This window comes from Sedimenticola selenatireducens, assembly GCF_007625115.1.
Taxonomy (GTDB): domain Bacteria; phylum Pseudomonadota; class Gammaproteobacteria; order Chromatiales; family Chromatiaceae; genus Sedimenticola; species Sedimenticola selenatireducens_A.
Genome location: NZ_VMNH01000023.1, coordinates 173,014 through 285,331, shown reverse-complemented (window position 1 = coordinate 285,331; position 112,318 = coordinate 173,014). Strand labels below are relative to the sequence as shown.

General features: G+C 51.5%; 126 protein-coding genes and 1 pseudogene (1 of these 127 cut by a window edge). 40 read left to right on the top strand and 87 right to left on the bottom strand.

What is annotated here, in order from left to right:
* Window positions 1–67 carry the final stretch of a hypothetical protein gene (locus FHP88_RS16105; protein ID WP_144360109.1) on the top strand. Its footprint begins 626 nt before the window's first position, so 67 of the gene's 693 nt are visible here — the last part of the coding sequence; the start codon falls outside the window, past its left edge; the stop codon is at window positions 65–67.
* 14 nt (window positions 68–81) lie between these two features.
* Here FHP88_RS16105 and FHP88_RS16100 read toward each other — a convergent pair whose 3' ends face one another.
* The gene (locus FHP88_RS16100) at window positions 82–555 is read right to left on the bottom strand and encodes a hypothetical protein (RefSeq protein ID WP_335341542.1); all 474 of its coding nucleotides are present in this window, start codon (window positions 553–555) and stop codon (window positions 82–84) included.
* Window positions 556–705: 150 nt separating this feature from the next.
* Here FHP88_RS16100 and FHP88_RS16095 point away from each other — a divergent pair, with 150 nt between their 5' ends.
* Both FHP88_RS16095 and FHP88_RS16090 read left to right on the top strand, forming a co-directional pair.
* Window positions 706–1,245: a DUF4405 domain-containing protein gene (locus FHP88_RS16095; protein WP_144360108.1), complete on the top strand. Its 540-nt coding sequence runs from the start codon at window positions 706–708 to the stop codon at window positions 1,243–1,245.
* 126 nt (window positions 1,246–1,371) lie between these two features.
* Window positions 1,372–2,256, top strand: coding sequence for a CPBP family intramembrane glutamic endopeptidase (locus tag FHP88_RS16090; RefSeq protein ID WP_144360107.1), 885 nt, complete (start codon window positions 1,372–1,374; stop codon window positions 2,254–2,256).
* A gap of 100 nt (window positions 2,257–2,356) precedes the next feature.
* On the opposite strand, the gene FHP88_RS16085 is transcribed toward FHP88_RS16090, so the two are convergent.
* The gene (locus FHP88_RS16085) at window positions 2,357–4,126 is read right to left on the bottom strand and encodes a PAS domain S-box protein (RefSeq protein WP_186297760.1); all 1,770 of its coding nucleotides are present in this window, start codon (window positions 4,124–4,126) and stop codon (window positions 2,357–2,359) included.
* Between the two features lie 241 nt (window positions 4,127–4,367).
* On the opposite strand from FHP88_RS16085, the gene FHP88_RS16080 reads away from it, so the two are divergent.
* Complete coding sequence (locus tag FHP88_RS16080; protein WP_144360105.1) at window positions 4,368–7,187, top strand: putative bifunctional diguanylate cyclase/phosphodiesterase; 2,820 nt, start codon at window positions 4,368–4,370, stop codon at window positions 7,185–7,187.
* A gap of 54 nt (window positions 7,188–7,241) precedes the next feature.
* On the opposite strand, the gene FHP88_RS16075 is transcribed toward FHP88_RS16080, so the two are convergent.
* From FHP88_RS16075 to FHP88_RS15990, 18 genes are all read right to left on the bottom strand, one after another.
* Window positions 7,242–9,299: a CoA-binding protein gene (locus FHP88_RS16075; RefSeq protein WP_144360104.1), complete on the bottom strand. Its 2,058-nt coding sequence runs from the start codon at window positions 9,297–9,299 to the stop codon at window positions 7,242–7,244.
* 42 nt (window positions 9,300–9,341) lie between these two features.
* Window positions 9,342–10,547 carry a 3-oxoadipyl-CoA thiolase gene (pcaF, locus tag FHP88_RS16070; RefSeq protein ID WP_144360103.1) on the bottom strand — a complete coding sequence of 402 codons (1,206 nt, stop codon included), beginning with the start codon at window positions 10,545–10,547 and terminating at the stop codon, window positions 9,342–9,344.
* A gap of 321 nt (window positions 10,548–10,868) precedes the next feature.
* Window positions 10,869–11,762: a helix-turn-helix transcriptional regulator gene (locus FHP88_RS16065; RefSeq protein WP_144360102.1), complete on the bottom strand. Its 894-nt coding sequence runs from the start codon at window positions 11,760–11,762 to the stop codon at window positions 10,869–10,871.
* Between the two features lie 89 nt (window positions 11,763–11,851).
* Window positions 11,852–14,176 (bottom strand): aldehyde ferredoxin oxidoreductase C-terminal domain-containing protein, encoded by a 2,325-nt coding sequence (locus FHP88_RS16060; RefSeq protein ID WP_144360101.1) that lies wholly within the window; start codon window positions 14,174–14,176, stop codon window positions 11,852–11,854.
* A 254-nt stretch (window positions 14,177–14,430) separates the two neighbouring features.
* Window positions 14,431–14,637: a hypothetical protein gene (locus FHP88_RS16055; protein WP_144360100.1), complete on the bottom strand. Its 207-nt coding sequence runs from the start codon at window positions 14,635–14,637 to the stop codon at window positions 14,431–14,433.
* 76 nt (window positions 14,638–14,713) lie between these two features.
* Complete coding sequence (locus FHP88_RS16050; RefSeq protein ID WP_144360099.1) at window positions 14,714–16,024, bottom strand: phenylacetate--CoA ligase family protein; 1,311 nt, start codon at window positions 16,022–16,024, stop codon at window positions 14,714–14,716.
* 24 nt (window positions 16,025–16,048) lie between these two features.
* Window positions 16,049–17,380, bottom strand: a complete 1,332-nt coding sequence (gene padI, locus FHP88_RS16045) for an NADH-dependent phenylglyoxylate dehydrogenase subunit beta (protein WP_260843339.1) — start codon at window positions 17,378–17,380, stop codon at window positions 16,049–16,051.
* Window positions 17,381–17,394: 14 nt separating this feature from the next.
* Window positions 17,395–18,648, bottom strand: a complete 1,254-nt coding sequence (padH, locus tag FHP88_RS16040) for an NADH-dependent phenylglyoxylate dehydrogenase subunit epsilon (RefSeq protein WP_144360098.1) — start codon at window positions 18,646–18,648, stop codon at window positions 17,395–17,397.
* Between the two features lie 10 nt (window positions 18,649–18,658).
* Complete coding sequence (gene padG / locus FHP88_RS16035) at window positions 18,659–19,900, bottom strand: NADH-dependent phenylglyoxylate dehydrogenase subunit alpha (protein WP_144360097.1); 1,242 nt, start codon at window positions 19,898–19,900, stop codon at window positions 18,659–18,661.
* Window positions 19,900–20,193: an NADH-dependent phenylglyoxylate dehydrogenase subunit delta gene (gene padF / locus FHP88_RS16030; protein WP_144360096.1), complete on the bottom strand. Its 294-nt coding sequence runs from the start codon at window positions 20,191–20,193 to the stop codon at window positions 19,900–19,902. The genes padG and padF overlap by 1 nt, the downstream gene beginning before the upstream one ends.
* Window positions 20,190–20,789, bottom strand: a complete 600-nt coding sequence (padE, locus tag FHP88_RS16025) for an NADH-dependent phenylglyoxylate dehydrogenase subunit gamma (protein WP_335341541.1) — start codon at window positions 20,787–20,789, stop codon at window positions 20,190–20,192. The genes padF and padE overlap by 4 nt, the downstream gene beginning before the upstream one ends.
* The gene (locus tag FHP88_RS16020; RefSeq protein WP_144360095.1) at window positions 20,786–21,670 is read right to left on the bottom strand and encodes a hypothetical protein; all 885 of its coding nucleotides are present in this window, start codon (window positions 21,668–21,670) and stop codon (window positions 20,786–20,788) included. Before FHP88_RS16020 ends, padE begins: the two co-directional genes overlap by 4 nt.
* Window positions 21,670–22,323 (bottom strand): 4Fe-4S dicluster domain-containing protein, encoded by a 654-nt coding sequence (locus FHP88_RS16015; RefSeq protein WP_144360094.1) that lies wholly within the window; start codon window positions 22,321–22,323, stop codon window positions 21,670–21,672. Before FHP88_RS16015 ends, FHP88_RS16020 begins: the two co-directional genes overlap by 1 nt.
* Window positions 22,320–25,055 carry a molybdopterin-dependent oxidoreductase gene (locus tag FHP88_RS16010; protein ID WP_144360093.1) on the bottom strand — a complete coding sequence of 912 codons (2,736 nt, stop codon included), beginning with the start codon at window positions 25,053–25,055 and terminating at the stop codon, window positions 22,320–22,322. The genes FHP88_RS16015 and FHP88_RS16010 overlap by 4 nt, the downstream gene beginning before the upstream one ends.
* 12 nt (window positions 25,056–25,067) lie before the next feature.
* Window positions 25,068–25,472 carry a thioesterase family protein gene (locus FHP88_RS16005; RefSeq protein WP_144360092.1) on the bottom strand — a complete coding sequence of 135 codons (405 nt, stop codon included), beginning with the start codon at window positions 25,470–25,472 and terminating at the stop codon, window positions 25,068–25,070.
* Window positions 25,473–25,708: 236 nt separating this feature from the next.
* Window positions 25,709–26,209, bottom strand: coding sequence for a hypothetical protein (locus tag FHP88_RS16000; RefSeq protein ID WP_144360091.1), 501 nt, complete (start codon window positions 26,207–26,209; stop codon window positions 25,709–25,711).
* On the bottom strand, window positions 26,206–27,045 hold the full coding sequence (locus FHP88_RS15995; protein WP_144360090.1) for a 2-oxoacid:ferredoxin oxidoreductase subunit beta: 840 nt from the start codon (window positions 27,043–27,045) through the stop codon (window positions 26,206–26,208). Before FHP88_RS15995 ends, FHP88_RS16000 begins: the two co-directional genes overlap by 4 nt.
* Window positions 27,045–28,808: a 2-oxoacid:acceptor oxidoreductase subunit alpha gene (locus FHP88_RS15990; protein ID WP_144360089.1), complete on the bottom strand. Its 1,764-nt coding sequence runs from the start codon at window positions 28,806–28,808 to the stop codon at window positions 27,045–27,047. The genes FHP88_RS15995 and FHP88_RS15990 overlap by 1 nt, the downstream gene beginning before the upstream one ends.
* A gap of 206 nt (window positions 28,809–29,014) precedes the next feature.
* On the opposite strand from FHP88_RS15990, the gene had reads away from it, so the two are divergent.
* The 12 genes from had to FHP88_RS15930 all read left to right on the top strand — a co-directional run bounded on the left by had (window position 29,015) and on the right by FHP88_RS15930 (window position 41,784).
* On the top strand, window positions 29,015–30,088 hold the full coding sequence (gene had / locus FHP88_RS15985) for a 6-hydroxycyclohex-1-ene-1-carbonyl-CoA dehydrogenase (RefSeq protein ID WP_144360088.1): 1,074 nt from the start codon (window positions 29,015–29,017) through the stop codon (window positions 30,086–30,088).
* A 12-nt stretch (window positions 30,089–30,100) separates the two neighbouring features.
* Window positions 30,101–31,237: a 6-oxocyclohex-1-ene-1-carbonyl-CoA hydratase gene (gene oah / locus FHP88_RS15980; RefSeq protein ID WP_144360087.1), complete on the top strand. Its 1,137-nt coding sequence runs from the start codon at window positions 30,101–30,103 to the stop codon at window positions 31,235–31,237.
* A gap of 3 nt (window positions 31,238–31,240) precedes the next feature.
* Entirely contained in the window at window positions 31,241–32,011 is a 771-nt protein-coding gene (locus tag FHP88_RS15975) for a cyclohexa-1,5-dienecarbonyl-CoA hydratase (RefSeq protein ID WP_144360086.1), read from the top strand.
* Window positions 32,012–32,013: 2 nt separating this feature from the next.
* Window positions 32,014–33,183: a benzoyl-CoA reductase subunit C gene (gene bcrC / locus FHP88_RS15970; protein ID WP_144360085.1), complete on the top strand. Its 1,170-nt coding sequence runs from the start codon at window positions 32,014–32,016 to the stop codon at window positions 33,181–33,183.
* A gap of 2 nt (window positions 33,184–33,185) precedes the next feature.
* Entirely contained in the window at window positions 33,186–34,478 is a 1,293-nt protein-coding gene (bcrB, locus tag FHP88_RS15965; RefSeq protein WP_144360084.1) for a benzoyl-CoA reductase subunit B, read from the top strand.
* 10 nt (window positions 34,479–34,488) lie between these two features.
* The gene (bcrA, locus tag FHP88_RS15960; protein ID WP_144360083.1) at window positions 34,489–35,808 is read left to right on the top strand and encodes a benzoyl-CoA reductase subunit A; all 1,320 of its coding nucleotides are present in this window, start codon (window positions 34,489–34,491) and stop codon (window positions 35,806–35,808) included.
* Between the two features lie 2 nt (window positions 35,809–35,810).
* Entirely contained in the window at window positions 35,811–36,656 is an 846-nt protein-coding gene (bcrD, locus tag FHP88_RS15955) for a benzoyl-CoA reductase subunit D (protein WP_144360082.1), read from the top strand.
* A 67-nt stretch (window positions 36,657–36,723) separates the two neighbouring features.
* The gene (locus tag FHP88_RS15950; protein ID WP_144360081.1) at window positions 36,724–36,966 is read left to right on the top strand and encodes a YfhL family 4Fe-4S dicluster ferredoxin; all 243 of its coding nucleotides are present in this window, start codon (window positions 36,724–36,726) and stop codon (window positions 36,964–36,966) included.
* A 146-nt stretch (window positions 36,967–37,112) separates the two neighbouring features.
* Window positions 37,113–38,027: a GNAT family N-acetyltransferase gene (locus tag FHP88_RS15945; protein ID WP_144360080.1), complete on the top strand. Its 915-nt coding sequence runs from the start codon at window positions 37,113–37,115 to the stop codon at window positions 38,025–38,027.
* Window positions 38,028–38,037: 10 nt separating this feature from the next.
* The gene (gene fabG, locus FHP88_RS15940) at window positions 38,038–38,745 is read left to right on the top strand and encodes a 3-oxoacyl-ACP reductase FabG (protein WP_144360079.1); all 708 of its coding nucleotides are present in this window, start codon (window positions 38,038–38,040) and stop codon (window positions 38,743–38,745) included.
* Window positions 38,746–38,916: 171 nt separating this feature from the next.
* Window positions 38,917–40,110: an acyl-CoA dehydrogenase gene (locus FHP88_RS15935; RefSeq protein WP_144360078.1), complete on the top strand. Its 1,194-nt coding sequence runs from the start codon at window positions 38,917–38,919 to the stop codon at window positions 40,108–40,110.
* A 279-nt stretch (window positions 40,111–40,389) separates the two neighbouring features.
* Window positions 40,390–41,784: a cache domain-containing protein gene (locus tag FHP88_RS15930; RefSeq protein ID WP_186297759.1), complete on the top strand. Its 1,395-nt coding sequence runs from the start codon at window positions 40,390–40,392 to the stop codon at window positions 41,782–41,784.
* A 167-nt stretch (window positions 41,785–41,951) separates the two neighbouring features.
* Here FHP88_RS15930 and FHP88_RS15925 read toward each other — a convergent pair whose 3' ends face one another.
* From FHP88_RS15925 to FHP88_RS15915, 3 genes are all read right to left on the bottom strand, one after another.
* Window positions 41,952–42,488: a cytochrome b gene (locus FHP88_RS15925; RefSeq protein ID WP_144360076.1), complete on the bottom strand. Its 537-nt coding sequence runs from the start codon at window positions 42,486–42,488 to the stop codon at window positions 41,952–41,954.
* Window positions 42,489–43,122: 634 nt separating this feature from the next.
* Complete coding sequence (gene mobA, locus FHP88_RS15920; protein ID WP_144360075.1) at window positions 43,123–43,722, bottom strand: molybdenum cofactor guanylyltransferase MobA; 600 nt, start codon at window positions 43,720–43,722, stop codon at window positions 43,123–43,125.
* Window positions 43,719–44,588: a formate dehydrogenase accessory sulfurtransferase FdhD gene (locus FHP88_RS15915; protein WP_144360074.1), complete on the bottom strand. Its 870-nt coding sequence runs from the start codon at window positions 44,586–44,588 to the stop codon at window positions 43,719–43,721. Before FHP88_RS15915 ends, mobA begins: the two co-directional genes overlap by 4 nt.
* A 247-nt stretch (window positions 44,589–44,835) precedes the next feature.
* On the opposite strand from FHP88_RS15915, the gene ggt reads away from it, so the two are divergent.
* The 3 genes from ggt (at window position 44,836) to FHP88_RS15900 (ending at window position 47,303) form a co-directional block, all read left to right on the top strand.
* The gene (gene ggt, locus FHP88_RS15910; protein WP_420493008.1) at window positions 44,836–46,497 is read left to right on the top strand and encodes a gamma-glutamyltransferase; all 1,662 of its coding nucleotides are present in this window, start codon (window positions 44,836–44,838) and stop codon (window positions 46,495–46,497) included.
* An 84-nt stretch (window positions 46,498–46,581) separates the two neighbouring features.
* Window positions 46,582–47,028 carry a hypothetical protein gene (locus FHP88_RS15905; RefSeq protein WP_144360072.1) on the top strand — a complete coding sequence of 149 codons (447 nt, stop codon included), beginning with the start codon at window positions 46,582–46,584 and terminating at the stop codon, window positions 47,026–47,028.
* A gap of 20 nt (window positions 47,029–47,048) precedes the next feature.
* The gene (locus FHP88_RS15900; protein ID WP_144360071.1) at window positions 47,049–47,303 is read left to right on the top strand and encodes a DUF1289 domain-containing protein; all 255 of its coding nucleotides are present in this window, start codon (window positions 47,049–47,051) and stop codon (window positions 47,301–47,303) included.
* 727 nt (window positions 47,304–48,030) lie between these two features.
* Here the strand turns inward: FHP88_RS15900 and mutM are convergent.
* The 6 genes from mutM to FHP88_RS15870 form a co-directional block, all read right to left on the bottom strand.
* The gene (gene mutM / locus FHP88_RS15895) at window positions 48,031–48,843 is read right to left on the bottom strand and encodes a bifunctional DNA-formamidopyrimidine glycosylase/DNA-(apurinic or apyrimidinic site) lyase (RefSeq protein ID WP_144360070.1); all 813 of its coding nucleotides are present in this window, start codon (window positions 48,841–48,843) and stop codon (window positions 48,031–48,033) included.
* Between the two features lies 1 nt (window position 48,844).
* Window positions 48,845–49,684 (bottom strand): DUF4340 domain-containing protein, encoded by an 840-nt coding sequence (locus FHP88_RS15890; protein ID WP_144360069.1) that lies wholly within the window; start codon window positions 49,682–49,684, stop codon window positions 48,845–48,847.
* Window positions 49,685–49,695: 11 nt separating this feature from the next.
* Entirely contained in the window at window positions 49,696–51,042 is a 1,347-nt protein-coding gene (locus FHP88_RS15885) for a GldG family protein (RefSeq protein WP_144360068.1), read from the bottom strand.
* Between the two features lie 4 nt (window positions 51,043–51,046).
* Window positions 51,047–51,784: an ABC transporter permease gene (locus FHP88_RS15880; RefSeq protein WP_144360067.1), complete on the bottom strand. Its 738-nt coding sequence runs from the start codon at window positions 51,782–51,784 to the stop codon at window positions 51,047–51,049.
* Window positions 51,781–52,695, bottom strand: a complete 915-nt coding sequence (locus FHP88_RS15875) for an ABC transporter ATP-binding protein (protein WP_144360066.1) — start codon at window positions 52,693–52,695, stop codon at window positions 51,781–51,783. The genes FHP88_RS15880 and FHP88_RS15875 overlap by 4 nt, the downstream gene beginning before the upstream one ends.
* Window positions 52,696–53,296: 601 nt before the next feature.
* Window positions 53,297–56,239, bottom strand: coding sequence for an EAL domain-containing protein (locus FHP88_RS15870; RefSeq protein WP_144360065.1), 2,943 nt, complete (start codon window positions 56,237–56,239; stop codon window positions 53,297–53,299).
* A 236-nt stretch (window positions 56,240–56,475) separates the two neighbouring features.
* On the opposite strand from FHP88_RS15870, the gene FHP88_RS15865 reads away from it, so the two are divergent.
* Genes FHP88_RS15865 through FHP88_RS15855 form a run of 3 tightly spaced genes read left to right on the top strand, consistent with a single transcriptional unit; the run spans window position 56,476 to window position 58,115 of the window.
* Complete coding sequence (locus FHP88_RS15865; RefSeq protein ID WP_144360064.1) at window positions 56,476–56,967, top strand: FKBP-type peptidyl-prolyl cis-trans isomerase; 492 nt, start codon at window positions 56,476–56,478, stop codon at window positions 56,965–56,967.
* 29 nt (window positions 56,968–56,996) lie between these two features.
* Complete coding sequence (locus FHP88_RS15860; protein WP_144360063.1) at window positions 56,997–57,509, top strand: GNAT family N-acetyltransferase; 513 nt, start codon at window positions 56,997–56,999, stop codon at window positions 57,507–57,509.
* 57 nt (window positions 57,510–57,566) lie between these two features.
* Window positions 57,567–58,115, top strand: coding sequence for a DUF924 family protein (locus FHP88_RS15855; protein ID WP_144360062.1), 549 nt, complete (start codon window positions 57,567–57,569; stop codon window positions 58,113–58,115).
* Window positions 58,116–58,142: 27 nt separating this feature from the next.
* On the opposite strand, the gene FHP88_RS15850 is transcribed toward FHP88_RS15855, so the two are convergent.
* Both FHP88_RS15850 and FHP88_RS15845 read right to left on the bottom strand, forming a co-directional pair.
* On the bottom strand, window positions 58,143–58,424 hold the full coding sequence (locus tag FHP88_RS15850; RefSeq protein WP_144360061.1) for a pyrimidine/purine nucleoside phosphorylase: 282 nt from the start codon (window positions 58,422–58,424) through the stop codon (window positions 58,143–58,145).
* A 67-nt stretch (window positions 58,425–58,491) separates the two neighbouring features.
* Entirely contained in the window at window positions 58,492–58,992 is a 501-nt protein-coding gene (locus tag FHP88_RS15845) for an Lrp/AsnC family transcriptional regulator (RefSeq protein ID WP_260843344.1), read from the bottom strand.
* Window positions 58,993–59,203: 211 nt separating this feature from the next.
* On the opposite strand from FHP88_RS15845, the gene FHP88_RS15840 reads away from it, so the two are divergent.
* Entirely contained in the window at window positions 59,204–61,102 is a 1,899-nt protein-coding gene (locus FHP88_RS15840; protein WP_335341540.1) for a thiamine pyrophosphate-dependent enzyme, read from the top strand.
* Here FHP88_RS15840 and mgtE read toward each other — a convergent pair whose 3' ends face one another.
* The 48 genes and pseudogenes from mgtE to FHP88_RS15610 form a co-directional block, all read right to left on the bottom strand.
* Window positions 61,103–62,464, bottom strand: coding sequence for a magnesium transporter (gene mgtE, locus FHP88_RS15835; RefSeq protein WP_144360059.1), 1,362 nt, complete (start codon window positions 62,462–62,464; stop codon window positions 61,103–61,105).
* A 118-nt stretch (window positions 62,465–62,582) separates the two neighbouring features.
* The gene (gene ptsP / locus FHP88_RS15830) at window positions 62,583–64,304 is read right to left on the bottom strand and encodes a phosphoenolpyruvate--protein phosphotransferase (RefSeq protein WP_144360058.1); all 1,722 of its coding nucleotides are present in this window, start codon (window positions 64,302–64,304) and stop codon (window positions 62,583–62,585) included.
* Window positions 64,301–64,570, bottom strand: a complete 270-nt coding sequence (locus FHP88_RS15825; RefSeq protein WP_144360057.1) for an HPr family phosphocarrier protein — start codon at window positions 64,568–64,570, stop codon at window positions 64,301–64,303. Before FHP88_RS15825 ends, ptsP begins: the two co-directional genes overlap by 4 nt.
* A 158-nt stretch (window positions 64,571–64,728) precedes the next feature.
* Window positions 64,729–65,601 (bottom strand): RNase adapter RapZ, encoded by an 873-nt coding sequence (gene rapZ, locus FHP88_RS15820; RefSeq protein WP_144360056.1) that lies wholly within the window; start codon window positions 65,599–65,601, stop codon window positions 64,729–64,731.
* A gap of 89 nt (window positions 65,602–65,690) precedes the next feature.
* On the bottom strand, window positions 65,691–66,167 hold the full coding sequence (locus FHP88_RS15815; RefSeq protein ID WP_144360055.1) for a PTS sugar transporter subunit IIA: 477 nt from the start codon (window positions 66,165–66,167) through the stop codon (window positions 65,691–65,693).
* Between the two features lie 12 nt (window positions 66,168–66,179).
* The gene (hpf, locus tag FHP88_RS15810) at window positions 66,180–66,518 is read right to left on the bottom strand and encodes a ribosome hibernation-promoting factor, HPF/YfiA family (RefSeq protein ID WP_144360054.1); all 339 of its coding nucleotides are present in this window, start codon (window positions 66,516–66,518) and stop codon (window positions 66,180–66,182) included.
* A 24-nt stretch (window positions 66,519–66,542) separates the two neighbouring features.
* Window positions 66,543–66,806 (bottom strand): annotated as a pseudogene (locus FHP88_RS15805) (RNA polymerase factor sigma-54); the annotation flags it as partial.
* Between the two features lie 110 nt (window positions 66,807–66,916).
* Window positions 66,917–67,726 carry a DNA adenine methylase gene (locus FHP88_RS15800; protein ID WP_144360053.1) on the bottom strand — a complete coding sequence of 270 codons (810 nt, stop codon included), beginning with the start codon at window positions 67,724–67,726 and terminating at the stop codon, window positions 66,917–66,919.
* A 166-nt stretch (window positions 67,727–67,892) separates the two neighbouring features.
* Window positions 67,893–68,411, bottom strand: coding sequence for a hypothetical protein (locus tag FHP88_RS15795; RefSeq protein WP_144360052.1), 519 nt, complete (start codon window positions 68,409–68,411; stop codon window positions 67,893–67,895).
* Between the two features lie 9 nt (window positions 68,412–68,420).
* Window positions 68,421–69,146 carry a hypothetical protein gene (locus FHP88_RS19405; RefSeq protein WP_260843338.1) on the bottom strand — a complete coding sequence of 242 codons (726 nt, stop codon included), beginning with the start codon at window positions 69,144–69,146 and terminating at the stop codon, window positions 68,421–68,423.
* 9 nt (window positions 69,147–69,155) lie between these two features.
* Entirely contained in the window at window positions 69,156–71,873 is a 2,718-nt protein-coding gene (locus FHP88_RS15785) for a phage tail protein (protein ID WP_186297758.1), read from the bottom strand.
* Between the two features lies 1 nt (window position 71,874).
* The gene (locus tag FHP88_RS19220) at window positions 71,875–72,282 is read right to left on the bottom strand and encodes a DUF6950 family protein (RefSeq protein ID WP_260843343.1); all 408 of its coding nucleotides are present in this window, start codon (window positions 72,280–72,282) and stop codon (window positions 71,875–71,877) included.
* Window positions 72,282–72,827: a hypothetical protein gene (locus FHP88_RS15780; RefSeq protein WP_144360050.1), complete on the bottom strand. Its 546-nt coding sequence runs from the start codon at window positions 72,825–72,827 to the stop codon at window positions 72,282–72,284. The genes FHP88_RS19220 and FHP88_RS15780 overlap by 1 nt, the downstream gene beginning before the upstream one ends.
* Window positions 72,827–73,426 carry a hypothetical protein gene (locus FHP88_RS15775; RefSeq protein WP_144360049.1) on the bottom strand — a complete coding sequence of 200 codons (600 nt, stop codon included), beginning with the start codon at window positions 73,424–73,426 and terminating at the stop codon, window positions 72,827–72,829. The genes FHP88_RS15780 and FHP88_RS15775 overlap by 1 nt, the downstream gene beginning before the upstream one ends.
* Window positions 73,426–75,861: a tape measure protein gene (locus FHP88_RS15770; protein ID WP_144360048.1), complete on the bottom strand. Its 2,436-nt coding sequence runs from the start codon at window positions 75,859–75,861 to the stop codon at window positions 73,426–73,428. The genes FHP88_RS15775 and FHP88_RS15770 overlap by 1 nt, the downstream gene beginning before the upstream one ends.
* 4 nt (window positions 75,862–75,865) lie before the next feature.
* Window positions 75,866–76,105, bottom strand: a complete 240-nt coding sequence (locus tag FHP88_RS15765; protein ID WP_144360047.1) for a hypothetical protein — start codon at window positions 76,103–76,105, stop codon at window positions 75,866–75,868.
* Between the two features lie 22 nt (window positions 76,106–76,127).
* The gene (locus FHP88_RS15760) at window positions 76,128–76,400 is read right to left on the bottom strand and encodes a DUF1799 domain-containing protein (RefSeq protein WP_144360046.1); all 273 of its coding nucleotides are present in this window, start codon (window positions 76,398–76,400) and stop codon (window positions 76,128–76,130) included.
* A 53-nt stretch (window positions 76,401–76,453) separates the two neighbouring features.
* Complete coding sequence (locus tag FHP88_RS15755; RefSeq protein ID WP_144360045.1) at window positions 76,454–76,783, bottom strand: hypothetical protein; 330 nt, start codon at window positions 76,781–76,783, stop codon at window positions 76,454–76,456.
* Between the two features lie 2 nt (window positions 76,784–76,785).
* Complete coding sequence (locus tag FHP88_RS15750) at window positions 76,786–77,712, bottom strand: phage tail tube protein (protein WP_144360044.1); 927 nt, start codon at window positions 77,710–77,712, stop codon at window positions 76,786–76,788.
* A gap of 6 nt (window positions 77,713–77,718) precedes the next feature.
* Window positions 77,719–77,877, bottom strand: coding sequence for a hypothetical protein (locus FHP88_RS19215; RefSeq protein ID WP_186297756.1), 159 nt, complete (start codon window positions 77,875–77,877; stop codon window positions 77,719–77,721).
* Window positions 77,874–78,329, bottom strand: a complete 456-nt coding sequence (locus tag FHP88_RS15745) for a hypothetical protein (protein WP_144360043.1) — start codon at window positions 78,327–78,329, stop codon at window positions 77,874–77,876. The genes FHP88_RS19215 and FHP88_RS15745 overlap by 4 nt, the downstream gene beginning before the upstream one ends.
* Window positions 78,322–78,822, bottom strand: a complete 501-nt coding sequence (locus FHP88_RS15740; RefSeq protein WP_144360042.1) for a hypothetical protein — start codon at window positions 78,820–78,822, stop codon at window positions 78,322–78,324. Before FHP88_RS15740 ends, FHP88_RS15745 begins: the two co-directional genes overlap by 8 nt.
* A 1-nt stretch (window position 78,823) precedes the next feature.
* The gene (locus tag FHP88_RS15735; protein ID WP_144360041.1) at window positions 78,824–79,492 is read right to left on the bottom strand and encodes a hypothetical protein; all 669 of its coding nucleotides are present in this window, start codon (window positions 79,490–79,492) and stop codon (window positions 78,824–78,826) included.
* A gap of 77 nt (window positions 79,493–79,569) precedes the next feature.
* Window positions 79,570–81,918: a hypothetical protein gene (locus FHP88_RS15730; protein ID WP_144360040.1), complete on the bottom strand. Its 2,349-nt coding sequence runs from the start codon at window positions 81,916–81,918 to the stop codon at window positions 79,570–79,572.
* On the bottom strand, window positions 81,915–82,154 hold the full coding sequence (locus FHP88_RS15725; RefSeq protein ID WP_144360039.1) for a hypothetical protein: 240 nt from the start codon (window positions 82,152–82,154) through the stop codon (window positions 81,915–81,917). The genes FHP88_RS15730 and FHP88_RS15725 overlap by 4 nt, the downstream gene beginning before the upstream one ends.
* A gap of 135 nt (window positions 82,155–82,289) precedes the next feature.
* Complete coding sequence (locus FHP88_RS15720) at window positions 82,290–82,532, bottom strand: hypothetical protein (RefSeq protein ID WP_144360038.1); 243 nt, start codon at window positions 82,530–82,532, stop codon at window positions 82,290–82,292.
* Entirely contained in the window at window positions 82,522–83,712 is a 1,191-nt protein-coding gene (locus FHP88_RS15715) for a phage minor head protein (RefSeq protein WP_186297755.1), read from the bottom strand. Before FHP88_RS15715 ends, FHP88_RS15720 begins: the two co-directional genes overlap by 11 nt.
* A complete protein-coding gene (locus FHP88_RS15710) occupies window positions 83,702–83,995 on the bottom strand; it encodes a hypothetical protein (protein ID WP_144360036.1) in 294 nt (97 codons plus the stop codon). Before FHP88_RS15710 ends, FHP88_RS15715 begins: the two co-directional genes overlap by 11 nt.
* A gap of 8 nt (window positions 83,996–84,003) precedes the next feature.
* Window positions 84,004–84,216: a hypothetical protein gene (locus FHP88_RS15705; RefSeq protein ID WP_144360035.1), complete on the bottom strand. Its 213-nt coding sequence runs from the start codon at window positions 84,214–84,216 to the stop codon at window positions 84,004–84,006.
* A gap of 16 nt (window positions 84,217–84,232) precedes the next feature.
* Entirely contained in the window at window positions 84,233–84,607 is a 375-nt protein-coding gene (locus FHP88_RS15700; protein ID WP_144360034.1) for a hypothetical protein, read from the bottom strand.
* Window positions 84,604–86,082: a hypothetical protein gene (locus FHP88_RS15695; RefSeq protein WP_144360033.1), complete on the bottom strand. Its 1,479-nt coding sequence runs from the start codon at window positions 86,080–86,082 to the stop codon at window positions 84,604–84,606. The genes FHP88_RS15700 and FHP88_RS15695 overlap by 4 nt, the downstream gene beginning before the upstream one ends.
* A 112-nt stretch (window positions 86,083–86,194) precedes the next feature.
* Window positions 86,195–86,491, bottom strand: coding sequence for a hypothetical protein (locus FHP88_RS15690; RefSeq protein WP_144360032.1), 297 nt, complete (start codon window positions 86,489–86,491; stop codon window positions 86,195–86,197).
* Window positions 86,488–86,994, bottom strand: a complete 507-nt coding sequence (locus FHP88_RS15685) for a hypothetical protein (RefSeq protein ID WP_144360031.1) — start codon at window positions 86,992–86,994, stop codon at window positions 86,488–86,490. Before FHP88_RS15685 ends, FHP88_RS15690 begins: the two co-directional genes overlap by 4 nt.
* Before the next feature lie 2 nt (window positions 86,995–86,996).
* Window positions 86,997–88,817, bottom strand: a complete 1,821-nt coding sequence (locus FHP88_RS15680; protein ID WP_144360030.1) for a LamG domain-containing protein — start codon at window positions 88,815–88,817, stop codon at window positions 86,997–86,999.
* Between the two features lie 3 nt (window positions 88,818–88,820).
* Window positions 88,821–89,186 (bottom strand): hypothetical protein, encoded by a 366-nt coding sequence (locus tag FHP88_RS15675; RefSeq protein WP_144360029.1) that lies wholly within the window; start codon window positions 89,184–89,186, stop codon window positions 88,821–88,823.
* Between the two features lie 2 nt (window positions 89,187–89,188).
* Entirely contained in the window at window positions 89,189–90,865 is a 1,677-nt protein-coding gene (locus FHP88_RS15670; protein WP_144360028.1) for a terminase large subunit domain-containing protein, read from the bottom strand.
* On the bottom strand, window positions 90,849–91,088 hold the full coding sequence (locus tag FHP88_RS15665) for a hypothetical protein (protein ID WP_144360027.1): 240 nt from the start codon (window positions 91,086–91,088) through the stop codon (window positions 90,849–90,851). The genes FHP88_RS15670 and FHP88_RS15665 overlap by 17 nt, the downstream gene beginning before the upstream one ends.
* Window positions 91,085–91,642: a DUF3486 family protein gene (locus FHP88_RS15660; RefSeq protein ID WP_144360026.1), complete on the bottom strand. Its 558-nt coding sequence runs from the start codon at window positions 91,640–91,642 to the stop codon at window positions 91,085–91,087. The genes FHP88_RS15665 and FHP88_RS15660 overlap by 4 nt, the downstream gene beginning before the upstream one ends.
* A complete protein-coding gene (locus FHP88_RS15655) occupies window positions 91,635–91,976 on the bottom strand; it encodes a hypothetical protein (protein ID WP_144360025.1) in 342 nt (113 codons plus the stop codon). The genes FHP88_RS15660 and FHP88_RS15655 overlap by 8 nt, the downstream gene beginning before the upstream one ends.
* Complete coding sequence (locus FHP88_RS15650; RefSeq protein WP_144360024.1) at window positions 91,969–92,382, bottom strand: hypothetical protein; 414 nt, start codon at window positions 92,380–92,382, stop codon at window positions 91,969–91,971. Before FHP88_RS15650 ends, FHP88_RS15655 begins: the two co-directional genes overlap by 8 nt.
* Entirely contained in the window at window positions 92,382–92,615 is a 234-nt protein-coding gene (locus FHP88_RS15645) for a TraR/DksA C4-type zinc finger protein (protein ID WP_144360023.1), read from the bottom strand. The genes FHP88_RS15650 and FHP88_RS15645 overlap by 1 nt, the downstream gene beginning before the upstream one ends.
* Window positions 92,608–93,192 carry a hypothetical protein gene (locus FHP88_RS15640; RefSeq protein ID WP_144360022.1) on the bottom strand — a complete coding sequence of 195 codons (585 nt, stop codon included), beginning with the start codon at window positions 93,190–93,192 and terminating at the stop codon, window positions 92,608–92,610. The genes FHP88_RS15645 and FHP88_RS15640 overlap by 8 nt, the downstream gene beginning before the upstream one ends.
* A gap of 2 nt (window positions 93,193–93,194) precedes the next feature.
* Window positions 93,195–93,461, bottom strand: a complete 267-nt coding sequence (locus FHP88_RS15635) for a hypothetical protein (protein WP_144360021.1) — start codon at window positions 93,459–93,461, stop codon at window positions 93,195–93,197.
* Entirely contained in the window at window positions 93,458–93,982 is a 525-nt protein-coding gene (locus FHP88_RS15630) for a glycoside hydrolase family 108 protein (protein ID WP_186297754.1), read from the bottom strand. The genes FHP88_RS15635 and FHP88_RS15630 overlap by 4 nt, the downstream gene beginning before the upstream one ends.
* A gap of 64 nt (window positions 93,983–94,046) precedes the next feature.
* Window positions 94,047–94,493, bottom strand: a complete 447-nt coding sequence (locus FHP88_RS15625; protein ID WP_144360019.1) for a hypothetical protein — start codon at window positions 94,491–94,493, stop codon at window positions 94,047–94,049.
* The gene (locus FHP88_RS15620; RefSeq protein ID WP_144360018.1) at window positions 94,494–94,826 is read right to left on the bottom strand and encodes an STAS-like domain-containing protein; all 333 of its coding nucleotides are present in this window, start codon (window positions 94,824–94,826) and stop codon (window positions 94,494–94,496) included.
* Window positions 94,823–95,971: a hypothetical protein gene (locus FHP88_RS15615; RefSeq protein ID WP_144360017.1), complete on the bottom strand. Its 1,149-nt coding sequence runs from the start codon at window positions 95,969–95,971 to the stop codon at window positions 94,823–94,825. Before FHP88_RS15615 ends, FHP88_RS15620 begins: the two co-directional genes overlap by 4 nt.
* Before the next feature lie 424 nt (window positions 95,972–96,395).
* On the bottom strand, window positions 96,396–96,827 hold the full coding sequence (locus FHP88_RS15610; RefSeq protein ID WP_144360016.1) for a helix-turn-helix domain-containing protein: 432 nt from the start codon (window positions 96,825–96,827) through the stop codon (window positions 96,396–96,398).
* 108 nt (window positions 96,828–96,935) lie between these two features.
* Between FHP88_RS15610 and FHP88_RS15605 the strand changes: the two genes are divergently transcribed.
* Complete coding sequence (locus FHP88_RS15605) at window positions 96,936–97,241, top strand: hypothetical protein (RefSeq protein WP_144360015.1); 306 nt, start codon at window positions 96,936–96,938, stop codon at window positions 97,239–97,241.
* A gap of 60 nt (window positions 97,242–97,301) precedes the next feature.
* Here the strand turns inward: FHP88_RS15605 and FHP88_RS15600 are convergent, their stop codons facing one another.
* Window positions 97,302–97,541, bottom strand: a complete 240-nt coding sequence (locus tag FHP88_RS15600; RefSeq protein ID WP_144360014.1) for a hypothetical protein — start codon at window positions 97,539–97,541, stop codon at window positions 97,302–97,304.
* Window positions 97,542–97,653: 112 nt separating this feature from the next.
* Here FHP88_RS15600 and FHP88_RS15595 point away from each other — a divergent pair, with 112 nt between their 5' ends.
* The 16 genes from FHP88_RS15595 to FHP88_RS15530 are packed head-to-tail and all read left to right on the top strand — an operon-like array spanning window position 97,654 to window position 106,344.
* Complete coding sequence (locus tag FHP88_RS15595) at window positions 97,654–98,130, top strand: hypothetical protein (RefSeq protein ID WP_144360013.1); 477 nt, start codon at window positions 97,654–97,656, stop codon at window positions 98,128–98,130.
* 2 nt (window positions 98,131–98,132) lie between these two features.
* The gene (locus FHP88_RS15590) at window positions 98,133–98,441 is read left to right on the top strand and encodes a hypothetical protein (RefSeq protein WP_144360012.1); all 309 of its coding nucleotides are present in this window, start codon (window positions 98,133–98,135) and stop codon (window positions 98,439–98,441) included.
* 10 nt (window positions 98,442–98,451) lie between these two features.
* Window positions 98,452–99,369 carry a DUF3102 domain-containing protein gene (locus FHP88_RS15585; RefSeq protein WP_144360011.1) on the top strand — a complete coding sequence of 306 codons (918 nt, stop codon included), beginning with the start codon at window positions 98,452–98,454 and terminating at the stop codon, window positions 99,367–99,369.
* 17 nt (window positions 99,370–99,386) lie between these two features.
* Window positions 99,387–101,174, top strand: coding sequence for an integrase catalytic domain-containing protein (locus FHP88_RS15580; protein ID WP_144360010.1), 1,788 nt, complete (start codon window positions 99,387–99,389; stop codon window positions 101,172–101,174).
* 37 nt (window positions 101,175–101,211) lie between these two features.
* Window positions 101,212–102,510, top strand: coding sequence for an ExeA family protein (locus FHP88_RS15575; RefSeq protein ID WP_260843337.1), 1,299 nt, complete (start codon window positions 101,212–101,214; stop codon window positions 102,508–102,510).
* Between the two features lies 1 nt (window position 102,511).
* Window positions 102,512–102,910, top strand: a complete 399-nt coding sequence (locus FHP88_RS15570) for a hypothetical protein (protein ID WP_144360009.1) — start codon at window positions 102,512–102,514, stop codon at window positions 102,908–102,910.
* Window positions 102,907–103,467 carry a hypothetical protein gene (locus tag FHP88_RS15565; protein ID WP_144360008.1) on the top strand — a complete coding sequence of 187 codons (561 nt, stop codon included), beginning with the start codon at window positions 102,907–102,909 and terminating at the stop codon, window positions 103,465–103,467. Before FHP88_RS15570 ends, FHP88_RS15565 begins: the two co-directional genes overlap by 4 nt.
* A complete protein-coding gene (locus FHP88_RS15560; protein ID WP_144360007.1) occupies window positions 103,457–103,801 on the top strand; it encodes a hypothetical protein in 345 nt (114 codons plus the stop codon). The genes FHP88_RS15565 and FHP88_RS15560 overlap by 11 nt, the downstream gene beginning before the upstream one ends.
* Window positions 103,798–104,058, top strand: a complete 261-nt coding sequence (locus FHP88_RS15555) for a hypothetical protein (RefSeq protein ID WP_144360006.1) — start codon at window positions 103,798–103,800, stop codon at window positions 104,056–104,058. Before FHP88_RS15560 ends, FHP88_RS15555 begins: the two co-directional genes overlap by 4 nt.
* Window positions 104,055–104,663 (top strand): DUF3164 family protein, encoded by a 609-nt coding sequence (locus tag FHP88_RS15550; protein ID WP_144360005.1) that lies wholly within the window; start codon window positions 104,055–104,057, stop codon window positions 104,661–104,663. Before FHP88_RS15555 ends, FHP88_RS15550 begins: the two co-directional genes overlap by 4 nt.
* Before the next feature lie 10 nt (window positions 104,664–104,673).
* Window positions 104,674–104,898 carry a hypothetical protein gene (locus FHP88_RS15545; protein WP_186297753.1) on the top strand — a complete coding sequence of 75 codons (225 nt, stop codon included), beginning with the start codon at window positions 104,674–104,676 and terminating at the stop codon, window positions 104,896–104,898.
* Window positions 104,898–105,074, top strand: coding sequence for a hypothetical protein (locus tag FHP88_RS19210; RefSeq protein WP_186297752.1), 177 nt, complete (start codon window positions 104,898–104,900; stop codon window positions 105,072–105,074). Before FHP88_RS15545 ends, FHP88_RS19210 begins: the two co-directional genes overlap by 1 nt.
* Window positions 105,075–105,087: 13 nt before the next feature.
* Window positions 105,088–105,240 (top strand): hypothetical protein, encoded by a 153-nt coding sequence (locus FHP88_RS19205; RefSeq protein WP_186297751.1) that lies wholly within the window; start codon window positions 105,088–105,090, stop codon window positions 105,238–105,240.
* A 1-nt stretch (window position 105,241) separates the two neighbouring features.
* Window positions 105,242–105,550, top strand: coding sequence for a hypothetical protein (locus tag FHP88_RS15540; protein WP_144360003.1), 309 nt, complete (start codon window positions 105,242–105,244; stop codon window positions 105,548–105,550).
* 3 nt (window positions 105,551–105,553) lie between these two features.
* Window positions 105,554–105,994 (top strand): regulatory protein GemA, encoded by a 441-nt coding sequence (locus tag FHP88_RS15535; protein WP_144360002.1) that lies wholly within the window; start codon window positions 105,554–105,556, stop codon window positions 105,992–105,994.
* Window positions 105,985–106,344 (top strand): Mor transcription activator family protein, encoded by a 360-nt coding sequence (locus tag FHP88_RS15530; RefSeq protein ID WP_144360001.1) that lies wholly within the window; start codon window positions 105,985–105,987, stop codon window positions 106,342–106,344. The genes FHP88_RS15535 and FHP88_RS15530 overlap by 10 nt, the downstream gene beginning before the upstream one ends.
* Window positions 106,345–106,437: 93 nt before the next feature.
* Here the strand turns inward: FHP88_RS15530 and FHP88_RS15525 are convergent, their stop codons facing one another.
* The 7 genes from FHP88_RS15525 to FHP88_RS15495 all read right to left on the bottom strand — a co-directional run bounded on the left by FHP88_RS15525 (window position 106,438) and on the right by FHP88_RS15495 (window position 112,289).
* The gene (locus FHP88_RS15525; RefSeq protein ID WP_144360000.1) at window positions 106,438–107,715 is read right to left on the bottom strand and encodes an RNA polymerase factor sigma-54; all 1,278 of its coding nucleotides are present in this window, start codon (window positions 107,713–107,715) and stop codon (window positions 106,438–106,440) included.
* Window positions 107,716–107,841: 126 nt separating this feature from the next.
* Entirely contained in the window at window positions 107,842–108,567 is a 726-nt protein-coding gene (gene lptB / locus FHP88_RS15520) for an LPS export ABC transporter ATP-binding protein (protein WP_144359999.1), read from the bottom strand.
* A 7-nt stretch (window positions 108,568–108,574) separates the two neighbouring features.
* Window positions 108,575–109,090 carry a lipopolysaccharide transport periplasmic protein LptA gene (gene lptA / locus FHP88_RS15515; RefSeq protein ID WP_186297750.1) on the bottom strand — a complete coding sequence of 172 codons (516 nt, stop codon included), beginning with the start codon at window positions 109,088–109,090 and terminating at the stop codon, window positions 108,575–108,577.
* Window positions 109,074–109,643, bottom strand: a complete 570-nt coding sequence (lptC, locus tag FHP88_RS15510; RefSeq protein WP_144359997.1) for an LPS export ABC transporter periplasmic protein LptC — start codon at window positions 109,641–109,643, stop codon at window positions 109,074–109,076. Before lptC ends, lptA begins: the two co-directional genes overlap by 17 nt.
* A 52-nt stretch (window positions 109,644–109,695) precedes the next feature.
* Window positions 109,696–110,223 (bottom strand): 3-deoxy-manno-octulosonate-8-phosphatase KdsC, encoded by a 528-nt coding sequence (kdsC, locus tag FHP88_RS15505; RefSeq protein ID WP_144360136.1) that lies wholly within the window; start codon window positions 110,221–110,223, stop codon window positions 109,696–109,698.
* 48 nt (window positions 110,224–110,271) lie between these two features.
* Window positions 110,272–111,270, bottom strand: a complete 999-nt coding sequence (locus FHP88_RS15500) for a KpsF/GutQ family sugar-phosphate isomerase (protein ID WP_144359996.1) — start codon at window positions 111,268–111,270, stop codon at window positions 110,272–110,274.
* Complete coding sequence (locus FHP88_RS15495) at window positions 111,267–112,289, bottom strand: calcium/sodium antiporter (RefSeq protein ID WP_144359995.1); 1,023 nt, start codon at window positions 112,287–112,289, stop codon at window positions 111,267–111,269. Before FHP88_RS15495 ends, FHP88_RS15500 begins: the two co-directional genes overlap by 4 nt.
* Window positions 112,290–112,318 lie beyond the last annotated feature (29 nt).

The following is a 112,318-nucleotide window of genomic DNA, read 5'->3' as shown; positions in this document are numbered from 1 at the left end:
CGAAGGATTTTTACAGGAAGTGGATGAGCTCGTCCGGCTGCTAGAGTCCATGGCTGGGACCACTTAACATGGCAATATGTACTACTGGGGCAGGTCTTGGTTTAATGTCTGGCTAAGTGATTCGAGCAGCAGCTGAAGCTGTTTCAGTTGTGCTTGAATCAACCCCCGCTCTTCGGTGGTCAATGGCTTGTAGCCTCGACCAAAAGACCAGCCATAGCCCCAGCGAAAGGGTGTAGGCCAATAAGGTGAGCCGCCTACCCTTACACCTGCCAGCATCACATCAGCAATCTGATCTTCTCCCGCCTGGGCAACACAGGACTGTAAGGCCTTGTCAGCCTGCTCGCGCTGTTCATAAGTACCCCCTTGCCAGTAGGCCAAGTCATGGCGAATGCAGCAGTTAACCCAGAGTGATTGCTGTTGCAGTGTGCCATCAGGAAATGCGCTGCAACCATCACTGGTGAAGGGCTTGAGTTCATCGGCGTATAGTGGCGATGCGATGATCAGGCATGCTGATAACAAAAGCTGAATAATCAGTTGTGAATGGGGTCTTTCCAAAAAATGTCCTGTTTGGTTGGGGTGCATTCAGTGTCTGGCGTGTGATTCAAGATAGCAGAAAAAAGCCGTTACAATTTATTACACAGCAGACATATCCAGGAAAACAGCGAGCATTACACTGCTGCCCTTAATCATTTAGGGGAAGTTATCATGACAAGTCAGATTAATACGCGGGTCGTTAAGCTGTTTCCAAGGCGCATCATAACACCACTGGCCGGGGCCCTGGCTCTGGTCATTGGATTAAGTGGTGGCATGCTGTTTTTTCATGTGGGAGAGGGCTTGGTCAAAGGCCTACATGAATGGCTGGGTATGCTCTTTGTGGCAGTGATGTTGATTCATATGCTCTCAAACTGGAGTTCATTGAGCCGATATTTTAACCAGGGTGTTGCCCGGATCGGCGTACTTACGATTATTCTGGCCACGGGGTTATTTTTGGGTGGTGCGACACTCAGTCAGCAGGCTGGCCCTAGTGTGGTCTTTAAGGCGTTGGAAGAGGCCCCCGTGGTAACGTTGGCGCAATTATTTCAGGTGGATGAGGATCGGCTGATGCAGGCGCTCAATGGTCAAGGCGTTATCATGAAGGATAATAGCCAAACGCTTGCTGAGGTTGCATTGTCTGATGGTTTGGATAAGCGCGAAACTTTGCAGAAATTACTGGCGAGTGTTGGTGCTATACAGCAACCGAATTGAACCTGGTGCTTCAATTGCAGGGCGGGTATTGAGGATCGTGTATTAACCCACAGGCGTGTTTTTCGGTAGAATGCACACTCTTTGAAACGACACCACTGTCCCTAATGCCTGGAGTGGCCGCTATCAATGCGCGCGTTTAGCTATTTTGTACTGCTCATGCTGGGCGCGCTGTTGATCAGCGCGCTGATCAACTACCCCCTCTATGTGCTGTTTCAGGAGAGCATGAGTAAAGGGCCGCATAAGTTGATCAATACCGTGGCAAAACTGATTGCCATTCCTGGCTTTATTCTGATTATCCGCCACTATGCAATCGCTAATAAGCCAGGATTAGGCTATGGACTACCGCGTTCCGCGTTCATTAAGGATCTGGCGAGTGGGTGGTTGAGTGGTTTTCTAATCCTATTATTACTGAGTGCAGTGCTGCTGTTGCTAGGTGTTCGTGTAGCAAAACCGCCTGCTGAAGAGCTGCTCTTCCTGCTCTTTAAAACCACCCTGGTTGCACTCATTGGTGGTTTGCTGATTGGCTTTATTGAGGAGACCTTCTTTCGCGGAGGTCTGTTCGGGGCGATCCGAAAACAACACGGTTTTGCTACAACCTTGCTGCTTTCCAGTCTGTTTTACGCCGGTTTACACTTTATTAAGCCGTTACCGCTTGCGGGTGATGAGGCGCAGACATGGTATAGCGGTTTATTGATTCTCGCCGGTGCCTTTGATCAATATGGCGAGTGGGCGACATTTGACTCATTCCTTGCCCTCTTTGGGCTGGGGGCTTTCTTCGCCGTTGTCAGAGAAAGAACCGGGAACATTGCCTACTGTATCGGTTTGCATGCGGGGTTTGTGTTTGTGATCAAAGTCGTGCGCACATTCACCGATGTGGATGTGACCAGCGCGTTCTCTCCTGTGGTGGGCAATTACGACGGCATGATCGGTTATCTCTCCGCTGCTGGCATGTTGATCCATACCCTCATTATCTATCGTTACTGGCGGGTGCAGAAACAGGTGTTAGCTTGATCAATAACCAGACGTGCAACTGAATAATTACCTTCTACCTTATCGGTACTTTGCGCTATTAAAAAACACCACAGCTAAATCATAATGGTCGAGTGCATGGTCAGGGAACATCCAGAGCCGTAACCGTTACCGTCACATTTGGAGTTTCCTCAATATAAAAAAGGCTGGTATTGATCTCTGCAGTGAAGGTGCTTCCATCTTTTCTGATCTGCGTGGCTTGTATTTGAAATCCGCCATTTTCCATTAGGTCGGTTATTATTTCATCAAATTGAGCGGCGATCTCTTTCGGAATAAGATCCCTTACATTCAGGTTCATGAACTCATCTTTTGTATAGCCATACATGTCGCAAGCGCGATTGTTACAATCCAGTATTTCACCGGCGATTGTTTCTACAAATACAGCATTGGGGTTTAGTTCGAATAAAGATCGATACCTTCTTTCGCTCTCCTTTAATGCGTTTTTTATGCGCTTCTCAAGGGTTATATCCTTTATTGCTACGAATATACGCTCTTCATTATTTTCTATAATCATGGATGCGGATACTGCACCCCAAAAAAAAGCCCCATCCAGTCGTTTGAGCAGCACGTGATGATCTGTGACAATGCCTGATTTTAGTGTTTCGGTTAATCTGGTCCGGTCCTCGGTATCTGCATAGTGCTCAAAGGCTAATCGACCGATAGCCTCTTCAGGTGCAGTGTAGCCAAAGAGTGCTGCGCCGTAGGGATTGCAATCCAATATCACGCCTTGTGAATTGCTGACACTGATGGCGATGGGTAGGGTGTCTTTTATTTGTTGCAGCCAATGCTTGTTTTGCGTAAGTTCGAGTTCTGATATTTTTCGCTTGGTGATATCCAGTACGCTGCCTACCATACGCACCGGTGTGCCGAACTTATCACAGTGTATAATCCCATCTATCTGGATATATTTCACGCATCCGTCTTGGGTCTTGATCTGAAACTCGCGTCTGGTTTTCTCATTGTCATTTGAATTTCGCGGGTTGCCAAGGCACTGGATAAGATCATCTCTGTCGGTCGGTTCCAGCATGTTTAAAAAGCTGGGATAGCTGGGTGTGTAGTGCTCTTTTTCTACCCCAAAGATACGATACATCTCATCGGACCATCGTGCCGTGTCGTCGGCAATAGTCCACTCCCAACTGCCCAGGTGGGCAATCCGTTGCGCCTCAACCAGATTTTGCTGGCTCATCCTAAGAGCACATTCTGCTTGCTTCCTGTCCGTGATATTTTGTAGTGCGCCAAAAAGGCCCAGGCACTGATGATTGGCGTCCTCGTTACGAATGGTCCATGCCGTAGCCCAAAGGATTGATTCATCCGGGAGGATGAGGCGTATCTCGCTCTGGTTCTCCGGTGCGCCTAGTATCAGATCAACCAGGTTTTTTTTGAAGGCTTCCCTGTCGTCAGGATGAATCAATTCAAGAAATTGCTTGCGGCTGTAGGGCTGTTCATTTGCGAGGGGCAGACCAAAGTGACGCTGCATCCTGTCACTAAAGGTTACTCTGTCATTGGCGAGTGAGTATTCCCAGGTTGCCACCTTGGCAATATCGTGCGTTACCCGCAACGAATGCTCGCTCTTGATGAGTCTTTCTATTAGCGCGCCCCGTGCAATATCCCATTTATCAGATGAATCATTCTCCCGGTTCCTGACTGAGGGGCCATCAATGCCAAAGCGTAGCCAGGCCGGATTAACCTCGAGCAGTTCAGCCAGCTTGTTCGTGTTGTCATCGGTGATGCCGCCGAACTTGATCCACTTGTAAACAGCTTGGCGGGAAACGCCCAGCGCCTTGGCGATATCAGTAATGGTTATCGGGCTTTTGTCCAGGATGCTGGTGAGTCGCTTACCAAAATTATGCATTCGCCTTTCCAGTGTAAACTGTGGGTTAACATGGTGAAATACGTTGACAGTCGTGCTATTAGCCATAAAATGGCTTTTAAACTATAAACTTGCTTTAATGTTGTAACCTATAAATATACCAGAATGTAAACCATTAGTTAACACAAATATTACCTCTGAATCGCCTGTGTTTACAGGTGTGTTGCTTAATTGATTCATTGGGTCACAGGGTACTCCGGTTAGAGCGTGGGAGCTGTATAAGTTGTTGTATCGATTCTTAAAAAAACGCACGAATGATTCCTATCGCATCATTACGGCAACCATTGTTCTCATGGCATTGGCCCTGCTGTTTTTCGCCATACAGTCAACTTGGCGGGCCTGGGATGATTTTTATGCCTCGGCAGCCAGAGCCGAGGCCAGTCAGGCTGTTGTCCAGCTCATGGATGCGTCGAATATCCGTGCAAAGGAGCGTGGTTACACATTAGCCCTTCTGAGTGGCCCGGTAGCCCCGTCCGATATAGGCCAGAAGCTTGAACACATCTACGCACTTCGGCAACAGGGTGATATTAAATTTGATCGGGCTGTTTTATTGGCCAGCCAACTGGTGAAGAAATTCCCAGAAAACTTTATTCTTCGTATGGGACTGCAGCATGTCGAAGAGGTTAGTGAGCTGAAGCGCAGTGCGCGTGAGCGTGCTGATAAAAGGATTCTCGGAGAAGGTGGCTCATTCCCCCCGGGTGAATGGTTCGACTCATTGACTGAAACCATTAACCATGAACAGCATTTTCGAAATTTTCTGTCAACCGCCATGATTGAGGCGCCCGTAAAAAATGGTGCTTACTGGACCATTCGAAATTGGGTTTGGCTCCTCAGTGAGTATGCCGGACGTGAGCGTGCATTACTGGCAAGGCATATCTTGACGCAAGCGCCCCTTACAGAGAGTTCCCGATATGAACTCAATCAGTTTCATTCGGTTGTTGAGGAGCATATAGGGCACATCCGCCGGATAAGACATGAAGCTGGAATTGATAAAAGACTGCTTGATGCCATCGAGCAAATGGACAAGGCCATATCAGGTGAGTACGCGGTAGCCAGGCAGGAGCTCTATGCTAATTCACTGACTGCATCTTATACCATTACGGGCGATCAATGGTTGGCCATTGCCACGCAGGCTATTGATAGCATTCTAAACGTATCACAGGTCTGTTCGCTGATTATCGAAGAGAATGTGGCGCAAGAGAAGCATTTTAAATCAGCCATGGTGATTCTGTTTTCCCTCATGATTATTGTTTTTGTATTCATGGTTAAAGGGGCTATATCCAGGGTAACTGAGACAACCCGGGCATTGATTGAAGAAAAGAAGAAAGCAGAGCTTTCAGCCAACAAGCTGGAAGAAGAGATTGCTGAACGGAATGTGCTTGAGAAGAATCTGTTAAATGCGCAACAGAACTTCCTCAGTCTGGTCATGCTCAATCCAACGGGAATGATCATTCTTGATACGAATGACCGCTGTTTGTTCAGTAATCCTGCAGCGCAGGTGATGCTGGATCTTGAAGAGGATGGGGTTGTAACCAACAAGCGACTCACCTCAGTGCCCTATAGCGGACGGACTGAGTTAGACGTTCACTGTGAGGCCAATCTCTGGGGGATAGCCGAGGCGCATATTACAGAGACCAGTTGGAATGGTTACCCTTCAAAATTGATATTGCTTCACGATATCACCACACGCAAAACGGTTGAAAATGAAATCAAGCACATGGCCTACCATGATGGGTTAACCGGGCTGGCCAACCGGACACTGTTTAAAGACCGCCTGGATCAGGCAATCAAGCGGGCCAAACGAAAAGAGACGCTTATTGTCATTCTGTTTATCGATATTGATAAGTTCAAGGTGATCAATGACAGTCTGGGGCATGCCGTCGGTGACGAGTTGTTGTGCAAGGTCTCTGGAAAGTTGCTCTGTTGTGTGCGCACTGATGACACTGTTGGAAGAATGGGCGGGGATGAGTTTACAGTCCTTATTGAAGATGTCACTTCGCCACAAGATGCCGATGTGATCGTGGAAAAAATTCAACGTGAATTAACCACCACTTATGTCATAAATGGACATGTTATACATCTGAGCGTCAGCATTGGTACCTGCATATTTCCACAGGATGCTACGGATACAGATCGGCTCATTCAACTTGCGGATACAGCGATGTTCCATGCCAAAGAGAGTGGGCGGGGTGAAGTGAGGGCGTTTAGACCGGAGATGGGTGAGCGATTTAATCGAAGGCTGAGACTGGAGAGTCGTTTACACAGAGCCGCCGATAAAAAAGAATTCTTTGTCTACTACCAGCCGCAAGTGGATCTGGTGACAAAGCGTATCATCGGGGCAGAGGCCTTGCTGCGATGGGAGGATCAGGAATTTGGAATGATCTCACCTGTAGAGTTTATTCCTGTGCTTGAAGATATTGGATTGATTAGCAACGTAGGGAAATGGGTGCTGGAAGAGGTGTGTACACAAAATAAACTCTGGCAGGAGCGAAATCTGACACCGATTCCCATCTCTGTGAATCTTTCCCCGCTGCAGATTGTTTTACAAACACTGGAGGAGGATGTTTATAGTGTATTGCAAAAGACAGGGCTGGAATCAAAATATCTTGAATTAGAGATAACCGAGACAGCGCTGATGAAAAGCCCAGAGGCCTGTGCATTGATCTTGCAACAACTTGTGGCCATGGGGGTGCGTATCTCTATTGATGATTTTGGTACCGGTTATTCATCACTCAGTTATCTTAAGAAGCTGCCCATTACAAAATTAAAGGTGGACCGTTCCTTCGTTATGGAAATACCGGACAACATCAGTGATATGTCTATTACCACTGCTATTATCGGTCTTGGGCAGAGCCTGAATCTGGATGTAATTGCAGAGGGTGTGGAGACGCTGGAGCAGATAAACTTTTTGCGTGAGCGTGGATGCCGGGAGGTGCAGGGATTCTATTTCAGTCAACCTCTTCCTGTACATCAGTTTGAAGAGCTCTTGCGGGCTCAGTCGGTTATGCATGTAGAGGGTAACCAACGCTTTGCCCTGCTTTAATGCTGGGTCACTGCCGGTATTGATTATGCAAACCAATACCGGCAGTTCTGTAATCTAGCCAAACCGTTTTCTGATCTGCTCACCACTTAATCTGGCCTGGGTGTAGCGGGATAAGGCCTGTACGCCGCGCCCGCATGAGCGGAACACACAAACCCCCTGATCCATCATCTGGGCGACCAGCGGGTCATAGAGTGCTCCGCCGTCTACAATACCAATCAGCGGTTTTTCCAGCGCCTTGACCATTTTAGGCATCTGGTGGGCAATACTCTGCTCATCGCTGGTGTCATAACCCGGCCGCAGTTTGTTCTCCACCAGGGTGCGCATGACCGGTGACATCGGATCAAGTCCCACTACCACGGCATCGATGTCCGGGTCATTGGCAAACGCCTCGGCACACTGTAGATGGGCCTCGTCATCAGCACCGGGATTGATGTCCATCGGATTACGTACCTCCATCAGGGCATCCAGCCGCTTTGCTTTTAGAATCTCAGCGATACGTTGTTCAGTTTGTGGTGATAGGGTCGGGACTTCCAGGGAAAAGTTATCGACATGGATGTTATCGGCCATGCCCACGGCTTCAAAACCGGCGCCGCTGACGGCACCCAACCGGTTGCCACCAATCGTCTTATCATGCAGGCAGCCGGCGATATAGAAGAGGTCATTAAAGCGGTCGAAGTCATTCGATACAATGCCGCCCGCTTGTGTAATTACGGATTCACAGAGATCAAAGTCACCGGCAATGGAGGCAGTGTGACCCATGGCGGCCATAGCACCGGGTATGGAGCGTCCTGCCTTATAGAGCACCACCTGTTTACCGAGCAACGTTGCTTTGCGTACGGCCTTGGCGAAGGTGAGTCCATCCAGATCACGGAAGCCTTCTGAATAGACGCCGATGGTTTTTATCTCATCCTGATCAGCAAAGTAGTTGACCATATCTCCATGGGTGAGATCGTTCTGGTTACCCAGTGCAGTCATGTAGGCGGGATCGAGCCAGGGGTTGTTGCTGATGCGGGTGATCATGAAGGCGCCGCTCTGGCTGATCAGTGCCGAGTTACGCTGCTGTTTTTTCTGACCTTGAGGCAAGCGATTTTTTGGGATGAACCAGGTGTCATATTCACCGGGGTGGGAGACGATACCGAGGCAGTTTCCTCCGAGAAAGACGGGGCCACCAGCGTCTGATCTGTGTGCGTCATTGATGCGCTTCATCATGGCAGCAGTCTGCTCTCGGCTGGCAGCGGTCTCTCCCAATCCTCCGGGTATCAACATGACCGCTTCAGCGGCTTGTGTGGCGATCACCTCATCCACCAGATCAAATACTGCATCGGCAGCAATAGCCACTACAAACAGATCAAGCTTTTGTTCAAGGGCACTGAGGCTCTCGACGCATTTCACGCCATCAATCTCCTCCTCGTTGGGACGGATAATGGTGAGCTGTTCGGCGGGATAGCCGCTGGCTAGAATGTTCTTAAGGATGATCCGGCCAAAGTTCATTTTACTGCCGGAGACGCCGATGATGCCGATCGATTTCGGGTGCAGCATCTTGGCGATTTTTTCAACAGGGCGTGGTGCGGGAATGGCCTTGGGTTCACTGAATTGGCAGCTTGCAGATTCAATCAGGAGATGACCGTTATCAAAACAGCAGGGATTGAGGGTTAGTTCATCCAGTATAAAAGGTGCAGACGAATTATTGGGCGCATAGTAACGGGCTAGCATGATCAAGGCATCAAAGCAGTTCATCAACGCCTGGTCGCTGACTTTTTCGTCAAGCTGTCGATAGGCGAGGGTCTGGCGAAAGCTATCCAGCAGGTCATCACCCTGAGTCAGATCAGCAGCAGCGGTTACGCTATGTTGTCCCTTTTTAAGGGCGCTTTTTAGTAGCTCACCCTGATCACCGCCCAGCCCAACCGAGATCACCGGGCCAAATTCCCGGGTGTTTTTCAGGCGCAGAGACAGTGTGTTTCCTGAAAGGGTATCGGTGCGGGACACAGGCAGGCCCGCTTGTTCCAGTAACCGAAGTAATGATGCCGAATCCAGTGATCCTTGTTGTGAGTCGGCGGCATCTTGCAGCAATGCTGTAATCGTATCCGTATCCAGTGCAGTGTGGTTTGTCATAGCGATCTCTGTTGGGTTTGATGGGTTCGTTTGGTGAGCGAATTACACACGCTCAATGATCATGGCGATGCCCTGACCAACACCAATGCACATGGTGCAGAGGGCGTAGCGGCCGCTATTTCGATGCAGTTCATTGGTTGCGGTGGTCAGCAGTCGTGCGCCGCTCATACCCAGTGGATGGCCGAGAGCAATCGCGCCGCCATTGGGATTGATGCGTGGGTCGTCATCGGCCAGCCCCAGATGGCGAGTGACTGCCAGTGCCTGAGCGGCAAAGGCCTCGTTGAGTTCTATAAGGTCCAAATCTTTCAGTGTCAGCCCCAGCCGCTTGAGTAGTTGTGCGCTCGCGGGGGCGGGGCCGAAGCCCATGGTGCGAGGTGGCACGCCGGCGGTCTGCAAGCCGAGGATACGGGCGCGGGGTGTCAGCCCCTGCTCTTTTGCGGATTGCTCGGAAGCAATGATCAGTGCGCATGCTCCGTCATTGACACCCGAGGCGTTGCCCGCAGTAACCGAGCCTTCGGGATGAACGATGGGGCGTAACTTGGCTAACTGTTCCAGCGTAGTTTGTGGTCTTGCGTGTTCATCCTGACTGATAATGAGCGGGTCGCCTTTTCGTTGTGGCAGTGTAACCGGTACGATCTCTTCGGCGAGTCGACCTGCGGTGATAGCCGCCCCCGTACGTTGTTGAGAGCGCAGGGCAAAGGTGTCTTGGTCTTCACGGCTGATACCAAATTCTACCGCCAGGTTTTCAGCCGTCTCCGGCATTGAATCGACGCCGTACAACTTCTTCATCATGGGATTGATAAAGCGCCAGCCAATCGTGGTGTCAAATATCTCAGCCTGACGTGAGAAGGCGCTCTCAGCTTTTGCCATTACAAAGGGGGCGCGAGACATGGATTCCACGCCGCCGGCAATCATCAGTTCTGCTTCACCACTCTTGATGGCGCGGGCTGCCGTACCGACGGCATCCATACCGGAGCCGCAGAGACGATTCATTGTGACGCCTGGAACGGCGTCCGGCAGGCCCGCCAGGAGTGCGGTCATGCGTCCGATATTGCGGTTGTCCTCACCGGCCTGATTGGCGCAGCCGTAGATCAGGTCATTCACCCGATACCAATCAACGTCAGGGTTACGCTCCATCAGCGCCTTCACAGGTAGGGCAGCGAGGTCGTCGGCACGGAGTGTGGAGAGGCTGCCAGCATAACGGCCAATGGGTGTACGAATGGCGTCACAGATAAAGGCTTCAGGCATGGTTTAGATCCTTGGTTAAAAATGGCATGTTTCACACCGGGGTCGGAGTCAGGTTCAACCCCTGTGTGGTATGGGTACTTGTTAACGTAACTGACTCCGACCCCTCCGGGTTCTCAGTTGTTATATTTTTCGCACTGGAGTCGGTGTAAGGCAGGCAAATAGTAAGGCTGACTTGACTACGACTCCTTGGGATAAACCCTCGAGAAGATTTTTTGGCACAAGCCTGTGCCGGTACTAGAAAGGTGTGTGGGGAAAGGTAAAGATAGCCGAGGTGTTGCAGCCCCGGCTGAACGTAAGGGGTTGTTATCGAATCAGTACGGTTTAGCTGCCTTGTAGATACGGGCCGCACTGTTTGATCAAAGTATTCAGACTTTGATCAATGGTCTGGCCTGAAGTCATTATCTGATAATCAGCCAGTCGATAATCGGTTTCACGCTCAGTCAATATCAGTTTCAGATCGTCCATTGCCTGCTGGTTTCCTGCCATAGGTCGCATGTCACCCTGCTCTATAACCCGGTTCATGTGATCTTCGGGCAAAGCGCGTACCCAGACGGTGAAGAAGTGCTCCCGCAGGACGCGATAGGTCTCAGACTCGGAGATCAGGCTGCCGCCCGTCTCAATAACAACATGGCGGTAATCCGTGATGGTCTGTTGCAGAGCCTGCAGTTCCAGTCGGCGATAGTTAGCCTGACCGGTAAGCGAAATCAATTCACCCATATCCATGCCTGCCAGTTGCGATATCACATTCTGCATGCGGATAAAGGGTACCTGGTAGTGTTTTGCTAACAGCTCACCCAGGGTACTTTTTCCGCCGCCGCGCAGACCAATTAACGCAACACCCCGGTAGGCTCCCTGTCCTTGAGAAAAAGCACCGCGGAGTAATTGGTAGGCCTTCTCCTGGGTCTCCAGGCTGAAGGTGTCGACCAACTCGCCTAAAGGAGGATACTTGATACAACTCTCCTCCTGTTCAGGTAGCAAAGAACCGATCCGCACTCCCAGTGCCTTGGCAATGCGTGATAGCAGGGCCAGCGACACATTGGCAGTGCCGCGTTCCAGCTGAGCCAAGTAACGCTCTGAGACGTCCGAGTGGAAAGCGAGGTTTTTCCGGGTCAGGCCGCGCCGCGACCGAACCGAACGCACCCGTGAGCCGACCTCTTCGGTCAGTTGCTCAATGGCTATCTCGCTGCCAGTTGTGGCATTAGTCGTCTCAGTCATGCGCTCACAATCCTAGGTGGTACCCTCTTTCGTCCGATAGTAACATGATACTGATATTTGTACCTTTTCCACACTGTTTTCTGGTTTTATTATCCTCCTGCCAGCATGGGTACGAGACTCACCTCATCCCCATTATGTAATGCATGTCCCAGTTCGCTTGAAACCACGAGCTGATCATTAATTGCTATACCCAATGCGCTGTCGTTCAATGCCTCGGCGGCCTGCGGCAGGGCAGAGATAAGTCGTAGGCGCAATTCCTGGATGTCTTTTACTGGCCGATTGAGAATCAGACTGCTGCGCGATACGCCGGGAAGTTCTGGTAGATTTACCTTCAGGTGGTAGCCCGTGATGACCTCAGAAAGCTCATTCCACCAGTTACTGTTGGGTAGTCCGTCAGGCTCGAAACCTGAGACCTCATAGAAGCGCTGTTTCAACGCTTCAAAGGCTTGCTTGTCTATTTTTTCACCCGCGAATGGTCCTGCTGTGTTGGGCTCTTCAAACCAGCGTTTTGGCAGGGTGTCGTCTGCTGAGGTGAGTCCACGGTGGGCATTGATCATGCGCTCCAGCGCAATCACATTGCGCCCGGCATTAAGCAGATCATCACTGCTCATCACAACGCCCGTCAGCAATTTGAGCTGTTCTGCAAACTCTTCGGTACCTGTCAGTGAAGGTGAGTTGAACAGCTTGGTCGTGAAGCGGCACATACCCACCGAGTCACCCACCGCAAAGGTGTCTTCGCAACGGCGTACAGCATACTCTTTACCGCCGTATGCATTGGGTTCGGCAGAGACCTTGCCACCGTAGAGTTCGGCCTTGAATTCTGCGTCATCATTGATGCGCGCATTGATCTCCAGGGTGACCCGGTTGCGCAGGTGATCCATGCCACGAGTAGCAACGGCCAGACCCAAGGCAAAGGCCTTGAGAATGCGGCTGTCATGGGGATCGGACTGGAACAGACCCTTAACGGTCATGCGGTAATCCAAGGCTTCTTTGGGATACTTGCCAGTGGCAACGGCCTGGCCGGAATCAGCGACAACATCACCAAAACCTTCCCGTTTTGCCATCATAAACAGCAGTTGTTCTACGGCATCATAGTTACCCCAGCTCAGATCCAGGCCGCCGGTAGTCTGCTGATCAATGATACCGCGTTGGTACAGTTCCATGGCCCAGCCGATGGCACCACCCGTACCGGATGAATCGAAGCCCAGGTCGTTAAGGATATTATTCAGGCGCAGAACTTGTTCAGGTGCTGTGATACCGACGTTGGGTCCAAATTTACCGACGGTGACATATTCCGGGCCGTCGCCTTTATCATAACGGTCAAAGATGCCATCACCCTTGATGCCCTGATAACTGGCTTTATGCTGATGTTCCACTTCGGCTTGCGCAGTGTCATAACTGGCGTTGCCTGTGACGCCCTTTAGGGCGTGTGCGCCGAAACCTCCTTCGGCACCCGGGGTCATGTCATTCAGTGGCCGACACTTGACCGGACATTTGTAGCAGCCGTCCATGCCGGTGCGATAGACATCGAAATTATCGGCATCCAGATCTTCAACCCAGGTGTTCTCTTGATTGTTTTTGGTACCGATGGCACCCAGTATACGGCTAGGTTTGTAGAGGAAGGGGGTGCCAACCGTTTTCAATGCATTGCGGATAACACTGGTGCCGATCACCTTGTTGCTGATCTCTTTGTTACCCAGTTTAAACTCTTTGCTGGTAATGATCCTGCCGGGTGCTCCGTCGATCATGATCGCCTTCAGGCCCAGTGATCCCATCTTGGCGCCGGCTCCTCCCCGTGCCCAGATTGCCTTGATGCCACCCATGATGCCCGAACTGAGTGCCAGATTTTCACCCGCACTGGTAATGCGCGCCAAGGCCATATCTTTACGTTCGGTGCGTTCAAAATCCCGCTCTATCGCCTCGGTGACATCCAGGTTGTTAAGGCCCAGATAGGGTGTGGCATCAAGGAACTCAATTTCGTCAAAGGCGATCTTGAGCAGTGTCCATTGGGGGTTCCGTCCATAGAGCACAATATGTTCATAGCCATGATGCTTCATGAAAGCAGGGAAGTAGTCACCGGCATTGCTATCAAGTATCGCGTCGCTTTCGGGTGAGAGGCTGGTGACATTACCGCGGGTTGCCGAGGCCATGTACCCGGTAAATACGCCATTGCCAAAAATCAGTGGCACTTCAGTATCCAGTGCTTCCATCTTTTCTGTGGCGAGCAGGTTGTACAGCAGATACATATTGGCACCGCGCCCACTGAGGAAAGTGGTGAGTACTTCCTTTGGCAGATAAGCCTTCTGGTGAGTACGATGCTCAAGATCGACAAACAGGACAGCGCCCTGCGTAGCATACTGTGGTGTGTCATGCATGCGTTCCAGCAGTGCGTTGACGCGATCTTGGATATTCATAGTATTACCTCTGACCCCTGTGGGTCATCCTCTCGCACCGGGCGAGTTATTTAAAATAAAGGGGCGGGTGGTTTACGTCCCACCCCTCTATATCTTGTGGCCACCCATCGTAGCCATGATGCGCTGGTGCTTCTGCCACAGGGTCTGGCCAGCTCGCAAACCATAGGGCGGGCTGTGCCCGCCGACGGCGCCCATGGGACGCCCTATGGCGCATAAGTGCCGCCCCTTATTCAGCCTCCTTGCTTCATGATGGGCTACTTTGCCTCAAACAGATTGCAACCAAACTCGCCCCGCACCTGTATCTCGGCAAACTCATCATCGGTGCGAACGATTGCCCGAAGTGGATTGGCACGCATCTGATCGAACAGTTCGCAGACACCAAAGCCATCCTGCTCATGTTCATTGCGCAGGGCTGCATTTTGTTCAAAGCGCCAGTGGTTGCATTCTTGGCAAAAACTCACAATCAGCTCCTTACTTTTTCTATCAGGAATCGACGTCAAAAATTTTAAATATGACGCGGACCCCTGTGGTTTCAATCTACTTTTTTCGCAGATCTTTAACGCGAACCGCCTTGCCCTGTGAACGTGGAACCTCACCGGTACCCAGGACGTTAACGGTACAGGTGACACCAATCAGTGATTTGATATGGTGCTTCACTTCTGCGCCCAGTGCGGTGCGATCCCCGCTGAAATCGGGTTCTGCCTCTATATCGACCAACAATGTATCCAACACACCTTCGCGTTTGATCACTAACTGGTAATGCGGTGCAACGCCCTTAATGCCGACCAGTACGGATTCAATTTGCGAGGGATAAACATTGACGCCGCGAATAATCATCATGTCATCATTGCGACCAGCTACACGCAGAATGCGGGCATGTGAACGACCACAAACGCAAGGCTCGTCCGTCAGTCGAGTAATGTCATGAGTGCGGTAACGAATGATCGGCAGCGCCTCTTTGGTCAGTGTGGTGATAACCAGTTCGCCCACCTCGCCATAGGGGAGGGGCTGTAATGTTTCGGGATCAACGATCTCGAACAGGAAGTGATCTTCCCATCCGTGCAGACCATTTTGCTCTGGGCATTCACAGGCGACACCGGGTCCCATGATCTCGGACAGACCGTAGATATCCATCGCCTTCAGACCAAGCTGTTTCTCCAGCTCAACACGCATCTCATCGCTCCAGGGTTCTGCTCCAAACAGACCAATGCGCAAAGGACCCGCCGCAAGGTCGACCCCTTCGCTCCTGGCGACCTCGGCAATGTTGAGTGCATACGAGGGTGTAGAGAAAAGCACATGAGAGCCAAAATCACTCATCACTGCGATCTGTTTTTCGGTATTACCACCGGACATGGGTGTCACCGTACATTTCAACCGTTCCGCCCCATAGTGAGCGCCGAGTCCACCGGTAAACAGTCCATACCCGAATGCGTTATGTACAATGTCGCCTGGACGACCACCGGCACAAGAGATACTGCGCGCCATCAGGTCGGCCCAGTTGTTGATATCGCCTTCAGTATAGCCAACAACGGTTGGCTTGCCGGTGGTGCCGGATGAGGCGTGCAGTCGACTGATCTGTTCGCGCGGTACGGCGAACATGTTAAACGGATAGGCATCACGCAGATCATTTTTAATGGTGAAGGGGAACTTGGCCAGATCTTCAAGTGATTGCAATTCATTCGGCTTCACGCCCTGCTTGTCGAATGCCGCGCGATAATGCGGGACATTGTCGTAGGCGTGCTGAAGAATTTTTTTCAGTCTCGTCAACTGTAGCTGAAGTAGCTGTCCACGGGGCATGCATTCTGCCTCGGGATCATAATAGTAGTTATCGGCACCAGTATCTGACATGGTGTCACTCTCCTCGAAGTTTTTTTAGTTTAATCCGGCAAAGCGTTTGAGGGTTTTTACCCGCTCGTTAACTTGTTCCTGTATATGCTGTAGCTGTTCTTCGCTGACATGGCGGTACTTGCCACTCAGGTTCAGATAGGCCTCTACCGGCAGGGGGTCATCTATTGAATGGGTGAAGCGCAATTCACCGCCACGCTCATATTCCCAAAGGGGTGCAAAGTTGGTCTCTACACCCTTGCGGCATACCTCAATCGTTTGAGAGGAGGGGAAGCGCCAACCCGTTGGGCAGGGTGAATAGATATGTAAATAGGCAAAGCCACGTTCAGAGGCCGCCAGGGCCTTGTCGAGTTTTTCATAATAGTCTTCGACAAAGGCGGTGGATGCAGTCGCCACATATTCACAATTATGATTCATCATGATCATGGCGAGATTTTTCTGGTTGGTGCGTTTACCTTTCATCTCTGATCCGACCGGTGTCGTCGTCGTCCAGGAGCCGTAAGAGGTACTACCCGATGCCTGCATGCCGGTATTCATATAACCTTCATTATCGACGACGATAAACAGAATCTGGTCATTGCGTTCTGCTGCGCCAGATAATGATTGGAAGCCTACATCACCTGCACCACCATCACCGGCTAATGCCATGGCCGTAACGTTGCGACCCATGCGGTTGTACTGTTTTTTCAGGCCGGCGAGCATGGAGGCCGTGTTGGTCAGTAGTGGATGGAATACGGGCACCTTGGTGCCGGTTGTACCATTGAATCCGACCGAACCCATGCCAGGGATACAACCAGGTGGTGTGGCCAGCACAGTGTCTGGTCCTACTTTGCGCAGTGAATGGCGCATGATCATTTCAGAGTTACAACCCTGGCAGGCGGAGAGGCCGGGTACGAACAGATCTTCCCGATCATGTTGATCATTAAAGATACCGGCAGAGGTAACATAACTCAGCGCACCGCTGGGACAGGCCTTGACGCAGGCGGGATCGCCATCACACATATCACATTTGGCCACATGATTCAGTGTCATGTTATAGGTGATGCCACCATAGGTGCAGCCAACGGTACAGAGGAGACAATCGATGCAGAGACTCTTGTCCCAATCGATGACGCCAGTCTGTTCATTTTTAGTGAGTGCGGTAGAGGGGCAGCTCTTGGTACATTCTGGATCACCACACTGCCGGCAAAGTGCCAGTTCAGGTAAGCTGCCGTTCATTCCGGCAATAATCTTGATGCGTGAGTAGAGCAGATCATCTGTCCCGGACTTGATTTGCGAGCAGGCAGTCATACAGGCATCACAGTCGTTGCAGCTTTTGCAGCGCGACGGGTCAAAGGTGATCGTATTATAGGCGGTCATGACATGTTCTCCCGTTATCGCCAAGTACTGGACATGAGGGCGCGACCTGTTTCGAGTGGCCGGGCGATAAAGGCGTCTTTTACTGAAGTGAGATCGATTTTGCGCAAGATCAATTGCCACATGACACCCGCATCCATCTCTTCATTGATGCTGGAGATACCCTGCAGTTGATTGTCCTTTAGCAGTATCTTTAAATAGCGATGATTGTCATCGTCTACTTGAGTTAACTCTTCACTCTGATCATCGGCCATGCACTGGCCTACGGAAATCGCTTGCTGACCAAAAAAGGTGTAGGTGTTGATGGGTACGCCGCCCGTATAGGGTTGCAGTGTGTAGTCTTCGCTCATATCCATGGCGGCGATAGCACCTTGCGTAACGGCATCCGGTAGAATGCCCATCATGACCTTTTTATCTTGGTAGAAATCAGCGGCCTGGGCTACATCACCCGCAGCCCAGATGGCGGGAGCATCTGTGCGCATGTTACGGTCTACCAGGATGCCTTCTTCAACTTGAACAGAAGTGCCTTTCAGGTAATCCAGTTTCGGTTTCACACCCGTCGCGACAAGCAAAAGATCGGCAGTAATGCTGTTGCCATTCTCTAACGTAACTTGGCAACTCTGCGCTTGCTGCTCGACTTTCACGACACGACTGCCCATCAGCATGGTAATGCCGTTGCTGTTGAAGGCTGTTTGAATAACAGAGGCCGCGCGCGTATCAAAATATCCGGGTAGCACCTGGTCACACATTTCCACTATGGTGACATCTAAGCCGGCATGGCGAAGGTTCTCGGCGCCGTGCATACCGATTAGCCCTGCACCCAGTACGATGGCGGTCTTTGCGCTGCCCGCATGGGTGCGTAAATTAATCGCATCCTGCATTGTGCGCAGGACATGGAAGGACGCTTCGCTCAGACCTGGGATGGGTGGAATGATGGGGTCGGCTCCCGTGGCCAAGAGCAGTTTTTCATAATGCCACTGATCACCTGATTGTAGCGTGACCTGCTTGTTGGCTTCGTCTATAGCGACCAGTTCATCACCTGTGATGAGGTTGATATTCAGGTTTTTGAAATAATCTGCATTTCGCAATACCACCCGATCCGGATCACTCTGACCAGAAACCACATAGGGCAGTATGGTCGGGGAGTAGGGTAGGCGTGCATCCCGCGTAACAACGGTAATGGTTGCGGTTTCATCAATCAGGCGGATTCTGTGAATGGCTTCCAGTCCAGCATGGCTGGCGCCGGCGATGAGATAATGGGTGCTGTTCATCGCATATTCCTCAATCGTTCTCGTTGAGCCAGATAGGGCTGTCGATAGTCGTTTCATCGGCCCACATGGTTGCAGTAGCCTGTATCGCTTTGGCAAAGTGTGCCTCAGTCAGATCGGCGCCAGCCAAACCGCCAATAAAGGGTCGGGCGGATATGGTTTTGCCGGTGCGATAAAGGCAGCTCAATACCTCTTGATAGAGTGGGCCACAATTCCATCCGTAATGAACTGAACGATCGACGACACCAACGGCCCGCACTTTCGATAGGGCGCGGGTCATGGCTTCAATGGGGAAGGGTCGGAAGGTTTTAATCTTGATCAGCCCCACTTTTTCACCCTTTTCCCGTGCACTGTCGACGGCATCTTTGGCCGCGCCGGTCATGGAACCGATAGTGACCAGGGCATAGTCGGCATCGTCCAGTCGATACTCTTCTACTAGCGGGGCAAATTCACGGCCGAAGATGTCGGCCCAGTCTTGGTGGGCTTGTTCAATAACACCCAGCGCATTCTGCATGCCGTCACACAGTGACTTACGATAGGCGACAAATTTACTCGGGCCAATGCCGCCAGCACCTCCAGTCAGCGGATCAACGGCCATGGGGCGCAGTGGATCAAGCGCCACGTGCCAATTGACATCTTTCTCACCCAGGTAATCATCAACGGCAGCCTGTTCGGGTACATCGACCTGAGTGACACCGTAAGAGAGATAGTTGCCATCGTGGCAGATATTCACGGGCAGCATGACGTCATGATGTTCAGCAATGCGATAGGCCATGATGGTGGTGTCAAGCACCTCTTGGACGGTTTCACAATAGATCTGTATCCAGCCCGTCTCCTTCATGGTCATAGCATCTTGCTGACCACCCCAGACACATTGTGGTGTGATGCCATCACGGGTCACCAGTGATGCCACAATTGGCAATCGCATGCCGGGTGTACGCCAATAGGGTTCGAACATGAACGCAAGACCCGGGCCGCAGGTGGCGGTGTAGGTTCGTCCGCCTGCCAGTGCGGCACCGTGCAGGGCGGACAGCACGCTGTGCTCACCTTCAACATTCATCAGCTCCGCCTGGATCTTTCCATCGGCGATGAACTGGGAGACATACTCAACCAGTGAAGATTGAGGTGTGATGGGATAGACGGCGACCAGATCAGGGCGTGAGAGTGCGACGGCCCAGGCGGCCGCCTCGTTGCCGTCACAGACAATAGATTGTGCGCAACCGGGATGAGTGGTTTTAAGGGCAGGACTGGCCATTACTTGACCTCCTCTATCATCTTGATGGCACGGTGTGGGCACTCGACAGCACAGATACCACAGCCTTTGCAGGTGTCATAATTGACATCAAACCAGGCGCGTTTCTCGACAATGCATTGCACGGGACAGAAGATCCAGCAGATGCCGCATTTGACACACTTGGCGCGATCGACAATAGGCCGTTCGGCACGCCAGTCACCTGGCAGCATGGGGTTTTCGATCGTGGCGACAGGACAGAGATTGTCCGGTACCTGACTCATATCGGGTCGTGGATGGGCCTTCATTTTGCTCATACCCATTCCTCTCCTTGACGTTGTTTGATAATCGCTTCGTTATAACCGCGTTCGATTGCGATCAGGTTCTGTTCCAGCCCGGCATCCCGGAAATTGGCTGACTCAAGTCCGGCTCTTAACGCATCCATGGTGACAATACCTGTCGCACGGGCAAATGCGCCGAGCATGATGGTATTGGTGATGGGGCGTCGGAATACTTCCATACCGATACCGACGGCATCACAGAGAACGACCTTGGTGATCGGCTCCGGACAGTTGAGGGATTCTGCCGAATGTCGGGTCGCCTGGATCAGCGTACTGCCGGGTTGCACGCCGGCAAAGATATCGACCGCCTTGGGTATGCTTGGGTCGATACAGATGATGTAGTCGGGGTCATAGATATTGGTCACGGCACGGAGCGGTTTTTCTGAGTAACGCATGAAAGCCGCTACGGGTGCTCCTCGCCGTTCAAATCCAAAAGAGGGAATCGCCGTGACGTGTAAGCCACTCATGGCTATCGCCTTAGCCAGTATCTTTGAAGCTAGTACAGCGCCTTGGCCACCGCGGCCATGCAACCTCACTTCATGGATTGTTTTTTGTGCAACAGCAGTGGTCATTGAGGTAATCTCCAGCCGGGTTTAAGCCCCGGGCCCGATTTTCCACCACCACGCGCTGGTGTATGTGCGATGGAAAAACCTTGGTAGTAAGCCGCGTAAATGATGATCTGGTATTTACAGAACCAGCCACAAAACACCATGAAAAGGCCTGCCGTGGCCGCTAAAGGGAGTTGGTAGGCTACATAGTGTTTGCCCATAAACAGCAATACAATCGGCGTTGCGATACCCAATAGGACGATCACGATGTTGGATCGCTCTAATACTTTCAAGGTCGCTTCAGGGGCATTGTTTGCCAGTGAATAACGGTAATTGATCCAGGCCACTCCACGTAGAAACACGAGCGAGAGCGCAACGATCCATCCATAGCCCTTGAAAAAGGCTTCGATATTGCCTGCTGTCAGGCCGATAAGAATCAGCAGTACACCCATACCTTCGGTTAATCCGGTAGAAAGGATTAATGGGTTAATCGCGTTGGTGCGCCAGGCGGGTATACCTTTTGCCATGTGTAGAATGCGGGCCTGGGCAAACAGGAAAAACGCAGCCGGCAGTGCGCTTAAGACTAACAGTGAACTGGATTCAGTGAAGAAGGTGAGCAGGCCCATCGGTATTAATAGGATTGCCACCATGCCTTCTCGCGTCATCCAGGAGGTTGCTGGGTTACGGAAGACATTCATAGAACGAAGTGGTCTGCCGATTTCAAGCCAGACCAGTCCCAGTCCTGCGGTGACCAAAACACTGGCAAGCAGGGCATAGGCGGTGGTATTGAGACCCATGGTGGATAACGTCGCCGCAATGATCATAAGGCCTGTTCCGGTACCACCGCAGATAAAGTTCCCTGCTGCTCGCCAGTCCCAGCGTTTCTGTAGTGTTGGGGCCAACATTATTTACGCTCCCATAAGTAGTAGAAGCCTGAGCCGGTTTCCAACTCTTCATGCATCTGGAAATGTTTATGTGTTCGCAGTAGTTCAGAGACATTGCTATTCGGATTGTCGATGTCACCGAAGATAAGCGCGTTGGCAATGCAGGCGTTGGCACAGGCCGGTGTAGCATCAGGGTCGATACCCGGAGTCAGTCCATTGGCTGTGCCATAGTCGATGCGGTCAGAACAGAAGGTGCATTTCTGCGCTACCGCTCGACGCTCTGAGTGGGGCACTTTCTGTTCATGCTTCATCTGGCCAAACTCTTTCCCGTAGGCCTTGTTAGGGACGTCGACACGATCCCTTGCCTGATAGGGGCAGGCCTGAATGCAATAGGCGCAACCAATACAGAGGTCATAGTTAATCGAGACGATACCGTCTGGGCGTTTGTAGGTGGCGAGTGTTGGACAGACGTCAGCGCAGGGCGCGTCCAGGCAATGATTACAGCCTACCGGGATAAATGCGCGGCGCACATTCGGATAGGTGCCCACTTCAAAATCCAGCACCTTACGCCACTGCACACCAGGAGCAGTCGCGTTCGTATGCTTACATGCGGCTGTGCAGGTCTGGCAACCGACGCAGCGGTTGATGTCAGCGACCATCACATAACGGGTCATTTGGCCTCTCCAATCTTCTTTATCTTTACTCTGGCCAGGTCAGCGCCGGAACCACTTGAATCGGTCAAATCCAACAGCATGGGAACCAGTGCATTCATGCTTGGCACATTAAAATCTTTTGCAAAAGGTGTAGCCCAATGGTCGAACTGACCCATCAGCATCAGGGTGTCAGGTCGAATGCCTTCGCGTGTTACCAGAATGCCGCGGGTAGCACTGAGGGGTGAGGTAATCTCTACCCGGTCGCCATCCTTGAGTCCCATCTTGTGGGCTCTTCCGGTATTCATTACCAGACCACCATGAGTGCCTATGTTCTTTGATACTTCACGAATCATCTGAATCGATACATTGCCGCCCCAGGCATATTGCATGCTGCGGGAGGTGACCAGCCAGAACGGATAGTCGCTGATATCGACGCCAAAGTTGCGTTCCAATGCGCCTTCCCAAAGGGCTTGGAAATCCATCATGTCAGGTAAGGCCTCGTACTCTTCCAGCTGTTCATCCCACCAGCTGATGCCCTTCTCATGTAAGCGTCGACCGAGTTGGACGCCGACACGTTTTAGTGTCTCTTGATAGGGCAGTTCGTAGCGAACACCTTCATCTTCCATCTTCGCGGTGAGGTACCATTTGATACGTGGGAAATCAGTCAGCCGATAGCCCTTCTCTTTGTAGTAATCCAGACCTTGCTGTTCTTTTCCGCCAGTGATTTCCGCGCTTGCGGCTTTGCAGTTGGCATCCCAGATGGTTTCAACGTCATGCTCTTGAGTGACATCCAGACTGAAGTCATATTTATCTGTTTTAAGGGCTACACCTGCAGCACCGCGATTGAGTGCCTTGTTGTACTGCTCCAGCATATTGCAACGTTTCGCAAGTTCTGTGCTGATCCAGGTAAAGTCGCGGGTATCGCCTTGTGGTTCAGTAACCGGTTGTCGCAGGGCAAAACCCTGATGATCCCAGAACTGCTCAATAAATTTGGTGCCACCGATACGGATCAGTTGCAGTCCTTCCAGGTCTGTACGATCAGGTAACAGGATATCGGCCATGTGATTTGTCTCATCACGGGTATAGGCGAAACAGACCGTAAAAGGGAAGGTGGCGATGGTTTTGGTGATCTGGTTGGTATCCCAAAAGGATACCGCCGGGTTGGTCCGATAGACAAACCACAAATCCGGCTTGGTGGCTTGTGGCCAGTGGTCGGGGCCTTTGTCTTGCTGCATCCATGCGAGATGGGTTGGGCCAAGTGCCTGGCTCCAGGCCGAGTTGCCGACCAGCGGTACCAAAGTGCGGTTGGCGTTGCGTACATCGGGCGTTGCCAGCCAGTTCTCTTTATCTGTTGGATTCATCGGATAGGCAAGGAAACCATCCTCTGAAAGTTTGACGCTGTCGTTGCGATCAGAGGCGGGACGGTTGATGCGAACCGTGGTGCCGATGGTACCGCCGGGCACTTCGAGGGCACCGACTAATACCGCCAACATAGTGCGAGCCCAGCAGCAGTGATAACCACCCCAGCCATTGTTAACGGTTTTACCCAAGGTGACAGCCACTGGACGCAGGGGCATGGTACGACCATCAACTTCAATGGTTTCACCTACCTTGGCGTGGTCAAGATACTCCAGTGCAATGCGTCGGATAATCTTGTTGTCTACATCACAGACCCGCGCGGCCCATAGCGGGGTAAACGGCTTCATGTGCTCAATCAGTTTTTCAAACGCGGTGGTGACTTTGATATCCTGGTGTTCCCAGCGATCGTCATCAGCCCCCAGTTCGATGCCACTTAATACAAATTGTCCTTCGAGGGCAGGCTCAATATTGGCCGTATCAAACGGAACGGCTTGTTTGGTTTTGAGATCATAGACCAGCGGTTTTTTAGTTTCAGGGTCACGTAGGTAATATCCGTTTGGCGCTACTAAATAGGGAGAGCCCGTACGGTCACGTAAAAATACTTTATCCAGTCGATCACGTTGTTCATGTAGCAAGACATGAATGAGCGCGTACATGAATGCGGGATCAGTTTTTGGCTTGATGGGTACCCATTCTGACGAGGCGGCACCCGTTTGAGAAAGATGGGGTTCTACCTGAATACGCTTGACACCGCGATCACGTGCATCAGCGTGACGGCGAACGCCACAAACACCACCTGATGCTTCGATATTCATGCCGAAAGAGATGATGTACTCACACTTGGGCGTGTCTGGTGCGACAATAAAGGCACGATGCCAGAGTTCCCCATAGAGATGTTCTGAGTGATAGCATTTGACGCCTTGTCCGCTCCCAAAACCCATATCGATAGGGGTGAGTGTGCTGAGAAAGGCTGGGAAGGTGCCCATGTAGTAGGTTGACGTTCCACCACCGCCAAAGCTGGCGGCAACACGTGGATAGCCGGCGGCGTCTATTTTACCTTCTGCCTGTATTTTGTTGACTTTTTCTGCAATGGCATCCAACGCTTCATCCCAGCTAATGGGGACAAACTTTGGATCTTCCTCGCGACCCTTCTTCGGGTTTGTACGCTTCATCGGTGTAAGGATGCGATGTGGGTTGTAGACCTTTTGAATCAAACCAAATGCTTTAACGCATACCTTTCCACCTGCCGGGGTGCAATCTGCGGCGCCGAAGTTTGGCTGTATTTCAGTGGCAATGCCATCTTCTACGCGTACGTTCAACAGATCGGGGCCAGCAACACACTGATAGCAGTATGTGGGGATTTTTGTTTTGCCTGTGGGTGATTCCTGGGTCATGCTTGTCTGCCTTTAGCTGGTTGCTTTTGCTGCTTTTGCTTTAAGGCGCTCAGCAGTCTGGGCGGTGTCGACGACAAAGCGGACATGCTTGCCTTTGGCGACATTCTCCATGGCGTCGCGTGCAGTAAACTCATAGCTGACCATGCGGCCTTTGACCTCAACAATAGTCGCCGTTATCTCTACCCACATACCCAGCAGGGTGGCGCCGGTATGATCCATCTCGACCCGAGTGCCTACGGAGTCTTCACTCGCATCAAGATGCTCGAGTAACAAATTCCGGCTGGTGACTTCCATATCGTAGATGAGACTGGGTGTGGAATAGACGGCGCAATCATCACCGACAAAGTTAACCGTACGCGGTTTATCAATTTCATACCGGTCCGTTTTTGTAAGGCCTGCCTGTAGACTCTCTTTCATGCTCTTCTGCCTTTATCTGTAATTTTTAATGTGGCGATGTTGGTTAATGAACGAACATCATAAAATCGCTGAAACTAATTTATTATTAATATTTAGTTTCAAAATAAACTATTTATAAGAGACGTCAATAGGTTTTGCAATTGCATTGCAGTATTTTTGATAAATATCAGAAAAAAATCTATTGGCGTCTCTTTGTATGCATTTAAAATACCAGGAAATAACGGTTGCAAGAGAAACTATTCAAGCATAAGTGGTGGGTCATGATCCTCATCCCAACCTTTTTCTGGCATTGGATATTCTCTTCTTTTCTTCTCTAATTGAGCGCAAAAGTCATTTGCTTCTCGTGCAAACCCATGTGCCATTTTTTTAACATCAGAAGAAATCTCACTCTGTTCAATTTGGAGAAAGAGTTTGGCGGCACTCTGTTCGACAGCGATTGCCAGAGACAGCGTGTGATAAGGTGTCATCATATAATGTGCACTGGTATTTATGGCATCATCCCAGTTGTAATCCCATGGAGAGATGTGTGGCAGCTCAGTGTCTTTACTTAAGCTTTCTACGACTTGGGTTCGGTTGTTTTGTTTTTCAGCAAGCCAGCGAAAGATATCGGCGGCTTCGGGATTGTTAACCACATCCATCTGATCAGCAAACAGTTCATAGCGATCCACTGTTTCAGAAAGCATGGTCAGCGTACGGGCCAATAAATCGGCCTTACTGAGGATGCTGATTTCACTCACAGTATGAATCCTTTTTCCAGTTCTGAAATATGCTCAACCGATGTTTTTAGCTCAGGCTGATAGGGTGCGCGGTTTCCCTTGTACAGTGTGCCGAGGAAAAAATTGTCATCGGTCATTAAGCGCTTGGCGGCAACGGCTGGATCGGTTGTCGGCTCTACCGGTGCGGCACGCACCATTTTTTTCCAATCTTTCTGCTCAGGCCGGAAAGTGACGCACGGGCTGAGCATGTGAACAAATGAGAAGCCGGGATGCTGCATCGCGTCGACCAACACTTTCGCCGCACCGTTGGGATCAGTACTTGACGCACGTGCGATAAAATTGGCGCCGGAAGCGAGCGCAATCACCAGTGGATAATAGGGATTGATCTTGGTGCCACCCGGAGTCAGCTTGCTTTTGTCCCAGTCAGGATCTGTAGTGGGAGAGGCCTGGCCCTTGGTCATGCCGTACACCTGGTTATCCATCACAATATAGGTCATGTCCACGTTGCGACGACAGGCGTGCATAAAGTGATTACCGCCGATTGAGAAGCCATCGCCATCGCCTCCAGCGGCCAATACCGTTAGGTCTGGTCTGGACACTTTAAGACCGGTTGCTACAGGCAGTGCCCTGCCGTGAACCGCATGAAAACCATAAACATTGAGATAGGCTGGCAGGCGGGATGAACAGCCGATACCGGATACCAAGGCAACATTCTCTGGTGAGAGGCTCATCTCAGCCATGGCCTTGGTAATGGCCAGCAGTACGCTGTAGTCACCACATCCAGGACACCAGACAGGTTTGGTACCAGACTTATAATCTTTGGCTTTAAGGCTGGGACAGGTATTTGCCATTTCCATTATGCGTTCTCCCACGCTTTAAGTTCACTATAGACGTCATCGGGGCGAATCATCAGGGGGCCGGGTATGGCCATTGAGCGAATCTCCCCGGGTAGGTCGTAGTGTGCTCGTAGATAGTGATGGAACTGTGCGCCGTGGCACTGCTCAACAATCAGTGTTCGTTCAACGCCCTGGAGTGCCTGAGCTAAACGTTGAGGTTGAGCGGGCAACAGCAGACGCATACTGATCAGACGAACCTTGTACCCCTCTGCCCTAAGCATATCGATGGCCTCGCTGACAGGGCCAGTACTCGAACCCCAAGTGAGTACAGCGATTTCACCTTCGCCCTCTGTGAGTGCCCAGTGATCCCCATAATCAAACTGATCGAGCTTGCGTTTACGTTTATTGAGTTGCTGAATGTGATCTTCAGCGCGGCTGGATGGCGTGCCGGTGGGTGAATGTTCCAGACCATCGGCGGTGTACTGACAACCTACAGTGCCGGGTATTGACATGGGCGACACCCCGGAATCGTTTACTGCATAGCGTTTGAAATCTTCTGATCTACTGGTAATGCTGCGACCACCAGAGACAAAGGCAATGTCAGCCGGGCGATCAATCAATGCGCGTGTCTGGCCCAGTGATTGATCAGAAAGAACGATCGATGCCGTCTGGAGTGTTTCTGCCAGATGGGTAGCCCACTGGGTGGTAAACAGGCAGTCACCAATCGACATGGGTGCTACAACAATATGCGGCGCATCACCATGTAATCCATAAATGGCAATATTAAGATCACTCTGCTCAGATTTGGTGGGGATGCCCGTAGAGGGTCCGCCTCGCATCACATCGACAACCACGACCGGGGTTTCAGAGGCAACAGCCAGGCCAATCGATTCAATCATCAATGCCAGGCCTGGCCCTGAGGTGGCGGTGAGTGAAGGCGTTCCGCCAAACGAGCCGCCTATTAGCTGATTAATGGAGGCCAGTTCATCCTCTGCCTGAACTAGTACGCCACCGACTTTTTTCAGGTTGGGCGCGAGCCACTCCAGGATCTCTGTGCCCGGAGTAATCGGATAGGCGGCGACAAAGCGAACCCCGCCACGAATAGCGCCGAGACCGGCCGCTTCGTTGCCAGTAATGCTCCAGCGCTCTTGCTTGGCGTTGGCTTCGACCTTGAAATCCGGGATGTCCGGGACAGCGCTGGCCTGTTCGGCGCCCGCTCTGACGCCCGCCATGCTGGCATCAACGGCCTCTTGGCCTTTCTTTGAGAGTGATTTTGTCAGCACCGCTTCCAGTGCATCAATCGGCAGTCCGATCAGATGGGCCAACGCACCGAGCGCTACCATATTGGGGCGTCCGCCACTGATTCCTTTCGCTAGCTCACTCAGTGGCAGCTCTACATAACGGCCTCCCATGCGGCTGATGGCCTCGGGTACCGTTCCGCCCTGATCGCCAATCACTATACTGTTTGAATCAAGAATGATTTCGCCTACAAAGCGATCGGCATTGAGCCAATCAATGGCCAGCAGAATATCGAAGCGGCCTTTGTGTGTCTCAACCGGTTTGGGTGAGAGGCGTAACAGGGCCGCGGCTTCGCCGCCGCGAATCTGTGGGCCGGAAGAGCGGGTCATCATGCCATACCAGCCCGCCTGACCGGCGGCATCCAGCAACTGTCCGCCAGCCGTCATAACGCCTGAGCCCCCACTGCCGAGCATCGCAATAGAGAGGGAGCGGGTGACGCCGATATGCTGCGTAGGGGGTGTCGCTAAAGATGCAAAATCATTCATTAGATATACCTTATATATATGATATATATCGCAGGAGTATGCTTGGTAATACCCCTATAATCGTGCTGTAATGAATCATATTTCATGATATTTGATATGTCAAAGGAAATATAGTACATAAAAAAATGTTGACAAGAGGGTAAAGTGAAATATAATTCATCACCACAGCATTAGTGCGTGAAATGAACTTTTGGAGAGATCACACGATGAGTATTAACGGACACCGATGGTTAATGACTGCTGTTGGAGAACCCTTTGTAAAAGAGTCGTTCTCTCCCGAATTGCCAGCTGCCGGCGAAGTAACGGTAGAAGTGGCTGGGTGCGGTGTTTGTCATACTGACCTGGGATTCCTGTACGACGGTGTACGTACTAATCATGAACTCCCTCTGGTGCTTGGGCATGAGATCAGTGGTCGTGTGGTGGCTGCCGGTGAAGGTGTGGAGGCATTGACCGGCAAAGCGGTTGTCATACCGGCGGTGATGCCTTGCGGTGAGTGTGATCTTTGTAAACGCGGGCTTGGTACCATGTGCCGTAGCCAGAAAATGCCGGGTAACGATATACAGGGCGGTTTCGCAACCCATATTAATGTGCCGGCTCGTGGTCTCTGCATGGTAGATGAGAAGCAGCTTGAAGCTGCAGGCATGAGCCTGGCTGAAGTCGCGGTTCTGGCTGATGCCGTTACCACACCCTACCAGGCGGCCGTGTTGGCTGAGATCAATGAAGGTGATGTGGCTATCGTTATTGGTGTGGGCGGTGTGGGTGGTTACGCCGTACAGATTGCCAATGCAATGGGCGCTACAGTCATTGCCATTGATGTGGATCAGGGCAAACTCGATCAACTAAAAGATTTCGGCGCATCGATGACACTCAATGCCAAGGAGCATGACGCACGGGCAATCAAGCAGCTGATCAAAGAGTATGTGAAGAGCAATGGCCTTCGTGCCACCGAGTGGAAAATCTTTGAGTGCTCTGGCTCTGCACCGGGCCAAGAGACTGCTTTCAGTCTTATTACTTATGGGTCGCATCTGGCAGTAGTCGGTTTTACCATGGCGAAACTGGAGCTGCGGCTATCAAACTTGATGGCCTTTAGTGCTCGTTTGCAGGGTAACTGGGGCTGCCTGCCTGAATATTATCCAAGGGCGCTTGATCTGGTGATGCAGAACAAAATCCAGATGAAGCCGTTCGTGAAACTCCATTCATTAAACGACATAAACGCAGTGTTTGAGGCGGCCAAAAACCACCTGCTGACTGAGCGTGCCATTTTGGTTCCGAATCTTTAAAGGGGACGTATTATGAGAGATTCAACACGCAACATTATCAATAATTCCAAGCCGGCCCATGCGGTCGATCACAACCTGGTGCCTGAGCTCAGCTTCGAGGGTCTGTTGGTTGAGAAACGTCCGGCCAAACGTCGTGATGGCACGGTGGCTGAAGGGCTCTACAACATGTGGATCACCCTGAACAATCCAGCGCAATACAACTCTTATACCACCGAGATGGTGAAAGGCGTGATTCTCGCTTTCCGTGCGGCAAGCAATGCCCGTGATGTGAACGCGGTTGTCTTCACCGGCGCGGGTGACAAGGCATTCTGTACCGGTGGAAATACCAAAGAGTACGCCGAATACTATGCCGGCAACCCGCAGGAATACCGTCAGTACATGCGACTGTTCAATGACATGGTCAGTGCCATGCTGGGTTGTGACAAGCCAGTAGTGTGCCGTGTAAACGGCATGCGCATCGGCGGTGGTCAAGAGATTGGTATGGCGGCTGATTACTCAGTTGCACAGGATCTGGCCAATTTTGGTCAAGCTGGTCCCAAGCACGGTTCAGCTGCCATTGGTGGCGCTACCGATTTTCTTCCAGTGATGATCGGCTGTGAGCAGGCCATGGTCTCTGGCACCTTGTGCGAACCCTTCTCGGCACATAAAGCCTATCGCCTTGGTATCGTTTCCCAGATTGTTCCTGCGCTGAAAGTGAATGGTGAGTTTGTTGCCAATCCGATGGCGATCACAGATCAGATGCTTGATCAGTACGGCCGTATCGTGCATGGCGAATTCAAGACGGGCGATCAGGCAAAGGCCGCAAAAGAGTTAATGAAGACCGGTGAGATTGATCTCAGCCTGCTGGACCAGGCCGTCGAAGATCTTTGCGCCAAGCTGATTGAAACTTTCCCTGAGTGTATGACCAAGAGTCTGGAAGAGCTGCGCAAACCGAAATTGGATGCGTGGAATCGCAATAAAGAAAACTCCCGTGCCTGGTTGGCGCTGAACATGATGAATGAGGCCAACACCGGATTCCGTGCCTTTAATGAAGGTAATCGTGAAGTGGGTCGTGAGATTGATTTTGTCGCCTTACGTCAAGCGCTGGCAGAGGCTACTCCCTGGTCGCAAGAGCTGATCGAGAGCTTGATGCCTGGTAAGGAGGGCTAACGCATGAGCGATTCACCGCTCAAGGTTTGGTTGGAACGGGATGAGACGCTGTTACGGCTGCGGCTTAACCGTCCCAAGGCCAATATTGTGGATGCCGCCATGATCGGCGCTCTGCAAACGGCCTTCGAGCAATATGTCGGGCAGGCGTCTCTTCGTGCTGTGTTACTGGATGCTGAAGGTCCCCACTTCAGCTTCGGTGCCAGTGTCGAGGAGCACCTGCCGGGCAGTTGCGCAACGATGCTACGTTCATTGCACCAATTGATCGAAACCATGTTGGATTTTCCTGTGCCAATCCTGGTAGCCATTCAGGGGCAGTGCCTGGGTGGTGGCCTGGAAGTTGCGGCGGCCGGCAGCATGCTGTTTGCTACACCGGATAGCCGGCTGGGGCAGCCGGAAATTCAGTTGGCCGTATTTGCTCCGGCGGCTTCCTGCCTATTGCCCGAACGCATTGGTCAGTCGAATGCAGAAGACCTGCTGTTTTCTGGTCGCAGTGTTAAGGGTGATGAGGCCCTGACAATGGGTCTGGTTAATCGGTTAGCAGAAAACCCTGAAGAAGCGGCCATCGCTTATTTCGAAAAATTTCTTGCACCCCACTCAGCTTCCTCATTGCGATTTGCAGTGCAGGCGGTAAGAACCGATGTGGTGGCGCGTATCAAAGCCAAACTGGCAAGTGTTGAAGCCCTTTATCTGGACAGCCTTATGGCAAGCCATGATGCAGTAGAAGGTTTGAATGCGTTCCTGGAGAAACGTCCAGCCAAATGGGAGGACAGGTAAGTATGAGTACTGCAGAGATAATCGCACGCTGTGAAGAGTTGTATGAAGATACCACCTTCGCCGCATCACGTGCATGGAAAGAGGCCGAGCCAGGCCGCAAAGTGATTGGTTTTATGCCGGTCTATATTCCAGAGGAGATCATTCATGCAGCGGGTATGCTACCGCTGGGTATATTGGGTGGTGGCGATGAACTTGAGGTTATTCATGGCGATGCCTTTTACCAGAGTTACATCTGTCGTATTCCGCGTTCCACTATTGAGTTGGGACTGACGGGTCGTCTTGACTTTGTTGATGGCATGCTGTTCCCCAGTATCTGCGATGTAATCCGCAACCTGTCGGGTATGTGGAAGCTGATGAAGCCGGGCATCTATGCCAAGTATTTCGACGTACCGCAGAATTATCGCGACGACATTGGTGGTAAATATTACCAGCAAGAGATGCAAGAGCTGCGACATGATATGGAGAAGATCTCCGGTCGTAAGATCACCGATGAAGCGATTAGTAATTCGATAAAGATCTACAACGAACATCGTCAATTGGTGCGTGATGTTTACGCCCTGCGTTCAGCTGAACCTTGGAAAGTGCCGAGCTCAGAAGTCTATCTGCTGATGCGTGCAGGAATGGTGCTGCCGGTAGAAGAGCACATTCCTATGATGCAGGCCTATATCGCAGCGGCGCAAGAAGAAGACCGCCCAATGCGTGATAACTGTCGCGTCATTACTACCGGTGCTTTCTGTGAGCAGCCGCCTTTGAATCTTATCAAGTCGATTGAGATGTCAGGCTGTTATGTGGTCGATGATGACTACATGATGGTTAACCGCTGGCTGATGGAAGAGGTGCCGACTGAAGGTGACCCTATCAAGAATTTGGCGGATGCTTTCCTGCATCATTCCGCGGATTCATCGGCTAAATACAGCGATACGCAAGAGAAGGTCGGTCAATATCTGTATGACTCGGTACAGAAAAACAAGGCAGAAGGTGTGATTTTTGCCGCACCTTCATTCTGTGATCCGGCGTTGCTGGAACGTCCGCTGCTGGCGGCGAAAATGGCTGAAAACAAGGTGCCGCATATTTCATTTAAATACGCGGAAAACTCAGGCCAGATGCAACCGATCCGTGAGCAGACGGGTACCTTTGCCGACTCAATCAAGCTTTGGGGTAAGGAGATATAATCATGAGTGCAAATGCTCAGACAGAAGTCATTAAAGATTTGTCGATGCTTAAGCAGAAGGAGATGATTGCACGAAATTATGATGCTATTACCTCTGCTCCAGAAACAGGTCAGAAGGTCGCTTCAACCTTTGTGCCCGGAAATCTTAATGAGTTGATTAACAGCTTTGGCATGTTGAATAACCTGCCAGAGATCAATGCCATCAATAATGGTATGCGTAAACAGAGTGGCGCCATGATTATGGACGCCGAACGTTCAGGTCACTCAGAAGATGTCTGTACCTATGTGAAGGCAGATATCGGCATGATGTCAAAGGGTAATATCGCGCCGAATGGTAAGCCGATGCCTGCGCCTGATTTGCTTTTGCTCTCCTATACCGGTTGCTTTACCTTCATGAAGTGGTTTGAACTGCTGCGTAAAGAGTACAACTGTGAGACGGTCATGCTGCAAGTCCCATACACCGGTGATGGTGTCGTGACCGACAATATGCGCGATTTTGTAGTCAAGCAGCTGAAGGAAGAAGTGATTCCAACGCTGGAGCGCGTCTCTGGGAACAAGTTTGATATCGATCGTCTGCGTGAGAATCTGGCACGCTCTGCCAAGGCGGAAGATGACCTGGTATGGGTACTGGATAGCGCTAAGAAAGTGCGTTCACCCATTGATGCCTACTTTGGCGGCGTCTATTACATTGGGCCAATCTTTACCGCCTTCCGTGGTACACAAGACGCGATCGAGTATTACCAGTTGCTGCGTGCTGAAATTGAAAAACGCATGGAGGCCGGCCTCGGCCCCATCACACCTGAAGGTGATATGGGTGAAGAGAAATATCGCCTGGTCGTCGAAGGTCCACCTAACTGGACCAGCTTCCGCGAGTTCTGGAAGATGTTCTATGACGAAGGCGCTGTAGTGGTATCAAGTACCTATACCAAGGTGGGTGGTGTTTATGATCAGGGTTTCCGCCATGATCCAGAGAATCCACTGGAGTCACTGGCGGATTACTGCCTCGGTTGCTACACCAACCGCAATATGCCCAGCCGTGTTGACATGATTGAAAATTACATGAATGACTTCCAGGCTGACGGTCTTTTGATCAACTCCATTAAAAGCTGTAACAGCTTCTCGGCTGGACAGTTAATGATGATGAATGAGATCGAAAAACGTACCGGTAAGCCTGGTGCGTTTATTGAGACTGACCTGGTCGATCCACGTTACTTCTCCGCAGCTAATGTGAAGAATCGCCTGGAGAGTTATTTCCAGATGGTGGATCAGAAACGTCAATCCAGCAGACAATTTTAAGGGGCTGATTATGAAGTGTTATATAGGCATTGACCTGGGATCCACCACTACCAAGGCGGTGGTGATGGATGAGAAAGGTGAAGTCTTGGGTCGTGGTATCACCAATTCACGGTCCAACTATGATACGGCCAGTCGGGTAGCCAAGCTGGAAGCAATGATCAGTACCCGGTTTACCCTGTTCCACCGCTCCCTGGAAGGGTTGGCCGGTTTGGAAGGTGAAGGTATTGATCGGTTGTTGGATAACCTGGAACGCCATTTTCGTTTGGAATTATTCCTGGAGCAGTTAAATGACTTGCATCAGACCTGTGCGGCCAATTCGGACGATTTAAGGTATCCCGGTCAGAAAGAGAAGATTTGCGCTTCACTGGATGTGGTGTTTAATCGCTTAGGACAGACTCTGCAGAAACTGTTTGGCCCTGGTGTAAAACGCAAGTCAGATTTCTTCCGTGATCTGGCGGGCACCGAGTATATGAACATTGCCGAAGAGACGGCTAAAGAGTTGGGGACGAGTTTTGATACCCTGATTAATGTTTATGACAAGTCCATTATCGAAGTGGAGAATCGTCCGCCAAACGATGATATGGAAGGCAAGTTTCTGCGTGCACTTGAGCAAGTGTTAAAAGAAGATGCAGGGCTGAGTGTCGATGCGGATGAAGTCATGAAGGTTATCCGTGATGTGCTTGCCATTGATCTCGAAGAGACCTTTGTCGTCGGTACCGGGTACGGTCGTGTACGCCTGCCTTTCCCAAAAGAGCACATTCGTTCAGAGATCCTTTGTCACGGCCTGGGTGCTCACTTGATGTATCCGAAGACCCGGACAGTGCTGGATATCGGTGGCCAGGATACCAAAGGTATTCAGGTGGATGATAAAGGCATCGTGGTTAATTTCCAGATGAATGATCGCTGTGCCGCCGGCTGCGGCCGCTATTTGGGTTACATCGCAGATGAAATGAACCTGGGTCTGCACGAGCTCGGTCCTATGGCCATGCAGGCAACCAAGACAACGCGGATCAATTCTACCTGTACGGTGTTTGCGGGTGCGGAATTGCGTGATCGTCTGGCCATGGGTGAGAAGCGTGAAAACATTATGGCTGGACTGCATCGCGCCATTATCTTACGCGCCATGTCGATTATCTCCCGCTCGGGTGGTATTACCGATGAGTTTACCTTTACCGGTGGTGTGGCTAAAAATGAAGCGGCTGTAAAGCAGTTGCATGAGCTGGTCAAAGAGAACTACGGTGACGTGAAGATCAATATTGACCCTGATTCAATCTATACCGGTGCATTGGGTGGTGCAGAGTTTGCCCGCCGTGCCGTTGAGGAGGCTTAACCATGACTACTACTATAGGCATCGATGTCGGTACCGGTTGTATCAAGACCGTATTGTTCAAAGTCAATGGTGATCAGATTGAGTGGGTTGCCCGTCGAAATGACAAAATTCGTCAACGCGATCCAATGGAGCTGACAAGACGTGCCTTCGATGAAGTGATTGAAGAGGCTGGGTTGACGGAAGCGGATATCGACTATATTGCTACGACCGGTGAAGGAGAAAATATTCCTTTTTCAACGGGGCATTTCTATTCTATGACGACTCACAGTCGTGGTGCAATTTATCTAAATCCTGAATCACGTTCAGTATTAGATATGGGGGCATTGAATGGCCGTGCCGTTAAGATGGATGAGAAAGGCAAGGTGCTGACTTATCGTATGACGAGCCAGTGTGCCTCTGGCTCAGGACAGTTTCTGGAGAATATTTCACGCTACCTGGGTATTGCCCAGAATGAGATCGGTGAGCTTTCCAAGAAAGCGGATAATCCAGAAGATGTTTCCAGTATCTGCGCAGTATTGGCTGAGACGGATGTGATCAACATGGTTTCCCGTGGTATCTCTGCATCGAATATTCTTAAGGGCATTCATGACTCCATGGCCGGTCGTCTGGTGAAGCTTCTCCGCGTCATTAAAGCCAACGAAGGGGTTACTTTCCTGAGTGGCGGTTTGGCACTGGATGAAGGTTTGACCGCATCGATTAATGAAGCGATGGTTAAAATGAAAGTGCAGGGTAAGGCCGTGAGCCATCCAGACTCACCCTATGGTGGTGCCATTGGTGCAGCGATATGGGGCGCATACCGCTATGACAAATTGGCAGCACAGGGCAGTGATTTGGCCAAGGCCTCTTAACCCAGTTTACCTCTTATTATTGACGTCGGTAGACGACCTATTGAAGATTGAGTAAGGAGAAAATGTTATGGCCCTTATGATCAATGAAGACTGCACGGCTTGTGACGCATGCCCGACTGAGTGCCCGAATGAGGCTATCACCCAGGGTGAAGAGATTTATGTAATTGATCCGCTCAAGTGTACAGAGTGTGTGGGTGCAGAAGATGAGCCCCAATGTCAGCTGGTCTGTCCGCCAGACTGCATCGTACCCAATCCGGATTTCGAAGAGACTGAAGAGCAATTATTGGCGAAGTACGATTCGTTACATTGAGTTAACGATCAACGAGTAGCGGTTCACTTTGTTGCAGGGCTTTATGATAATGATGCCTTGCGGTGAATCCTTTCGCCTAGCGTGCTGACTAAATTGCGTGGTTGCGCATTAGTAAAGCCAAACAAATTACCCGGAGGTGGGTTGCGATGTCAGAAAAAAAATGCCAGATCCAGCAATTACAGGAAAGTGATATAGACCAGGTGATTGCGTTGGATAAGAATTTGGGTGGTAGTCCGCGCCCGGAGTTTTTTAATAAGCGATTGCAGGCGATGAGTCGTTCACCGGAAACTTACATCAGTTATGTCGCAAGTATAAAGGGACAGGTTTGCGGGTTCCTCTGTGCGCATGTTCTTAAAGGTGAGTTTGGTACACATCAGCCTGTCGCGGTTATTGATGCCTTGGGTGTGCAGCCCGGGGAGCAGGGTTCAGGTGTTGGAATGATGTTAATGAATGCACTGAAAGATGAGGCCAAAAAGCGGGGTTGTGGCACGCTGCAGACACAAGCAAACTGGCATCAGCAAGAACTGTTGGCCTATTTTTCCAATGCCGGCTTTGCTTTGGCCGCGCGTAACGTGTTAACTCGTGATACCAGTCCGCTGGCACTTGATGAAGATGATGATATTGGTCTTCGCCCAGTACGCTCACTGGCCGAATCAGACCTCAATTCCATTCGCCGAATTGATAAGCACATCACCAATGAAGACCGCAGTGACTATCTTCAGCAAAAAGTGTCAGAGGTGATCTCCGACTCAGGTATTCGTGTTTCAATGGTTGCAGAGCAGGATGGAATGGTTGCTGGCTTCATCATGGCACGCGTAGATTACGGCAGTTTTGGTCGCGCTGACTCTACCGCTGTAGTGGATACCTTGGGTGTAGGGCCAGAATACAAGGGCAGTGGTATCGGTTCTGCTCTGATGGCTCAACTCATGGACAATCTGGCCTCACTGCAAGTAGAAAATGTACGCACTGAGGTGGAGTGGGAAAATTTTGATCTGAACCGTTTCTTGGCCAGTTCAGGTTTCCGGCCCGCCCAGGAATTATCGCTCTCCTGCGCGCTTTGAGGTTGCATCTATGTGGGATTTTACAGGTCGAAAAGCAATCGTCACAGGGGGTGCCAGTGGTATTGGTCGTACCGTGGCCGAAATGCTCCAGCAGGCAGGCGCGGAAGTACATATTTTTGACTTGACCATTGGTGATGCGGACACGCTTCCAGGAATATTTCATCAAGTTAATATCGGTGACCCGGCGAGTGTGCAGGCAGCGGTAGATGAACTCGCGGACGACGTGACCTTGCTGGTGAATAACGCCGGTATTACACGCGACAAAAGCATTGCCAAGATGAGTGATGACGAGTGGAGTTCTGTTATCAATATCAATCTGGGTGGTGCCTTTTATCTGATCCGGGCATTGGCTCCGCGCATGCGAGAGCAGGGCTATGGACGTATTGTTAACATCACCTCGATCAATGGCATGCGGGGTAAGTTTGGCCAGGCTAATTACAGTGCGGCCAAGGCGGGAATGATTGGCCTCACCAAAACGGCCGCCCGTGAACTAGGCAGTAAGGGCGTGACCGTTAATGCCGTTGCACCGGGTATGGTGCTTACTGAGATGGCTAAGAAACTACCGGAAGAGTATCTGCAAAAGGCACTGGACGAGACAGTATTAAAAGAGTTGGCGACACCAGAAGATATTGCCAACGCCGTACTGTTCCTGTTATCCGATGCGGCGCGTATGATTACCGGTGAAATCATCAAGGTAGATAGCGGTCAGTATATTTAGCTCGGTAGGGTGGGCACGTTTTTATGCCCACGCGGAAGGTACGGCACGGGACAAAGTGGTGGGCACGGACGACGTGCCCACCCTACGCGATGGTCCTAATTACAATTGATAGAGACGCAGGGTGGATAAGCGCAGCGCATCCACCATTCTCAGATAACCGGAAGAGTGGCTATGAATTCAAAAACCCAGGCAAGAGCCCCATTCAAGTGGGAAGATCCACTGCTGCTTGATCAGCAGCTTACGGAAGAAGAGCGGATGGTGCGGGACACAGCGCAGAAATACTGTCAGGAACAGTTGATGCCTCGTGTGCTTGAAGCCAATCGCCATGAGCATTTTGATCGTGAGATCATGAACGAGATGGGTGAGTTGGGTTTGCTCGGATGTACTATTGATGGTTACGACTGTGCGGGTCTCAATTATGTCTCCTACGGGTTGATTGCCCGTGAAGTGGAGCGCGTTGATTCAGGTTATCGCTCTGCGATGAGTGTGCAGTCCAGCCTTGTGATGCATCCCATCTATGCCTATGGAACAGAAGAGCATCGGCAAAAATATCTACCAAAGCTGGCGACGGGTGAATTGGTCGGTTGTTTTGGTTTAACTGAACCCGATCATGGCTCGGATCCTGCCGGCATGAAGACGCGTGCCAGAACGGTGGAAGGTGGTTATTCGCTTTCTGGTTCAAAGATGTGGATCACCAACTCGCCGATTGCGGATGTCTTTGTTGTCTGGGCAAAGGATGACGAAGGGGTTATTCGCGGATTTATCCTGGAAAAGGGTATGAAGGGACTCTCCGCACCGAAGATTGAAGGCAAGTTCTCACTGCGTGCCTCTATTACGGGCGAGATCGTGATGGATGAGGTGTTTGTTCCTGCCGAAAATTTGTTGCCGAATGTGAAAGGACTGTCTGGCCCATTTGGCTGTCTCAATCGTGCGCGCTACGGCATTGCCTGGGGTGTACTGGGAGCTGCTGAAGATTGTTGGCATCGCGCACTCAACTACACACTCGATCGTAAGCAGTTTGGCCGGCCACTGGCAGCCAATCAGCTTATTCAATTGAAACTGGCCAATATGCAGACAGAAATAACCCTGGGGTTACAGGGCTGTCTGCAACTTGGACGATTGTTTGATCAAGGAAATGCCGCTCCAGAGGCAATCTCCATGATGAAGCGTAACAATGCAGGCAAGGCGTTGGATATTGCGCGCATTGCACGTGATATGCATGGTGGTAATGGTGTTTCCGATGAGTTCCATGTAATTCGCCATGCCATGAATCTGGAAGCGGTTAACACCTATGAAGGAACGCATGATGTGCATGCGTTGATCCTTGGTCGTGCCCAGACGGGTATTCAGGCGTTTGCGCCATAGTCTGCTTTAGAAAATCCCTCAGGTGTTATTTCGCCCTATGCATCGGGTGAAATAGCACCTTCATCGTATTCTCCTATTCTCTCTTTGGGTGCCTTTAAATGGCACCCTTTTTTTTTACCAAATGGTTACAAAAGAAACAAATAGTGGTTTTGTGCGAAATATCAGGCGTAAAACGTGATACAGATAACGAAAAATAGAGAAATAAACTGTAATCGAAAAAATGCGGCTTCTATGCTTAGGGTTGGGGATCTACTTGATAATAAATTAAAGGAGGAGAGAGTGAAAACCATTTCATTGAAATACCGCATGATGCTTCTGGCTATGTTGCCAACGCTGTTGGTGAGCATTGCCATATCGAGCTTTGCCATCTATGAAACCCGGAATTTCGGGGAGCTTAATAACGCGACATTCCGTGATCAAATGTTGACGCTGCGACGCAATGAATTGCATAGCTACACCAATTTGGCTGAGTCTGCCATCGATGCCCACTACAATAATTCTATTCAGGCGCCACAACAGGCCCAGGAAGAGGCCAAGGGAATCATTCGTAAGTTGAGTTATGGCCCCAGTGGTTATTTCTTCGTCAATGACTATAACGGGAATACACTGGTTCATGGTGCCAAGCCCGCCTTGGAAGGGCGTAATCTGTGGGATCTGAAAAGCAAAGATAATAAGTTCCTGATTCGTGATATTGATCAGGCGGCAAAGGATGGAACCGGTTTTACCGAATACATGTGGGATAAACCAGGATTCCCTGACCCAGTGGGTAAGGTCAGTTATGTCAAGACATTACCTAAGTGGGACTGGATTATTGGTACGGGTCTCTACACCGATGATATTGATGCAGTACACACCAAGTTGAATCAAGAGTTGGATAGTAATCTGAGCCAAAGTACTTTGGTTTTCCTCGGGCTGTCCGGTGGCTCACTGCTGTTTGCCGCGCTGTTGTTTGGTCGTCTGACGTTACGGGAAGGCGATAGCGCGGATCATAAACTGAAAGCACTCTCTGATCAGGTCAACCGGGCGCAAGAACATGAGCGACAAGCAATTGCGGCTGAGATTGAAGACAGTGTTGAAGAGCATCTGGTTGGTCTGAAAAATCGATTGCCTGATCTGATGGTGGATAAAGGCGTAAGTGATGAAGTCGTAAACTTACTAAACCATGAAATGGGTAAGGCCGTAAAAGCGATTCAGCAGATATCTCATACGCTCAACCCCAAGAGTCTTGAAGAGCACGGGTTATCCTATGGTTTGGATATATTGTGCAAGCAGTACAATGATCGGGGTAGAGTGCCGGTCAAACTTTATCAGCAAGGTTTGCTGACCCAGCGTCTACCTAAAGGCGTAGAGTGGGAACTGTATCGTGTGATACAGGATGTCATGCGCTTTGTAGAGCAGAGTGAAGGCGAGGGCAAGGTCGTTGTACGTACCACTTTCTCTGAAGAGTCTGTACAGATTTCACTGCTTGAAGATATGGTTGGGTTTGATCCAAAATCCAATAGTAAAGGTAGCTCTGATATGGCTGAGATGCTGCTGAATACCGTGATCTCCCGTGTAGAAGGGATTAGCGGAGAAGTGTCTGTGTTCGGTACCAAGGGAACCGGCACGCTGTTAAAGATCAAGGTCGATTTCAATGCGGAGTCGTTTGATGGTGTGCCTGCCTTGGCAACCTGATAAAACGCGTAGGGTGGGCACATTTTTTGTGCCCACGCTGTCGTTGTTATCTACACATTACACTGTTTTTCTTGCACCGATATCTAAACACCCTTGTTCAGCGTCTCGTTGAATGCAGTTTTATCCGCGTGGGCACAAACGAGGTGTCCACCCTACTTGGCTTTGAGTCAGGCATTCTGCCGACCGAACCACATTCGGCGGAACGGTGAATCCTTGATTACCACGGCATGATAGAACGCGGCCAGGATGTGCAACGCGACTAGTCCCAGCATGATCTTGGTGGAGATGCCATGAACATATCGAGGTATATAATCGAAGAAGCTTTCAGGAAGGACTCCCTGGCCGAAGAAGACTACCTCAGGCAGGCCGGAAAGCAAGGCCAGCCCCACCCCGCTGATTGCAATAACGAGTGCCATCATATTCAGCACGTAATGGGCGGCGGTTCCTGCTTTGGCCATAAGAGAACCGGAGTTGTCCAGCACTTCCGGTTGTGGTGACCGGGCTCTCCAGAAGATCCGCGCCAGTGTTAACACAAGCGCCAGACCACCCACAATCATATGTATTTTCAGATTGTTTATTTTGGTCGGGTCCGTATTGTCGATATGACTCAGGATGAAAGTACCAGTGACCAGCAGGAAGCTGATGGTTGCAGCTGTCAGCCAGTGAAGCGCCACTTGGGGATTGTTGTATTTGGAAAGGCTCATACTCTACCTGTCATGTGAGATTGAATGAATAATTGGTGATACCAATCGTTTGGCGGCAATATACATTACCCACAGAATATAATTAAATGCTAATTATCAATCGTGACATAGCCGGACATTTGCGCGACAAGCAACAGATGCTAACACTCCCAGTCTGATGGCCTGAGAAGTAGAAAATGTTGGGACTATTTTCGGTATATTCCCCAAGCAACCGCATGCCAAACACAAAGCAAGCAGTTCGTCCTGAGCCGCATAGGGTGATTTTTAGTGCCACACTGCCATGGATAATTTTTTACCAAATTATTATTCATCTGTGCTGATATCGTAACCCTCATGTTCATTTGTTTGATTTGATTACGTCCGCGTGGGCACAAATAACGTGCCCACCCTACCAGGACGAAGGTTTAGGGTGTGGCAGTCTGGCAGTTTGATTTGCAGAGGCGTTTGATGGGGCGCCTGCATTAGCTACCTAATAACACGCGTAGGGTGGGCACGTTATTAGTGCCCACGCTGTCGTTAGTATCTACACATTACACTGTTTTTCATGCGCTGATATCGTAACAGCCTTGTTCAATAGCTCGTTGAATGCAGTTTTATCCGCGTGGGCACAACCGACGTGCCCACCCTACCAGGCTTAGTCTTTGCCAGCGAGATAACGCTCCCGATCTTCGGGGGTGTTGATATTGAGAAAGGTATCGGGGGCGTCAGAGAAGTCGACGTTGACGGTGTTGTGTTTGGCATACCACCAATCGATCTTGCGTTCACCGGCTTGCAGGAAGGCTTCCAGGCTCGGTCGCAGGTGAGTGGCGATGAGGGCGTAGACCGGCTGCATGCGGTTACCGTCGTGGGCCACCGCGATGTCGGCATTGGCGGCTTGTTGTGCGTTGCGTAGGCGTTCGATCAAGTCGTCAGGCAGGCAGGGGCCGTCGCAGGGGAGCGTGGCAATAAAGTCGGTATCAACCTGCTGCATGACGGCAAGAAAGCCGGCCAGGGGGCCTTGGAAGTCGCTGAGCGTGTCACTGATTACCGGATGGCCGAAGCGGGCATATTGTTCCAGATTGCGGTTGGCGTTGATCACCACCTGGTCCACCTGAGGTTGAATGCGTTCCAGCACATGGGCGATCAGGGGCCGCCCGTCCAGATCAATCAGTCCCTTGTCCTGTCCGCCCATGCGTCTTGCCATGCCGCCTGCGAGAATCACGGCGGTGATTTTTGGGGTTCTGTTGTTGTTCATTTCGTCTTCGACTGTTTGATAGTGCGGGGTGGTTGATCGAACAGAAACTGTTCCGTCCCATGATAGAGTAAAAAATGTTCACCCTTGGCGCGTGCCACCAGCGTTACGCCCAGTTTTTGCGCCAGTTCGAGTCCCATTTGGGTAACGCCCGAACGAGAGAGCAGAATGGGTATACCCATCTGCGCCACCTTGATCACCATCTCAGAGGTAAGGCGACCCGTTGTATAGAAGATCTTATCACCGCCCGATGTGTGGCTCATCCACATGTGACCTGCGATGGTATCGACGGCGTTATGGCGACCAACCTCTTCAACGAAATGGAGGATCTCAGTCCCTTCACAGAGCGCGCAGCCATGCACTGCTCCGGCCTGCCGATAGATCTGGTTGTGTTGATCGAGTGACTTGAGCAACCCATAGATGAGTGATTGCCGCAACTGAACTTCGGGCAATTTGATCTTTTCCAGATCATCCATCAGGTCACCGAAAACGGTACCCTGGCCACAGCCGGTTGTGACGGTTTTCCGTTCCAGCTTTTTCTCGATGTCTGCGATCTCTTCGCGGGTTTGAATAGCGGCTGTGCTGGTTTCCCAGTCGACCTGGATGGCCTGGATCTGATCGACGTGTTGGATCAAGCGCTGATTACGTAACCAACCCAGCACCAGCATCTCCGGCTGGGAGCCCAAGGTCATCAAGGTAACCAGTTCGCGCTTATTCAGATAGATCGTCAGAGGACGCTCGGCAGCAATATGGCCTTCTCGTATTTGTCCATGCTCATCCAGTGACGAGACGGCAACCGTGGAGTCAAGCCCTGCATCTGTCATCACTAGGTTAACGGGCGGTAAGGGCTTTGTACTATCAGCAGTCATATTGCTTGGAATCCTATTGGTCAGATGTTTTACGGTAGCGATTATGCCATAGAACTTATTGGTGACGGAGAGAAGGGTGGTTGCCGCAGTAACGGATTTCCTATTTCTTCCTTGTTTGATTATAGCGGGTATACTTTGATGTTATTGCTCCCGATTGTCGTGCGGCATCACGGATGCACAGATGAAGAGGCTTGGAAAAAGACGCATGAATTACTCGAATTTTGTAAGGTTTATTGCAACGACTAAAATCTTGTTGCGGCTGATACCTTTACTGTTGGGCGTGTTCATTTATGTCCCCCAGCTTCAAGCGACTGATGGACAAGCCGGTATTGCCTCGGCCCATCCACTGGCTACCGAGGCAGGATTGGCGATATTAAATCAAGGCGGCAACGCCTTTGATGCGGCAGTGACCGTAGCGGCGGTACTGGCGGTAGTGGAGCCTTACAGTTCCGGTATGGGTGGCGGTGGCTTCTGGATGCTGCATCGGGCAAAGGATGGTCTTGAGGTGATGCTGGACGGGCGCGAGCGAGCGCCTTTGGCGGCTCATCGAGATCTCTACCTGGATCCACAGGGTGAAGTGATTCCAGGGTTATCGGTTAATGGTCCGCTCTCAGCAGGCATACCCGGTCAGCCGGCAGCACTGGCCCATCTTGCTTCTCTTTATGGAAGGTTAACACTGAGTCAAACATTGGCACCCGCGATCCATCTGGCCCGTGAAGGTTTTCCTGTGGATGAACATTATCGTCGCATGGCCTCTTGGCGGCTTGAGCAGCTACGGCGTTGGCCTGAGGGTCAGCAACAGTTTTTATACAACGGCGAGGTGCCAGAAGCCGGTTATCTGCTCAAACAACCTGAACTGGCGGAGACGCTTTCTCAGATGGCGGAAAAAGGTCACGATGGTTTCTATCGCGGTGTAGTGGCAGAGCGGTTGGTACAGGGTGTCAGAGCGGCTGGTGGAATCTGGAAGCTGGAGGATTTAGACACTTATCAGGTAATGGAACGCAAGCCGATACGGGGTGAGTATCGCGGTATCAAGATCGTCAGTGCAGCGCCACCCTCATCGGGCGGCATCGTGCTGATCAGCATGCTCAACCAGCTGGCCCGCTATGATTTGGGAACACTATCATCGACTCAACAGAAACACCTGATTGTAGAGACGATGCGTCGTGCCTACCGTGATCGTGCTGAGTATCTGGGTGATCCGGATTTCGTCTCAATACCTGTGAAGCAGTTGATTGATCCTGACTATGCGGCAGGACTGACACGAAGTATCCAGATGGATGCGGCGACGCCGAGTCGGCAGGCTCCTGCAGGAAATCCCACCGAGGGGCAAGATACTACGCACTACTCCATTATTGATGCGGAGGGGAATCGCGTTTCGGCCACCCTGAGTATCAACTATCCATTCGGCTCCTGTTTTGTTGTGCCCGGTACGGGGATATTGCTCAATGACGAGATGGATGATTTTTCGGCTCGTCCGGGCACGCCCAATGTATACGGTCTAGTGGGTGGAGAGGCGAATGCCATTGAGCCGGGTAAACGCATGTTATCCAGCATGACACCTACCTTTGTAGAGACAGAGCAAGGTGTAGCGGTATTAGGCACACCGGGTGGGAGCCGGATTATCACCATGTTGCTGCACGGGATTTTAGCATTGGCAGAAGGTGAAGGACCTGAAGAGTGGGTGAGGCGTCCACGCTATCACCATCAATATCTGCCGGATGTGATTCAGTATGAATCGGATGCATTGACGGAAGATGAACAACAAGCATTGATACACCTGGGTCATCAACTGAAGCGTCTCGATTCCAACTACGGCAATATGCAGGCGCTGATGTGGAATCGGGAGAGTGGGGCGGTGACCGGTGCCAGCGATCCTCGGGGCCTGGGTAAGGCGATGATCCAATAGGGTGTCGCCTTGACAATTTTTTGATGGTCCCTATCCTGTGGCCAACGTATTCATCTTTTAACCACCAGCCAGATGGAATTTATTTTGAGAGCACTGGTTATACTCTGTATTTTGGGCCTGCTATCTCCTGGCTTGGCGGTCTCTGGCAAGTATCGACAGGCGGCTTATCTTACCAATATCTACTTTTCGAATAAGCTGCAGCAGGAGAATGGTTTTGTTCAGCCAGATAAAGTGTTCAATAAACTTAAGGCGGGTGATCCGGATGTCGGTGCTTATGTGGTGTTGAATCTTGTGGTGGAGAAGGGTGAGCATCGGGTTGAAGTGGATATTCTGGATCGGGATGGTACCCTGTTCGATAAGTTGGAGTTTGAGCCAGTATTGGCGAATCAGGATGACTGGACTTACACGGCCACGGGACAATTCGGTGGCAATCTCCCGGATGGCGGGATCTTTTTCAAGATCTATGACAGTCATGAGGGCGGGGCAAAAGAGGTGATCGGTACATTTCGACTGATGACCGCACAATGGTAGTAAAGGTGAGGAGATAAGTTATGCAATTCAGTCCTTGTAAAGGCGGCGACTTCTGTAGTCAGGAAGGTACTCATTGTTCGGGTTGCGGTCGCAGCCACGAGGAGATTGGCAAAACCCGCGATCTGGTTTTTGCAGTGACTCAGTTTGCTATGCAGATGGGTTATGAAAACGTTGAGGAGTTCACGAAGTTTGTCGGTGAGAAGGCTGCAAAGAATGTAAGGAAGCAGCAGCAGATGAGTCAGATGGGTGGTATTGGTATTCCGATTGGCAAGTGATGGCGCATTTCTGAATGAGTTGATTAGCAGCGGCCTTGAGCCGCTGTTTTTATGTATCGCTACGCGATCTTAATTTAAATGGGGGGCCCGGGCCCCCTTCGTTAATATTGCTATCAATTTTATTCGTTCGCACGGCCTGACGGCCTTTAGCGAGGTACTTTTGTGACCAAAAGTACCCAAAAGTCTCTCCCCCCCAGCCTGCCCTTCGGGTCCTCTGCGCTTCTCGGCGTGAGCGGCGCGCTCATAAACTCGCCGCTAAAGCGGCTCAGACAAATGAGCGCTCTGTTCCGCTCACCCCTGCGATGCTCGACAGGCCGGAAGGGGATAAGGACGAGGATAGAATCCTGGCCGGTGCATTATAAAAAAAGAACAGCACGAGGTAGCCCACCGTTTTGCGACCTCCACACCACCGAGTATCGCAGCCGGGTACGGTTTAAGGCGCGTATTTGTTTGAGCGTAGCGAGTTATACGCGCCCCGTGCCTGGCGAGAAACGCAGGGAACCCCGAAGGGGTGGGGTGGTGGAGCGAGGGTTTTGGTTACTTTTACCCGTAAAAGTAACCCGGCGAAGGGGGCCGGGACCCCCATTAAAAATGGTCGCGTAGCGACACAAATTCACATTATGAAAGCCTGTTAGGTTGATGAAATAAAGCTTGATTAGAAAATGAGCAAAGGGGGGTAGCCCCCCATCGGCATGACGCTGCCTAACAGCACATAATCTGAAATCAGTTACTTCTGACACTGTCCGCAATAAAAGCTCGACCGCTGCCCAATCCTTTTCTGCTTCAACGGTTCACCGCACCCAGGACAGGGTTCACCGGCCTTGCCATAGACCAGTAGCTCTTGCGCAAAATAACCGGGTTTGCCATCTTCCCTTTGAAAATCCCGCAATGTGGTACCGCCTCTTTTGATGGCGGCCGCCAAGACTAATTTGATTTCATCGGCGAGGCGGGTATAGCGGGCGAGTGAAATACGATTGGCTGCGCGTGTCGGAAGAATGCCCACGCGAAACAGGGCCTCATTCGCATAGATGTTGCCAACGCCCACAACGACCCGGCCATCCATGATCAGGTTCTTCACGGCGACACGTCGGCCTTGTGCCTGCTGATACAGATAGTCGCCGGTAAAATCTTCTAACAAGGGTTCCGGCCCCAGATGCCTGATCAGGCTGTGTTCCGCGATCGGTTGTTCTGTCCAGAGTATGGCGCCAAACCGTCTTGGGTCATGGAATCGCAGGCAGTGATTTTTAAACAGCAGGTCGAAGTGGTCGTGTTTTCCGGGCTCGGTTGAGCGAGGCAATATGCGCAGGCTACCCGACATGCCCAGATGCATGATCAGGCAGCCGTGGGTCAGATTGATCAGCAGATACTTGGCGCGTCGCTCGACCGATTTAATCTTTCGCCCTTTCAGTTTTTCTTCAAGATCACTCGGGATAGGCCAGCGCAATCGGGGCTGGCGAATGATCACGCCGGTGATTTGCTGGCCCTCAATGTGACTGGCGATACCACGGCGGGTGGTTTCTACCTCGGGTAACTCGGGCATATTAGTCAGTAGCGCCGGGCGGCTTCAATAAACTGTCGGATGTGAGTCGATAGGCGAGCCCCAATTCTTTCCGCACCAGCAAGAGCTGTTTTTTCTGACGGACTACACCCAGCGTGATGGGTTGCGTTATGCCTTCGATCTGGAGCGTGACCGCTTCGGTGAATGTCTCCTTGGGTGCTTTACTGACCTTGGAGACCCAGGTGTGTAACCAGGCGTCGACCTTCTCTTGTAGCTGAGCCTGGGTGATGCCGACATTTGTGGGTGTTGCTTCCCAACGGCCATTGGTCTTGATGAGCCGCCAGTCGGGAGTGTTGATTTCACTTAGCTGAGTGTTTTCTGGGAGCAAAGCGTGGCTAATAAAATCTTCGGCCTGGGCCAGTACATGATGGGGAAACAGGTCATTGATCAGGAAGAGCCGGTCGTTGATACGCACATAACGACGATAGTTATAGGGGTGTGTGCCCCCAAAGGTAATCTGGGTGTCGTTGAACATTACTGTGGCCAGCGGACTATCCAGTCCAAATTCAACTAATCGGTCAGTGGGTAAGGGTAGCGCTTCCACCTGTGGTGTTGAAAGCAGATCCATCAGGATATCAATGCGTGGGCCGTTTGCCTGTACAGGATAAGGTTCAGTCATCTGCCAGCCTCCAGATTGTCGCTGCATGACAAAGCGTGGGCCATTGTTATTCTTAATTTCAATCTGTTGAATATCGTCCGGATTCAGATTAGTCAAAGGTGCTTGGGTGGGTTGTGTTGTCTCTTCAGGGCTTAGCCAGACAAAAAGCCCAAGCATCAGGACGATCAATAGCAAGAATAGATTGATAAGGCTTTGTCTCTGCATGTCGTTAATACCTATGCCCTGCGCCTACGCCACCAGATCGCCACCCCAGAGCTGATGAACAGGGCAGGAAGAATAAACAAGAAGCCTAGCCCAATTGCCGCGCCTGTTGTTGGGCTGAGATTGAGCTCAATATCAGATGCCGTTTTCACCGGGATGTCCAGTAGGTTGTCATCCTCTACCAGCCAGCGAATCAAGTTCAATCCAAGGTTCATGTTTCCACCATTGCCCAGATAGCTGTTGGAGAGAAAATCGCCATCACCCATAACCAGCACCCTCTGGTTTTGTTGATTGATGGTGCGACTAAAGGCGATACCGATAGTCAAAGGCCCAGCCTCTTCTCCTGCATCCACATCGCGCTTCAGTTCTCCTGATAACGGACTGGTTTCATTCCAGCTGTTGGATTGGGTCTGAAGCAGGGGGGTTGTCTGCCAGGTGCCCGATGCCGAGCTCTTTAATGCTGCAGCAAAGGGATAGAGTGTGACTTGATCAAGCTGGGCCGTTGCGGGGTGATCATGGAAACGAGTTACCAATGCGATGGCGGGATTATCCAATCCCAATTTGGATGCATTGGCATCGACCACTGTGCCGGGCAAAATCTCAAGGCCTGTTTCTGAAAATAGTGAGGGTATATTGTGTTGCTCACCCGGATCAGTCAGCCACAGCAGATTCCCTCCCTGCTCCAGATACTGTTGAATCAGTTGCAGTTCACCCGGCAAATAGGCGATGTGTGGTCCGGCAATAATCAGTAGCGAGGTGTTTCTGGGAATGGCCAGTTGCCGGGTCATGTCCAGCGTCTGTAGGTGAAACCCTTTGCGTACCAGTTCGGCGCCAAAACTGCCCAGGTCGTGGTTGGCCTGTCCCGTCAGTTTTCGTTCGCCGTGTCCCTCAATGCTGACAATCCAACGCTCACCCTGCTGTATCAGTCGCTGGATGGTGTTGCTAATGCTCTGCTCATTGAGGATGCCTAGATTCTCCGTTCTGCCCTGATAGTTGAACTGCAGTTCACCCGCTATGCGAATACCGGATTCACGAGTAAGTTGCGGTTGGCTGATCGGATCGATGAACGTCAGTTGGATTTCGGCGTTGATGCGTTGATAAGGCGCTATCACGGCTTTTATACGCGCCCTCAGTTCTGGATTGGGTGGTGCGAAGGAGTGTATTACCAAGGGCGATTGAAGACGGCCTATCAGTTGCTGGCTGGCGCTTGAGAGGCTGTTTCTGGATTGATTGCTCCAATCGAAGATGGCTTCATAACGATGGGTCAACCAACCGGCCAGTCCAACAGCCGTTGCAAGCAGTAGATAGAAGATTGTGCCCTGTATACGTTGGCGCAGCTTTATCTGTTCCAGGTTCTTCATGAATTCAGCCCCTGCCACGGCGCTGTTCCAACTGATGAATCGTCATCAGTAGACAGGCGACTATGATCAACAGGAAGTAGCTAGTATCACCTGTACTTACTGTGCCGTTTAAAAACGGGCGATAGTGGCTGGCAAGGGAGAGCCAATCAAACAATCCGCTGTTATTTGCAAGGTTGATGATCCATAAAAATAGCAGCACACCATAGGTGCTGACCGCTGCGACAGCCGGTTGCTCGGTCAGGCTCGAGAGGTATAAGCCGATGGCCCCATAACTGGCTAGCAGCAAAGCCAGGCCAAGTAGGGATGCGGCCAATCGGCCACTGTCGATTGATGCACCGAAAAGCAGTGACAAGGGCATCAGTGCGGTAACTAGCAACACGAAAAACAGCATGCCAATCAGGGCGAGATATTTGCCAAGGACGATTTGCTGGGTAGAAAGCGGGGAAGAGAGCAGCAGTTGTATCGTGCCGGTACGAAACTCTTCACTGAGCAGTCGCATGCTGAGCAACGGTGTGATGAGCAGCAACACCATGGCGCTGGAGTCAAACAGCGGTGAAATGATCAGGTCAGTGACACCCAGCTCCGATGCTCGGGCAACCAGATTGGGTTGTATCTTCAAATAAGATTCGATCTGTACCAGAAACAGCCAGGCGAGAATGATCGTCACCACACCCAGAAGGCTCCAGGCCATGGGTGACAGGAACAGCGACTTCAATTCTCGGGCTGACAGATTGCGTATCATGGGTTGGTCTCTCCCAATGTCAACTGGCTGAAGATCTGCTCCAGGTTGCCCTGATCAGGACGCAGCTCATACAGTTTGTCACCATGCGCCACGATGGCTTGGGCTATATCGGCGGCAGAGGTTGATCCGGAGAGTGTGAGCCTGAATCTCTGCTGATCAATCGGCTCAACATGGGATACACCGGGGAGCTGTGCCAGATAGTCCCACTTGCTCTCTTGGCCAAGGGTGATTAACAGTGCGCTGTCCTTAACGGTTGTTACCGGGCCGGTGTAAACCAGCCTACCCTGGTGGAGTATCAATACACGATCACAGATTGCTCGAACCTCGGACATGATATGGGTGGAGATTAGGATGCCGCACTCTTGTGACAGGGTCTTGATCAGATCGCGGATCTCTTGGATCTGATTGGGGTCCAGTCCACTGGTCGGTTCATCCAGTACAATCACACGCGGGTTATGGATGATTGCCTGTGCTATACCCACCCGCTGTTTGTAACCTTTCGAGAGGTTGGCAATGACTCTTGATCCAACCTGCGCCAATCCACAGCGTTGTTTGGTTTTTTCCACCGACAGGGCTACTTGAGATCGGGCGATTTTACGAAGGCGGGCACAGAAGGTGAGGTACTCATCTACCCGCATATCAGGATAGAGCGGGGGTGTTTCAGGGAGATACCCGATATGGCCTTTGGCCGTGATGGGATCGCTTTGCAGATCAGCCCCATTGATAATCACCTGACCGCTGGTTGGAGACAGTGTCCCACAGATGATCTGCATGGCCGTGGATTTTCCTGCGCCGTTTGGGCCAAGAAATCCCAACACCTCACCCGGCTGTAATTCGAAACTGACATCGTCCAGGGCGCAGAGATCGCCGTAGCGGCGAGTGATGTTGCTGATGTGGATAAGTGCTGCCATTGGGGCAGCAAGTTACAGGAGATTGGGTCGTAAGATCAAGGTGCTGCAACCCAAAATGCAGGCAGGATAACTGAATACGTCAAGAGGGTGGGCGGTTTGCGCTCCTACCCCATACCTCTTGTGGCCACCTGTCGTAGCCATGAAGCAGTTGCGCTTCTGCCATAGGTTCGATCAGCTCACGAACCCTAGGGTGGGCCGTGCCCGCCGACGGCGCCCATGGGGCGCCCTATGACGAATTGCCGGGGTATCGAAACAGTGTGCAAACCAACAGTTAGCGCGCCTAGTCCCGCAAAAAAATGGCCCGCGTCGTCGATGACTATCTGCATAGTGTTAACAGGTTCTAGGATAGACGCGCCTCAATTTTCTCCTCCTGGCAGACACAGTGGGCTGTCCAGCGGTTGAAGGTAGTATTAGAGGGCGGCTTAACCCCAATGTAGTCGGCGGAAAGGGCAATGAATTCGGCGATTTGTCGTCGTCTTAAAGAGGTACAATTCTGATTGTGCATCGTCTTTTTTCTCGGCATTGGCTTGATCTGCTTAATAACATACTAAATTAGTTGGTTATTATCAAGCACAGAGATTGCAGTGGTATTTCGATTGGGTTAAGGTTTTTTGGAAGGTTTGGCTAGGTGCAAGGGCGGGCGATATTTTGACAGTAGCCGTGCAAACTGATTGGCAGGTACGGGGCGGCTGATGAGATAGCCTTGGATCTCGTTACAACCGCATTTCTTGAGGAATTCCATCTGTTCTTCGGTTTCCACGCCCTCCGCAATCACCTCAAGCTTCAGACTCTTGGCCATAGCACCAATCGTCATGGCAATGGCCGCATCATCAGGCGACTCGATGATATTGCGAATAAAGGCGCGGTCAATCTTCAGCTTATCGAACGGGAAACGCTGGAGATAGGAGAGAGAAGAGTGGCCTGTACCAAAGTCATCCAGTGCCAGTCGAATGCCAAGTTGCTTCAACTCACGGAGTGATACGATCATCCGCTCGGGGTCTTCCATCATCACACTCTCGGTGATCTCTATCTCAAGACAGGCCGGTTTGATGCCGGTTTTATTGAGTATTTGTTTGATGAAAAGCGTCATGTTCTGACCTTCCAACTGACGGACAGAGACATTAACGGCTACGACCAGATTAGAAAAGCCCATCTCCTGGAATTGTTTGAGCTGGTTGCAGGCTTGGTTCAATACCCACTCGCCTATGGGTAGGATGAGGCCGGTCTCCTCCGCCAGGTGGATAAATTGATCCGGTGGAACCATGCCGTGCTTTGGGTGGTGCCAGCGTAACAGTGCTTCCATTCCGGTAATGGTATGGCTTGCCAAATTGAGTTGTGGCTGATAGTAGAGTTCCAGCTCGCCGTGGTCGATCGCTTCTCGCAGATCACTCTCCATGTTCATGCGATGCTGGACCTGGTTATTCAGTTCTTCGGTGAAAAATTGCAGCTTTTCACCACTGCGTGTTTTGGCCTGATACATGGCGGCGTCTGCATTGCTTAAAAGATTATCGAGTTTCTCTCCGTCGTTCGGCCAGATTGCCACGCCCACAGAGCAACTGACATGCAGTATGCGTTCATCGATCTCAAGCGGTGTGCTGATGGTGAAATTGATGCGTCGGGCTATTTCGGTCACCGCATTAATTGATTCAATATCAGGTAGCAGTACTACAAACTCATCACCCCCGTAACGGGCTATGGTATCCCCCGTGCGGGCCATACGCAGCAGACGACTGCCGATCTCTACCAGTACCCGGTCCCCGGTTTCATGCCCCAGGCTGTCGTTGATCAGTTTAAAGCGGTTGAGATCCAGCATCAGCAAGGCAATTTTCTTTGCGTGCCGCTTGGACTGGCTGGTGAGTTGGTTAAATCGGTCAGAAAGCAGGGTGCGGTTAGGCAGCCCGGTCAGGTCGTCGTGATAGGCGAGGTAGTTAAGCCGTTCCTCCATGGCCTTGCGTTGGGTAATGTCATGCTGCATACCGATGAAGTGGGTGATTGTTCCCAGCCTGTCTCTCACGGGTGAGATGCTGACCAGCTCCCAAAACAGTTCGCCGTTTTTCTTTTTATTGAGCAGTTCACCCTCCCAAATATCCCCTGCCTTAATGGTTTGCCACAACTCATCATAGACGCTCATCGGGGTTTGGCCTGACCGTACTTGGTTGTATTTATGGCCAATAATCTCTTCCTGACGGAAGCCTGTGGTCAGTTCAAAGCGATGATTGACGTATTCCGTGACGCCTTCAGCATCGGTGATGACCAATGAGCTGACGCTCTGCTCAATCGCCTGATGCAACTTGCGTAGCTCCTGTTCTACCAATTCGCGGTTTTCACGATCTTCCAGCAAGCTTTGACGCATTTGCTCAAAACTCTTTCCCAGCCTGCCAAATTCATCTTGCGCATCGACGGATACGCGTTGTTTGAGATCACCCTTCTCGATGGTTTTGGCGGCTTTGTCCAGCACTCTAAGTGGGATGAGAATACGGCGATAGGTGATCAGATATGCCAGTGCAAACAACACCAATACCAGTAGTACCGTAGCGACTAATGCTACTACCGTGTTATTGGCGCTTTGCTGTATGGCGGCAGTATCGGAACGAATGTGTTGATTAAAGGCCTCGGAGAGTTCTGTGATGGTATCCACCGCCCGTGATGCCTCGGAAAACCAGACCAGCTCAGAGACAGGGTAAGGATCCCGCTTCGCAGAGGCGGTTAGAACTTTGGTGCGGATTTCTTCAAAATCGCCGAGATAGATCCTTTTAAATCGTTCAAGGGCATTCTTGAGACTCTCTGTCTTGGGGTATTGCTCCGCAAGTACCATGATCTGCTTTTCGCCGTTATGCAGGGCCTCCTGATAGTCTACTAACTCGGTGAGCTGATCGTCGGACAATACATCTTTCAGGGCGATGGCTCTTCCGATCAGCGCGCGTTCTCGACCTGCGGCCTCTGTCATCCTAAAAAAGAGTGATCGAAGCTGCTGGCCTTGGGCCACCACGTAACCGGCATCCTGGGATCGGCTTATGATTCTCCGCTGCAGGCGGGCAATGTCATCGATGATACCGCTGATGAGGCCGAACCATTGCAGGGAAGTATCCCTGTCTTGGTTGCCCATAAAGAGGGCGTCGATGGAGCCTCGCAGGCGGGAGAGCTGCTGAAAATGCCCTAGCAGGGTGTCGTAGGCGGTATGCAGAGGCTCACTACTGTTTGGGTTGTAATGGCTCTTTAACGGTCGTAAGAATGCCTGGAACCTGCCATCCACACGCTGGCGTTGTTCTGTGATGCGAATCAACCCGTCCGGATTGGGTAGCTCATCAGATGCCAGTAGCGTGGAGGTAAGGCCACGCTCAATGGCCAATTCGTTGGTCAAGAAGAGGGATTGGTCTGCCAGTTGGCTATTGAGTGTCAGTCTGCTGGCGGTGCGGTGCTGTTCGAGCACGGTGAGCCCGTTCCAAATCAGGGCTGAGATGGCCACCAAACTCAAAAGCCCCAGCACCATCAGCAGGAGCCGGCGTATCTTGATATGACAGATTAAGTTCTGAAACCAGCTCAAATTATCGCCTGTCTTGTTGTAGGGTTGCACGCATCTAAAAAGTTAGTTTGGAAATCTTGCGTTCTGCCAGTTTTGTATGGTGTCATGGGCCGTGTATATTCAAGCATTAAGTGCTTTATGTAATAGTATAGGCGACCATAACTGCTGATTCTTTAATAAGAATTTAACAGATCTCTACTTACTGCAAGGTTATCCTGTTAGCCTGCGTTTCCCTAATGATTTAACTGAGAAAGTTCATGCAAATAACCGATTTTAAGGCCGTTATCCTTGACTATGTGACCCGTGATCAGAGTGGTGAAATCATCGATAGCTCGGACAATGATGGCTATCTGACCTATATTCACGGAACCGAGAGTTTGATCCCTGCCCTTGAGGCCGCATTGGCCGGTCACCAACAAGGGGAGAAGCTCTCTATAAATATCAGCTGTGATGATGCCTACGGGGAGCGGGATGAAAGTCTGGTGGAGTCTGTTCCACTGGAGAATTTCCCCGGGGTTGAGCAGATTGAGGTCGGTATGCAGTTCCAGACTGAGATGGAAGAGGGCGTTCCCTTTTTGGTAACGGTGGTGGATGTAGACGACCAGGCGGTCACCGTGGATGGCAATCATCCGCTGGCTGGGAAAGAGCTGCGTTTTGAGCTGGAGATCCTGGAGGTGAGGGATGCCAGTTCTGATGAGATCGAACACGGACATGTGCACCATGACGGCGCGCCCTGTCAGACGCACTGAGCGCGGCCGGCCTGGAAGACGGTTAGTTAATGCGTTTCATAATACCAGAACAGATTGAGACTGAGCGGTTAATACTGCGCACCTTTCAGGCGTCTGATTGGCAGGATCTGCATGCCTACTATTCAGATCCTGTCTGTATCCAGTACACCGTTGGTAAGCCCCTCACCGAAGGGGGGACCTGGCGCATCTTGGCGAGCATGATCGGTCATTGGCAAATGCGCGGATATGGCCCCTATGCCGTGGTGGAGCGTACCTCTGGTCGGGTTGTGGGTCCCGTTGGACTCTGGTATCCGGTTGACTGGCCAGAGCCCGAGATCAAATGGGCTTTGGCGCAGGATTATTGGGGGCGTGGCTACGCCTGCGAGGCTGCCATGGCGGTCAATAAGATGGCTATCGAGACGCTGCCTGAACTGCATCTGATCAGTTTCATTAATGGCGAAAACCTCCCCTCTATCGCCTTGGCGAAACGGGTGGGTGCCAGGTTTGAGAAGACGCTGCCGTTTCGCAAGGGTGAATGGCATGTCTACCGGCATCAAAGGTAGTACTTGTTGAGCTTGTTTCTGAATGAAATTGGTTGAATATAAGTATGGAGATGAACTATGGCTGTAGAACCGAGTGAGCTTCTCACGTTCTGGTTTAGTGAACCGGTCTGCAGTCACTGGTTCTCATCGACGCCTGAACTGGACCAGGAGATCGGTGACCGTTATGCGTCACTTTGGGGGCTGGCCAGTGACGGTCATCTGGATCATTGGATGACTTCCGCTGAGGGTTGCCTTGCCTTGGTGATCCTGCTTGATCAGTTTCCGCTGAATATGTTTCGTGGACAGCCCGAGAGTTTCCAGACCGAGGCACAGGCGCGGTCTGTGGCTGGATTTGCTATTAAGCGGGGCTTTGATGCCTTGTTGGAGCCGGCTCAGCGTGCCTTCCTCTACATGCCCTTCATGCACAGTGAATCACTGGAAGATCAGGATCGCTCGGTAGCGCTTTACGAGCAGGAGGGACTTGAAAATAACCTGACCTTCGCTAGGCATCATCGGGAGATTGTCCGTCAGTTTGGCCGTTTTCCTCACCGCAATGCCATTTTGGGGCGTCCGAGTAATTCGGAAGAGTTACAGTATCTGGTTTCAGAAGGGGCCTTTACCGGGTGATAAAGGCCTGATTCTGCTGGCTTGGCGCTATTCGTAGGTGCAGAGATAGGCCGTTTCTACGGCGACCTTGAGTTGAAATTTCTCACCGGCCTCAACGATGAATTGATCACCTTGTTGATAATCCTGCCATGCCGATTCTCCCGGCAGCTTGACTGTCAAGCAACCGCTGACCACGGTCATGGTCTCTTTTTGACGGGTGCCAAATTCATATTCGCCAACCGCCATCACACCAACAGTAGCCGGCAGGGTGGCCGTTTGGAACGCGATTGAGGTAACTTTTCCATCAAAGTACTGATTGGTTTTGAACATTGCTCGATTCCGCCCTAGGCTATTAAAAGCGCAGTAGAAAACCTTATTCAGCGGCATTCGTCAATCATTATTGTGCCTCCCTTCTCGCTTGTTCGAGTAGGTCGGCTGGCAGGGACGGTAGGCACTCGATCTCTTCCACCACCACAGAAGTCTTGATACTGCCCACGCCTGGGACGGACATCAGTCGGTGCATCAAAAACTCCGACATCGCCTTCAGACTGGGGAGGCGTGCCTTGATCAGATAGTCCGTTTCACCGGTTAAAGAGAAGCACTCGATGACCTCAGGGACGCCTCGAATCGACTCACTAAAGCGCAGGGCCGGATTGGATCCATGGGCATCCAGTGAGACATTCACAAAGATGGTGATCTCCTGGCCCAGGGCCTGTGGGTCAAGTTGTACAGTATAGCCACGAATAATCTGGAGGGACTCCAGTCGCTTCACCCGGCGATGGCACTGGGAGGGCGACAGGAATGCGACCTCTGCCAGTTCATGATTGGATGCCTTGGCGTTTTTCAACAGATGGGCGAGGATTCGAATATCCGCAGTGTCTAGTCGCTTGTCATGCATAACTTTCACGATTAACTCTATTAAAGCGCAATAAAATTGTAATTAATGGGGTTAATTATAGGTATTTTGCGAAAAGATTGAAGGGTTTTGGTGGTAATCTTGCGTCCTGATTTTGTCTTACAGTTCTGGACAGCGGTGAGTTCTTCTGCTTCGCCCTGTTCATCAGTAAAGCCTATATTTGTTCAGTTTTCCTGAGCGAAGGAGTCTGCGAGTGAATGCGGTAGCCGAAGAGATCCAACCAGTCGCCAATCGCCGATTTATGTCCGGTAATGAGGCCGTCGCTCGAGGCGTTTGGGAGGCGGGTGTGCGAGTAGCGACTGCCTATCCCGGAACGCCCGCTACCGAGATCCTTGAGTATCTGGGCACCTACTCGGATATTCACGCCAACTGGTCACCGAATGAGAAGGTATCCCTGGAGGTGGCCATTGGGGCCTCGATGTGTGGTTCCCGTGCATTTTGCGCGATGAAACATGTCGGGATGAATGTGGCGGCAGATGCGTTAATGACCCAGACCCTGGCTGGTGTGGAGGGCGGTCTGGTGATTGCGATCGCGGATGATGTGGGGATGTCCTCTTCACAGAATGAGCAGGATTCTCGCTACTGGGGGCGTTTTGCCCATCTGCCCATACTGGAACCTTCCGATTCTCAGGAAGCGTATGCCATGGTCATTCAGGCCTTTGACCTCTCGGAACAGTTCGATTGCCCGGTGATCCTGCGTCTGACAACACGTATCTGTCACGTCAAAGGCGTGGTGACGGTGGGTGAGCGGCAGACTCATACGGCCAAGGGCTTCACGCCGAATCCATCCCGTTGGGTGATGGTGCCCGGGAATGCGAAAAAACGCCTGCAACTGCAACAGCAACGAGACCTGACGCTGCGTGCCTACAGTGAGCAGTCTGACTTGAATTTTTCAGATCCAGGCAAGGCGACCGAATACGGTTTTGTGACATCGGGGCCGGCCTATACCCACGTTAAAGAGGCCTTTCCAGAGTCACCTGTTTATAAGATTGGTTTTTCCCATCCCCTTCCGGTTGAGCAGATCCGGGCTTTTGCTCAAGGTGTGGAGACGCTAGTGGTGGTCGAAGAGACGGAGCCGCTGATCGAGTTGGAGCTAAGGGCTGCCGGTCTGACGGTGGTCGGCAAGGAGTATTTTCCGGCGACGGGTGAGCTTGCACCTGAGGTGTTGCTGCGGGCCCTGCGTGCACTACAGGGTGAGGAAGAGGTGTCTGCGCCAACTCCGCCACCAATGCCATCACTAGCGGGTCTGTTTCCCCGGCCTCCCACGATGTGCGTCAGTTGCCCACATCTGGCGGTCTTCTACACCCTCTCCCGATTACGCAAACGGGCCAATTTTGCCGGAGATATCGGTTGCTATACCCTCGGGGCGGGCCAGCCCTGGAATGCCCTGGATACCTGCATCTGCATGGGTTCGGCTATTGGTATCGGTCTGGGGATGGATCTGGGACGCGGTGAGCGTGATCAGGATAAGGGGATCTTTTCCATTATTGGCGATTCCACCTTCCTGCATCTGGGCATTCAAGGGTTGCTGGATCTGGTCTATAACCAGGGCAACGTGACAGTGATGATACTGGATAACTCGGCTACTGGGATGACAGGGGGACAAAACAATCACGGCAATGGTAAAGATCTGCGGGGTAATGCGGCGCCCCAGGTCGATTTCGCCGAACTGGCTTGCGCCCTCGGTGTGGCCAGAGAGCGGGTGCATGTGGTTGATCCCTACGATTTGCCGGTGCTGTATCGAACCGTTAAGCAGGAGATGGCGGCGCCCGTGCCATCCGTTATTGTCGCCAAGCGACCCTGCGTGCTGACTGAGCGCTATACGCCACGCCGTCCCCTGATGGTAGCGGCCGAAAAATGTAACGGCTGTGCCAACTGCCTGAGTGTGGGCTGCCCTGCGATTCTGGTGACCCGTCGTGAGACCGAAGTGCGCAAAGGAGGGCGGGAAGTGATGAAGGCCTGGGTTCGCATCGAATCGGCGGCTTGTACCGGGTGTGATATCTGCTTGCAGACTTGTGGGCCGGATGCCATGGTCCCGGCGGATCTCTCGAAAATAACGCCGATAGGGGAATCACCGGATCAGCATAGCTGATTAGATCAGGAACAGGGTAGCCAGTCCCAAAAAGGAGAGAAAGCCGACAATATCCGTGACGGTCGTCAGGAGTACAGATCCCGCTAATGCGGGGTCAATACCGAGTTTTTCGAGTGCAATAGGGAGTACGGTGCCGGTGAGTGAGGCCAGGATCAGATTGATGCACATGGCGGTGGCGATGAGCAGGCCAATATTCACATCATTGAACCAGAAGCCTGCGATCACCGCGACAACACCCGCCCAGATTAGGCTGTTCAGCGAGCCGACCGCCAACTCTTTGAGGATCAACCAGCGGGTGTTTTTACCGGAGATCTGACCCAAGGCGATGCCACGAATGGTGAGTGTCAGGGTCTGGCTTCCTGCGATGCCGCCCATGCTGGCCACGATTGGCATGAGTACTGCGAGGGCTACAATTTTTTCGATAGTGGCTTCAAATTGTCCGATCACCCAGGAAGCCATGAGCGCAGTGAGTAAGTTGATACCCAGCCACAGTGCCCTGCGTCGGGTAGAGACCAGCACCGGTGCAAACATGTCTTCATCTTCAGAGAGACCCGCCTGACCCATGAACTGATGCTCGCCCTCTTCACGGATCACATCCACCACGTCATCAATAGTGATTCGGCCGATCAGTTTGCCCTCTTCGTCTATTACCGGCGCAGAGATCAAATCGTGCTGTTCAAAGCGATTGGCCACTCTCCCATCATCCCAGTTGGCAGGTATGGCGCGTACATCCAGTGACATCACCTCAGCAACCGTGTCGTCAAGATCGTGAGTGACCAGCACGGTCAGGGGGAGTACACCCAGATACTTTCCATCCCGGTTCACAACCATCAGGATATCGGTTTGGTGAGGAATCTTATCTCTGAGTCGGCGTAGATAACGCATCACCACGTCCAGCGTAACCTCTGGGCGGACCGTGATGGTATCAGGATTCATCAGGCCACCGGCGGTATCCTCTGGATAGGAGAGGATGGCCTCCAGACGTTCTCTGTGCTGTTGATCGAGTGAGTCCAGGATCTCCTGGGTGATGGTGCGTGGAAGCTCCTGCACCAGATCCGCCAGATCATCCGTGTCCAGGCCTTCTGTAGCGGCCAGCAGTTCTGATACATCCATCTTGCTGATCAGGTCGTCGCGAACCTCATCGGCCAGCAGTGTCAGTACCTCACCCCCGTTTTCTTCGTTTACCAGCTCCCAGATCATCTCTCGCTGGGCCATGGGCAGGGACTCTAACAGATGAGCTATCTCCCCTGGATGGAGGGCGTTGAGCATCTTTCCTGCCTGCAGCAGGGCGCCACTCTCCAACGCCAGATGCAGTCGATCCAATCGGGTGTTACCAAGCTGTAGGGGAACCTGATCGGGCATGCCTGTAGGGAAACCTCGTGGTTGGCGTCGGGTTGATGAGTCGGGCCGATTCTAGCAGTAGATGATGACAAGCGGGAGACACTGTTTAATAAAAGCGCAAAAAAACAGTTGAAGGTAATCAGTGTAGGCGGCAGATCTTATCCAATAATCGTTCGTGTTTGGAGGAGCCTAATTTTTTCATGAGCTTGCGCGTCTGTTTTGACAGTTTTTCGGCACTGAGTGAAAACAGGCACTCTTTGGCGATCAGCAATGACCCTGGCTGCATGCTGAATTCACGCAGTCCCATTCCAACCAGCAAGGGAATATAGCGGGGATCGCCAGCCATCTCACCACACATGCTGACCGGTATGTCGGCTGCCTTTCCGGCTTCGATCACGGTCTGAATCAACCGGAGGATAGCCGGATGCAGAGGGTCGTAGAGGTAGTTGACTTCATCATCCACGCGATCAATGGCCAGCGTGTACTGGATCAAATCGTTGGTGCCAATGGAGAGAAAATCGAGTTCTTTGCTGAAGGCATCGGCGGAAAGGGCGGCGGCGGGTACCTCGATCATACCGCCAATGGGGATGTGGTCTGCATACGGGAGCCCCTCTTCAGCCAGCTGACGCTTAGTCTCGGCAATAATGGCTTTGAGTTTCCGAACCTCCTGAAGGTTGGAAAGCATCGGGATCATGATTCTGACCGGGCCATGAATGGCTGCCCGTAAGATAGCCCTTATCTGTGGCTGGAATATTTTTGGCTCTTTCAGGCAGAGGCGAATTGCGCGTAGACCTAGAGCAGGATTACAGCTGGCTGCGGTACAACCATCCACCTGCTTGTCGGCGCCCAGATCCAGGGTGCGGATGGTAATGGGTATGCCATCCAGGCCTTCTATTACTTTTCGGTAGGTTCGGTAATGCTCCTCCTCGTCTGGCATGCCCTGACGGTTCATATAGAGGAACTCTGTACGGTAGAGCCCCACGGCATCGGCCTTGAGTACCCGGGTCGATTCAATATCCTCAGGCAGTTCGATGTTGGCCATCAGGGATACCCTTACGCCTTCTTTTGTGGTGGCTGGTTTACCGATAAGGCTGAGGCGCTGAGTCGCCTGATCGGCGGCTGTATGGATGTGCCGACGATAGTGATCCAGTGTTCGCCGATCGACATCGGCGAGCACAACACCGTGCTCACCATCAACGACGAGTACCTCGCCTTGACGCAGAAGACGGGTAATACTGTGCACGCCGACAACAGCAGGAATACCCAGGCTACGGGCCAGGATGGCGGTATGAGACATGGGTCCGCCGAATTCGGTAATAAAGGCCGTGATTCCCTGGTGGCGCATCACAATAGTGTCTGCGGGGGTCAGGTCCTGTGCCAGAATCACTTTTCCTGTCAAATCACCATCGGTTTCTTCACCCTGCTCGTGCAGGGCCTTCTGAATCTGATTGACTACATGCTCCACATCATCTTTGCGGGTTCGCAGATAAGGGTCATCCATGGTGTCAAACACCTGAACCAGGGCCTCTTTCTGTAGTTGGAGCGCCCACTCTGCCGCATAGGCATGCTGCTTAATCAGATCAATGGGTGCCTGGATGAGTGCCGCATCGTTGAGCATCAACAGATGGGTGTCAATAAAAGCCACAATGTCTGATCGCGTACTTTCTGGGATTTTTTGGCGAACGGATTGCAGTCGGTCTCTGGCACAGCAGACCGCGTCTCTAAATCGCTCGATCTCAAAAGGGATCTCTGGTTGCTCAATGCTACGCGGAGTGATTTCTAACATACCGCGTTGTAGGATATGGGCCTCGCCAATGGCGATTCCCCGGGTTATGCCGATGCCATTACCGGCAAAACTCACTCAGGCTCTCCGAACCGGTCATTGATGAGGGCCTCCAAGGCCGAAGCGGCCGCTTCCTCGTCCTCTCCATGGGTGGTGAGGGTCAGTTCCGTTCCCTGGCTCGCAGCTAACATCATTACCTCCATAATACTTTTACCATTGACCGGTTTGTCTCCCCTGTCGAGTAAAATTTCGCTGCTGTATTGGCCGGCTTCGGTTATAAATTTTGCAGCCGCACGCGCATGAAGGCCAAGGCGATTAATAATTGTTATCTGCTTTTTAACCATAGATTGCTCAAGTCACTGATGCCATGGGAAATACTATCTCACAATCTCCGCTGTTGATGAAATGGCGGGTTTGAATCCTTCTTTCATCTATTCTTGACAGCCAGAAGCTGGAGCAGGACCAACTCGGCCTCTCTTTGACTGTCTGTTCTTGCTCGCTGTCAGGTAGCCGGGGACAGTGGCAGATCCCTGTGGCGGGTCTGGATCTGTCGACCGCAGTTACGAAAATGCGTGGCGAGTTGTTCTACCATAAAAACTGAGCGGTGTTGGCCACCTGTACAGCCGATAGCGATGGTCAGATAGCTGCGTCCTTCACGTTCGAAGCAGGGAATCCACTGCTCAAGGAATCGGGTGATATCCTCTTTGTAACGCTGAACCTCTGAGCTGGCAGCAAGAAAATCTGCGACAGCGGTATCTTTACCGGTCAGCGGTCTCAGTTCAGGTTGCCAGTGAGGATTAGGCAAACAGCGCGCGTCATAGACAAAATCGGCATCCCGTGGCACGCCCTGCTTGAAGCCAAATGACTGAAACAGCAGTGAGATCTTGGTGTCCAGTCGTTCACTGATGCGTGAACGGATGATGTGGCGCAGCTCATGAAGTGTGGTCTGACTGGTATCGATACGCAGGTCAGCCACGCTGAGAAAGGGCGCCATCAGCGCTCTTTCATAGCTTATAGCCTCGGAAAGGGGGCGTTGTCCGCCGGTGAGTGGATGGCGTCGGCGTGTCTCGCTGAAGCGTTTAACCAGTGTCTCGTCCTGGGACTCAAGGAAGATGACTTCATAGCGGATGCCGTTTTCTTTCAGCGGTTTTAACAGTGAGGAGATGTCCTCAAATTTATCTGGGGCGTTGCGGGCATCAAGACTGATAGCGACCAGATCGAATCGTTTATCCTGCCGAGCGACGAGTTCGCCGGCCAGCGCGGGTAGGAGAAAAACCGGCAGATTGTCAATGCAGTAGTAGCCCTCATCTTCCAGTGTATGAAGTGCGACACTCTTTCCTGAACCGGAGAGCCCAGTGATGATGGCCAGTTTCATTGAATAATTATAATCTCTTAATATTCAACAGGTTTCGCTTTTAGTAGGGGTTTAGTTAATCAGCCTTTGCATGCGCTTGCAAGTGGAGATCAGGCACTCGCGCTTTTGCGCATGGGCTCAATGAGCAGAAATTCATTCAGCAAGGTTTCACTGTCCTGTGCTTGTCTAAGTCGCGCACAGAAATCCGCATCGCTGAACAGCGTTGCCAGTTTTGCCAGAAGCTGGAGATGGGCCTCCGTTGCCTCTTCTGGTACCAGGAGGCCAAACACCAGATCAACTGGCTGTTGATCAATGGCGTCAAAATCAGCCCCTTTTTGTAATTGTATAAAGGCACCGCGGGCTTCAGCGATGCCGGCAACCCGGGCGTGGGGCAAGGCGATGCCATGCCCCAGCCCGGTACTACCTAGTCGTTCCCGCTCAAGCAGTTTGTCAAACACGTTGCCCTGAGTGAGTTCCTCAGAAGCGGTTGCCAACAGACCTGCGACCTCTTCAAGAATGCGCTTTTTACTGGCGGCCTGGTTGGCGGTACTGATCCGTTCAACACTTATAAAGTTTGCGGGAAACATTGTTATGCCTGCTTATCCGATTTCTGCGTTAGCGGGGTCAATACCCTTCATGCCAACACCATTACGATGGTTAGTGCTCTTCTCCTTGAGTTTTTTCACTTGGCGATCAATTTTATCCACCAGACCATCAATGGCTGCATACATATCTTCTTCTACACACTCGGCAAAGACATCGGCACCATTTACGTGGAGTGTGGCTTCTGCCTTCTGACGCAGTTTCTCAACACTTAAAATAACGTGAATTTTGGTGACGTGATCAAAATGACGCTCAAGACGCTCGAATTTGGTATCGACATAGTTGCGCATGGCTTCGGTGATGTCTACATGATGACCGGTGATGCTGATTTGCATGATTTGCTCCTTGGTTACTGGCCTCTATATGAGGCGCTTGCGCTCGTTTGATGGCGGTATCGCCATAGACTCGCGGTATTTTGCTACAGTCCGCCTAGCGACCTGAATGCCTTGGTCGGCGAGTATGCTCGCCAGCTTGTTGTCACTGAGAGGCTTATTAGGTTTCTCTGCAGCGACTAATTTCTTTATCAATGCCCGTATCGCGGTGGCGGAACACTCTCCACCTCCAGCCGTACTGACATGGCTGGAGAAGAAATATTTAAACTCCAGGGTTCCCCTGGGGGTGTTGATGCCGAGCGCGATAAATCGTCGCTCAGAGCGAGATAAATGCCTCTCCGAAATAATTTAGCATCTCTAAACAAAATTCCAATAGTTCAAATAGATGTCTGAAGACCGTATCACATCAGCCTCATCTGTGCTCCTGACTGCTTAGGTGCATTTTCAGCCTGGTCATTCCAAATCAGTAGTTCCTGAGCCTCCGTACCAGCTCCTCCACCGACCGTATACTTGATTGGCCGTGTATCCATATAAAGCCCGGAGAAAACTTCCCTCATCTCTGGGATATCGTTCACTGAGATCATCATCATGCCGCTGCTCTCACGTGCCAATATAGCCATGCGCTCATAGTTATCGAATGTCCAATTAACCCCATAGCCCTCCGTATTCCAGTAGGGTGGATCCAGATAGAACAGTGTATGTGGTCGATCGTATCGCCGGATGATCTCATCCCAGGGTAGATTCTCCACATAGGTACCTTGCAGCCTCAGGTGCGCCTGGCTGAGATCTTCCTCCAGCCTGAACAGATTCAGCCTGGGTGCTGATGTAGTCGCTGTTCCAAAGCTCTGCCCATCAACCCGCCCACCAAAAGCCTGCTTTTGTAGATAGTAGAACCGTGCAGCCCGCTGGATATCCGTCAAAGTGGCGGGATCTTTACGTTGTTCCCACTCATAGAACTGGCGGCTTGAAAGCGCCCATTTGAACTGTCGGATCATCTCCTCTGGATGATGCTGGATGACCCGGTACATGTTTACCAGCTCCCCGTTGATGTCATTTATCACCTCGACTTCACTTGGAGGCTTAGTGAAATAGATGGCTGCCGCTCCACAGAACGCCTCTACATAGCACTTGTGGACAGGGAACCTGGATAGAATCCAGTCTGATATGCGCCCTTTTCCCCCAATCCAGGGGACTACAGGATGATATTTCATAGTGAGCCGTCACTCCGATTCTTGTTTTTGTGGTAGGCTCTCAGCGCTCTGTACAGGGCTGGGAAGCCTTGGTCGGCTCACGGTCTCGTATACCGTGGGTTGACGGCCAGGTGGGTGTTGGCGCACCTATCTGGTCGCTTCCTACTTCTTGTCTCTCAAATAATACTTATCCAGTCCAGGTGATTGCCTCCACATCCACGACTGATACAGCAGTAGATATCGCTGTTCGCAGTGAATCCATTACGCCCAAGAGGCGTACCTTCTCTGCTGAAGCGGCTGTGTATACCTGGGTGATTTGAACCGCTGTATGTAGACGTTGCGCCTTCACTCCATCACTTAGCTTTGTGCATGTAAATGGAATGTCGATGCCACCCAATCCAGCTGCTATCAAATTCAGTTGATCGCTATCTTTTGCGGTGTCGTAGAGGTGGTCATCTCCCAGTGCATTAGAGATAAATCCAGCACGAATTTGCGCTTCACATGCATCCAACATCTCTTCCAGTTTGCTTGCTTTAATATCTACCAAGCTTTTTTGTGGCATAACCAGCTCTGTGAGATATCCATCTTTTGGATCCGAACTCAATCCATCGGATCCGAAACCCAGGAACCGCTCGCCGTTCAGCGAATCAGGAAATCCATCCCAATCAGTCTGCGAATTATCAATGATCTGATTAAGCGTTGGCATCGGTCTTCCTCATGCTAATTTTTTGTAGTAAACGTGGGCCGCGCCTACCCACCCAGTGGTCTTGAATGCAACATTAGCTCCATCAGAAATGATGATGCCGCCTTGCCCATAAGCGAACGAGTCCTTCCATGTACCGGAGGTATATAAACACAATAGAATAGGGGCAACAGCCGAAACTACCATGTAGACCCCAGAGGGGACTGTGTACCGCGTAGACCCTCCGTCCGGAATGGCCCACGAGCCATCTGCCTGAAAGCTTTTCTTTAGCTCATTATCACCGACTGAATTTGCAGGTGGCAGTGTTGATATTGCAGCCACCAGTGCTTTTACAAACGCCGTAGTAGCAATTCTCGTGGAATCATCACTTCCGGCTTGCGTAGGCGCAGTCGGAGTGCCTGTAAATGCTGGGGACGCCTTTGGGGCGTAATAGGCTCCTTCCTGTCCATCCAGTTTGTCTGCATCCAGTCCATTCCCTGCCCCTCCAGGCAGCTGCGCAATAGGCACCTTGCCATTACCATCCAAACCCGCCACGCCACCCGCGCTGCCTAGACGCAGTCGGGCATTGGGCACCTTGGCATCGGCATCCAGGTCAGCCACACCATTGGCGACACCCCGAGCAGCAATGATGCTCTTCACACGCTGTATCAGCGTGTTGATCATTGGGCGGGCAATACTCGGGTTATCGATACCTTCGTCAGTATTGGTGGTGCCGAGATCATCTGTTGGCCAGCTCATCTGCTCTCCTTAATTGTTTGGGACGCCCTTGATAACCACGTCAACTGTGGCATCAGCGGGTGTGTCGTTATTGTCATAAATCCGGATCACCGGCCCGGCAGTGGACTTGGATAACACCTCCCAACTCCATCCCGGCCCGACATTCTGCAGCGCAACCTGAACACTCGTGATTGTTGCGTAGGTTTTTTGCAGCGGGACAGTACGCCCAGCAGCGGCCGAGCCAGCCCAACCGCTGGTGGCTTGGTCGTTAATATCTTCCTCAAGAGACTCACCCCCAGCGATGATGACCAATGTCTGGATCTGTGGGATCTCGCTGGCTGCCTGATTAACTGTTACACGCACCTTGAGGTAACGAGCTGTCACCTGCCCAGCCGGGACAGACCAAGACGTCCATGCAATATCGTCAACAGAGGTACTGATTTCGATTACAGGCGTTGCCGAGGCATTGGCGGTAATCAGTGGGTTAAAGGCGACACTCGCGCCAAGATCTAACTTGAGGTGCTCATAGATAATCTGTGTGTAGGGATTTTGTGCCCACGATGCCCAGGCATCCCAGGTGGTCAGATCGTCCCACGTGTAGTTACCCAGGGCAGTGAGCGTGCCCCCGGCATTATCGGCCGCACAATTGGTTTTGGTGCCAGGCCAGCCCTGCAGATGCGCCCCTTCATAAGCCAGCGCATTTTTGATGCGAGGATCACCCAGCGTCGACTGGATAATCCGGGCATTGACCGATTCATTACCTGAACGATCAATCGCCTTAATTCCAACGGTATAGGTTCCTGCCGCCAGCTGATTAGTTTCCCACGGAGACGCCATCAGCAAACCCTCGTGGAGCGGTGACATGTCATCCCAGTCCCAACCAGTCCCGAGGCGATAGCGAATGAGATAGCCCGCTAGGTCAGCATCGGTAACCGGCAACCATGAGAACTGGCGCGTACCATCGGGCTGACGATCAACGAAAAACTGACTGACATCAGAAGGGTCTAAAGACTTACCCAACACCAGGTGGTTGTAGGCATACTCCCAGGCCGACCGAACGCCCCAGCTGTTGACTGAACGCAGCCGCACATCATAGCGCTCACCATCCAAAACAGGGCTGATCCACGCGGTGGTTTCACCACTACGCGCCGGATTAACACTGGTCCAGCCAGTGTCAACAGTTCGCTTGTACTGAATATCAACCTGCTGCACTGTCGCATCGGATGGATTGATCCAATCTACTCTCAAACGGCTGATGACGGTGCCATCACCACCCACCAAAAGTTCGGTAGTGCCACTGACCAACTGAATACCTGTGGGCGGCAAAATGATCGATGGGTCGAGTAGGTTTGTATTGGGCGTGAGATCGCGCGTTGTGGCCTCGCCGAAGTTCCAATCAAAACACTCAGCGGAGTACTCTTGAACAAGCAAATCCACACCTAAGCCGCCATCCTCTTCAACCAGTTTCCAATCCAGGATCAGAAACGGCTTGGCGCTCCAGCCGAGCGGACCAATCGTAATTGGAACCACCTGCCAAGGGCGGTATTTTAGGCCAGCACCTAACATCATCGGCAGGGTTGCCGTCAGTGATTGGCGGTGTACCTCCAAGGCAATCTTGGCGTTTCGCTGTGCCTCAATCGGGTCCGTACAAAAATCCAGCGCGATATCCTCATAAATCCGCTGGCCACCATCCAGGCCTTCATAATAGCTGTTGGTAACCGGGGTAAAATCTGTCGGCTGCCAGTGGTCATCTGGGTTGACGAACGTCCCTCGTACCGCATTGAATTGTTTAGCGCGCCCTGGCTTGTAACGGTATTTGATGGAGCCACGCAGATCATCCTCATCAATCGCTCCGGTCGGTGCGATCGCAACGCCAGCATGTCCCTGCCAGGTGCCCATTGACCAGACCGCAGCGCCGGCAAACGTGGACTTCAACTCTTCCAATACATCGAGCGGCGAGCGATCCAACGTGAACGTGCCATTGCAGGTATAGCGCTGCTGGGTGGTGCCTTCCGCATCGATGGTAACTAGCTCATCACAGGCATTGGCATTGGCAATCCAACTGTCATTATCAATCTCGCTGGACAATGCCCCAAAGCCATACTCCCACCGCAGATAGTCGAGTGCACAGAGCGCTGCATTCGTTGAATAAACGGTCAGTGTGGTACGAGGATCGTACACCTGGTGCCCCTTCAACACGGCCTTGATGTTAGGGATGCCTGTTGGAAAAACATCACGGCTCTGCTTGAGCCTGACATAGATATACGCCCGACCTCGCAGTCGATGGTTGCTGGTCCAGAGAGCGCTCTCGGCAACCAGGTCTGAATCGGCAAGTTGGTCAGGACTCCCTAAATGACGATTGATGCGAATGTGCCCCGACCAGCGGCTATCGGTCTCTGGAATGTCATTGAAATAGACCGTACCAATTTCCTCAACTTCACGCCCTGAAAGAACGATGACCATATGCAGATATTTTGGGTCACTGCCGGTCACATCGGCAAAGGCCAAGGTGCCCGATACCTGCGCCTCGCCATAGATAATCCGGTGGGGTGAAATTGGCGACCTCACCACCACTGTGCGATCGGTTGCCTCGGCGGTAAACCCACCACCGCCCTTTGGTTGCTTGGGCTTGAATATGGCACCCATCACCAGGCTAAAGCCAATGTTCACAGCGGCGGTAATGAGTGACGCCACGATACCGGTGGCACCTACTGCAGAAATAATCGCACCCGCTATCGCGGTTGGCATATCAACCCACCTTCCAGGCGTTACGCCAGGCATGGCGTGCCATTGCAATAGAGCCCTTTTCACCTGGTGCAAAGGCGTAAATGCCCGCACAGATAGCCAAGGTTGGGCCATTGGCAGTCTCAACCAGAACCACATCACCCCGGCCAGCCAGGCGCGTATCCACTGGGTTTCCCAGCAGGTGAGTCGTGGCACTCTCCAGATCCGCCATGCCGAGTGTTTTCAGCACTTTCAAAGCGCCTTTAGCAGACGAATAATGGCCACGCACATCGGCTGCCACATCATTACCGGTTATGGCCAATACACCCGCTGCTGCGAACAAAGCGCAGTCATGATTACCCCATTCAAACGGGCGATCATGTGCGGCCTGCAACAGTTCCATCAACCTCTTTTCCCAGCCATCCAGCCGCATCACCAGACCAATTCCTTTTCTACCATTTGGGAGACAAACTCCATGCCCAGATCCCCCGGAAACTCAGCCTGCTGATCCTCATTGGTATAACGACGAATGCGTGGACGCTCCCAATCGGCCAAGCGGTTTTTTACTGTTAATACAATGCGGCCCTCTTTGCCAATCTCGCCGTCCATCGTGTCCATCAACCCACCAAATGGGCCTATCGGCTCACCCAGCATCTGATGGTCATTGTCCAAAATACCCAGCCAGATTTTTGCCGGTCTTCCCTGATAGTCTTCACTCATGGCCGTGGCCATCATGGCCGGGTCAACGCCATTCAGCACCATTTGGATATCGTTGCTTTGCAGCTCATCGCCCTCCTGAATCTCCGATATCTCACCCACTGCACCCGCACCCATCCAGGTATGTCCATTCCACTGCAAATTGCCCACGCCCGAATGGACCCGTGATGTCGCCGATGCAAAATCCAGTTCAACAAATATCACCAACGGGATGTTGTCTTGATCCAGCGCCGCTTGAGTGGTGGGGTCTGACGTGCGCATTAGAACGCCTCAATCACATCGATTGAAAAACCACCCAGTACGCCTTTATAGTCAAATGCCGTCTGCTCATCGTCCACCAGCTTAAAGGTAGTCGTGGGACTATTTACGATCACCGCACTGTCATCAGTCGGGCTGTAGCGCAACGGGGGTTCAATAGGAATAGTGGCGGAACCAGTGGCATCAGCATCCACATCGGCTATAACCATCTTCAGCTCACCACCCGCGCCGATATAGTCACCGGCCAATAAAATACCTGCTTGATTGGGAGTCCACCCATCGGTGATCAGGTTGGCACCAACTTGATTAGCTCCATTGACCAGCGGCGTCCCGGTTGCCGCCCCCAGGGGATTCTCCCGCGCATGGTTCCATAGATAAAATCGACCCGCAGATCCACGTAGCGCCACCAAAAACGCCTCCATTGCCTGAATCTCGTGTCGACGCCATTGGTCATACACCAGGGTGGCCATCCAGCGAGCACCTGGCCACTCCTGCGTGGTAGTTTTACCTGTGAACGGGGACGTGAATCCCGTTGTGTTCGTTTGCAAGCGCCACTGCATATCAGAGGGACGGAGTGATGTGGGCCATGTCAGGGTAGGCATTAGCTACGTCTCCCCACCAAGCGAGCCGCACTACCACCCCGATTGATCTCCTGCTTAAACTGAGACAGAGCACGATCAGCTTCTTGCCGAGCCACGACCCGCACTTTGGCTTCAACGCCTGCATCGGCACCACGGGCATCAATACTGTACGTTGGGCTAAATACAATGGATTGACCTGCACCCTGCATTTGCACAGGCACTGATCGGCCATCAGGCAGCGGGATGATGGCCTCGGGTCGATAGCGTTCCCCAGCCACACGATACTGTGGGCCGTTTACAATGCCACCATCACCATATTTCTGCAGCGGCATAGGACCAGCTGATGTCATGATGCCGCCATCGCCGAACGAGAACAGCGATGCCAGACCTGAAAGCCACGACGACCCCTGGATGGGTGTGGCACCACCAAATGAGCCCAGGTCGATGCCAGGTGTTGATGAAAAGTCACCACCGCCGCCAAACATCCCACCGAACAAACCGCTGAACAGACTGGTTCCACCCGATGCGAAATTCTGCCTGAATTGCAGACGCAACATTTCATCCAATACCGTGTCGATTAAATCTCTGATTTCAAACTTGCTGGTCTTGGCAAAATTCACAAAGGCGTTCTCAGCCGACCACATAGCCCGATCAGTTGACTGCTGAATCATGCGCATGGCCTTTGATGTTTCTTGCGCCATGCTCTTCATGGTTTTTGAAGTGGTCTTGCCTGTTTCTTTGACCTCTTCATCCAGATCAAGATATTGAGTGGTGAGCTGATCAATCGCTTCCTGCTCTTTTTGAATATCAATAATGCCAGCCTGGCGCATCTGACTTATGAGGTTCAGCTGCTCGGAGTACTTGTTAAAGGCCGCTTCCTCAGGAAAGAGGGTATCCATTAATGCCTGTCCGGATTTCTTCAGAGCATCAAGCTTTTTCTTAGCATCATCAGCACCATTTCCAACCTTGCTGAAGGCGGTGGATCCGGTATTACCCATACCCTTCAAGCGCTCACTCAGCTGCCCCAGTTGATCCTGATACTCGGTGATCTCCTGACGGGACTGTGCCATCTGGTCTGAAAAGGCCTTTTGGTTTCCAGGATCAGCGAACTGCTGCATCTTGCTCAGCTTTTCCAGTGATTCAATTTCACGTTTGAGGTTCTCGATTTTTGCCTCAGTTAATGAAATCTGCTGCTCAACCTGAGCCTTTGCAGTATTCTCAAAGCTCTTTAAAAGTGCCTCATTTTCTTCCCGGAGGGTTCGGGTATCCTCAGCCGCATCAGATGCATTACTGGCCCAGATCGTTAGTGCAGCGGCTCCGGCAATGATCAAGCCTGCCGGTCCACCCAAAGCGGCCATGACACCGGAGTAAGCTGTACCCACGGCCATTCCGGTGCGCATCGCCAGGTTGGCGCGAATCTGAGCAGCGGTATAAGTGTTTACTGCCACGGCTGCGCTGTTGAAGATGGGGCCCAAGGTTCGGGCAATCATCAACCCACCCAGGCCGATCGCCGCCTCATCTAAATGTTGACCCATCCAGATCAATGAATCTGATGTGGTCTGTGCCCACTCTTTCAGGGTGCCGTCTGCGGCTAACTGATCAATGGTCCCGAGGAAATCACTGGCTTCACCCTTCAGCGCATCAAACAGACCCGCATCGGCAACCTCATTCTGGAAGGCGAACCACTTATCTGAGAACATCGACATTAAGCCGTCCCAGTCATCAGCCAGATCTTGAGTAGCCCCTCTGAACTGACTGCCTGCCTTTTTCCATGATTCCATCAACCGCTTGCGGGTCTCTTCAGCGCTGTAGCTCACCCCGGCCTGAAACCCGAGCATGGCTAGAATTCCGCGCTCCCGGAACATGTCTGCAGAGGCGGCACCGGCAGAGTACATCCGAATAACCTGTTCAGTGGTCTGCTGAATACTTAGTCCAGACGCAGCCGCCAGGTCACCGATCAGCGGCATCCACTCTTTGATCTCATCAACGCCGCCTTTCATCACCCCGGCTAACTGGGTAGCAGAGCTCATGATGGCCTCAAACTCAAAAGGCACCCGTCCTGCATAGTCAGCCATCTCTTCAAACAGACGGCTACCTTCTTCCGTACTGCCCAGCAGTATTTTCAAACGGGTTTCAAAATTTTCAGAGGCTGAGGCGGCTTCAATGAATGAACCGGTAATGGCTGAAACACCCACCACACCCGCAAAGGTACCGATAACGGTACCGAGTGTTCTGGCAAGGTGTTGATTAACCCGATTCAGGCGCTCGGCTTCACGACCTGTTTCGCTGAACTGTTTACCCAGTCGATACGCATCCTTGCCAGTACGATTAGCCGCTTTACCGGTTTTCTCGGTACTCTTTTCGAGCTTCTCGAATTCCTGGCGAGAGATCCGGATCTCACCATTGAGATCCCCGGCATCACCTTCGAGCTTTATTGATAGGACTAAATCAGACATAAATTTACGCAGCCAATCCCAGCATAAGCTTCAGTGGACCCAGTATTATGGTCAGTGCACGCCGAGTCTTTTTATCAAATATATGCTGAACAACACGCAGTGATATCAGATGGGTAGTACGCCTTTTGTTATCCTCACTCTGATCGCACCATGTCCAAGTTCTTGCCCAGTTGACATCAACCAGTAGTCGTCCCACCCAGAAACTGAATCCATCTTTTGGCTTGGCCAATCTCTCAAATGTCATGGGTTGTCCTTAGCAAAACTGATCACGTTGAATGGTTATTCCAAACCGCCAACACCGCGCCCTCCATCACCTGCAGCTTTGAGAAGATCTCGGGCGTCGATTCGATGGTGGCCATCCTTAGCCCAGCTTCCATACCCTCGTACCTGAACCCTGTACGAGTCATCTGGGTCTGAACCGTCAACCAGGCCATAACGGCAGTCCAGTTCTCCTCGAGTACATAGAAATCATCAGAACTGACCTGGACCTTCTGCCTGATCTCATCAGGGGCATTCATTGCAGCCAGGTCTGCATCCACTTCGTCGGCACCGGCTTTTTTACCTTCTGCGGCCCAGTGCCTGGCCGCGCCGATCAGTTTTTTCTTACGACCCCTCCGGCCATCTCGTAGTAGGCACGGATCAAGGCCTTGCGGATATACGGGCGGCGGGTCATCTCTGCCAGTGGTTTCTTACCAAACTTGATTGCTTTGCCATCCGGGTCTTTCACATCCTCACCCCAGCCTACCAATACGCCACGGATAAAGGCCGTGTCTCCTTGGGCTGCCAGGGCATCAATGGCTTCTTGATCCAGCATCTGGAACTGTGCGGTAAACTCTTGGCGATTGGTCTTGCCACCATCGACCGGCACTTCAACAACTACCGGCCAATTGATGGGTGCATCGTGTTTTTGCATTACAAACATATTTATTTCACCGTAATCTTGAAGTCATCATCACCGGCGCTGGTCGGGATCACCGACAGCCCCATCTGAAGGGTGGCAATCCCGTCGCTTTCACCATACTTCGGTTGCAGTACTTGCACCTGTGCGGCGTCGAACTGGACGATATGTCCAGCTATGGTTCCGTGAACCAGTTGAATCGCGCCGGTGGTGTTAGCCTTTGCGATAGTGAAAAAGTTTTTGGTGCTCAGCACGGGTGCTTCTATAGTCACCTGGCCACCCGGTGCACGATCGGTGATCTGCACGCTCTCTTCACCCACTACGTTGCGATACACCACCTGGTTGTTCTGATCGAAGGAGAAACCGATCATGTTGGGAGAGATCCCGTGCAAGCTGAAGGTTGGCGTGTTGTCGTTGGTGACCGCCAGCGGAACCTGGAAGGCGGTGAAATCCGGAACAGGATCCGCCACAGTAGCGGGGTCAGCCCATAGTCCGGTCATCATGAAATGAAACTTTGGAATTTTGCCTGGATCACCCTTGAGACTGAAGCCGCCCCGCGCACCCAATAGCGCATGTTTCTGGCCATCGATGTGGAAATAGAGTGTGCCTGATTCCTCGTTACCAGAGACCGGATCGTATTCCACACTGACGCTGGCATTGATCGTCTCTGCCATGCCGCACATACGTAGAATGGGGCCATAAGCAGGGGCGGTACCCGCAGCACCCGCTCCAGCCATCTCCACATCAAACTCCAGTTTTACATGAGTACCCACGTGAATCTGCAAATCATTGCCCAGCGTAGGGCGCACCAAATCACGGCTGACGGCACTGCCTTCCATTGGTAAAATACTGAGGTCACTCACCTGAATCGCATTGGCCAAACCGGTAGGCGTAGAATCGGTTCCATAAAGAGTTTCCAGTTTTGCCAGCAACACTTTTTTTCTGAATTTCATAATCGATTACCCCTTGGCCTTTTTGTCCTTAGGTTGTGGCTTTTGTGCCAGGTCAACCGGTTGATCTTCGGCCACTCTGGGACGATTGCCCTCTGGATGATCCTGGGTGCCTTCCACCTTTTTCAGTTCATCCCCTTTACGTTCAAATCTGCCACCTTCTCTCACAGATAAACCCTCGTATTGAGCGCTAGATCAGCGCTATGACATAACACACCGGCAAACATAACCGGTCCTGAATCCTGCACCTGAACACCGGCCTCTTCACCAACAATGCAGCTATCCACCACGCCGCCCAACGTGTCATCTGCACGAACTGCATCACAGATCAGTTCAATAAATGCATCAAACAGCTGTTCACTCTTATCGGCATCATCCAACGCCATAAAACCGCGAATCTTCCAACGATACGTCCGAGCCCAGCGGCCAGTGGCGGGGCTTTTCTCACGTGTCGTTACACGGCGCACATGCCAACCTTTAAACCTGCCATCAGACAGATACAGTTTTTTCATATCCGCACTGTTTTTGGCATAGCGCTCATAAGCGTGAACCATGCCAATATCAGTAATGCTATTCAGTTTGGCGACAATGGCAGCGCGAATCGTTTCCATATCAGACATGGAGCAGTCCCTCGGCTATCCGGCCTCTGGCACGCTCATACATCGCATCGATCTGCGGTTGCAGTTGGCGGAAGTTGCGGTGGAACATACCGACACCCAAGGTGCCCCGAACGGCTATCTTGCGAGCGATCGACAGTGCCACTCCCTCGGCCTGTTCTTCATCTCGGATATCCAGTTTGGCTTGCACCCAATCGATCAGTGGCTCAATAGGTGGGAAGTGGGGTCGCGTTCCCAGCTCGACAGGCAATGCATGCATGGATGCCGTACCGACCACACCAATCACCGTATTGGCCAAGGTGCGGGGCGCTTCTGAATGAATAGATTCACGCAGTGCAGCGGTAGCACCCACAGGGGTGTCCTCTTTGATCTCACGCTCCAATAGCATTTCAGCTTCTAAGGTTGCCGCAGACAATTCTTGCTCAACCAACTCAGGGGCTTGTTCCCATGCGGCAGTTAGTTGAGTGATATCTCCGGCATTGATGTTAATCTTCATATCAGCGCAACCTGCCAGGATGCAGCAGCCGATCACGCCCCTGGCTGTTCGGCATATCCAGATCCACTACCACGCCAGCGGCTGAATTACTCTTGGGGTCAATCCCAAGATCATTGAAATAGTTCTGCCGTAAAGATTTAGCTCGTGAGGCGTATTCTCGTGACTTGCTTCCATGATCAACACTATCCGCCTGAATGGTGGGATCAGAATCACCGCTATAACGACTGGCCAATTGATCACACACCAGCGCAGCCGCCCAACTGGCTACCGCATCACGATCCACCAGTGGAATGGTGTCAGTCGTTTCATCCACATTGTGAAACACACTGAAAGAGACCCGTACCGATACGGATGCCTGCAAACTCATTCCAATCAGCACTGATTCACCCGCAGGTGCCTGGTAGATCTCCCAGTCATCCAAAGTCACAGGCGGTATGCTTCCGATGGGATATTCCAGCTGCTGAATAATTGAAAAGCCGGGAACCCAATCAGTCGGTAGATCCAAAACCTGCCCACCAGGTGCAATCACATCCCGTACCAACGTGCGAGGCCGGTCTTTACTGTAACGAATCACCGATGCATCAAAAGCATCCTCCAGATCCGATGGTGTTACCTCATCAGCATCTGCCCGTACTTTGCGCTCAATTAATTTTTGATAATCGTGAAGCATCTTCTTCTCGGCTAAAAAAAGCCCAGGCCGCTGTTATCGTTATACCGGCCCAGGCTTCCCTCTCACTGGTGAGTTATTTACGCGACAATAGAGCCCTGGAATCCTCGGAAGTCCATGACGGCACCCTTGTAGATATGCCGGATCTTGTACTTGATCTGGTCATTGCTAAAGAGACTGCCCTGGCTCGGGTTGTCCTGGATAAACAGCTCCGGTTCTTCCTTGCCGTTATAGAAGCCCAGCTCAATCAGTGGGATCTCCCGTTTATCAGCGGTACCGAACCAGTTGTTTGCATCCGTCCAATGGGGCACTACATGCACGGTCGGCTTACGACTCTGAACAAAGGTCTCATCATTGTTCGTGTTCCGGACAAACAGATCGAAGGAGGTCTCTTCCAAATCGGAAGGAACTGCCAGGTGTCGCATCACCAAGCCCAGCTTTTCATTAGAACTCAACTCTGCCTGGTTCAGCATGGCCAAGCGTCGCGCAGCATAAGAGGTTGCACTCAATGCAGCTGATCCAAGATTGCCATGCCCAACAGTGAACAAAGCAGTGGTGTCGTAGATTGTTGGGTTGGCATCCAGGAAGGCCAGAACAAACTTGTACAATGTCCGCTTTGAAGCGACAGCCATCTTGAGTGGGATACGCTGAATTACACCCACATCATCATTCGCGATCGCTTCCAAGCTCAGCGTCTCACTACCGCCTTTCTTCTCCAGGGCATAGGTAGCCTTTTCATCACCTGGTGTTGTGAGGGGGTCATACGATCCGTTTTGAGCGACAACCGGCAGATCACCATAACCACCCATGCGGGTACGCTCTTGGGTGCGGAAATCGGTGACAGAGACAATATCGGTCAACCAGCGCCAATCACTCCACTGATCCTCCATTCCATATTCACGCAGCATGGCGCGGGTGATTGAGTTGCCCAATACATTGCCAAACGTGGCCGCTGACACGGCCTCTCTGATACGCGACTCACCAACCGCTTCACGCAAGCGTTGCATATCGCAATCTTGGGTCAGGCCACTAACGCCTTTATCACCGGTGATATCGATATAGATCTGCTTGAAAGATCCTGCAGGCTTGTCCGGATCAAAGAACGCTTCAAGCATGCGCTCCACCTTTTCAGATCGGTCTTCACCGGCCTGAAGATGATCGCCGCCCAGACCATGAGGCTTACCGCTCTCCGTCACACTGGCCAGGTATTCACGCTCTTCGCGAATGGCCTCAGTTACCTGAGTCACACTGAAACTCTCAGCATCAGCAAATTGACGATTCAGCCGCGCCTTGGCTTTGTCAGGCAGACCCGACTCAGCAATCGCCACACGAGCATGTGAGCGCGCTTCAACCATACGCATGGCATTGCTTAAATCATTTTGAGTAACACCACTGGTGCCAGCGGGTTGTCCTTGACCCACTACTGCGGCACCTTGGCCCGCTCCCTGCGATTTTTCGTCGTCGGCAGTGTGTTTATTCAGGTTGGAGTAAGCCTCCAATACGGCTTCCTCGTTTTCGATGTCGAGGCCCTCAGGCAGGGCCCCACCATTGCGGCCCTTGATGGCCTCGATCATGCGTTGACGCAGTGCCATATTGGCGTGCTCCTCTTCTTCAATTACAGCTTCGATTACATTGATGATTCCGCCACCGGCGGACGGCTCCACGATCAGATCGAGCGAGTGAGCCTTGGTGAATTTGCTGATGACTTGAATGCCACCTGGTGCTTTCTTTGCGCGAACATCGGCATCAATTGAAAAGCCAAAAAGGTCGCTGGCCATGTTGCGCTTTACCGCTTCATGAACTTTAGAGGCGATCTCTCCGGAACTGTTGAGCATCTCCAATATGCCTTCAACTGAACCCTGATCGCTGCCCTTGCCAGGAACGAATACGGTTTCAGTCACGCGGCCTATCAGGTTGCGTACATCCTTTCCTTTCATCCGAATATGCTCATCGTCACTCTTGACGAAGACGCGCATACCTTCAAAGACACGGTCAGAGACCGCCTGTTTCAAAGCGGTATCGGTGTAGTGATTTCTGTTCTTTGATGTACCCGCCTGAATGATGCAAATGCGGTATTTATGGCCGGTATCGTCCAGCGCCTCGAGTACCTTGTGGTCGGTATCCAGCGCCTCCACGGCCCGGACAGGCTTGTGGTCCAGCACGACCTCTTGGGGTGTGCCGAATTGCACCTGGTTGTCGTCGGAAAGGGTGTAGGGGTAGGCCATCAGGTGGCCTCTTTTTTCACTGGTGCGCACCACCACGCGATCCGGGTAGATGGCGTCGATTTCGATATAGCCGCTGGATGGCTGCCCCAGGTGCCCGCGCAATGCCGCCGACACCAGCTCTATGACGGAGCGAAAATCGCCTGCGGTCGCCTCCCGCAGCCGCTCCTCGCCTTGAATGCCTTCTGCGGGGATTTTCTTGTTCACTTCTCGCCCCGGAGCTTTTTACCGTCTTTGGTCACAACAATCACATGATCGTCGTACTCTTTAAACGATAAAACCTCATCACCCTTTACCGCAATTTCGCGGGTCTTGTCGGTGGGTTTGCCAGTTTCCTTATCGAGGATCGGCACTTCACGCTTTACCAGCTTGGCCACTTCAGCATGGGTGAGTGACTTCGCTTCGGAAGGCTGTTTCTCTTCTGTGGGTTTTTTCTCTGCCACGTTCTCTCTCCGGCTTGGTTCGGAATCACATTGATGTGTGTCCAAACTACCGGGAGGAGGCAGCGGGGTCTTTTAAACGGGTTTAAAAATAAAAACCGCCCCAGAGGGCGGTCGGTAAGAGGTAGCTAGAGGCGCTTAGCTGGCTTTCTTTTTTATGGGCAGTAGCAACTCATCCACACGATGTCCATCCAGGCCGAGCTCGGACATATCATAGCCAACCTGTTCCGCCGCCTGAACAACGTGCTCTAGCATATCGTGATACGCTGAGGCTTCTCCCTGGCTGAAATCATCACCCGCTGTCGCAGCCGTCTTACCACGTTCCATTGCGATCGATATGACCTCATCAAGGATATGAGCCAATTGCTTTTCAGTCTTCATTTCTGCTTACCAATATTGCCTTTAATATTGCCAGTTCTTCACGTTGCCGCTGAATATCCTCAGGCCAACGCTTTTCCAGTAGCGCTCTCTGCCTGGCATCATGCAGATTATAGAACAGTTTCGTTTTCTTTGTCGGCTCCTGAATCCAGCTCTGGTGTTTCGTGATCTGCTTTTCCAGTGAGCGAATGCCACGCTTTATCTCTGCAGAGGATACATCACGGTAACGTCTCAACTTTCCCGCATGCTTACCGCCAGTGAGGGCTGTTTTATAGGCTCTCTGCTCTGCAGAGGTATCCTGGGGTGACAGCGCTCGCTTGCGCGGATTGAGTTGCCTCTCCAAATCACTGAACGGTTTTTTATCGGGACTTTTCACTTCCCAATGCGCCATGAAGGGCAACTCTTCACAACCGCAGTTGATAATCTCAGACGCTGGCGCAGCAGGATCTCTCGGGTGCCTCATTTCTACGCCATTAGCCAGCTGGAATAGTTCATCATACTCACGGATCTGCCCATCGATGGCGTCATGATTAGTGCGGCTGTGTATCTTGCCTGACCGTCGCCATTGCTTCTTCAGGCCAGGCAGCACTTTCTGAGCTTCTCCCATACGCTGATGTGTAGCCACGGCATAAGCCCGGCCAAGTTCGGTGCGCACAATCGTCAGCGCCCGACTCCGGCCTTGGGTTTTAAACAGCCTTTGAACATTGGAAACCGTATCGCCTATTGATTGTGAACCAATCATGGCCAGCCCCAGTTGATTGCTGATCTTATTGGCCAATTGCACTGAAACATCCTTGATCCGGTCAACCGCAAAAGTTCGCATGGCTAAAAGCTGATCGGTTGATATAGCCGGTATCAAACCAGCTATTTCTATGCCCCCCGCAGCGAGTGGCTTGTCCACCAGGTCAATCCCAGCCTGCCAGCTCTGGTTTGTGCGTTCACTCATTAACTGTGCCGTTTGGCTTTCCACCTGGCTCAGTGTCACTTTGATCTGTTTCTGCAATTTGGGCAGATAAAACTGTTCATAGTCACTAGATGATGCAGCCAGGGTAGCTTTGATCTCGGCCTCGGCCTGTTTCAACAGCCGTACAATTTCACCATAGGTATCCTTGCGGATCCGCAGGCCCGCTTTCAGCTGGGCAGTACGCGCTTTGTTAAATGTGCGGGTTCGTTTATCGGTCACTCGAGTACTTCCAGCGGTGCGCGGATCGGGCAATCCGTGGTTCATTGCTCAGGGGATAGGCGTGGGTTTTTTTGATCTCTCCCGTAATGTCATAAAACCGGCTGCCTATCTTTGTCACGACATGACCTTCAATACCGTCATAAAAGGGTTTTGCATCGGGAAAAATGGCTTTAAGAATTAGAAAAAACTGATAGCAGCCGCCATTCAGATAAACAATAACAGCCTCACGATATGACTGGCGGATGGCCGAGATCACTTGGAGTATTTTGAAATGCTGCTGCATGTTAATGATTACAGCTCGCCGACCACTCGCCCCATATTAATACGATCCATACGCAGACCCATGTATTCAGCGGTGCATTTATCAAACTGATTCGGACTCCACCAATCGCGACGCTTCAGGCAGTGCTCAAGGGAGTCATGAAGTGCATCCTCGTGTTTTTGAGGGCATTCAATTCTAACCAGCTCTCCATTATCCATCACCAGGTCAATATAGATGTACATGATCACTCTCCACTGGTTAGTTGCAGCGGCTGGCTGCAGGGCCAGTACTCCAGATTTTCATCTGGGGTCTATTCCGGGTTGACAGTAGACGAAGGCGGGCTAAGTATTTGCAATCATCGGGTTGTTCAATAATAAGCAGTACGCCCGGACACCGATCCGTCATCCTGGCATAGTGCAATGCCTGGCCGACACCTTCATACCACTTTCTGGCAAAGTCGACTTCAATGGCATGATCCGGTGTTAGGCAGTCAACGCGGGTACCATCATCCAATCTATGTTCCGTGATCCACTCACACCACTGATCCTGGTACCATTTTTCTGTGTGCTGATGGCCCGCATTGAGCCAACCAGCATACAGAGCGAGCACAGCAAATATCCCAATCCTGATCATTCGTCTTCATCCTTGATGGGGTCATCCGAGTACACATCCCCTTGATCCCGTTTTGCGGCTTCTTTCAGTGCGGCGCTTAACTCCGTTTCGGCATCAAAGTCTACACCTAGACGCCCACTAATGGCATTCACCTGGCGCAGGGCCAGCACCTTGGTAATCAGTCCCTCATTGATGGCCATTGCTGCTGCAGCCGTCACTTGTTGAAGTGCTGCAGCATACTTGGTGGTATCCCGTGCAGTCATCTCCGGCCAGACCGCCTCAGGCACCAGGTCAGGATCCGGGTCATACGGATCAATGAACACCTCTTGGCCGGTTGGGTCGAGCTTACGGTTGATCACAAAGATGGCCATATCTTCAAGAATGCCACCAATATCACTTTGCAGACTGCTCAGAACCTTAAAGGTAGGTTCAGACATCGACTCACCTGTGGCGCGATTCACATCATCGGCACCGCCATACCAGTGCTCCGGATAGGTAGCCCCACCCAGCATGTGATTTCTAAACAGCTTTGCATTTTCCGCGCTCTCACCCGCGCCCAGTCCCGGTGTGACCGCATTCCATTTTTCACCGTCATTATGCACCCGGACGCTGTTTGGTTTGGGTGATGTAATCTGTCTGGCCCGGGTTTTGATCTGCTCTTCTGTGGCACCGACCAACTCCACATCCCACATAAATGCGCGGAGGAACTGACTGCGATCCAGTTCGCCAAACAGATACTGGTCATAGGCATCCAGCCAGTCGATCTGTGCCAGCAGTGCAGATCGCCCTCGCGTGCCGGTACTCAGTTCATTAATCCGGTTAAAGAAACAGAGCCCATCCTCAAAGGTTTCACGAATGACTTGGGTACGCTGGGTAAACAGATCATCCTCGGTTCCATTCAGAATCACCCGATAGCGTCGAGCAATCCCTTTCCGGCTCTTGACTGTAACAATACCGATCGGCTGTTCCGCATTGTCCGGATCCATCACCACGGTTTCGATCAGCGCCGGGTCAAGATACCCCAGGCGCACATGGCCGTTGTGCTCATTAATAAAGGCAGGCCAGCACTGCTCACCAAACAGCAGCAATTCACGCACCTTCTTTTTCAGCTTGCGCTTCATGTTATTAATCGGGTCATTCCAGAAGGCATCCAGATACTTTTGCGCATCGGGATCCGTCACACGAAGCTCTACGCCTTCAGCCAGCAGATAGGCCACCGGTAATTCAATGAGCCGGTTTGCCAGAAGATTGCTCTCCCACAAATACAGAGACAGATTCTGCATCCGTGTGTGCGTCATGGGGGCCAGGTCGCGATTATTATTGCCAGTTAGACGACGCCACTGATCATCATCTACATCAACGGTGGCCCCAGCCGCCTCAATCACACGGACCTGACTGGCCTGTTTGATAGCCTGCTGATCGATTGCATCGCGAAGCGCAGTATCACCTAATGTTTCAGCAATACGGAGTCTGATGTCGTCTGTAGCTGTTCCCATGTTCAATATTCCGCCTCAAAGGCCTTTATAAAGTTTTATAAAGCCGGTAATGGCCGCAAAACGCATCATCACCGCGCTACACCGTCTACAGTCCAGCCATCGGGCAGGTTGCTCAATGGCCCTTTTTACTGATCTCAATGATCATCTGCTCATGCAACGTCTCACCTGCCGATGTCTGAATCTCCAGATCCAACTCAACATACTGGCCCTCGACCGCTCCAACAGCAGCAGAGACTTTCACACCCGTCATCTGGCCATTGATGGCTTGATCAACAATATCCAGGCCACCAGAAGTACTCCAGGTGCTTAATGCTATCGTCGCACCCTGAAGTTCCTGATCATTCCATTTCAACCAGTACCATTTGGCACTGGTTGGATGAAGGGGGGGTGTATCAGAGATTGGGATCATGCAGCCGTATCCCAGGCAAAACGTATAGTCGGGCCGTCATTGTTGTACGCTGCAGCTCCCGGCGACACCGTACGCTTGACCCAGTATGCTTTGGTTTCACCGGGGGCTAGATCGCCGATAACCAATGCTGCACCTACGCCGTTAGCCTGAGCAAATGAGACCCCCGATGGCGCGGTGTCTTCATCCGCAATGGTCTGCTCGGTACCGTTAATGGCACTGGTACCAAGTCCGATCTCTTCATCCGTATCGGCGCTCGGTGATTCTGCATTGACGAAGACCTTCAGATTTTGAGCGGTCAACGTTGGGTGAGTGTTTTTCACGTATTCACAACGGTATTCAGTATCGCCAGCACTGGCTTCGTCGGAGGCCACCTGGTCAAACAGATTATGAACTCCCGCAGAGACTTCAACACTAGAGATCACACCACCCAGTGATGCATTCGGGTCTGAGTTTGCAGCTCCACCGCTGTAGTATATTTTTATATCGGTTGCGACCATTGGCACGGCTAGTTCCTCCTAACAGGAATAATTCGGTTTTCAAGTGGGACCGGGATCTGTCTGATCTCCGGCCGGACAGGTATGAAGGTGATGGGTGTAATCGCCAACCCATCAACAGACCACGTCAGGGTCAGACTGTTTTGCATTAGCTCCAGGCTGTTCCAACGCAGTGGCAGATCAGTGGCTACACCATTAACAATATTCCAACCAGCACCCAGGGCAGTGACCACGGCATTGGCAATGTCGAAACGGATATCCTGATCCTGGGTGACGGCCTCCAACAGGTTCCACTGGCTGTCGAACGAGGTGGTGATAGCCTGCAAAATGTTGTAGCGCAGATCGATGTCTTTAGTGACTGCCGTCAGACTGCTGTCGACATCCCAAGTGATGGCCACATCACGCTCAACAGACTCCAGAATGTGCCAGTCGGTTTGCACGTCTTTGGTCATCGCATTGAGCAGATGCCAACTGAACGACTGTGATTTGATGACGCTGTTCAACAACTGCCAGGCCGTCTGCACGTCCTTTTGCACGGCATTAATGATGTTCCAGCGCATGTTCATATCGCTGGTGATGTGGAAGAGCGCCGCGATAATATCCCAGCTGATATTCACATCTTTAGAGAGCTGCTGAAGGATGTCCCAGCTGGTGAATTCATCTTTAGTGACTTTGTTCAGCAGATGCCAGGCGGTTTGCAGATCGGTATCGACGGCATTGAGAATGTCCCACCGGGTAGCGTGGTCAGTGGTGAGTTGCTCAAGCACGTTCCATTGGGTTGTGAGGTCTTTGGTTACGGGGGTGGTGCCTGCGCTGTCTGACCAAGTGCCGACGGTGCCCCATGCGCCAGGAGCGGATTGGTTGGAATACTCTGTGGCGCGCCAGTCTATGGACAGATAGGACTCTCGTAATCGCACCTCTCCTATATGGCCATAATAATCGTAGGCTGTTACTGATAGATCATAATAGTGCCCAACAGTGATCGGCTTGCTGGAATTTAATATTCCGTCTCCACTGAGGGTAAGCGTCCCAGTTGATGATCCATCTACTGACGGAATTACTGATCCTGAGTCGATCGCTAAATGAAACAAATGAGGATCGGCAGTAGCGGCTATTGGCTTAACGTACACTTCGCCCAGGTACGCACCATCATGCGCCGAAAATTGCCACTCATTGGCTGATGATCTTTTATTTATCTGAAACCAGTCACCTTCTTCAGAGGACAATCGGTTACTAATTATTCCGCCAGTGCCGTCAGCATTAGCTTTTGACCACGCTGATATAGTGACATCTGAAGTAGCGTCCCCGAAATCACTGGAACCATTTATTGTTATGTATTCATTTACATTGTTGTCAAATGAAGTCCACTCACCTCCCCACGGATGTGATGTGGTCGTTTGACTAAGAGTTCCAGTAACAGCCCCATCATGCCCATTACCCGTAGCATCTATATAACTGCCATCATTCATGTGGAGTACTGCATAGTAATCAGACCAAACAGCATCCCGCCCATACGGCTCCCACTCTGCAGGCTGCACCGATTCCGTAGCGGAGCGCTCGATATGATACGGCGCATTGGTATAGGCTGATGGATGCCGAAAATGGACTTCAATGTCCGGCGTGCCGCCCGTTACAAAACGAACAACATCAATGGGCAAGCGGGTGGTTTTTGTGGCATCGGAATAGATACGCAGATCACCACCGCCATTTGACAGGGACAGCGATCCACCATCAATGGCGGCAGGATCAAAATCAGCAGCACGTAATACCTGCGGGAATCCACTATGGACTCCCGTTATTGCAGGTAATAGGTTTGTGCCACTGGCCGCCATCTTTTAGATATCGAACCGTTTTATATACTCACCCATATTGATGGATGGGTGAGCACTCAAAAATGCGGCCAGGTTCGCGGGGATGTTTGCGGGCGTGTTTTCATCATTGATCGCCTCGACATCATCCAGCATTGGTATCAAGCCGTCGATCAAGACACGCTGCTCTCTGAAAATGGCGACCACTTTTGCCAGGTCGGCGGCATCTGCGTCACCGTCTGCAGTTAGTACAGAGTTGAATACAAACACACCGAAGTGCTGCATGCGTTTTAGCTGTGCATTAAGGTCTGATACCGAGCGCTGCACACCCATTTTTATCTGGCGCAGCTCATCGGCGATGAGGCGGTCTTTGTCGGTTGCTGTAAAGCCCATTTTTAACTCCGTCTAAACATTGCTATCTGCCTACGCCCACGTGCACTCTCTGGGGCGTAGAGTTTATTCAAATCATCACTGTCAACGGTTTCGCCATAGGCGGGTTCACCCTCGTCCAGCGCGGCCATCCAGGCAAGCAGACCAGCGACGGCGGAATCACCATGCCGTGGCATGCCGTCACTGCCTTTATCTCTGCCATCATCCATATGGGGCCTGCCCTTATGCAGTACCACGCGTCGGTGGTCTGCAATAATGTCTTCGCTCTTTGGCACGGTGATATTGCGGCCTTCATAGGCTGACTTATATTTTGGAAACGCCACTGCGTACCACTGTGCGGTGAGCATGACGCACTCGATCCGATTAGGACCGAATCGCTGCATGGCACCTTCAGCATGTGACTGGCCGTTGCCTCTGGCGTCGAATTTGGCAGCATGAAGTAGAGGCAACTCACTAAGAACGTAATCGCGAATAAGTGCTTGTACATCGAAGGGGATCTTCCTCAGTTCAATAAGCAGTGCGGTCCGCCAGTGGAGCGGAGAATCATTCTGCAGTATCCAGATAACAGACAGATCCCCATCACGACCGAAGTCCTGGCCATATACCGTTCGCTGGTCCAGCGGCAAGTTATCAATCAGCGGCTTGATGGTGTCTTTTAACCAGCGGTCAGTGGTTTCCAGTCGAGTGGGATCAATAACCCACTCTTCAGGCTGTACCCAACGTACAACGGGAATACCTTCTGCCTGGCATTGCTCTATGAGAATCCGACTAAAGTAAACACCGCTACCACGCTTTGGAATACATAAAAGTTCTTCGTTGGCATCGGCTTCATCTGGATAATCAGCAAAGGCTTCTGCTCTGAATTTCTCCTCAGCCTTTGCGCTCCATTTCTGACCGGTTACCAGGCAGATGCGTTTATAGAAGCCATCTGCAAGCGCCTGATCAAAATCCACATGGTGCAAACTCCAATTCAACTTACCGGCCTTGATATCACGCACCCAAAGATTGAACTGGTTATCCTCACCGTTATGGGTACTGACAATACTGATGCGACCACCCCAGAGACGGAACGCTAAAGCGGCCTTGACTACCTCTTGAAGGTTGTCATGGAAGCCAGCTTCATCAATCCGTGCATGCCCCTGGCGACCGCGCCAGTTATGCGGATTGGATGACAGCGCTTCATAGACATGGCCTGACGCAAACTGCACCTTATAGGTGGTGATATCTCGCCGCTCATTGCGTATCACCTTGCCGTCAACGTCAGTCTGAATCACATGCTCACGGTGGCGTTTCACACCGATCTCGCTGATAGCAAAACCATAGGCCTGGGCAAAGAACACCACGTCGCCGATATTCTCAGCCGCCATCGCCATGTTGTAGCCCATATAAAACTGATCCATACCCTTTGGATGCCCAAGCGGTAATGCAGCCTCCAGCGCACCTTCTGCGGCCAGCGCTCCCCAGCTCCAGCCGATACGACGACTTTTCTCTGCCAGGCGCACGACCGAGTTGTCCGCATGCCAGCGACCCTGATAAGGCAACAAGATCTTTGGCACCTGAGCAGCGGGTATTAACCGTCCCATACGCGACTGCTGTTTCTCTTCCACCAGGTCAAGCAGATCTTTCCGCTCACCTTGAGAGATCTCGACCGCTTCTTCAGTAATGTCAGTCCGTTCTGCCATTCTCTTCCTTCAGCATTTCGGTCAGTCGTTTTTTAACGGCAACAACGGTGCGTTTATATTCTTCGAATATTTGGTTTTGCTTACGAGTGATGACACGTTCCCTGTAGAATTCACGAAACTTTTCCATACCGTCGACGTTGGCTGACAGTTCCGCAACAATCTGAAAGTGTGCGATTGCCTCAAGCACTTCTTTCTGAGGACGGGATAGTGGCTTTAGTCTCATGCTTGAACCTCAATGCCTAGAATGTGCGCACGGATCGCACCCCAGTCTTCATCACTTAAGCCATTGCGCCTGGCGATGGTCTCGGCCTGGTCGGCTGCGGCTTGTTTGGCGGCATTCAGTTTTGCATTCACTTCAGCGGCCCAGCGCTTTTGGTTAACACTGGCGCGGGAAAGGTCAGAGATGGCTCGGGCGGCATTAGATATGAGTTTTACGCGCTTGCCGGGATCAGCGTCCTCACTTTCCTGGAGGGCCATCAGTACATCAAACATGTCAGACTGCACCATTGAGATCACTGCTGCACTACGCGCATCTGCATCATCAGGTGCAGCAGAAGCGATTGCCTTTGCCGCCTCAGTACTGCTCTTGATTGCATCAATCTTGCGTTGCAGCTGCTGTCCGTACCGATGGACAGCACTGGTGCTGGAGTTAACGCCACGTCCCTGAAGTTTTTCGACTAAATCGTCATAGCCTTGGAAGCCGCCGCTGATCAATTCCTGATCGAGCCAGGCTTTATCACCGGCACTGAGATCCACCACAAAGGAGCGTCTAGGCATCAGCTGATACCTCGAGACATTCACCGCAGTTGGGGTGAAATATGCCTTCTACAAACGCCATGTCCGCAGAGAGGAAGTCATTACCCCATTCGGTGATACGCGCAAAGGTGGTTGACTCATCATCCAGGCCATCCACTACTTTCACATCGGCCAGGCCTTGGTCTTCAAGCCATATCAGTGAGCGAAGCACATTGACCAATTCAGGACGAAGATCTGGATCATCCAGCAGTAATTTCAATAACAACGGCGCAGCCAGCCACTCACCGTCAGCGTGTTGAAGCCACTGCAGGAGCCTCAGGCGGCGAAGCTGTTTTCTTTTAGATGCATCAATCATGGCTGCTGCCTATGGCGTCTCTGATCTGTGCAACCAAGTGGGTAATTTCATTTTCATGATTGGCCTTGATGGTGCCGATGGCCTGATTCACATCACGAGATACGGCGGTCAATCGGCTATGGACACGTTCAATCTTTGAATCAATGGATGCCTCCATCTTTTCAATACGGTCGAGCTTGGGGTAGGACTCATGCATTTCATCGCGTGTCAGCGTGATCAGTTCATCCATCTTGCTTAACCTGGCGGAGTGGCGATCTAACCGTTCGGCATGTTCCTGCAGCGTACGGTCATGGGCATCTTTAAGATCACCCCGGCGCTTGTCATTTCGAACAATGACCCACTTGTAGAGCGCAAACAGCAGTGTGATGACGCCCAGCATTACAAAAAACCAATCACTCCACTTCATTACCGGTAGCCCTTTTGTTTTTGTTCTCTGATTTCCTTGCACTCAATGCAGCGGACGGAGTTTGGCCTGGCGGCTAACCGCTCCATCGGTATCTGTTCTCTGCAATCAACACAGCAGCGCTCACCGTTAATGATCAGGGGTGCTTCTGTTTCAACATGAGAGGCCAGCTCGCTTTCAACTGATAAGCGTCGGTGTTCTAACTCTCGCTCTTTAGCGCGATCAACATCATCCATTGAAGTGCAGCTCCATATAACGGATCCAACGATTTATATTTTCAGGCAGGAAGTCATCTGAGTGACGCCAGAGTTCATGCTTTTGATAATCAGGTGCCTGGATATTCATACACCGCGCATCAAAGTCTTCATGCTCTGGGTTGCCTGCATTCAAACCCAAGCGACCAGCATCACCGAAGTCATGCCAGGGTAGACGTGCACCTAGCCAGATAGCGCGATCGCCTGGGTGATGGATAATAAAGAGCCGCTTGCAGCCACCTGACGGGATATGCATGTCGCAATTCATCGCGGGGCGAAACCAAAACACAGTCGAGAATTTTGCTCCCAGTTCCATCATTCGAAGATTGACCAGGCAACCTCGACTATGAGCTATTACTGCATCACCATCACATTGTTGGTCCATGACCAAGCGGGCATCGCGAAACTGCCTTGCACGACTACGAGCTTGCAGAACCCAGCGCGTCATCGGGTAGTCTGCATCGACAGCCTCTATATCGCGCTGACGTAAAATGGAGAGCGCCCGATCAGTGCTCTCTTCACCATTTGTTCGAATGCCGTTAATGCCGAGAACACGCATGATCAGTTCAGCGATTGCATGAACAGCTTGCCCAACTGCTTCTGGACATCAGATGACCGGATATGGACCGTTGTGCCGTCAGGACGGTGTATCTCAACATCCGGCGCACCCCGTAATGAACGGGTATCAATCGAAACCGTTCCATCGGGCTTCACCGAATACTTATGTGTACCGAGTGCTTGGTCATTTTCTCCACGCACCAGGGTATCGTTTCCACAACCGACAAGGGCCAGCGCCATGAACACAAAAAGCAAGAGTGAACGTCTCACAGTGAACCTCCAAGATGGGTGTATATGGCTTGCTGAAGCAAAAACAGACGCCTCATCCAGCCTCGGAAATATTTTGATTGGGTGTGATTTGAAAGCGTGATGTCGCGGTACAGGCGCGCACGTCGTGAGAGATAGTCTACGAGTACAGCAGATACATCAGATTGGAGAGCAGTCGCCTGTGTGACAGGCCCATTGATGCCGTCAGCAGTCACACCAAGTGATTGCTGCATCAGTGCAATAGCAACGTGCATTTTGTGATTGACCACACCACCAAATAGCGCCCATCCAAGCGGCGCGGGTAACTCGCTGCAGCCTGCCTTCAGCCAGTAGTCATGGAAATAAATTGCGCGAGCCTGATCTTCTGTCAGGTTGGCTATATCCAGGTCAGGGTATGATCTTTTTGAGATGCCGTGCTTAGTCTCGCCACCCGGATCATCCGGATCATTGACATAACCGCCCTCAATTTCAGGAGAGAGCAGCCAGTCACAGGCTAAGTCGAATGTTTTAAGGTGCTGAGGCATGCCCGACATGATGCCGGGCAGCGTTGGGGATGTATTTTAAACGGGTTTAAAAAGCAGAGTAATCTCAGGCCTTTTCAAAGGACTTTAGCTTTCTTATGAATGATTCTTCGGTGCACTGAATCTGAATAATTCTCGGATCGTCAGCATTGATCGGTATTATTATCTTCGCTCCGTATGGTTCGGCTGTAATAGCTTGATGAAAAGACGTTATGACATCAAGAAAAACCGATGACTCAAGTTTTGCAATTAGGCACAAGCTATGCAATTCAACATTTATGCGTTTAAACGCACTACCTATCAGAGCAGTCTGTGCTGTTGTGGTTCGCTCATCGGCTGGATTTATATAATATGAAGTAGCCAAATTGGACAGCTCCGCAATGTCTGTTGATAATTTGATGATTTTGTCATTTATACGTCCAGAGCGCTGGTCACGTTTTTCCCAGTAACGGCCACCGAAAAAGCCAAGTATTCCAACACCACCTTCCCATAGAAACCCCTGAATTCCATCCATCTATTTATATTCCTTTGATGCAATACGTACCTTTTCCCAAATTGTATCTACAAGCATTGGATCATCATTCGCAATAAGCTTTAGTTTATTTTTTACTGCCGCTAATCCATATCTCTTACCAAGCTCACCAAATGACTCATCAAGAAACGAAGCTCCATAGGTAATAGTTCCTGTCAGATCTATCGTTAACAAATCACACTCTTCAAACAAAGGAATTAGAATGTCATCACGAAACTCCTCGCCTGAATCTGGACCATGCTCCTTGAGCCTTCCACCAGGAAACATGGAAAACTCTTTCGCTACGTTATAAAAACAATCATGTTTTGTGCTCATATTGCGAGTCTCGTTTGTAGACCTTCACTTGAAAGATCAATACGTCCATCTTTGTCAACAGTTTCTTTATTGGGGTGAATCGACCAAATTAAAAGTGTACCATTCAGCGGAATTTCTACAGTTGTAGGATTACTGCGAGCATTCCTGCAATAAGAATAGTCCCCTTTATTCGAAATTACTCTTAAAAATCCGCCAGTTCCAGCTGGTATTTCATTAATAAATTCCTTGAAGCTAGGAAAACCGTTTCCGTGACGTTCACTTTTTCTTCTGGTAATCCCTTCTAGGACCGCATGCTGGAGAAGCTCGGCATCATTCATGCCTACTAATGTCTTGATTTTTACTGCCCACTTTTCTTTAAGTGTAGTTGGAACCCCAACGCCTTGGTCATAAAAAATGAAGCCCACTTGCCCAACAGATTCATCAACAAAACCAGCCATCCACCATTCACCTATTAAATCAGGTGAAATCCCATCTTTCCTATATGCATGATTATGCACGTTATCCATACATTCAATTAAAGCTGCAAGAAGGCGCTTTCTAGCTATGGGCTCGAATGAAACAACTTTTTCAAAATGACTTACTAAGCGGTTGGCGATACGTGCATCTGTTCTGTTTCCTGGCATAATCCTAAAAAAAGCGCGGCTTGATTTCTCTTCAGCATGCGGCGGTGATTTAATATTCAAACAACTATAAAAGCCTATATCGGTAAGGATCCGCGCTACTGCTGGGCTATCTGGGTGAGTTCCCCGAAGCCTTTTCTTCATAGATTTGTACTGTATACAACGCTGAAGTTCTGAAACTAATATTATTGCCGTTTCAGGAGTTATTGAATCCAATGCCTTTTGATCAAGTAAAACCTCCGTAGAATCTCCATATAGTATTTCTTTCTTTAATTTATCCAAAAAATAAATAGTTTCATCGATGTCACCTCTGAAGTTCATTTTTTTGGGGAATTTTAGAACAGCGCGCCCTCTAGTTGGCTCATGAGGTGAGTATTTTCGATTAACTAATGGTCTATGTTCAGTTGATACTTTATTGGGATTATAAATAACATCGAGCCTTGCTATTCTTCGCTTTTCTCGAATGCGTTGTAACACCTGTTCACGAAGTAGTCGTTTTTTCCTTTTTGTAAGTAGGTGTCTCAATGTAGATATCCTTGTACTGCTTTTATTATGGATTCCATATATGTGCAAATTTTATTTATATGAAACTAAATTGGCTGCACTTCATTGCATTGCCTTAGAAAGTAATTTCCAACTCCATCATCGACAATGAAATAAAAGGCATCTCTCGGGGACAATCGAACAGATCGTGGAATACCTGCTGAAGGAATAGCAGGTGAGATGCTGACAATAGAGCCTTCAGGTCGCCAGGTAACCCCTTTGATAACCCCTAGTTTTATTTTACGGAGCGATGCAGTCCCAGTAGCGTTATAAGCCGACTGTCCGACAGCATTGCAATATTGATTCGGTTTGCTGGTGCATATGTCTGCCCAACCTGCAGCGACGGCACCACTTGAGATACATAAACTGAGTAGCAAAAAAATCCCTTTTCTCATACTGCCTCCCTCTATTCATTTTTTGTTTTTTTCAAATACTTCGCTGATACCAGCGAAGCGCCAATCTCCTGCAGTCGAGTGCGATCATCTTCAGAGAGTTGTTGACCAATTTCCAGCCATATCCTGTCCCTGGGAGATAACGCACCCGCCTCCGTGGCAGTTTCTTCTTTTTGTTTTTGTGTATATTCGGGGTGCTCTTCGGCTACTTGATCAACACTGAGCGTTCGGATGCCGGTCAGAATATAGTTAATATCTGCCCCAAGCCCTGCAAAACCTATAAGTGCCTGACCACCAGGCATCGATACTCCACGCTCGTATTCACCTATTCCCTGAGGTGTTCGCTCACAGGCCAAAGCGACATCTGCCCGACTCAGTCGGAGACGATCACGCTCTTCTCGCCAGCGGCTACCAACAGAAGATTTATCTTCAATATTACTTGACATAAGAAGATATATCTTTAAACTGAAGATTAACTTTCATTTAATGCTTACCTTAAGTTGTTACTTTCACCGTTATTTAATGCGCCGCTGGCGGCGCATCCGGAGAAAACCATGTTGACTGGCAATCAAATCCTTCGCCGACTAAAGACCGTACAGCTGAGCTTTACTGATATTGCACGTCTACTATCAGTCACTCCTCAGCATGTCCATCATGTGGCGCATAGAAAAGCTTGCTCCAGCCGCACTGCCAAAGCGCTCTCGGTCGCTATCGGCCTGCCCTTTGAAGAGGTCTTCGAAGATCAGCCACAGTATCACCGACAGATCGACCCACAAGCACGTGTCAAACGTATCCAGGCCACTCATGAGGCCTTATTGGAAGCAGGCTATGACCTTAAGCCGCTATCAGCTACCCGATAAGGTTTCCCATGCATCACATGAATGCCAAAGCCCCGATGGACAGTGAAACCCTTGCCAGGATCATTGCCGCTGGCTTTCCCAACCGTCGAGCATCTGATCGACCATGTGAAACAGCCCAATCATATCGTTCTGAGCGTGCTCACCCAGTTCGGCGTACTCGTGCAATGCCCAATAGTCAGGCTCAAGTACATTCCGATCAATCAGCCCATTGTCAGCAAGGTGAGCCATCAGCATCGCTATCAGCGAGCGCTGAGCAGCCAATCGTTCTTCAAGTACGGTTGTGCCTAGTTCCTTGCCCATGTGCTTCAACCTCTTGTTCTGCCACCTGTAGGAAAGACTAACGGTTCTGAAATGATTTTGAAATATCCAAATTCCTTTTATTTCTGCATAACCCATTTTGAAGGGGCTTCCAATGTATCGGCGTAATTGGAAACACCTACAACCAAGCAGCATGGATCATGCGATGCGCTTGGATCTGGAGTATGCAAAAGAAATGAAAAACCTATCGGTTGAGCGAGTAGCTGATCGAATGGGGATTAAGCACTGGACACTCTATAAGTATGTGGACAACGGCAGCCTGCCAAGCCACTTGATCAGGCCGTTTGAACACGCGTGCGAATGCCCACACCAGTTCCTGACTCGGTATATCGCCCATAGCGGTCATTTAATGACCATTGGTATTCCTACCGGACGGAAAGCAAAAGCCAAGAATATCAATGCATTACAGAGTTCTTGCACCAATGCAATTGATGCACTGCTCAAGTTTGCTGACCAGGAAATGACCGCCGATGAAACCCTTAATGCGCTAACCGCGACGATGGAGGATCTGGCTTGGCATAGGGCAGAGGTTGAGCGAACTGATTTACCTGAATTGGACTTTGGAGAGTAAGTATGTCCGAGCGTTACCTGAGCAATAGCCAGCAGCGCATTCTGCGCATTTTGATCCACTTGGGGGGGCATGAGGTACACGGCCTAGCGCCCGGTGAGATCAGCAAATCACTGGATATCACCCCGGCCAACGTAACTCACGATTTAGCCAATTTGAAGCATGCGGGTTTGGCGGAACCGTTATCGGACAGCAACCGGTGGCGCTTGACCCCTCGTATTCCGCAGATAGGCGTGGCCATGCTCAATGGCATCGGTCGTGCCGAGAGCAAACTGGCTGAGACCAAACAACGTTTTTCTACCCAACCTTATTGAGGATTGATTTATGCCACGAAAAGCCACAACTAAAGTCCCGGCTGATCCTAAAGAAGCAGTGGATGCCCAGGCACTGCAGGAAGCTACCGCCGTCTTTGATGAGAACAACAAACGCCTGGCTTTAATTGATTCTCAGTTTGGTGATGGGCTGCCTTATGACTTTGGTCGACTGATCCACGAAACCCAGTTTTATCTACAGCAGTCTGCAGAGGCCATGCTGGAAGCCGGTAAACGGTTGATCATGCTGAAGGAACATGAGCCACAGGGGGAATTTCAAAATGCCCTCACCCTGATTGGTCTCGCTCCTAGAGCCGCACAGAAAATGATGCAGGCTGCAGTTAAATACACGGGACCAAAGTCAAAGCTGGCTTCCCTGGGTAAGACAAAACTCCTTGAGCTGATGGTTGAAGATGATGAGGAGCTGGAGCAGCTGGCGGAGGGGGGCACGCTGGCCGGGATGACGCTCGATGAGATTGACCGCATGACCAAGGCGGAACTGCGGGAACACTTGCGCAAAGAGAAAGAAAAACGTGAACAGGACAACGATGTTCACGAGAAATTACTCACCCAGAAAGACGCCAAGATTAATGAACTGGACAAGCAACTGCATGGCGGACGAAACCTGCCCAGTTGGCCTGAGCTGGTTTCTGAGACACAAATTCAGACCCAAACCGCCGCTTTCCAGGCGATGGAGGCCTGCGACAAGCTGGCCGTACTTCGGGAACAAATTCTGACTGGTGACCTGGGTGACCTTCAAGGCGAAGACGCCGAGCCTGCTATCGAGTCAATGGCGGTGACTTACTACAACGCGCTGTACCAGTTATGGGGACAGGTCGGTCAGCTGATGACCGATGCTGAAGAGGTTTTTGTTGGCTACAAAATGCAAGCTGATGAGCGTGCAGCCAACGCCGTATCCGACCCAGAATAAAAAAAGAGGGCAGGCCGATGGCACTGCAAGAATCCACATCTTTATTGCTGAGTGATGAGTTGCGCAGCCTAGCCCGGCGGCTGGATAACGCCGGGCATGGGGAAAAAGGTGCTCTTATGCAAGCATTTGAACAGTACAGCGGCTGGAGCCGTCAGCGCATCTATCGTGAGCTGAAAAATATTGGCTGGACGAATGAGAGAAAACGGCGCAGTGATGCCGGAACAACACGCCAGGATGAAGGGGTACTCACTGAACTAGCTGCCACCCTGCGCTGTGGGTTTCGCAAGAATGGAAAAGCGACGATGGAGACCCCCAATGCCCGGAGCTTACTGGCATCCAACGGGCGTCAGTTCAACGTCAGCAACAGTTCCATTAACCGCCTGTTACGCAAGCAACAGTTCAACTTGGCGAGTCAACGCCAGGCTTCTCCTCATGTGAATCTGCGAAGCCTCCACCCCAATCATGTGCACATGGTGGATCCATCGCTCTGCCTGCTGTTTTATACCCCTGATGGCAAGCAGCACATGATCCGGGATGATGAAGCCTACAAAAATAAGCCTGAGTTCCTGGAGCGAGTGGGCGAACTCAAATGCTGGCGTTACGTCTTGGTTGATCACTACTCCAATACAGTGATTGTGCGCTATTACCAGAGCAAGGGTGAAACGCAGACCAACCTCTATGATTTCCTGCTTTATTGCTGGAACCAAATTGCCGGGCGACCCTTCCACGGCATGCCGAAACTTTTGGTATGGGACAAAGGCAGCGCCAACACGGCTAGCGCCATCAAGAATGCCCTCAAGGCGTTGCAGATTGAAGCCTATGAGCACCAGGCAGGTAACCCCCGTGCGAAGGGTGCCGTTGAAGAGGCCAATAACCGAGTAGAGAAGCTGTTTGAATCCCGCTTGCTCTATGAGCCCGTGCCATCCATCGACGCGTTAAATAATGCCGTGGATGCCTGGTGCAATGCCTATAACGCTGACCGCATCCCAGAATATGACGCCAGGCTGCGTCGTCGCGGTATGCCACAGCCACTCGCCCGCTTTGAGATATGGCAACGGATCCGGGTGGAGCAGCTGCGGATCCTGCCAGAGTTGGACGTGTGCCGATACCTGCTGAGCGCTGAACCCAAACCCCGTAAAGTGCGGCCAAACCTCAGCATTACCTTCGCACATCCCATTGCCAAACGCAGTCTGGAATACGACCTACGCGCCTTGGATGGTGTGTACCCAAAACTGGAGGTGATGGTATCACCGCTGGTCATGGATGGTAGCCACCAGGTGTTTGTGCAGGTGGCCGATTATAAAGGTGATGTCACCGAACATCTGGTCGAGCCCGTACCCTTTGATGAGATGGGTATGCGGCTGGATTCCCCGGTATGGGGCGAGAAGTTCGATCGCATGCCTGACACCCCTGTAGAGCAGGCAGGTAAAACAGCGGATCGGGCAGCCTATCCGGGTCTCTCTGATGAAGATATCAGCAAGGCCAAGAGCAAACGGACCGCACCTTTTGGTGGCCTGGATGCGCACAGCCACTTGGGTGATGTCTACCTTCCCGAGTACATGAATCGCCCAGGCACAGAACTGGATGTGCCTCATCGGGCGCGAGTCGAGATCAAACCCCTTTCACATATCCAAGCCTGCCGGGCTTTGGTTGGCAAGTTGGGCCGTAGCCTGTCAGCGGAGGAGAACGCATGGATTCGCGAGACCTTCCCTGAGGGTGTGCCCGAAGAGGAGCTGTCGAATTTGGCCCTGGGTCTCGCGCAACCACGCGAGTCACAGCGGCCAGGTTTGGCGGTTGTTAAGTAACTTTCTGGAGGACTCATGAGAGGACCACATCATGCTTATGCAATCACGCAGATACAGTTCAAATTATGCACCCGCCCTGGCGCGGGAAATCGGCGGTAAGGGAGCCCACTACATGCCCATAAGACTCAAACATGTACTGGCTGAACACGGTATTCCACAAGGTGATTGGTGTGCCGCTGTGATTCAGAACGGCGGTAGAAACAAGGGCCAGGGTTTATCGCAGCCAATGGGTAACCTGATCTTGAATTGGGGCACCTGGCCGAAGCTCACCACCGAAGAGGTCATCAAGAAACAGACCCGGCAATTTCTATTAGAGCGCGGCGTGTCAGACGAATTTCTTGGGAATGAACTCTGGCTGGAAATTGAAGGCCGTGCTCGCCATACCACGCTGCAACCACATGGAAAACAGCCCCAGGGGTCTAGACCTGGGGCTGAGGATTCCGATAACGAAACCCTTGAAGAAACGCTACCGGAGAATGAAATGCTATCACAACAGGCAAAAAGGCACTTCAAATTATTCAATGACCCGTTCATTGATGATGTAAAGGGGCCTGAAGATGTCTACCTGAGCGAAGATCAGCGCTACATACGCGAGGCCATGTATTACGCCGCAAAGAACGGCGGTTTTCTGGCTGTCATTGGTGAATCAGGCGCGGGTAAAAGCACCCTGCGGAAGGATTTGATTGACCGGATTAACCGAAATGGTGAAGCGATCACCATCATCCAGCCACGCATTATCGACAAAGGTCGTCTAACGGCTGGTGCGATCTGTGACGCCATCATTCAGGACGTCTCTTCAGAGGCTCCAAAGCGGACACTCGAATCCAAAGCACGACAAATTGAACGCCTGCTAACCGGGTCAGGGCGTAGCGGCAATGCGCATGTGCTGATCATCGAAGAGGCCCATGACTTGACCATCGCCACACTCAAGTATCTGAAGCGTTTCTGGGAGCTGGAGGACGGCTTCAAGCGTTTGTTGGGCATTGTGCTTGTTGGTCAGCCGGAACTGAAGGGCACGCTCGACTTACGCCGCAACTGGGATGCTCGTGAGGTGATCAATCGGTGTGAGATTGCCGAACTGCACCCGCTGAACGGTAACCTGGAAGAGTACATTCGCAACAAGCTCAAGCGTGTCGGAAAGGAGCTTGACGACATCTTCCAGAAGGACGCCTTTGATGCCATCCGTACCCGGTTGCAAATTCCCGGACGTGGCCTCGGCGCAACCGTTTCCATGATGTACCCACTGATGGTCAATAACACGATAAGCAAGGCCATGAACCTGACTGCTGAGATAGGCGAAAGCAGAGTCAGTGCTGAAATTATCAAGGGGGTGTGAAGTGACTTATAGCGACGAATACATCAACTTCTATGGTGATCTCTACCTCGCAAACTGGGCCTTACTACAGGCACGTGGCGTGCTCTTTATCACCTTTCTTTCCGCACCGACAGACATTCTGGAAGCGGCTGCTTTCAATTGGCCTTTATCCGATAAACAGACCCTTGATTATGAACGTCTGCTACCCGTCCAGGAGGAGCTGATGGAACGCATTTTTAACGATGAAGCGGATCGTGAAGATGAAGTATTAGCCTCGCAACTGGAAGAGGTCACTGCATCAGGTCCCCACCCGGTAAAGCGGAATGCAGGCCGTCTCTACGAGCCAATGGAGCACAATGCCTTTCCTGCTAAACGGGGGCGTCGGTGCAGCTTTCGCAAGTACCAGGAGGTGTGTGGGTGAGTAAGTACCAGGCCATGTGTCCTGTCTGCGGTGCGTTTGGGGCCCCTGAGATATTTCTGGCTGAGGCGATCAAGCGTGAGGCCATTGCAAAGGCCTTGCGCATGCCACATCCACTGGCCATGCAAGTACAGGTCTACATCGGCCTGTTCAGGCCACCGAAGCGAGGCCACAGCATGGATCGGGTTGAGCGGATCCTTGAAGAGCTGCTGGAGCCAATCGAGGCAGGAAAACTGCGCCGCAATGGCCGTGACTGGCCTGCACCAGTAGAGATATGGAAATACGCACTCGACCAGGTGATCTCACGCCGCAACAAACTCACCCTGCCACTAAAGGATCACGGGTACCTGTTTGAGGTGGTAGCGGGTGAGTCTGATCGAGCAGAGGCCAATGCGGAGAAAAAGCTTGAAGAGCAACGCAAACACCATGTGCGCTCAGGCCCGAAGGAGTCATCAGTTCCATTGGGATACAACCCGGTAGAGGCCTGGAAGCGTGACATGGAGCGCCTGGGGCGCACCGATCTGGTTGAAAAAGTGGAGGGAGCAAAAAGTGAAGAATGAGATCTCATCCGACTCCGTTATCGAAGTGTTGTCACAACACATCGGAAAGCAAAAGGGTATCAGCGCTCAAGAGCTGGCGGAGGCCTGTATGCAGCGTTCTGTTATGCCTGGTGATCTGCGCCAGCTTCGGAAGGTGATTCAGCAGCTGCGTGGTGATGGCCACCACATCTGTGCTCACCCAGCCACCGGCTATTTCATTGCCGAGAATGCCGAGGAACTCGACGCTACCTGTGAATTTCTCTATGACCGTGCAATCAGCAGTTTGAAACAGATTTCACGCATGAAAAAAGTGGCCATGCCTGACATACGTGGTCAGCTGAGGTTGCCGACATGAATCACATCGAGCAAACCCTTGTTGATGTTGCCACGGCGGCACTGATGCGCGGTGGCCACGATGAGACACCGGCCAGGATTATCGCCCTTGAAACTGTGGCTGATGATCTCACCAAACGATCCAAAAATATGCGCGAATACGCAAAGTACGCTGAAGGCAAGACTTACCACCGGGAAATGGAGCAAGCGAATGAGCTGCTCACACGGGCAAATGCCATCATGCAACAGGCCGCTGAACTGCGGGAGAAGAGCAAATGACCATACCAGCAGGTTATAGACAGAATGCCCAGGGCCACCTGGTACCGATTGATAGCATTGCCGAAATTGATCTGGATCGTGATGCCTTGGTCGATGAGGTTTTTCAGGCGGCAGAACAACTCAGGCTGAGCATGGCCGACTTTAAGGCAAAAGCGATGGGGGATGTAGAGGCGTTTGTCGAACTGGCGGCTGAAAAATACGATGCCAAACTGGGGGGATTGAAGGGGAATCTTTCACTCACTTCATTTGATGGCCGTAAAAAAGTCCAGATCTCCATAGGAGATACTATCGCCTTCGATGAGCGGTTGACTATCGCTAAAGCCTTGGTTGATGAATGCATTCATGAGTGGACTGAAGGCTCAAGCAGTGAAATAAAAACACTGGTTGAACACGCCTTCCAGACGGATAAGGAAGGCAAGATCAACACCGGAAGGATACTGGGGCTTACCCGCCTGGCTATCGAACATCCTAAGTGGAAACAGGCTATGGAGGCGATCCGCGACAGCCTAATGGTGGTGTCATCAAAATCCTATATTCGTCTTTATACCCGACCAACCAGAGACCAGAAGTTTCAGCAGATCGGTCTGGATATGGCGTCTGTATAGGGGGTTAATGATGGATACAAGAGCAAGATTCAATATCCACGACCTTCTGAATCTCCTGAGCCATCGGGAAGCAGTGCAACGTGCAGAGAGTGAGCTGGCTGGCAGCAACTGCTCAGTTGAAGACTGGAAAAACACCCTCCAAGAAACGGAGCGCGAAGTACTCAAGGTCTATGAACATTCTGTTCAGCGAGCATTTGATGACATTGTTTTCAAAACAACCGGAGGTATCAACTGATGACAAGTCAACTACCGCAAGCGATATATCCCATATGCCCTGTCTGCCATCGACAAGACAGTGATCCTCTGATGCTGGGTTCAGTAGCCCTTTACCAGTGTGAATTCTGCGATCATGAGTACTTCGCCACCAATGACAATGGGGAGTTAGAAATAGATGCCTTTGTGCGTCCTTAGGAGCTGATTTGTTATGAGTCTGAATGTCAAAGAGTTGCACCGCGAACACCCGGTAGTACAGGCGGCACATAACGATCTGGGTGTGGGGTGCGGCGGTACATTGCCAAAGAAAAGCGCGCAGTTTTCCCCGCATCCCGCACGACCCACTTATTATAAGGAATTATGAAATGAAACCTCTTTTCATACCGCTAAATACTGAGTACTACGAAGCATTTGAAGATGGCTCCAAGACCGAAGAACTACGAATATATGGGCCACGCTGGAACCTCGAAACATGCAGAGAAGGAAGGCCGGTGATCCTCTCCAAAGGGTACGGCAAACAGAACAGGATGAAAGGCCGGATTTGGAAGTTTAAGAAACAACATGGTTCCTTGTTTGGATCAACCTATAAAGCCTCTATTCAGGCTGTGTACGGGACGCTGGATGTTGATATTGCCTGCATCTCTATCACTGACCTGGAGCCTGTTTCCTTATAACAGATGACTAACCAACGTCACGTAGCCCTGGCTAAGATCCATATTGCAAAAAAGGATCTGGGAATGGATGAAGAGACCTACCGCGCCATGCTATGGACGGTTGCTCGTGTCCATTCGGCTGCAGATCTTGATGATGAAGGCCGTCAGGCCGTTCTTGCTCATCTGGTGGCCAGAGGGGCTAAGGTCAGTACTTCTCACCGAGGTGGGCAGAGCAGGCCTCCCGCCAGGGCACGATTCATCCATCACCTATGGAATCGCCTGGCAGATGCGGGGGCTGTTGAGCATAAATCAGGGCTTGGAGCCTGGCTGATGTCCAACACCAAACGATTCCACCCACAGGGTACTGGCTGGTCTAAGCCTGAATTTCTGCCTGATGACCTCAAAAACCAGATCATCGAACAGCTGAAACAGTGGGCTGCAAGGGATGGTGTTAAATGGCGGTAAAAAAAGATGCCCGCTCACGAGGCTGTGAACTTCTGGGTGACCTGGGTGACCATACAATCGCTGTACTGCGAGCCAACACTGAATTACCTGACGACCAGGTAAAATCGGCTGCAAGAAAAATCGTCGATGAAATGAGAGCCAGCTGGGGCGGTCAGTTGATCTATTTCCCAAAAGGAAAGGATCTGGATATCGATGAGCGTGATCGTCGTATGTGGGATGATTTTAACGGCTCAAATCATGCTCAATTAGCTAAGAAGTATGATCTCACCCTCCAGGGAGTCTATCAGCGCCTTCGCTCTATTCGACAAGTGATCCGTGAGGAGGATCAGCCCGATTTGTTCGGTAATTGAGGCCACCCGCCTATTTTGGTATTTCTGAACAGTATTTAATTATCGGCTCCCGTCACTTCCCGTTTCCTTTAGGCTCTTCCCGATTTATCTCAGCTATACCCCTCCATTTATCTCAGGTCGTAACAGGGTGTGCATGTACTTTTGGGTGGTGACGCGTGAGATGGTTGATTCGTGCAACTCAAGTGCTTCAGCGATATCCCTGAGCACCAGTGGTTTCATCGCCTCTGGACCATGCTCAAAAAAGCCGCGTTGCAGTTCAACGATCTTGGTTGCAACACGCAGCAGGGTCTCGTTGCGGCTCACCAGGCTCTTGATAAACCAACGTGCTTCCTGCAGATGATTTTTCAGGTAGTTATTGTCGTCACTGTTATCTGCGCGCCGGATCAAGCGGGCATAATCCGGGTTGACCCGAAGTTTTGGGGCTGCCTCTGCATTGAGGCTGACATGCCAAACGCCCTCCCGCCGCGTTACAAAGACATCCGGGATGACGTACTCGGGTTCAGTTTCAGCGACCATGCTACCAGGGCGCGGAATGAGGGATCGAATCAGTTGGTTGATCGAGCTGAGGGTCTCGTCATCAACCTTCAGTTTGCGTTTGATCTGGTTATGATCTTGCTGTGCCAGTAGATCGAAGTGATCACGTATCAGGCGGGTGGTCATATCCAGGGCGTCATGGGGCTCTGGCAGCTGCTTGAGCTGAATCAGTAGGCACTCTTGCAGATTGCGGGCCGCTACGCCAGGGGGATCAAATTGCTGTATGCGATGCAGAACCGCCTCGACTTCGTCCAGTTCAATGTCCTCGTCACCGAGGCTATCGAGAATCTCCTCCAGATCCGCCCTCAGATACCCATCTTCATCAATACCATCAATAATAGAGAATGCGATGTTTCTATCGCTGTCACTGAAGGGGGTCAGGTTGAGCTGCCAGGTCAGGTAGTCATACAGGGTTCTGGCTGTTCGCCGTTGCCCCAGATAATCGTTATCGCCCGATTCCTTCGCCGCAAGCCCTGAAGAGGGGGGGAGCGTGCTGTCATATACGTCATCCCAGCCACTGTCTACCGGTAACTCTTCCGGCATGGAGGTGGCTTCAGCATTGATCTCTTTCTCATTGTTCTGATCGTTACTGGTGGTTTTGTCGCCCTTTAATGTCTCCCCATTGAGTCCATCCATGGCTGACTGTTGCTCAGCTTGTTTGAATTCTTCCCGGGCGCTGTTGTCTTCCTCGGTTTCCAGCATCAGATTTGAATCTAATGCCTCCTGGATCTCTTGCTTCAGATCCAAAGTAGAGAGTTGCAGCAGGCGTATGGCTTGCTGCAATTGCGGCGTCATTGTGAGGTGCTGGCCGAGGCGAAGCTGGAGCGTTTGCTTCATGCGGGCATCTAAATCTGGTACGTTATTTGTATAGTTTTCACAGTTTCATTCTAGCGTAAAAAGTGAATTTGCGCACAAGGAGAAAATTGATTATTGCTATTAATCAATTGAATGAACGAAATTCAGCTAGAGACTGAACTCTTTGCCCAGGTAGACATCCCGCACCTCCTCATTGGCCAGGATGGTTTCTGGGTCACCTTCTGCCAGTACTTTCCCTTCGCTGATGATATAAGCGCGCTGGCAGATTCCAAGGGTTTCCCGCACGTTATGATCGGTAATCAGGACGCCGATACCCTTAGAGGAGAGGGTGCGAATGATATTCTGGATGTCTTTGACTGAGATGGGGTCAATTCCGGCAAACGGTTCATCGAGCAAGATAAAACGTGGCTCCATCGCTAAGGAGCGGGCAATTTCAAGTCGTCGGCGTTCGCCGCCAGACAGGCTCATCGCCTGGTTATTGCGTAAATGAGTCAGGTTAAAGTCAACCAGTAATGCCTCACAGGCCTCTATCTGTTCGGGCTTTTTGAGTTCTTTTCGGGTCTCGAGGATCGAAAAAATATTGTTGAAGACCGTTAGCTTGCGAAAAATAGAGGGTTCCTGGGCCAGGTAGCCCAATCCCAGCCGGGCTCGTGCATGCATCGGCAAGGCGGTGATATCGTGTCCATCAATGGTGATTGTTCCTCCTTCAGAAGGAATTAATCCAGCCATCATGTAAAAACAGGTGGTTTTGCCGGCACCATTGGGGCCGAGTAGGCCTACGACCTCTCCACTCGATAAATTCAGGGAGACACCATTCACGACAGCGCGTCGGCGATAATGTTTTGCCAGATTCTCAGCAGCTAATACGGTCATTTTTAGATTATTTCTTGCCGCCAATGGTTACACGCACACGTTCTTTGCCCTTGGCGCTGGCGCCTGCCTTGACAACGGCACGTGCTCGATCATAGATAATTTTGTCGCTTTTGAAGGTGTCCTTGCCCTGAATCAGAACAGCGTCGCCCGTCATATTGATGAGTTCGCTATTTGCAAAGTATTCGGTCTTTTTCGCACGGCCTTTAATGGCGCCTTTTCCACTCTCTGTGTCCTGTTTAAATGTAACGGGATTGCCTAGGGCTTCAATGCGATCTGTCTGATTGGCTTGCTGGGTTACGGTGACCTTGTCGGCTTTAAGGATAATACTGCCTTGGGTCAGTTCAACGTTACCCTTGTAGATGCTGATGCCCTGTCTGTCGTCGATCTCGACACTGTCTGCTTCCACGTTGATGGGTTGATCTTTGTCGGACTGGAGTGCGGATGCGAGACTGGGTAGTGCCAGCAGCAAGATTACAATGAGCCATCGGCAAGTGGTGAATGCAGGCTTATGGATTGACTTCATAATGTCCTCTAACATTGGCAAGTAATTTAATGCGCATCGGCTGTTGCAGCCAGATTTGCATGCCTTTGGCGTTGATGCGGTCCTTATTGCTCTTGGCAAATACGTCGGCATCGGTTTCCACGTAATTGTCTCTTGGCTGTACTCTCAGGTCACGGGTGATGATGTGAAATGGCCTGATCCCCGGGGCTGCAGAGCGATCAATTTTAACCGTCCCCTGAAGTAACAGTACGGCCCCGTCTCCCGACAGCCAGCCGGTCTCTGAGTTAACGCGCCAAGGGGGGCGCTCCTGATCATACAGGGTTAGGCGTGGTAATTTGAGTTCTGTGCTGTCGTCATCGATAAAATGTGTCATCCGCTCCGCAACTAAGCGCTTTCCTGGCTTTCCATCGATACCCATCAGGGTGGTGTCGACAGCCTCTAAGTAATAATCAGGCCTGTGTTCCAGTGCGGTATAGTCTGTTTCATCCACTTGACTCTGTTGGGTCAGCCACAGTGTTCCACCCACCAGAAGCAGCAGAATACCACCGACCACAATGTTTTTCTGTTCAATCATGCGCGTTTCATTTCCTGAACTTTAGCGGGTGTGGGTGGTATCAATAGACTATTCATTTAGAGATAAATTTCTCAAAGGCGTTGTCCAGATTGCCTTGCGCTTGCAGAATCAACTCACAAATCTCGCGGGCTGCTCCGCGACCCCCAGGTAGTTTGGTCTGCCAGTGGACGTGCTGTTTCACCAAGTCATGGGCGTCTTGTACGGCAATGGCCAGACCTACCTGGCGCAAAATAGGCAGGTCTACCACATCATCACCGACGTAGGCGATCTGTTCATTCGTCAGTCCCAGTTCATCTCGCAGTGTTTCAAATGCGGGTATCTTGTTCCGTTGTCCTTGATAGACATGCTTGATGCCCAGGCTTTCCATCCTAATCGCCACAACTTTGGATGTGCGGCCTGTGATAATGCCGATCTCGACACCGCTCTTCTGCAGCAGTTTCATTCCGAGACCGTCTTTTGAGTTGAAGGCCTTGTACTCTTGACCATCATCACCCAGGTAGAGGGTACTGTCGGTCAGTACGCCATCCACATCGAAGATGATCAGTTCGATCCGTTTGGCTCGTTTTAGAATCTCCTGCATCTGTTTCATCCTTCTACTGCTTTAACTGGACTCAGGTAGGTACTTTTATCAGAAGATGCCCGCAAGCAACAAGGTATGCATATTGAGGGCGCCGATTGGTATCTGCTGTTCATTGACAACAAACAGTGAGTTGATCTTCTTTTCCTGCATCAACTTAAGCACTTCTGCCGCGAGCATATCCGTCGTGGCAGTGGTGCCTCCTGGCGTCATGACCTCAGAAACGAGCGCGTTGCGTATATCGATATCCCGATCAAGCGTGCGCCGCAGATCGCCGTCAGTGTAGATGCCTTTGATGCGACCTGATTCATCGACGACGGCGGTCATGCCGAGCCCTTTGTTGGTCATCTCAAGGAGGGCATCACGCAGACTCGCCAGCTCAGATACCTGCGGGATGTTGTGGCCGGTAACCATGACATCGCTCACCATCAACAGCAGGCGACGGCCCAGACTTCCACCTGGATGTGATCGGGCAAAGTCCTGCTCTGTAAAACCTTTTGATTCCAGTAGTGCGACCGCTAGGGCATCCCCCATTGCCAGGGTGGCGGTGGTACTGGAGGTTGGTGCAAGATTGAGCGGGCAGGCCTCCTGTTCCACACTGACGTCAATGTGCACATCAGACTGAATGGCCAGGGTCGACTGTGGATTTCCGGTCAAGGCGATCAACGGAATTCCCAGGCGTTTTATCAGTGGCAGGATGGTGAGGATTTCTGCCGTCTCGCCCGAATTGGAGAGGGCTAAGACGACATCCTTGGCCGTAATCATACCCAGATCGCCATGACTGGCCTCGCCCGGATGGACAAAAAAAGCCGGGCTACCGGTGCTCGCCAAGGTGGCGGCTATTTTGCTGCCAATGTGCCCTGACTTGCCCATGCCGGTAACCACGATGCGGTCTTCACAATTCAACATGTAGCCACAAGCTTGGGCGAAATCACCATTAATGCGACTCGCCAGTGCCTGGATAGCGGCGGCCTCGTTGTGAATCACGGCAAGGCCAAGGGCCTGGAGTTTTTTTGCCTCTTCAGGAGAGGGTGTGCAATCCTGATTCATATATAGTGTTGTTCTGCGGTCTGATAATAGGCTGTCGGTGCTTGCACCGGAACCTCTTTTGCTTGCATGAAGAGTACCGCCTGATAGCCGACAAAGGCCAGTATCAGCAATAGCCCCTCAAAGCGATTGATTCGTCCTGCACTGCCAAAGCCGTAGCCCATGACAAACAGCGCAAGCGTCAAGCCTATCATTACGGGCATGTCCCTGGACAAGACCATGGGATCAAAGGCTCCAGGTGCAATCAAGCCTGGCATGGCCAGAACGGCAAGCAGATTATACATGTTGGAACCGAGTACGTTGCCAATGGCAATGTCATGTTCATTTTTCAAGGCACTCATAATGCTGGCAGCTAACTCGGGCAGGCTTGTCCCCAGTGCCACGATGGTGAGACCAATCACCAGGTCACTGACGCCGTAGGCCGTGGCAATGTTCACTGCACCCCAGACCAGTATGCGAGAGCTGAAAAGCAATAGTGCCAAACCCAGGGTAAAGCTAAATACAGCCTTACCTGTACTCATCGTCTCAGGCATCTCAGCAATGATCTCGGCGTTCATCGGATCACTTGCCAGGCTGCGCATGCTGATTCGGACCATGGCAAATAGCATGGCCACCAGGCCAACCAGTAGTATCAATCCATCACTCACGCCCAGTATGCCGTCCAGTAGTAGGACCAGTGTACCCAGGCAAACAGCGAGCAGCATCGGGTACTCACGGCGTAAGGTTTCCGATCTAACACAGAGTGGTGCGATCAGGGCGGTGCAGCCCAGGATAAAGCCGATGTTGGCGATGTTGGACCCGAGGGCATTGCCGATAGCGAGCCCGGAATTTCCCTGTATCGCGGCCATCGTCGACACCAGGACCTCAGGTGCTGAGGTGCCGAACCCAACAATGGTCAAGCCGATGATCATGGGGGGGAGTCCCAGATTGTTGGCAATGGAGGAGGCACCACTGACAAATTTGTCCGCACCCCAGACCAAGAGGGCGAAACCAGCGATTATTGCGAGAATCTCGAGAAGCATAAAGAGGGCTGCGAAGGGTTAGCTATCCG

What these genes read in the sequence shown, in the direction of transcription:
- FHP88_RS15755 (WP_144360045.1), bottom strand. Translation starts at nt 76,783, where the DNA reads ATGTTTGTAATGCAAAAACACGATGCACCCATCAATTGGCCGGTAGTT.
- FHP88_RS15620 (WP_144360018.1), bottom strand. Translation starts at nt 94,826, where the DNA reads ATGAGCACAAAACATGATTGTTTTTATAACGTAGCGAAAGAGTTTTCC.
- FHP88_RS15745 (WP_144360043.1), bottom strand. Translation starts at nt 78,329, where the DNA reads ATGTCTGATATGGAAACGATTCGCGCTGCCATTGTCGCCAAACTGAAT.
- FHP88_RS15945 (WP_144360080.1), top strand. Translation starts at nt 37,113, where the DNA reads ATGTCAGAAAAAAAATGCCAGATCCAGCAATTACAGGAAAGTGATATA.
- FHP88_RS16065 (WP_144360102.1), bottom strand. Translation starts at nt 11,762, where the DNA reads ATGACTGAGACGACTAATGCCACAACTGGCAGCGAGATAGCCATTGAG.
- FHP88_RS15665 (WP_144360027.1), bottom strand. Translation starts at nt 91,088, where the DNA reads ATGAGACTAAAGCCACTATCCCGTCCTCAGAAAGAAGTGCTTGAGGCA.
- FHP88_RS16005 (WP_144360092.1), bottom strand. Translation starts at nt 25,472, where the DNA reads ATGAAAGAGAGTCTACAGGCAGGCCTTACAAAAACGGACCGGTATGAA.
- FHP88_RS16085 (WP_186297760.1), bottom strand. Translation starts at nt 4,126, where the DNA reads ATGCATAATTTTGGTAAGCGACTCACCAGCATCCTGGACAAAAGCCCG.
- FHP88_RS15600 (WP_144360014.1), bottom strand. Translation starts at nt 97,541, where the DNA reads ATGGGCAAGGAACTAGGCACAACCGTACTTGAAGAACGATTGGCTGCT.
- FHP88_RS15775 (WP_144360049.1), bottom strand. Translation starts at nt 73,426, where the DNA reads ATGCCTACCCTGACATGGCCCACATCACTCCGTCCCTCTGATATGCAG.
- FHP88_RS15950 (WP_144360081.1), top strand. Translation starts at nt 36,724, where the DNA reads ATGGCCCTTATGATCAATGAAGACTGCACGGCTTGTGACGCATGCCCG.
- bcrB (WP_144360084.1), top strand. Translation starts at nt 33,186, where the DNA reads ATGAGTGCAAATGCTCAGACAGAAGTCATTAAAGATTTGTCGATGCTT.
- FHP88_RS16015 (WP_144360094.1), bottom strand. Translation starts at nt 22,323, where the DNA reads ATGACCCGTTATGTGATGGTCGCTGACATCAACCGCTGCGTCGGTTGC.
- FHP88_RS15550 (WP_144360005.1), top strand. Translation starts at nt 104,055, where the DNA reads ATGACCATACCAGCAGGTTATAGACAGAATGCCCAGGGCCACCTGGTA.
- FHP88_RS15630 (WP_186297754.1), bottom strand. Translation starts at nt 93,982, where the DNA reads ATGCCTCAGCACCTTAAAACATTCGACTTAGCCTGTGACTGGCTGCTC.
- FHP88_RS15780 (WP_144360050.1), bottom strand. Translation starts at nt 72,827, where the DNA reads ATGCGCACGTCAGACCCCACCACTCAAGCGGCGCTGGATCAAGACAAC.
- FHP88_RS15785 (WP_186297758.1), bottom strand. Translation starts at nt 71,873, where the DNA reads ATGCCAACCGCGATAGCGGGTGCGATTATTTCTGCAGTAGGTGCCACC.
- FHP88_RS15540 (WP_144360003.1), top strand. Translation starts at nt 105,242, where the DNA reads ATGAAACCTCTTTTCATACCGCTAAATACTGAGTACTACGAAGCATTT.
- mgtE (WP_144360059.1), bottom strand. Translation starts at nt 62,464, where the DNA reads ATGCCCGATCAGGTTCCCCTACAGCTTGGTAACACCCGATTGGATCGA.
- FHP88_RS15925 (WP_144360076.1), bottom strand. Translation starts at nt 42,488, where the DNA reads ATGAGCCTTTCCAAATACAACAATCCCCAAGTGGCGCTTCACTGGCTG.
- FHP88_RS15535 (WP_144360002.1), top strand. Translation starts at nt 105,554, where the DNA reads ATGACTAACCAACGTCACGTAGCCCTGGCTAAGATCCATATTGCAAAA.
- FHP88_RS15610 (WP_144360016.1), bottom strand. Translation starts at nt 96,827, where the DNA reads ATGTCAAGTAATATTGAAGATAAATCTTCTGTTGGTAGCCGCTGGCGA.
- pcaF (WP_144360103.1), bottom strand. Translation starts at nt 10,547, where the DNA reads ATGCCTGAAGCCTTTATCTGTGACGCCATTCGTACACCCATTGGCCGT.
- FHP88_RS15650 (WP_144360024.1), bottom strand. Translation starts at nt 92,382, where the DNA reads ATGAAGTGGAGTGATTGGTTTTTTGTAATGCTGGGCGTCATCACACTG.
- lptA (WP_186297750.1), bottom strand. Translation starts at nt 109,090, where the DNA reads ATGAAGTCAATCCATAAGCCTGCATTCACCACTTGCCGATGGCTCATT.
- FHP88_RS15605 (WP_144360015.1), top strand. Translation starts at nt 96,936, where the DNA reads ATGTTGACTGGCAATCAAATCCTTCGCCGACTAAAGACCGTACAGCTG.
- FHP88_RS15890 (WP_144360069.1), bottom strand. Translation starts at nt 49,684, where the DNA reads ATGCAGAGACAAAGCCTTATCAATCTATTCTTGCTATTGATCGTCCTG.
- FHP88_RS15995 (WP_144360090.1), bottom strand. Translation starts at nt 27,045, where the DNA reads ATGGAAATGGCAAATACCTGTCCCAGCCTTAAAGCCAAAGATTATAAG.
- FHP88_RS15915 (WP_144360074.1), bottom strand. Translation starts at nt 44,588, where the DNA reads ATGACTGCTGATAGTACAAAGCCCTTACCGCCCGTTAACCTAGTGATG.
- FHP88_RS15765 (WP_144360047.1), bottom strand. Translation starts at nt 76,105, where the DNA reads ATGACATTTGAGAGATTGGCCAAGCCAAAAGATGGATTCAGTTTCTGG.
- FHP88_RS15900 (WP_144360071.1), top strand. Translation starts at nt 47,049, where the DNA reads ATGCAATTCAGTCCTTGTAAAGGCGGCGACTTCTGTAGTCAGGAAGGT.
- FHP88_RS15750 (WP_144360044.1), bottom strand. Translation starts at nt 77,712, where the DNA reads ATGAAATTCAGAAAAAAAGTGTTGCTGGCAAAACTGGAAACTCTTTAT.
- FHP88_RS15675 (WP_144360029.1), bottom strand. Translation starts at nt 89,186, where the DNA reads ATGGGCTTTACAGCAACCGACAAAGACCGCCTCATCGCCGATGAGCTG.
- FHP88_RS15680 (WP_144360030.1), bottom strand. Translation starts at nt 88,817, where the DNA reads ATGGCGGCCAGTGGCACAAACCTATTACCTGCAATAACGGGAGTCCAT.
- FHP88_RS15640 (WP_144360022.1), bottom strand. Translation starts at nt 93,192, where the DNA reads ATGCGTGTTCTCGGCATTAACGGCATTCGAACAAATGGTGAAGAGAGC.
- FHP88_RS15770 (WP_144360048.1), bottom strand. Translation starts at nt 75,861, where the DNA reads ATGTCTGATTTAGTCCTATCAATAAAGCTCGAAGGTGATGCCGGGGAT.
- FHP88_RS15710 (WP_144360036.1), bottom strand. Translation starts at nt 83,995, where the DNA reads ATGCAGCAGCATTTCAAAATACTCCAAGTGATCTCGGCCATCCGCCAG.
- FHP88_RS15645 (WP_144360023.1), bottom strand. Translation starts at nt 92,615, where the DNA reads ATGGATGATGTTGATCGCGCTAAAGAGCGAGAGTTAGAACACCGACGC.
- lptC (WP_144359997.1), bottom strand. Translation starts at nt 109,643, where the DNA reads ATGATTGAACAGAAAAACATTGTGGTCGGTGGTATTCTGCTGCTTCTG.
- FHP88_RS16050 (WP_144360099.1), bottom strand. Translation starts at nt 16,024, where the DNA reads ATGTCAGATACTGGTGCCGATAACTACTATTATGATCCCGAGGCAGAA.
- FHP88_RS19205 (WP_186297751.1), top strand. Translation starts at nt 105,088, where the DNA reads ATGAGTCTGAATGTCAAAGAGTTGCACCGCGAACACCCGGTAGTACAG.
- FHP88_RS15595 (WP_144360013.1), top strand. Translation starts at nt 97,654, where the DNA reads ATGTATCGGCGTAATTGGAAACACCTACAACCAAGCAGCATGGATCAT.
- mobA (WP_144360075.1), bottom strand. Translation starts at nt 43,722, where the DNA reads ATGAACAACAACAGAACCCCAAAAATCACCGCCGTGATTCTCGCAGGC.
- FHP88_RS19405 (WP_260843338.1), bottom strand. Translation starts at nt 69,146, where the DNA reads ATGAGCTGGCCAACAGATGATCTCGGCACCACCAATACTGACGAAGGT.
- mutM (WP_144360070.1), bottom strand. Translation starts at nt 48,843, where the DNA reads ATGCCCGAGTTACCCGAGGTAGAAACCACCCGCCGTGGTATCGCCAGT.
- FHP88_RS15880 (WP_144360067.1), bottom strand. Translation starts at nt 51,784, where the DNA reads ATGATACGCAATCTGTCAGCCCGAGAATTGAAGTCGCTGTTCCTGTCA.
- had (WP_144360088.1), top strand. Translation starts at nt 29,015, where the DNA reads ATGAGTATTAACGGACACCGATGGTTAATGACTGCTGTTGGAGAACCC.
- FHP88_RS16090 (WP_144360107.1), top strand. Translation starts at nt 1,372, where the DNA reads ATGCGCGCGTTTAGCTATTTTGTACTGCTCATGCTGGGCGCGCTGTTG.
- fabG (WP_144360079.1), top strand. Translation starts at nt 38,038, where the DNA reads ATGTGGGATTTTACAGGTCGAAAAGCAATCGTCACAGGGGGTGCCAGT.
- padG (WP_144360097.1), bottom strand. Translation starts at nt 19,900, where the DNA reads ATGGCCAGTCCTGCCCTTAAAACCACTCATCCCGGTTGCGCACAATCT.
- FHP88_RS15720 (WP_144360038.1), bottom strand. Translation starts at nt 82,532, where the DNA reads ATGAAGACTGAAAAGCAATTGGCTCATATCCTTGATGAGGTCATATCG.
- oah (WP_144360087.1), top strand. Translation starts at nt 30,101, where the DNA reads ATGAGAGATTCAACACGCAACATTATCAATAATTCCAAGCCGGCCCAT.
- padE (WP_335341541.1), bottom strand. Translation starts at nt 20,789, where the DNA reads ATGACCACTGCTGTTGCACAAAAAACAATCCATGAAGTGAGGTTGCAT.
- FHP88_RS15545 (WP_186297753.1), top strand. Translation starts at nt 104,674, where the DNA reads ATGGATACAAGAGCAAGATTCAATATCCACGACCTTCTGAATCTCCTG.
- FHP88_RS15935 (WP_144360078.1), top strand. Translation starts at nt 38,917, where the DNA reads ATGAATTCAAAAACCCAGGCAAGAGCCCCATTCAAGTGGGAAGATCCA.
- FHP88_RS15585 (WP_144360011.1), top strand. Translation starts at nt 98,452, where the DNA reads ATGCCACGAAAAGCCACAACTAAAGTCCCGGCTGATCCTAAAGAAGCA.
- padF (WP_144360096.1), bottom strand. Translation starts at nt 20,193, where the DNA reads ATGAGCAAAATGAAGGCCCATCCACGACCCGATATGAGTCAGGTACCG.
- FHP88_RS15825 (WP_144360057.1), bottom strand. Translation starts at nt 64,570, where the DNA reads ATGGTTAAAAAGCAGATAACAATTATTAATCGCCTTGGCCTTCATGCG.
- FHP88_RS15850 (WP_144360061.1), bottom strand. Translation starts at nt 58,424, where the DNA reads ATGTTCAAAACCAATCAGTACTTTGATGGAAAAGTTACCTCAATCGCG.
- FHP88_RS15495 (WP_144359995.1), bottom strand. Translation starts at nt 112,289, where the DNA reads ATGCTTCTCGAGATTCTCGCAATAATCGCTGGTTTCGCCCTCTTGGTC.
- FHP88_RS15865 (WP_144360064.1), top strand. Translation starts at nt 56,476, where the DNA reads ATGCAAATAACCGATTTTAAGGCCGTTATCCTTGACTATGTGACCCGT.
- FHP88_RS15700 (WP_144360034.1), bottom strand. Translation starts at nt 84,607, where the DNA reads ATGATCAGGATTGGGATATTTGCTGTGCTCGCTCTGTATGCTGGTTGG.
- FHP88_RS15695 (WP_144360033.1), bottom strand. Translation starts at nt 86,082, where the DNA reads ATGGGAACAGCTACAGACGACATCAGACTCCGTATTGCTGAAACATTA.
- FHP88_RS16010 (WP_144360093.1), bottom strand. Translation starts at nt 25,055, where the DNA reads ATGACCCAGGAATCACCCACAGGCAAAACAAAAATCCCCACATACTGC.
- FHP88_RS15975 (WP_144360086.1), top strand. Translation starts at nt 31,241, where the DNA reads ATGAGCGATTCACCGCTCAAGGTTTGGTTGGAACGGGATGAGACGCTG.
- FHP88_RS15860 (WP_144360063.1), top strand. Translation starts at nt 56,997, where the DNA reads ATGCGTTTCATAATACCAGAACAGATTGAGACTGAGCGGTTAATACTG.
- rapZ (WP_144360056.1), bottom strand. Translation starts at nt 65,601, where the DNA reads ATGAAACTGGCCATCATCACTGGGCTCTCCGGTTCAGGAAAGAGTGTC.
- bcrC (WP_144360085.1), top strand. Translation starts at nt 32,014, where the DNA reads ATGAGTACTGCAGAGATAATCGCACGCTGTGAAGAGTTGTATGAAGAT.
- FHP88_RS19210 (WP_186297752.1), top strand. Translation starts at nt 104,898, where the DNA reads ATGACAAGTCAACTACCGCAAGCGATATATCCCATATGCCCTGTCTGC.
- FHP88_RS15990 (WP_144360089.1), bottom strand. Translation starts at nt 28,808, where the DNA reads ATGAATGATTTTGCATCTTTAGCGACACCCCCTACGCAGCATATCGGC.
- FHP88_RS15580 (WP_144360010.1), top strand. Translation starts at nt 99,387, where the DNA reads ATGGCACTGCAAGAATCCACATCTTTATTGCTGAGTGATGAGTTGCGC.
- FHP88_RS15590 (WP_144360012.1), top strand. Translation starts at nt 98,133, where the DNA reads ATGTCCGAGCGTTACCTGAGCAATAGCCAGCAGCGCATTCTGCGCATT.
- FHP88_RS15800 (WP_144360053.1), bottom strand. Translation starts at nt 67,726, where the DNA reads ATGAAATATCATCCTGTAGTCCCCTGGATTGGGGGAAAAGGGCGCATA.
- FHP88_RS15575 (WP_260843337.1), top strand. Translation starts at nt 101,212, where the DNA reads ATGCAATCACGCAGATACAGTTCAAATTATGCACCCGCCCTGGCGCGG.
- bcrA (WP_144360083.1), top strand. Translation starts at nt 34,489, where the DNA reads ATGAAGTGTTATATAGGCATTGACCTGGGATCCACCACTACCAAGGCG.
- FHP88_RS15625 (WP_144360019.1), bottom strand. Translation starts at nt 94,493, where the DNA reads ATGGATGGAATTCAGGGGTTTCTATGGGAAGGTGGTGTTGGAATACTT.
- FHP88_RS15705 (WP_144360035.1), bottom strand. Translation starts at nt 84,216, where the DNA reads ATGTACATCTATATTGACCTGGTGATGGATAATGGAGAGCTGGTTAGA.
- FHP88_RS15875 (WP_144360066.1), bottom strand. Translation starts at nt 52,695, where the DNA reads ATGGCAGCACTTATCCACATCAGCAACATCACTCGCCGCTACGGCGAT.
- padH (WP_144360098.1), bottom strand. Translation starts at nt 18,648, where the DNA reads ATGAACAGCACCCATTATCTCATCGCCGGCGCCAGCCATGCTGGACTG.
- FHP88_RS15855 (WP_144360062.1), top strand. Translation starts at nt 57,567, where the DNA reads ATGGCTGTAGAACCGAGTGAGCTTCTCACGTTCTGGTTTAGTGAACCG.
- padI (WP_260843339.1), bottom strand. Translation starts at nt 17,380, where the DNA reads ATGACCGCCTATAATACGATCACCTTTGACCCGTCGCGCTGCAAAAGC.
- FHP88_RS15670 (WP_144360028.1), bottom strand. Translation starts at nt 90,865, where the DNA reads ATGGCAGAACGGACTGACATTACTGAAGAAGCGGTCGAGATCTCTCAA.
- FHP88_RS15740 (WP_144360042.1), bottom strand. Translation starts at nt 78,822, where the DNA reads ATGAAGATTAACATCAATGCCGGAGATATCACTCAACTAACTGCCGCA.
- FHP88_RS15735 (WP_144360041.1), bottom strand. Translation starts at nt 79,492, where the DNA reads ATGCTTCACGATTATCAAAAATTAATTGAGCGCAAAGTACGGGCAGAT.
- FHP88_RS16075 (WP_144360104.1), bottom strand. Translation starts at nt 9,299, where the DNA reads ATGACAAACCACACTGCACTGGATACGGATACGATTACAGCATTGCTG.
- FHP88_RS15795 (WP_144360052.1), bottom strand. Translation starts at nt 68,411, where the DNA reads ATGCCAACGCTTAATCAGATCATTGATAATTCGCAGACTGATTGGGAT.
- FHP88_RS15530 (WP_144360001.1), top strand. Translation starts at nt 105,985, where the DNA reads ATGGCGGTAAAAAAAGATGCCCGCTCACGAGGCTGTGAACTTCTGGGT.
- FHP88_RS15885 (WP_144360068.1), bottom strand. Translation starts at nt 51,042, where the DNA reads ATGAAGAACCTGGAACAGATAAAGCTGCGCCAACGTATACAGGGCACA.
- FHP88_RS15815 (WP_144360055.1), bottom strand. Translation starts at nt 66,167, where the DNA reads ATGTTTCCCGCAAACTTTATAAGTGTTGAACGGATCAGTACCGCCAAC.
- FHP88_RS15500 (WP_144359996.1), bottom strand. Translation starts at nt 111,270, where the DNA reads ATGAATCAGGATTGCACACCCTCTCCTGAAGAGGCAAAAAAACTCCAG.
- kdsC (WP_144360136.1), bottom strand. Translation starts at nt 110,223, where the DNA reads ATGCAGGAGATTCTAAAACGAGCCAAACGGATCGAACTGATCATCTTC.
- FHP88_RS15660 (WP_144360026.1), bottom strand. Translation starts at nt 91,642, where the DNA reads ATGCCTAGACGCTCCTTTGTGGTGGATCTCAGTGCCGGTGATAAAGCC.
- FHP88_RS15525 (WP_144360000.1), bottom strand. Translation starts at nt 107,715, where the DNA reads ATGAAGCAAACGCTCCAGCTTCGCCTCGGCCAGCACCTCACAATGACG.
- FHP88_RS15655 (WP_144360025.1), bottom strand. Translation starts at nt 91,976, where the DNA reads ATGATTGATGCATCTAAAAGAAAACAGCTTCGCCGCCTGAGGCTCCTG.
- FHP88_RS19220 (WP_260843343.1), bottom strand. Translation starts at nt 72,282, where the DNA reads ATGCGGCTGGATGGCTGGGAAAAGAGGTTGATGGAACTGTTGCAGGCC.
- FHP88_RS16095 (WP_144360108.1), top strand. Translation starts at nt 706, where the DNA reads ATGACAAGTCAGATTAATACGCGGGTCGTTAAGCTGTTTCCAAGGCGC.
- FHP88_RS16060 (WP_144360101.1), bottom strand. Translation starts at nt 14,176, where the DNA reads ATGAATATCCAAGATCGCGTCAACGCACTGCTGGAACGCATGCATGAC.
- FHP88_RS15555 (WP_144360006.1), top strand. Translation starts at nt 103,798, where the DNA reads ATGAATCACATCGAGCAAACCCTTGTTGATGTTGCCACGGCGGCACTG.
- hpf (WP_144360054.1), bottom strand. Translation starts at nt 66,518, where the DNA reads ATGCAAATCAGCATCACCGGTCATCATGTAGACATCACCGAAGCCATG.
- FHP88_RS15845 (WP_260843344.1), bottom strand. Translation starts at nt 58,992, where the DNA reads ATGCATGACAAGCGACTAGACACTGCGGATATTCGAATCCTCGCCCAT.
- bcrD (WP_144360082.1), top strand. Translation starts at nt 35,811, where the DNA reads ATGACTACTACTATAGGCATCGATGTCGGTACCGGTTGTATCAAGACC.
- FHP88_RS16020 (WP_144360095.1), bottom strand. Translation starts at nt 21,670, where the DNA reads ATGTTGGCCCCAACACTACAGAAACGCTGGGACTGGCGAGCAGCAGGG.
- FHP88_RS15690 (WP_144360032.1), bottom strand. Translation starts at nt 86,491, where the DNA reads ATGATCCCAATCTCTGATACACCCCCCCTTCATCCAACCAGTGCCAAA.
- lptB (WP_144359999.1), bottom strand. Translation starts at nt 108,567, where the DNA reads ATGACCGTATTAGCTGCTGAGAATCTGGCAAAACATTATCGCCGACGC.